Source organism: Aestuariibaculum suncheonense (assembly GCF_014596935.1).
GTDB classification, from domain to species: Bacteria; Bacteroidota; Bacteroidia; order Flavobacteriales; family Flavobacteriaceae; genus Aestuariibaculum; species Aestuariibaculum suncheonense.
The window spans coordinates 1-115,343 of record NZ_JACVXC010000006.1 but is presented as its reverse complement, the minus strand read 5'-3'; the positions used below and the strand labels follow the sequence as shown (position 1 = coordinate 115,343).

General features: G+C 36.1%; 92 protein-coding genes, 1 tRNA gene and 2 pseudogenes (1 of these 95 running past the window's edge). 38 read left to right on the top strand and 57 right to left on the bottom strand.

Going from position 1 to position 115,343, the window contains the following annotated elements; genetic code table 11:
- The 7 genes from ICJ84_RS14295 to ICJ84_RS14265 all read left to right on the top strand — a co-directional run.
- Positions 1–233: the final stretch of a TolC family protein gene (locus ICJ84_RS14295; RefSeq protein ID WP_188217094.1), read on the top strand. The gene continues 1,114 nt to the left of window position 1, outside the view; only the last 233 of its 1,347 coding nucleotides appear in the window; its start codon lies off the left edge, out of view; it ends in the stop codon at positions 231–233.
- A 24-nt stretch (positions 234–257) separates the two neighbouring features.
- Complete coding sequence (locus tag ICJ84_RS14290; RefSeq protein WP_188217093.1) at positions 258–1,430, top strand: efflux RND transporter periplasmic adaptor subunit; 1,173 nt, start codon at positions 258–260, stop codon at positions 1,428–1,430.
- A 13-nt stretch (positions 1,431–1,443) separates the two neighbouring features.
- Entirely contained in the window at positions 1,444–4,962 is a 3,519-nt protein-coding gene (locus ICJ84_RS14285; RefSeq protein WP_188217092.1) for an efflux RND transporter permease subunit, read from the top strand.
- Between the two features lie 114 nt (positions 4,963–5,076).
- Positions 5,077–6,831 carry an aspartate--tRNA ligase gene (aspS, locus tag ICJ84_RS14280; protein WP_188217091.1) on the top strand — a complete coding sequence of 585 codons (1,755 nt, stop codon included), beginning with the start codon at positions 5,077–5,079 and terminating at the stop codon, positions 6,829–6,831.
- A 47-nt stretch (positions 6,832–6,878) separates the two neighbouring features.
- A complete protein-coding gene (locus ICJ84_RS14275) occupies positions 6,879–8,672 on the top strand; it encodes a chloride channel protein (protein ID WP_188217090.1) in 1,794 nt (597 codons plus the stop codon).
- A gap of 43 nt (positions 8,673–8,715) precedes the next feature.
- A complete protein-coding gene (locus ICJ84_RS14270; protein ID WP_188217089.1) occupies positions 8,716–10,506 on the top strand; it encodes a chloride channel protein in 1,791 nt (596 codons plus the stop codon).
- Positions 10,507–10,509: 3 nt separating this feature from the next.
- Positions 10,510–10,746, top strand: a complete 237-nt coding sequence (locus ICJ84_RS14265) for a hypothetical protein (protein ID WP_188217088.1) — start codon at positions 10,510–10,512, stop codon at positions 10,744–10,746.
- 18 nt (positions 10,747–10,764) lie between these two features.
- Here the strand turns inward: ICJ84_RS14265 and ICJ84_RS14260 are convergent, their stop codons facing one another.
- Positions 10,765–11,214, bottom strand: a complete 450-nt coding sequence (locus ICJ84_RS14260) for a nucleoside deaminase (RefSeq protein WP_188217087.1) — start codon at positions 11,212–11,214, stop codon at positions 10,765–10,767.
- Positions 11,215–11,291: 77 nt separating this feature from the next.
- On the opposite strand from ICJ84_RS14260, the gene ICJ84_RS14255 reads away from it, so the two are divergent.
- Positions 11,292–12,257: an energy transducer TonB gene (locus ICJ84_RS14255; protein WP_241748769.1), complete on the top strand. Its 966-nt coding sequence runs from the start codon at positions 11,292–11,294 to the stop codon at positions 12,255–12,257.
- A gap of 18 nt (positions 12,258–12,275) precedes the next feature.
- Positions 12,276–14,042 (top strand): 1-deoxy-D-xylulose-5-phosphate synthase, encoded by a 1,767-nt coding sequence (gene dxs / locus ICJ84_RS14250; protein ID WP_188217086.1) that lies wholly within the window; start codon positions 12,276–12,278, stop codon positions 14,040–14,042.
- 121 nt (positions 14,043–14,163) lie between these two features.
- On the opposite strand, the gene ICJ84_RS14245 is transcribed toward dxs, so the two are convergent.
- Both ICJ84_RS14245 and dgt read right to left on the bottom strand, forming a co-directional pair.
- A complete protein-coding gene (locus tag ICJ84_RS14245) occupies positions 14,164–14,697 on the bottom strand; it encodes an MCP four helix bundle domain-containing protein (RefSeq protein ID WP_241748768.1) in 534 nt (177 codons plus the stop codon).
- A gap of 646 nt (positions 14,698–15,343) precedes the next feature.
- On the bottom strand, positions 15,344–16,684 hold the full coding sequence (dgt, locus tag ICJ84_RS14240) for a dGTP triphosphohydrolase (RefSeq protein ID WP_188217085.1): 1,341 nt from the start codon (positions 16,682–16,684) through the stop codon (positions 15,344–15,346).
- A gap of 191 nt (positions 16,685–16,875) precedes the next feature.
- Here dgt and ICJ84_RS14235 point away from each other — a divergent pair, with 191 nt between their 5' ends.
- The 3 genes from ICJ84_RS14235 (at position 16,876) to ICJ84_RS14225 (ending at position 21,707) form a co-directional block, all read left to right on the top strand.
- Complete coding sequence (locus ICJ84_RS14235) at positions 16,876–17,259, top strand: carboxypeptidase-like regulatory domain-containing protein (RefSeq protein WP_188217084.1); 384 nt, start codon at positions 16,876–16,878, stop codon at positions 17,257–17,259.
- 264 nt (positions 17,260–17,523) lie between these two features.
- A complete protein-coding gene (locus ICJ84_RS14230) occupies positions 17,524–20,295 on the top strand; it encodes a TonB-dependent receptor (RefSeq protein ID WP_188217083.1) in 2,772 nt (923 codons plus the stop codon).
- 215 nt (positions 20,296–20,510) lie between these two features.
- Positions 20,511–21,707 carry a hypothetical protein gene (locus ICJ84_RS14225; RefSeq protein WP_188217082.1) on the top strand — a complete coding sequence of 399 codons (1,197 nt, stop codon included), beginning with the start codon at positions 20,511–20,513 and terminating at the stop codon, positions 21,705–21,707.
- 73 nt (positions 21,708–21,780) lie between these two features.
- Here the strand turns inward: ICJ84_RS14225 and ICJ84_RS14220 are convergent, their stop codons facing one another.
- Complete coding sequence (locus ICJ84_RS14220) at positions 21,781–22,131, bottom strand: toxin-antitoxin system YwqK family antitoxin (protein WP_188217081.1); 351 nt, start codon at positions 22,129–22,131, stop codon at positions 21,781–21,783.
- 389 nt (positions 22,132–22,520) lie between these two features.
- Between ICJ84_RS14220 and ICJ84_RS14215 the strand changes: the two genes are divergently transcribed.
- The 3 genes from ICJ84_RS14215 (at position 22,521) to ppnP (ending at position 26,492) form a co-directional block, all read left to right on the top strand.
- Complete coding sequence (locus ICJ84_RS14215; protein WP_188217080.1) at positions 22,521–23,711, top strand: porin; 1,191 nt, start codon at positions 22,521–22,523, stop codon at positions 23,709–23,711.
- A gap of 69 nt (positions 23,712–23,780) precedes the next feature.
- Positions 23,781–26,087, top strand: coding sequence for an inorganic phosphate transporter (locus ICJ84_RS14210; RefSeq protein ID WP_188217079.1), 2,307 nt, complete (start codon positions 23,781–23,783; stop codon positions 26,085–26,087).
- A gap of 123 nt (positions 26,088–26,210) precedes the next feature.
- Positions 26,211–26,492: a pyrimidine/purine nucleoside phosphorylase gene (ppnP, locus tag ICJ84_RS14205; RefSeq protein ID WP_188217078.1), complete on the top strand. Its 282-nt coding sequence runs from the start codon at positions 26,211–26,213 to the stop codon at positions 26,490–26,492.
- Positions 26,493–26,607: 115 nt separating this feature from the next.
- Here the strand turns inward: ppnP and ICJ84_RS14200 are convergent, their stop codons facing one another.
- The 3 genes from ICJ84_RS14200 to ICJ84_RS14190 all read right to left on the bottom strand — a co-directional run bounded on the left by ICJ84_RS14200 (position 26,608) and on the right by ICJ84_RS14190 (position 31,124).
- Complete coding sequence (locus ICJ84_RS14200) at positions 26,608–29,094, bottom strand: ribonucleoside-diphosphate reductase subunit alpha (protein WP_188217077.1); 2,487 nt, start codon at positions 29,092–29,094, stop codon at positions 26,608–26,610.
- Between the two features lie 202 nt (positions 29,095–29,296).
- The gene (locus tag ICJ84_RS14195; RefSeq protein WP_188217076.1) at positions 29,297–30,277 is read right to left on the bottom strand and encodes a ribonucleotide-diphosphate reductase subunit beta; all 981 of its coding nucleotides are present in this window, start codon (positions 30,275–30,277) and stop codon (positions 29,297–29,299) included.
- A gap of 280 nt (positions 30,278–30,557) precedes the next feature.
- A complete protein-coding gene (locus tag ICJ84_RS14190) occupies positions 30,558–31,124 on the bottom strand; it encodes a DUF3109 family protein (protein WP_188217075.1) in 567 nt (188 codons plus the stop codon).
- A 111-nt stretch (positions 31,125–31,235) separates the two neighbouring features.
- Between ICJ84_RS14190 and ICJ84_RS14185 the strand changes: the two genes are divergently transcribed.
- From ICJ84_RS14185 to ICJ84_RS14175, 3 genes are read left to right on the top strand one after another with little or no spacing between them, the layout of a single operon-like run.
- On the top strand, positions 31,236–31,823 hold the full coding sequence (locus ICJ84_RS14185) for a MarC family protein (protein ID WP_188217074.1): 588 nt from the start codon (positions 31,236–31,238) through the stop codon (positions 31,821–31,823).
- 11 nt (positions 31,824–31,834) lie between these two features.
- Positions 31,835–32,038 (top strand): hypothetical protein, encoded by a 204-nt coding sequence (locus ICJ84_RS14180; RefSeq protein ID WP_188217073.1) that lies wholly within the window; start codon positions 31,835–31,837, stop codon positions 32,036–32,038.
- Between the two features lies 1 nt (position 32,039).
- The gene (locus ICJ84_RS14175; protein WP_188217072.1) at positions 32,040–32,651 is read left to right on the top strand and encodes an FAD-dependent oxidoreductase; all 612 of its coding nucleotides are present in this window, start codon (positions 32,040–32,042) and stop codon (positions 32,649–32,651) included.
- On the opposite strand, the gene ICJ84_RS14170 is transcribed toward ICJ84_RS14175, so the two are convergent.
- From ICJ84_RS14170 to ICJ84_RS14155, 4 genes are all read right to left on the bottom strand, one after another.
- A complete protein-coding gene (locus ICJ84_RS14170) occupies positions 32,652–34,244 on the bottom strand; it encodes a S41 family peptidase (protein ID WP_188217071.1) in 1,593 nt (530 codons plus the stop codon).
- On the bottom strand, positions 34,244–34,675 hold the full coding sequence (locus ICJ84_RS14165; protein WP_188217070.1) for a deoxycytidylate deaminase: 432 nt from the start codon (positions 34,673–34,675) through the stop codon (positions 34,244–34,246). The genes ICJ84_RS14170 and ICJ84_RS14165 overlap by 1 nt, the downstream gene beginning before the upstream one ends.
- A gap of 262 nt (positions 34,676–34,937) precedes the next feature.
- Positions 34,938–35,528: a HupE/UreJ family protein gene (locus ICJ84_RS14160; protein WP_188217069.1), complete on the bottom strand. Its 591-nt coding sequence runs from the start codon at positions 35,526–35,528 to the stop codon at positions 34,938–34,940.
- A 38-nt stretch (positions 35,529–35,566) separates the two neighbouring features.
- Positions 35,567–36,538, bottom strand: coding sequence for an NAD-dependent epimerase/dehydratase family protein (locus ICJ84_RS14155; RefSeq protein WP_188217068.1), 972 nt, complete (start codon positions 36,536–36,538; stop codon positions 35,567–35,569).
- Between the two features lie 155 nt (positions 36,539–36,693).
- Here ICJ84_RS14155 and ICJ84_RS14150 point away from each other — a divergent pair, with 155 nt between their 5' ends.
- Together ICJ84_RS14150 and ICJ84_RS14145 are read left to right on the top strand one after the other, a co-directional pair.
- Entirely contained in the window at positions 36,694–37,209 is a 516-nt protein-coding gene (locus tag ICJ84_RS14150; RefSeq protein ID WP_188217067.1) for a hypothetical protein, read from the top strand.
- 117 nt (positions 37,210–37,326) lie between these two features.
- Entirely contained in the window at positions 37,327–39,420 is a 2,094-nt protein-coding gene (locus ICJ84_RS14145; protein ID WP_188217066.1) for a M13 family metallopeptidase, read from the top strand.
- A 57-nt stretch (positions 39,421–39,477) separates the two neighbouring features.
- Here the strand turns inward: ICJ84_RS14145 and ICJ84_RS14140 are convergent, their stop codons facing one another.
- Positions 39,478–40,191 carry a tetratricopeptide repeat protein gene (locus tag ICJ84_RS14140; protein WP_188217065.1) on the bottom strand — a complete coding sequence of 238 codons (714 nt, stop codon included), beginning with the start codon at positions 40,189–40,191 and terminating at the stop codon, positions 39,478–39,480.
- Positions 40,192–40,380: 189 nt separating this feature from the next.
- On the opposite strand from ICJ84_RS14140, the gene ICJ84_RS14135 reads away from it, so the two are divergent.
- Positions 40,381–40,848 carry a CBS domain-containing protein gene (locus ICJ84_RS14135; RefSeq protein ID WP_188217064.1) on the top strand — a complete coding sequence of 156 codons (468 nt, stop codon included), beginning with the start codon at positions 40,381–40,383 and terminating at the stop codon, positions 40,846–40,848.
- Between the two features lie 69 nt (positions 40,849–40,917).
- Here the strand turns inward: ICJ84_RS14135 and ICJ84_RS14130 are convergent, their stop codons facing one another.
- A complete protein-coding gene (locus ICJ84_RS14130; protein WP_188217063.1) occupies positions 40,918–41,265 on the bottom strand; it encodes a hypothetical protein in 348 nt (115 codons plus the stop codon).
- A 279-nt stretch (positions 41,266–41,544) separates the two neighbouring features.
- Between ICJ84_RS14130 and ICJ84_RS14125 the strand changes: the two genes are divergently transcribed.
- Positions 41,545–41,877 (top strand): single-stranded DNA-binding protein, encoded by a 333-nt coding sequence (locus ICJ84_RS14125; RefSeq protein ID WP_188217062.1) that lies wholly within the window; start codon positions 41,545–41,547, stop codon positions 41,875–41,877.
- Positions 41,878–42,024: 147 nt separating this feature from the next.
- On the top strand, positions 42,025–44,391 hold the full coding sequence (locus tag ICJ84_RS14120; RefSeq protein WP_188217061.1) for a 7TM diverse intracellular signaling domain-containing protein: 2,367 nt from the start codon (positions 42,025–42,027) through the stop codon (positions 44,389–44,391).
- Between the two features lie 8 nt (positions 44,392–44,399).
- Here the strand turns inward: ICJ84_RS14120 and nadB are convergent, their stop codons facing one another.
- From nadB to ICJ84_RS14105, 3 genes are all read right to left on the bottom strand, one after another.
- The gene (gene nadB / locus ICJ84_RS14115) at positions 44,400–45,971 is read right to left on the bottom strand and encodes an L-aspartate oxidase (protein WP_188217060.1); all 1,572 of its coding nucleotides are present in this window, start codon (positions 45,969–45,971) and stop codon (positions 44,400–44,402) included.
- A 70-nt stretch (positions 45,972–46,041) separates the two neighbouring features.
- Entirely contained in the window at positions 46,042–46,980 is a 939-nt protein-coding gene (gene nadA / locus ICJ84_RS14110; protein ID WP_188217059.1) for a quinolinate synthase NadA, read from the bottom strand.
- Between the two features lie 224 nt (positions 46,981–47,204).
- Complete coding sequence (locus ICJ84_RS14105; RefSeq protein ID WP_241748766.1) at positions 47,205–49,016, bottom strand: hypothetical protein; 1,812 nt, start codon at positions 49,014–49,016, stop codon at positions 47,205–47,207.
- A 269-nt stretch (positions 49,017–49,285) separates the two neighbouring features.
- Between ICJ84_RS14105 and ICJ84_RS14100 the strand changes: the two genes are divergently transcribed.
- The gene (locus tag ICJ84_RS14100) at positions 49,286–51,874 is read left to right on the top strand and encodes a phosphoenolpyruvate carboxylase (protein ID WP_188217058.1); all 2,589 of its coding nucleotides are present in this window, start codon (positions 49,286–49,288) and stop codon (positions 51,872–51,874) included.
- Between the two features lie 276 nt (positions 51,875–52,150).
- On the opposite strand, the gene ICJ84_RS14095 is transcribed toward ICJ84_RS14100, so the two are convergent.
- The 4 genes from ICJ84_RS14095 to ICJ84_RS14080 all read right to left on the bottom strand — a co-directional run bounded on the left by ICJ84_RS14095 (position 52,151) and on the right by ICJ84_RS14080 (position 56,386).
- Positions 52,151–53,377 carry an ammonium transporter gene (locus ICJ84_RS14095; protein WP_188217057.1) on the bottom strand — a complete coding sequence of 409 codons (1,227 nt, stop codon included), beginning with the start codon at positions 53,375–53,377 and terminating at the stop codon, positions 52,151–52,153.
- A gap of 35 nt (positions 53,378–53,412) precedes the next feature.
- The gene (locus ICJ84_RS14090) at positions 53,413–53,751 is read right to left on the bottom strand and encodes a P-II family nitrogen regulator (protein WP_188217056.1); all 339 of its coding nucleotides are present in this window, start codon (positions 53,749–53,751) and stop codon (positions 53,413–53,415) included.
- A 175-nt stretch (positions 53,752–53,926) separates the two neighbouring features.
- The gene (locus ICJ84_RS14085) at positions 53,927–55,216 is read right to left on the bottom strand and encodes an ammonium transporter (protein ID WP_188217055.1); all 1,290 of its coding nucleotides are present in this window, start codon (positions 55,214–55,216) and stop codon (positions 53,927–53,929) included.
- A gap of 117 nt (positions 55,217–55,333) precedes the next feature.
- On the bottom strand, positions 55,334–56,386 hold the full coding sequence (locus ICJ84_RS14080) for a porin (protein WP_188217054.1): 1,053 nt from the start codon (positions 56,384–56,386) through the stop codon (positions 55,334–55,336).
- A gap of 462 nt (positions 56,387–56,848) precedes the next feature.
- Between ICJ84_RS14080 and gltB the strand changes: the two genes are divergently transcribed.
- The 5 genes from gltB (at position 56,849) to ICJ84_RS14055 (ending at position 65,773) form a co-directional block, all read left to right on the top strand.
- The gene (gene gltB / locus ICJ84_RS14075; protein WP_241748765.1) at positions 56,849–61,363 is read left to right on the top strand and encodes a glutamate synthase large subunit; all 4,515 of its coding nucleotides are present in this window, start codon (positions 56,849–56,851) and stop codon (positions 61,361–61,363) included.
- A gap of 5 nt (positions 61,364–61,368) precedes the next feature.
- Positions 61,369–62,832: a glutamate synthase subunit beta gene (locus ICJ84_RS14070; protein ID WP_188217053.1), complete on the top strand. Its 1,464-nt coding sequence runs from the start codon at positions 61,369–61,371 to the stop codon at positions 62,830–62,832.
- Positions 62,833–63,025: 193 nt separating this feature from the next.
- On the top strand, positions 63,026–63,322 hold the full coding sequence (locus ICJ84_RS14065; protein ID WP_188217052.1) for a hypothetical protein: 297 nt from the start codon (positions 63,026–63,028) through the stop codon (positions 63,320–63,322).
- 94 nt (positions 63,323–63,416) lie between these two features.
- Entirely contained in the window at positions 63,417–65,009 is a 1,593-nt protein-coding gene (locus tag ICJ84_RS14060; RefSeq protein ID WP_188217051.1) for a SulP family inorganic anion transporter, read from the top strand.
- Positions 65,010–65,143: 134 nt separating this feature from the next.
- Positions 65,144–65,773, top strand: coding sequence for a carbonic anhydrase family protein (locus tag ICJ84_RS14055; RefSeq protein WP_188217050.1), 630 nt, complete (start codon positions 65,144–65,146; stop codon positions 65,771–65,773).
- 69 nt (positions 65,774–65,842) lie between these two features.
- On the opposite strand, the gene ICJ84_RS14050 is transcribed toward ICJ84_RS14055, so the two are convergent.
- Together ICJ84_RS14050 and fbp are read right to left on the bottom strand one after the other, a co-directional pair.
- On the bottom strand, positions 65,843–67,021 hold the full coding sequence (locus ICJ84_RS14050) for a porin family protein (RefSeq protein ID WP_188217049.1): 1,179 nt from the start codon (positions 67,019–67,021) through the stop codon (positions 65,843–65,845).
- A gap of 156 nt (positions 67,022–67,177) precedes the next feature.
- A complete protein-coding gene (fbp, locus tag ICJ84_RS14045) occupies positions 67,178–68,182 on the bottom strand; it encodes a class 1 fructose-bisphosphatase (protein WP_188217048.1) in 1,005 nt (334 codons plus the stop codon).
- Positions 68,183–68,301: 119 nt separating this feature from the next.
- Between fbp and ICJ84_RS14040 the strand changes: the two genes are divergently transcribed.
- The 3 genes from ICJ84_RS14040 to ICJ84_RS14030 all read left to right on the top strand — a co-directional run bounded on the left by ICJ84_RS14040 (position 68,302) and on the right by ICJ84_RS14030 (position 71,988).
- Entirely contained in the window at positions 68,302–68,781 is a 480-nt protein-coding gene (locus ICJ84_RS14040) for a GNAT family N-acetyltransferase (RefSeq protein WP_188217047.1), read from the top strand.
- Between the two features lies 1 nt (position 68,782).
- Positions 68,783–70,033 (top strand): aspartate kinase, encoded by a 1,251-nt coding sequence (locus ICJ84_RS14035; protein WP_188217046.1) that lies wholly within the window; start codon positions 68,783–68,785, stop codon positions 70,031–70,033.
- 110 nt (positions 70,034–70,143) lie between these two features.
- Positions 70,144–71,988 (top strand): GNAT family N-acyltransferase, encoded by a 1,845-nt coding sequence (locus tag ICJ84_RS14030; RefSeq protein ID WP_188217045.1) that lies wholly within the window; start codon positions 70,144–70,146, stop codon positions 71,986–71,988.
- Positions 71,989–72,091: 103 nt separating this feature from the next.
- On the opposite strand, the gene ICJ84_RS14025 is transcribed toward ICJ84_RS14030, so the two are convergent.
- The 17 genes and pseudogenes from ICJ84_RS14025 to ICJ84_RS13945 form a co-directional block, all read right to left on the bottom strand.
- The gene (locus tag ICJ84_RS14025) at positions 72,092–72,451 is read right to left on the bottom strand and encodes an NINE protein (RefSeq protein WP_188217044.1); all 360 of its coding nucleotides are present in this window, start codon (positions 72,449–72,451) and stop codon (positions 72,092–72,094) included.
- Between the two features lie 69 nt (positions 72,452–72,520).
- Positions 72,521–73,285: a sulfite exporter TauE/SafE family protein gene (locus tag ICJ84_RS14020; RefSeq protein ID WP_188217043.1), complete on the bottom strand. Its 765-nt coding sequence runs from the start codon at positions 73,283–73,285 to the stop codon at positions 72,521–72,523.
- Between the two features lie 29 nt (positions 73,286–73,314).
- A pseudogene (locus ICJ84_RS14015) lies at positions 73,315–73,701 on the bottom strand (VOC family protein).
- A gap of 88 nt (positions 73,702–73,789) precedes the next feature.
- Positions 73,790–74,255, bottom strand: a pseudogene (locus tag ICJ84_RS14010) (DUF1801 domain-containing protein).
- 23 nt (positions 74,256–74,278) lie between these two features.
- Positions 74,279–75,214, bottom strand: coding sequence for a 2-hydroxyacid dehydrogenase (locus ICJ84_RS14005; protein ID WP_188217042.1), 936 nt, complete (start codon positions 75,212–75,214; stop codon positions 74,279–74,281).
- Between the two features lie 108 nt (positions 75,215–75,322).
- Complete coding sequence (mgtE, locus tag ICJ84_RS14000; protein ID WP_188217041.1) at positions 75,323–76,696, bottom strand: magnesium transporter; 1,374 nt, start codon at positions 76,694–76,696, stop codon at positions 75,323–75,325.
- A gap of 3 nt (positions 76,697–76,699) precedes the next feature.
- Positions 76,700–77,500, bottom strand: a complete 801-nt coding sequence (gene rsmA / locus ICJ84_RS13995; protein WP_188217040.1) for a 16S rRNA (adenine(1518)-N(6)/adenine(1519)-N(6))-dimethyltransferase RsmA — start codon at positions 77,498–77,500, stop codon at positions 76,700–76,702.
- A 100-nt stretch (positions 77,501–77,600) separates the two neighbouring features.
- Entirely contained in the window at positions 77,601–78,191 is a 591-nt protein-coding gene (locus tag ICJ84_RS13990; protein ID WP_206688706.1) for a hypothetical protein, read from the bottom strand.
- Between the two features lie 107 nt (positions 78,192–78,298).
- Positions 78,299–78,625, bottom strand: coding sequence for a DUF4286 family protein (locus ICJ84_RS13985; RefSeq protein ID WP_188217038.1), 327 nt, complete (start codon positions 78,623–78,625; stop codon positions 78,299–78,301).
- 56 nt (positions 78,626–78,681) lie between these two features.
- Positions 78,682–79,275: a helix-turn-helix domain-containing protein gene (locus tag ICJ84_RS13980; RefSeq protein ID WP_188217037.1), complete on the bottom strand. Its 594-nt coding sequence runs from the start codon at positions 79,273–79,275 to the stop codon at positions 78,682–78,684.
- A 120-nt stretch (positions 79,276–79,395) separates the two neighbouring features.
- A complete protein-coding gene (locus ICJ84_RS13975) occupies positions 79,396–81,252 on the bottom strand; it encodes a tetratricopeptide repeat protein (RefSeq protein ID WP_317173668.1) in 1,857 nt (618 codons plus the stop codon).
- A gap of 453 nt (positions 81,253–81,705) precedes the next feature.
- Positions 81,706–82,977, bottom strand: coding sequence for a serine--tRNA ligase (serS, locus tag ICJ84_RS13970; protein WP_188217036.1), 1,272 nt, complete (start codon positions 82,975–82,977; stop codon positions 81,706–81,708).
- A 73-nt stretch (positions 82,978–83,050) separates the two neighbouring features.
- Complete coding sequence (locus ICJ84_RS13965; protein ID WP_188217174.1) at positions 83,051–83,989, bottom strand: bifunctional riboflavin kinase/FAD synthetase; 939 nt, start codon at positions 83,987–83,989, stop codon at positions 83,051–83,053.
- Between the two features lie 67 nt (positions 83,990–84,056).
- Positions 84,057–86,021 carry a M43 family zinc metalloprotease gene (locus ICJ84_RS13960; RefSeq protein WP_188217035.1) on the bottom strand — a complete coding sequence of 655 codons (1,965 nt, stop codon included), beginning with the start codon at positions 86,019–86,021 and terminating at the stop codon, positions 84,057–84,059.
- Positions 86,022–86,084: 63 nt separating this feature from the next.
- Positions 86,085–86,651 (bottom strand): aminoacyl-tRNA hydrolase, encoded by a 567-nt coding sequence (pth, locus tag ICJ84_RS13955; protein ID WP_188217034.1) that lies wholly within the window; start codon positions 86,649–86,651, stop codon positions 86,085–86,087.
- Positions 86,652–86,740: 89 nt separating this feature from the next.
- Positions 86,741–87,346 carry a 50S ribosomal protein L25/general stress protein Ctc gene (locus tag ICJ84_RS13950; RefSeq protein ID WP_188217033.1) on the bottom strand — a complete coding sequence of 202 codons (606 nt, stop codon included), beginning with the start codon at positions 87,344–87,346 and terminating at the stop codon, positions 86,741–86,743.
- Positions 87,347–87,419: 73 nt separating this feature from the next.
- Positions 87,420–88,361 carry a ribose-phosphate pyrophosphokinase gene (locus ICJ84_RS13945; RefSeq protein ID WP_188217032.1) on the bottom strand — a complete coding sequence of 314 codons (942 nt, stop codon included), beginning with the start codon at positions 88,359–88,361 and terminating at the stop codon, positions 87,420–87,422.
- A 146-nt stretch (positions 88,362–88,507) separates the two neighbouring features.
- On the opposite strand from ICJ84_RS13945, the gene ICJ84_RS13940 reads away from it, so the two are divergent.
- A tRNA-Leu gene (locus tag ICJ84_RS13940) sits at positions 88,508–88,587 on the top strand.
- Positions 88,588–88,787: 200 nt separating this feature from the next.
- Here ICJ84_RS13940 and ICJ84_RS13935 read toward each other — a convergent pair.
- The 11 genes from ICJ84_RS13935 to ICJ84_RS13885 form a co-directional block, all read right to left on the bottom strand.
- Positions 88,788–90,446, bottom strand: coding sequence for a type I restriction-modification system subunit M (locus tag ICJ84_RS13935; protein WP_188217031.1), 1,659 nt, complete (start codon positions 90,444–90,446; stop codon positions 88,788–88,790).
- On the bottom strand, positions 90,443–91,453 hold the full coding sequence (locus tag ICJ84_RS13930; RefSeq protein ID WP_188217030.1) for a virulence RhuM family protein: 1,011 nt from the start codon (positions 91,451–91,453) through the stop codon (positions 90,443–90,445). Before ICJ84_RS13930 ends, ICJ84_RS13935 begins: the two co-directional genes overlap by 4 nt.
- A gap of 12 nt (positions 91,454–91,465) precedes the next feature.
- Positions 91,466–92,617: an AAA family ATPase gene (locus ICJ84_RS13925; RefSeq protein ID WP_188217029.1), complete on the bottom strand. Its 1,152-nt coding sequence runs from the start codon at positions 92,615–92,617 to the stop codon at positions 91,466–91,468.
- 2 nt (positions 92,618–92,619) lie between these two features.
- Positions 92,620–93,894, bottom strand: coding sequence for a restriction endonuclease subunit S (locus tag ICJ84_RS13920; protein ID WP_188217028.1), 1,275 nt, complete (start codon positions 93,892–93,894; stop codon positions 92,620–92,622).
- On the bottom strand, positions 93,887–96,874 hold the full coding sequence (locus ICJ84_RS13915; RefSeq protein WP_188217027.1) for a type I restriction endonuclease subunit R: 2,988 nt from the start codon (positions 96,872–96,874) through the stop codon (positions 93,887–93,889). The genes ICJ84_RS13920 and ICJ84_RS13915 overlap by 8 nt, the downstream gene beginning before the upstream one ends.
- 199 nt (positions 96,875–97,073) lie before the next feature.
- On the bottom strand, positions 97,074–98,045 hold the full coding sequence (locus ICJ84_RS13910; RefSeq protein WP_188217026.1) for a DUF6371 domain-containing protein: 972 nt from the start codon (positions 98,043–98,045) through the stop codon (positions 97,074–97,076).
- A gap of 119 nt (positions 98,046–98,164) precedes the next feature.
- Positions 98,165–99,439: a DUF3987 domain-containing protein gene (locus tag ICJ84_RS13905; RefSeq protein ID WP_188217025.1), complete on the bottom strand. Its 1,275-nt coding sequence runs from the start codon at positions 99,437–99,439 to the stop codon at positions 98,165–98,167.
- A 9-nt stretch (positions 99,440–99,448) separates the two neighbouring features.
- Positions 99,449–99,946, bottom strand: coding sequence for a hypothetical protein (locus ICJ84_RS13900; RefSeq protein ID WP_188217024.1), 498 nt, complete (start codon positions 99,944–99,946; stop codon positions 99,449–99,451).
- A complete protein-coding gene (locus tag ICJ84_RS13895; protein WP_188217023.1) occupies positions 99,943–100,266 on the bottom strand; it encodes a helix-turn-helix domain-containing protein in 324 nt (107 codons plus the stop codon). Before ICJ84_RS13895 ends, ICJ84_RS13900 begins: the two co-directional genes overlap by 4 nt.
- Before the next feature lie 160 nt (positions 100,267–100,426).
- Positions 100,427–101,413, bottom strand: coding sequence for a hypothetical protein (locus ICJ84_RS13890; RefSeq protein WP_188217022.1), 987 nt, complete (start codon positions 101,411–101,413; stop codon positions 100,427–100,429).
- A gap of 5 nt (positions 101,414–101,418) precedes the next feature.
- Positions 101,419–102,498, bottom strand: a complete 1,080-nt coding sequence (locus ICJ84_RS13885; protein ID WP_188217021.1) for a site-specific integrase — start codon at positions 102,496–102,498, stop codon at positions 101,419–101,421.
- A 299-nt stretch (positions 102,499–102,797) separates the two neighbouring features.
- Between ICJ84_RS13885 and ICJ84_RS13880 the strand changes: the two genes are divergently transcribed.
- The 4 genes from ICJ84_RS13880 (at position 102,798) to ICJ84_RS13865 (ending at position 105,667) form a co-directional block, all read left to right on the top strand.
- Positions 102,798–103,655, top strand: coding sequence for a YicC/YloC family endoribonuclease (locus ICJ84_RS13880; protein ID WP_188217020.1), 858 nt, complete (start codon positions 102,798–102,800; stop codon positions 103,653–103,655).
- A gap of 21 nt (positions 103,656–103,676) precedes the next feature.
- Positions 103,677–104,249 (top strand): guanylate kinase, encoded by a 573-nt coding sequence (gene gmk / locus ICJ84_RS13875; protein WP_188217019.1) that lies wholly within the window; start codon positions 103,677–103,679, stop codon positions 104,247–104,249.
- Between the two features lie 70 nt (positions 104,250–104,319).
- The gene (gene nadD / locus ICJ84_RS13870; RefSeq protein WP_188217173.1) at positions 104,320–104,898 is read left to right on the top strand and encodes a nicotinate (nicotinamide) nucleotide adenylyltransferase; all 579 of its coding nucleotides are present in this window, start codon (positions 104,320–104,322) and stop codon (positions 104,896–104,898) included.
- A 7-nt stretch (positions 104,899–104,905) separates the two neighbouring features.
- Positions 104,906–105,667, top strand: a complete 762-nt coding sequence (locus ICJ84_RS13865; protein ID WP_188217018.1) for a hypothetical protein — start codon at positions 104,906–104,908, stop codon at positions 105,665–105,667.
- Between the two features lie 52 nt (positions 105,668–105,719).
- On the opposite strand, the gene ICJ84_RS13860 is transcribed toward ICJ84_RS13865, so the two are convergent.
- Complete coding sequence (locus ICJ84_RS13860) at positions 105,720–106,661, bottom strand: nicotinic acid mononucleotide adenyltransferase (RefSeq protein WP_188217017.1); 942 nt, start codon at positions 106,659–106,661, stop codon at positions 105,720–105,722.
- Between the two features lie 133 nt (positions 106,662–106,794).
- Here ICJ84_RS13860 and ICJ84_RS13855 point away from each other — a divergent pair, with 133 nt between their 5' ends.
- Positions 106,795–107,796, top strand: a complete 1,002-nt coding sequence (locus ICJ84_RS13855; protein WP_188217016.1) for an NAD(P)H-dependent glycerol-3-phosphate dehydrogenase — start codon at positions 106,795–106,797, stop codon at positions 107,794–107,796.
- Positions 107,797–107,867: 71 nt separating this feature from the next.
- Here the strand turns inward: ICJ84_RS13855 and ICJ84_RS13850 are convergent, their stop codons facing one another.
- From ICJ84_RS13850 to ICJ84_RS13825, 6 genes are all read right to left on the bottom strand, one after another.
- Positions 107,868–108,263 carry a hypothetical protein gene (locus ICJ84_RS13850; protein WP_188217015.1) on the bottom strand — a complete coding sequence of 132 codons (396 nt, stop codon included), beginning with the start codon at positions 108,261–108,263 and terminating at the stop codon, positions 107,868–107,870.
- Positions 108,264–108,305: 42 nt separating this feature from the next.
- The gene (locus ICJ84_RS13845; RefSeq protein WP_188217014.1) at positions 108,306–108,896 is read right to left on the bottom strand and encodes a TetR/AcrR family transcriptional regulator; all 591 of its coding nucleotides are present in this window, start codon (positions 108,894–108,896) and stop codon (positions 108,306–108,308) included.
- 83 nt (positions 108,897–108,979) lie between these two features.
- Positions 108,980–110,395, bottom strand: coding sequence for an efflux transporter outer membrane subunit (locus ICJ84_RS13840; RefSeq protein ID WP_188217013.1), 1,416 nt, complete (start codon positions 110,393–110,395; stop codon positions 108,980–108,982).
- Between the two features lies 1 nt (position 110,396).
- On the bottom strand, positions 110,397–113,531 hold the full coding sequence (locus ICJ84_RS13835; protein WP_188217012.1) for an efflux RND transporter permease subunit: 3,135 nt from the start codon (positions 113,529–113,531) through the stop codon (positions 110,397–110,399).
- Between the two features lie 21 nt (positions 113,532–113,552).
- Positions 113,553–114,680, bottom strand: coding sequence for an efflux RND transporter periplasmic adaptor subunit (locus tag ICJ84_RS13830; RefSeq protein ID WP_188217011.1), 1,128 nt, complete (start codon positions 114,678–114,680; stop codon positions 113,553–113,555).
- A 15-nt stretch (positions 114,681–114,695) separates the two neighbouring features.
- Positions 114,696–115,190, bottom strand: a complete 495-nt coding sequence (locus ICJ84_RS13825) for a GbsR/MarR family transcriptional regulator (protein WP_394367628.1) — start codon at positions 115,188–115,190, stop codon at positions 114,696–114,698.
- Positions 115,191–115,343 lie beyond the last annotated feature (153 nt).

Here is a 115,343-nt window from a genome sequence, read left to right as displayed (position 1 = left end):
ACCAATTCGCCATAGAAGACTACGAAAACAAAAAACTCAACTTAAATCTGGCAGAGCGTATTGAACGAAAAAACCAAACTAAATTTTTCGAAGGTATTGGTTCCAGTTTCGATTTACGACAGGCACAAACACAATTATACAATGCGCAACAAGAGTTTTTACAAGCTATGCTAGATGTTATAAACACCAAAGCTGAGTTAGAAACTATTTTAAATACGGTTCAAATCAATTAATCAATCAAAAAAATTCCATACAAAATGAAACATATATATTCGTTATTTATCATAAGTATACTGCTTATCTCTTGTGGGGGCGAAAAGAAAAAGAACTCTGTTGAAAAAGTTCTAGAAAGCAACAATTTAGAAACAATTCGACTAAAACGTGGTGAATTAGTTAATGAACAGGAAGCTATAAATGCTAAAATTAAACTTCTTGATGAAGCCATTTCAAAATTGGATACGGTTAAACATATTCCGTTAATTACCACGTTCCTGGCCAAAGAAGAAGTGTTTAACCATACGTTAGAAATTCAAGGTAATGTAACAACTAAAAATCTTTTGGTTATTACTCCCGAATACAATGGCATTTTAACCAATGTTTATGTTAAAGAAGGCCAAAAGGTAAGTAAAGGTCAGCTATTGGCTAAAATTGATGACGGTGGTCTTAGTCAGCAATTAGCACAGCTAAAAATTCAGGCCGATTTAGCAAAAACCACTTTCGAGCGTCAAAAACGTTTATGGGAACAAAATATTGGTAGTGAAATTCAATACTTACAGGCAAAATCAAATTACGAATCTCAGGAAGAAGCTGTAAGTCAGTTAAAACAACAAATTGCAAAAACCAATGTTACGGCACCTTTCTCTGGTACTATTGACGATGTGATTACCGAACAAGGTAGTGTGGTTGCTGCAGGTCAATCCCCCCTTATGCGTATTGTGAATTTGAATAATATGTACATAGAAACCGATATCCCAGAAAAATACATTTCGGATGTTACTAAAGACAAAAATGTGATAGTAGAATTTCCTGTACTTGGAACTACCGTAGAAACCAAAGTACGTCAGGCCGGTGATTTCATCAATCCAGACAACAGAACATTTAAGGTAGAAGTTGGTATTCCTAATCAAGATAATACGATAAAACCGAACTTAACAGCAAGACTGAAAATTAACGATTACACCAACGAAAAAGCACTCTTAGTGCCACAAAGCATTATTTCTGAAAATGCAAACGGTGAACAATATGTTTACGTTATTAAAGATAAAAACGATGAAAATATTGGAGTTGCTAACCGAGTAATTATTAAAACCGGTAAAACCCAAGGCGACGTAATTGAAGTTTTAGAAGGTATTAAAAACGGTACCGAGATTGTTCAGGAAGGAGCGCGAAGCGTAAAAGACGGGCAAACTGTTGAAGTAATTAACTATTAAACCAAAATAAGTAATGACTAAAAATAAAAAGAAAGTCGACAAAGAATTTGGTTTATCTTCATGGGCGATAGATAATAAAACCACCATGTATGTGCTTATTGTGGTTATATTTTACCTGGGAGTTTCAGCCTTTTTCGACATGCCTCGAGAAAATTTTCCCGAAGTAAACGAAACTAAAATTTACGTAAGCTCTGTGTTTCCCGGAAATACAGCAGAAGACATCGAAAAACTCATAACCAATCCGCTTGAAGACCGCTTAAAAACGGTTAGTAATGTTGTTGAAATCACCTCTACATCGCAGGAAGATTACGGCATGTTAATGGTCGAGTTTGATGAGAATATTACTGTTGAACAGGCTAAACAAAAGGTTAAAGATGAGATCGATCAGGAAACCTCAAGTGAAGACTGGCCAACCTTTAACGGAGCTAAAGTAGAACCGGATGTTTTTGAGTTAAGCCTTTCTGAAGAAATGCCAATTTTAAATATCAATATTTCTGGAGATTATCCTATTGAAAAGTTAAAAGAGTATGGCGAATACCTTCAAGATGAAATTGAAGACTTGCTCGAAATTAAAAAAGTAGATATCCGTGGTGCTCAGGAAAAAGAAGTTGAAGTTGCCGTAGACATCTATAAAATGATGGCTGCCAAAGTAACCTTCAACGATGTTATTGGCACCATAAACAATGGTAACATAACCATGTCTGCGGGAAATTTAAAAGCCAGCGGCCAACGCAGAACCATTCGAATTATTGGTGAAATTGAAAAACCTGCAGAGCTTGAAAACTTTGTGGTTAAATCTGAAAACGGAAAAGCAACCTACTTAAAAGACATCGCTAAAGTATCGTTTCAGGAAGAAGACAAAACTACATTTGCACGAGAATATGGTGAACCGGTTGTAATGCTGGACGTTAAAAAACGTGCAGGTAAGAACATGGTAGCAGCTTCTGAACAAATTCAAGTTATTGTTAAAGATGCCATTGACAATGTATTTCCAGCCGATTTGAAAGTAACTATTACCAACGACCAGTCTGAGAAAACCATTGGCCAGGTGGATGATCTGGTAAACAACATCATTTTTGGGGTACTTTTGGTGGTTACCGTATTAATGTTCTTCTTAGGTTTTAAGAATGCTATTTTCGTTGGATTTGCCATTCCTATGTCCATGTTCATGTCACTCATGATTCTTAACGGATTAGGTTACAGTTTAAACACCATGGTACTGTTTGGTTTAATCATGGGGCTTGGTATGTTAGTAGACAACGGTATTGTAGTTGTGGAAAATGTGTACCGCTTGATGGACGAAGAAGGCATGAGTCGTATGCAGGCAGCCAAAGAAGGTATTGGTGAGATTGCCTTCCCTATTATCATCTCGACCGCCACAACCGTAGCCGCCTTTATTCCATTAGGATTATGGCCTGGTATTATGGGTGAGTTTATGATGATTTTACCTATTACCCTATCGGTTGTCTTAGGATCATCTCTATTTGTCGCGATCTTTTTCAACTCGGTTTTAGTATCTCAATTCATGAATACTGAAGACAAGGATATGCCGTTAAAACGCATTATTAGAATGACAGCTATTATGGTTGTTTGCGGGATTATTGTGTTTATTGTAGGCGGTCCATACCGTGCTTTAGGGACTCTTATGGTGGTTACAGCCATATTACTATGGGTTTACCGATTATTTTTACGCAAGTGGGCCAATAGCTTCCAAACCAAAACACTGGTAAAGCTTGAGCGCTGGTACGAGGGGCAACTACGTTGGGCACTTTCAGGCAAAAAGCCTTACATCATCAGTATTGGTACATTCGCTTTGTTAATTCTTTCGTTTATTGCTTTTGGTATTTCATTAGGTACTCAACGTACTAAAGTAGAATTCTTTCCCGACAATAAACCCAACCAAATTATTGTCTACATTGAATATCCACAGGGTACAGCCATTGAAAAAACAAACGCCATAACAAAAGAAATTGAAAAGCGTGTTTATAAAGTTCTGGACAACAATCAGTACAAAGACGGTAATTATAATTTCCTTGTAGAAAGTGCCGTTTCTCAGGTTGGTGAAGGTGCAGGAAATCCTCAAACTGATGGTGGCTCGGCTGCCGAAATGCCGCATAAGGCTAAAATTACCGCATCGATGCGTGAATATAAATACCGTCGAGGTGCCGATAGTGAACTCTTACGCCAAAAAGTTCAGGAAGATTTAGTTGGTATTTTTCCAGGCGTTCTAATTTCTGTTGAAAAAGATGCTAATGGACCACCGGCCGGTGCGCCAATTAATATTGAAATTGAGGGAGACGATTATAACGAACTTATCGCTACCGCTGAAAATATGCGTGAATTCATCAATAATAGAAATATTCCGGGTATTGACGAGCTTAAAATTGATGTGAATAAGGACAAACCATCCATGAAAGTGGTTATAGACAGAAAAAAGGCTGGAGAACTAGGTATTAGTGCTGCCCAAATCGGTCAACAGCTGCGTAACTCTATCTTTGGGTCTAAAGCCGGAATTTATAAAGAAGATGGCGATGACTATGATATTTATGTACGTTTCAATGAAGACAACCGATATAATACCAGTGCCTTATTCAATCAGAATATCACTTTTAGAACCAATACAGGACAATTAAAAGAAATTCCTGTATCGGCAGTAGCAACACATGAAAACACTTCTGGTTTTAGCGCCATAAAACACAAAGATACCAAACGTGTAGTTACCGTATACTCAGCATTATCGCCAGGATATACCGATGCCGGAGCTATTGTAACGCAAATTCAAAATGAAATGAAGAGTTATGATGGCTTACCTAAAGGCATTAAAATTGATTATACCGGACAAATAGAAGAACAAAACAAGCAAATGGCATTCTTAATGGGAGCCTTCTTTACAGGGCTTGGATTAATTTTCTTCATCTTAATTTTCCAGTTTAACTCAGTATCAAAACCAGCCATTATTATGCTGGCTATTTTCCTAAGTTTCATTGGAGTATTTGGCGGACTCGTAATCACAGGTAGCGCTTTCGTTATCATGATGACTATGGTGGGAATCATCTCCCTCGCCGGAATTGTGGTAAATAACGGGGTAGTCTTACTCGATTACGCACAGTTATTAATCGATAGAAAAAAACATGTTTTAGATCTGGATTCCGATGAATATTTACAAGTCGATGATTTATTCGAAAGTATCGTAAAAGCCGGTAAGGCTCGTTTACGTCCGGTATTATTAACAGCGATTACAACCATTCTCGGTTTAGTACCGCTGGCTATTGGATTAAACATTAACTTCTTTACCTTATTCAGCGAATTTAACCCACATATTTACATGGGAGGTGATAACGTAGTCTTTTGGGGCCCCCTAGCTTGGACAGTTATTTATGGTCTGTTTGTAGCAACCTTCTTAACCCTGATTGTAGTGCCAGTTTTATTCTTCTTAAGCATGAAGTTTAAAATGTGGCTAAGTGAAAAACTGCGTTCAGACGACACTAAAGAACAATTTGCAGTGGTGACTAACACGCCTATTGAAGATTAGTTAAAGCTTTATACCTAAGCCTTAATTAATAGCAGAAAAGCCCTGACAAATGTCGGGGCTTTTTTTATTGTTAATCAGTAAACTTCATTAAATTTGCAACTCTAAAATTTCATTATGTACAGAAGTCATAATTGTGGTGAGTTAAATGCATCACATATTAATAAAGAAGTAACCCTTGCAGGTTGGGTTCAAAAATCTAGAGATAAAGGATTTATAGTTTGGGTAGATTTAAGAGACCGCTATGGTATTACCCAATTGGTTTTCGACGAGGAACGCACATCCAAAGACATGATGGAGCAGGCACAAAACCTTGGTCGCGAATTTGTTATTCAGGTAAAAGGAACCGTTATTGAACGTACTTCTAAAAACCCGAATATCCCAACCGGAGATATTGAAATATTAGTTTCAGAACTAAACATTTTAAACGAAGCTAAATTACCGCCATTCACTATTGAGGACAAAACCGATGGTGGTGAAGATTTACGAATGAAATACCGATACTTGGATATTCGTCGTAATCCGGTAAAAAACAATCTTATTTTCAGACATAAGGTAACTCAGGAGGTTCGCAACTATTTATCGAAAGAAGGATTTATAGAGGTTGAAACCCCTTACTTAATAAAATCGACACCAGAAGGCGCACGTGATTTCGTAGTTCCATCACGCATGAACGAAGGGCAGTTTTATGCGCTTCCACAGTCACCGCAAACCTTTAAGCAGCTGCTTATGGTAGGTGGTATGGATAAATATTTCCAGATTGTAAAGTGTTTTAGAGATGAAGATTTACGCGCCGACAGACAGCCTGAGTTTACTCAGATAGATTGCGAAATGGCATTTATCGAGCAAGAAGATATTTTAAATGCTTTTGAAGGCTTAACACGCCACTTACTAAAAGAAGTAAAAGGTATCGAGATTGAAAAATTCCCAAGAATGCAATACGACGATGCCATGCGTTTATACGGAAACGATAAACCGGATATTCGCTTTGGAATGCAGTTTGGTGAGTTAAACGCCGTTGCTCAACATAAAGATTTCGGAGTTTTCAACAGTGCAGAATTAGTTGTTGGTATTGCTGTTCCTGGTGGAAATGCATACACAAGAAAAGAAATCGATCAGTTAATCGACTGGGTAAAACGTCCGCAAGTTGGTGCCTTAGGTATGGTGTACTGTCGTTGCAACGACGATGGGACGTTTAAATCATCTGTAGATAAATTCTACGACAACGACGATTTGGCAAAATGGGCTGAAGTTACCGGAGCTAAAGCTGGCGATTTAATTTGTGTGCTTTCTGGCGATAAAAATAAAGTACGTGCACAATTAAGTGCGTTACGTATGGAATTGGCAGAACGTTTAGGCTTACGTAACCCTGAGGAGTTCGCGCCGCTATGGGTGATGGACTTCCCGCTATTAGAATGGGATGAAGACACCGAACGTTATCACGCCATGCACCACCCGTTCACCTCTCCTAAACCAGGGCAGTTAGAATTACTAAAAACCGATCCAGGTGCTGTAAAAGCTAATGCTTACGATTTAGTTTTAAACGGAAACGAAATTGGTGGTGGTTCTATTCGTATTCACGATAAAGAAACACAAGCATTAATGTTCGATTATTTAGGATTCACTCCTGAAGAAGCTAAAGCCCAATTTGGTTTCTTAATGGATGCCTTCCAATATGGCGCACCACCACATGGTGGTTTGGCCTTTGGCTTGGATAGATTAGTATCTATTTTAGGCGGACAAGAAACCATTCGTGATTTTATCGCATTCCCTAAAAACAATTCTGGTCGCGATGTAATGATTGATGCACCTGCTCCTATTGACGATGCACAATTAACAGAGCTAAGTTTAAAACTTAATATAAAACAATAATCTAAATCCTGCTTTTTGCAGGATTTTTTGATAGCTTTATAAATACTATGCCCAAACAAACCATTTTAAAGCAGATTTTAATCTGGAGAGCCAAGCACATCTCTCACAGACAATTTATTTATATTTTAAGTATAGTTGTTGGCTTCACTTCAGGTGTTGGTGCCGTTGTATTAAAAAACTTAACACACTTTATTCAGCATTTATTAGAAGGTAAACTTATTGCAGATTATCATCATGCTTTTTATTTTTTGTTTCCTATTCTTGGTTTATCCCTAGTTTACTTAATTATTAAATATGTTATAAGAAATAAAGTAAGTCATGGTATACCTTCTACACTTTACGCTATGGCTAAACGTAAAGGTATCATGAAACGCTACCAAATGTTCGGGTCTATTTTAACAGCTCCCCTTACCGTAGGCTTTGGTGGATCGGTAGGATTGGAAGGCCCAACTGTTGCAACCGGAGCAGCTCTAGGTTCAAACATCTCAAGAATGTTTCATATGAATCAAACCTCAAGAAACCTTCTTATTGGTTGTGCTGCAGCCGGAGCGATGAGTTCTATATTTAAAGCTCCTATTGCAGCTATTATTTTTGCCATAGAGGTCTTCAGTTTAGATTTAACCATAGCCTCAATGCTACCCTTATTATTGGCTTCGCTTTCGGCTGTTTTAACCTCTTATTTTTTCTTTGGTGATGATATTTTATTGCCATTTAGAATTGAAGATAAATTCTATATAAACGACGCTCCTTTTTATATGTTATTAGGCGTTGTTGCTGCTTTTATTTCTATTTATTTCACCGAAGTATACGATAGAATCCATACGTTTTTCGACAAAATTGATTCACCTATAAAACGTTTACTTATTGGAGGGTTGGGACTTGGACTTTTAATCTTTTTAATTCCACCTTTATACGGTGAAGGTTTCGATGTTATCAACAATCTAATTATTGGTAATCCAGAAAAAGCACTTCAAAGCAATCTGTTTCATATGGATACCGATAATATCTGGATTGTTGTTATGCTTCTTGGCGGATTAATTTTCTTCAAGATTATTGCCAGCTGTTTAACTTTTGGTGCTGGCGGTGTCGGTGGCATTTTTGCACCTACGCTGTTTATGGGGAGCATTATGGGGAATTGCATTGCTAAAATTATTAATCACTGCGGTTTATTTAGCGATCCTGTTTCTGAAAGCAATTTTACACTGGTGGGTATGGCTGGCTTATTAGCTGGTGTTCTACATGCGCCACTTACCGCCATCTTTTTGATTGCTGAACTAACAGGCGGTTATGAACTTTTTATTCCTCTAATGTTAACTGCTACTATTTCATTTGGGATTACGAAGTACTACAAGCATCATTCCGTTTATAACATGGAATTAGGTAGAAAAGGCGAACTTATTACACACGATAAAGATCATGCCGTTTTAACGTTAATGGACATCGATAAAGTAATTGAAACCAACTTTATATCAATTACTCCAGAAATGAATCTTGAGCAAATGATTCATGAAGCCGTTATAAAATCGAATCGAAACATTTTCCCTGTAGTAAAAGAAGACACGCAAAAACTTCAAGGCATTATATTACTGGATGATTTACGCCCAATTATGTTCGACCAGTCACTCTACAAAGATGTTGTTGCTACCGATGTCATGCAAAAACCACCAGCCGTTATCAACCTAGATAAAGATAAAATGACAGATATAATGCGAAAATTCCAAGACAGTAGCGCATGGAATTTACCTGTAACTAAAAACGGCATCTATTTTGGTTTTATCTCTAAATCTAAGTTATTAACAGCTTACCGCAGACAATTAATTACCTTACAAGTAAATTCTTAATATAAGCTATATTCTGAAGCATTTATTTATTAACTTTATAAGCATGTCTTTTGATGCTAAAGATCTATTACGAAAGTTTTTAATTTGGAAATACAAACATATTTCCGAGAGGCAATTTATCTATATTTTAAGCGTTTTGGTTGGCATTCTTGCTGGGGTAGGGACAGTGGTTTTAAAAAATCTTACACATTTTATAAGATCACTTCTTGAGCTAAACTTATTTAAAAACTACCAAAACACCTTATATTTCATCTTTCCAATCATTGGCTTGGCCCTGGTTTATATCATTAAGCAAACCTGGCTTAAAAAACATATTGGACATGGTATTTCAACAACCTTATACGGCTTGTCGAAACTAAATGGTATTCTTCCAAGATATAATATTTACGCCGCTTTAATCACGGCTCCACTAACAGCAGGATTTGGTGGATCGGTTGGATTACAAGGTCCCGCCGTAAGTGTTGGTTCGGCTTTAGGATCGAACACAGCACAATTGTTTCATATGAACACTAAAACCCGATTGCTACTTATTGGTTGTACTTCGGCCGGGGCAATGGCTTCGATGTTTAAAGCCCCCATCGCCGCAATTGTATTTGCTGTAGAAATTTTTAGTCTTGATATTGCCTTCACCTCTTTAGTCCCTTTATTATTAGCTTCGGTTTCTGCAGTAATTACATCCTACATGTTTTTAGGAACCGATGTTTTGTTACATGTTATTATAAAAGATACTTTCAGTTTTAAAGATATTCCCATCTATATCCTATTAGGCATTGTAACAGCGTTTTCATCGGTATATTTTTCAAAAGTATTTTTTGCCATCACTAATTTTTTTAAACAATTTGAAAGTCGTGCCAAGCGCCTATTAATTGGCGGATTAGCAATTGGAACCATGCTCTACTTTATACCGCCGCTTTACGGGGAAGGTTACGGCATTATGAATAACCTTTTAAAAGGCGACCATCTATCAGCAATTAGCACCACCCCCTTTAAAAATTTAGATTTAAACAATATCTGGGTTGTTATTGCCATGCTACTTGGTATTGCTATTTTTAAAGCTGTTGCGATGACCACCACATTTGGTGCCGGTGGCGTAGGAGGGATTTTTATTCCAACGCTTATTATGGGAAGTGCTTTAGGAAATGCCTTTGCCAAAATAATTAATAATATAGGACTAGGGTTTTCTGTTAACGAAGCTAATTTTACCCTTTTAGGTATGACAGGTTTAATGGCAGGGGTGCTTCATGCACCCTTAACGGCTATATTCCTTATTGCAGAAATCACGAGTGGACACGAACTTTTTGTTCCCTTAATGATTGTTGCTGCCATATCCTTTGCCATTACGAAATACTACGTCTCACATTCAATTTACACCATGAAGCTTGCCGAGCGCGGCGAGCTTATGACCCATGATAAGGATCAAAACACCTTAATGGCTTTAGATATCGATAAAGTAATAGAGACCAATTTCGTTAAACTAAAACCCGAAATGTCTCTGGGATACATTTTAAATGAAGCCGTAGCAAAATCATCAAGAAATCATTTTCCCGTGGTTAACGACGACAACGAATTTTTAGGCGTAATTAGACTCGATGATATACGACACATGATGTTTAATGCCGATCTTTACGATAAAGTTAGTGTTACAGATATTATGCATGCCGATGCCGGTATTATAAACTACAATGAAGACACCATGAACGATATTATGGAAAAATTCAAGTCTACCGGTGCATGGAACTTACCTGTGGTTAAATCTGGAAAATACTTTGGCTACATTTCTAAATCAAAACTATTAACAGCCTACAGAAGACAACTATTAAAATTCACAAAATAAACCATGAGATATATTATCATTACCATATTCCTTTTAGTATTTGCAAGCATCATTACCGGTTTTGTAATAGATACGCCATATTCTCAAAAACTTATTGGTTTTGGGGTAATGGGGCTCTTTTTTATAGCCTTCCCTCTGTTCGCATATTACCGCTGGAAAGATAAAGACATTAAAGACTATATGCTCACTAAAGAAAATTTAGATGAGATGCGCAAGTCACAAAAGGATAATAAACTTTAGAAGTGATCACTAGCGTGTTTAATTCAAATTCCGTTTTTCAATAAAAAAGCGTTTCATTAATTCAGAGGCTTCCGCTTCTAAAACACCACCTTTCATAATAGTTTTAGGGTGTAATCTGGTATTTAAATTAATACAACCGCGTTGCTCATCTCTAGCGCCATATACAATATTTGAAATCTGACTCCAGTATAACGCCCCGGCACACATCTGGCAGGGTTCAAGCGTTACATACAAGGTACAATTCTGAAGATACTTACCGCCTAAAAAATTAGCTGCTGCAGTAATGGCCTGCATTTCGGCATGTGCCGTCACATCATTTAAGGTTTCCGTTAAATTATGTCCGCGGGCTATGATGCGATTGTCAATAACCACTACAGCTCCCACAGGAATCTCACCTTTTTCAAAAGCCTGTTCTGCTTCCTGTAGAGCACGCTTCATAAAATATGTATCGTCAAACGGGTTTTCCATACTTCAAATATACGATTTCAAAACATTCAAAAAATAATCGGCAAAACTTTTGATGCTTATTAGCAAAAGCTTCCATCATGAAAAAACATTTTACCATCGCTATTCCCAAACCATGCCACGAAGACTGGAATAGCATGACGCCTAACGAGCGCGGCCGATTTTGTAGTTCCTGTGTTAAAACGGTTGTAGACTTCTCCAAAATGAATTCTGAAGACATTCAAACGTATATCGAAACCAATAAACACCAACGCATTTGCGGTCATTTTAAACAAAGTCAGTTAGACAGTATCAATCTGCGCATTCCTTCCCAACTTATAATTAAACCAAAAACATTTCATAAAGCTTTTTTACTCACTTTACTGCTTGTTATGGGAACCACATTAATGAATTGCACTAACAACAAAGGCAACAAACAAAAAATTGATAGTATAGAAGTTATAGATACCCTCCAAAATAAAATTGTAGATTCTACAAAATTTATAAATGAATTAATTCAAAAAAGCTCAACAACAAATCATACTTATACAAAAACCATACAAACACCATCACCATCTCCAACCGATATCGTTGCTATTGAAACCCTAGGAGAGATTATAAGTGGTACTATTCCTGAAATTATGGTTGACGGTGAATTGGAAATCATGGGTGACTTGGAACCCGTGGAAAAAACAACTGAAGAAGACCCTATAGTTTTTGGCATGATATCAGAAACACCACCACAATTTAAAGAAACTCCCAAAAACCTGAAGGATTATGATAAAAAAGCATACTTTTCAGAACATTTTTCTCAAATTATAACCGAAAATTTTAATACAGATGTACACCAAAACCTAAAGGGTATTCAACGTATATATACGCGGTTTAAAATAAATAAAGAAGGTAAGGTTGTCGATATACAAGTTAGAGCACCTCACCCTGCATTAGAAAAAGAAGCCATACGAGTTCTTAAACTGTTACCTGATTTTATTCCAGCTACACAAAGAAATAAACCCGTCGAGATCACACAGAATCTCCCTATATTTTTCAAAGCCGGAGAAGAATAAAATCTGTACTTTTGCCTCGTGCAAAACACCTTATTACATAGCATTACTTCGCCTGAAGACTTACGTCTTTTAAAACCTGAGCAATTACCACAACTTGCTCAGGAACTACGTGAATTTATAATAAACATTGTAGCTACTAAAGAAGGGCATTTAGGCGCCAGTTTAGGTGTAGTAGAATTAACCATCGCACTACATTATGTGTTTAACACCCCAGAAGATCAGTTGATTTGGGATGTTGGCCATCAAGCTTACGGTCATAAAATATTAACTGGACGGAGAAACGTTTTTCATACCAACCGCCAGCTAGATGGTATTTGCGGATTTCCTAAACGCGACGAAAGTGCTTATGATGCCTTTGGTGTCGGGCATTCCTCAACCTCCATTTCAGCAGCTTTAGGTATGGCCATCGCCTCAAAATTAAAAGGGGAAACCGAAAAGCAACATATTGCTGTTATAGGAGACGCTTCCATCGCCAGCGGTATGGCGTTTGAAGGCTTAAACCATGCAGGAGTAACCGATGCCAACCTGTTAGTTATTTTAAACGATAACGCCATTGGTATAGACCCAAGTGTTGGTGCTTTAAAGCTATATTTAACCAACGTTAAAAAAGGCACTCAAAAACAGGATAATATTTTTGAAGCTTTAAATTTCGATTACTCTGGACCGATTGATGGCCATGATTTAGATGCTATAATTTCAGAATTGGAACGTTTAAAAACCGTTAAAGGCCCAAAGTTTTTACACGTGATTTCCACTAAGGGTAAAGGTTTACGTCAGGCAGAAGAAGATCAAGTGAAATACCATGCTCCAGGAAAGTTCAATTCGGAGACCGGAGAACTTATTCCTAAATCGGTATCTAACATTCCAAAATATCAGGATGTTTTTGGGCACACCATTGTAGAGTTAGCCCAAAAAAACAAAGCCATTGTAGGTATTACACCAGCTATGCCTACGGGAAGTTCCTTAAAATACATGATGGATGAACTTCCGGATCGCGCCTTTGATGTAGGTATTGCCGAACAACACGCCGTAACCCTTGCAGCCGGTATGGCCACTCAGGGGTTGATTCCGTTTTGTAATATCTATTCCACATTTTTACAGCGCGCTTACGACCAGATTATTCATGATGTGGCCATACAAAACCTACCGGTGATTTTTTGTTTAGACCGTGCCGGATTGGTTGGTGAAGATGGCGCAACACATCACGGAGTTTACGACCTTTCATACTTACGTTGCATACCCAACCTGATTATTTTTGCACCGCGTAATGAAATAGAACTCCGCAACATCATGTACACCACCCAGTTAGGCTTACCTCACCCTATCGCCATTCGTTATCCGCGCGGACGCGGTATAACAACCGACTGGAAACAACCTTTTGAAGCCATTGAAATTGGAACCGGTACTATTCTGAAAGGTGGCGACAACATAGCCGTTTTAAGTATTGGTACGATAGCTAAAAACGTTTCCGAAGCCATACAGAATTGTAACAAACCTGAAGCTATCGCACATTACGACTTACGCTTTGTGAAACCTTTAGATGAGCACCTGCTTCATAGCATCTTCAAAACATATGATGCTCTAATTACCATTGAAGACAACTCTGTAAAAGGTGGTTTCGGCTCTGCTGTTTTAGAATTTGCAGCCGTACATCATTACAAAAATAATATTACAATTTTAGGCATACCAGATCTGGTTATTGACCATGGCAGCGTTGCTGAACTACAACAGCAAATCGGTTTAGATGCTGACAGCTTAACCACTTACCTCAATACACAGCTATAAACTTTACAGTTTATATACAAGCCTTACTTACCTCTTTCTAAAAACATACAAAATACTATGATTCTTCCTTGGGATTATATATTATGATTATTTGGGCAACAATTGCCAGGAAAACCAGTATCTAAATTTCAATTCGGGTAAATAATTCTACAGTATCAAGAGCTCGCTTACTGATTGACATTTGACGACTTCCTTCTTTTAGCTGAATTTCAGATAAATCGTTAAGATTAGCTTTTAATCCATCAATATGCTTTAAAACCTGAGTATTATCTATATAATCAGAATTTGAAAACTGACGTTCGGCATCCAGTAACTCCTGCAGATTTTCTTTTAAATCCTTGAATACGTTTGATTCTTCTGATGTTAATTTTGTTTGTTCGAATCTGGAAACTAATATTTTTAAACCACCGTTTACCTCAGCATTTTGATTTTCAAAAAAAGTAGTATCAGACAATGATACTGCTATCTCCTTTTGCTGAACGGACTTTAACATTTCAAAAATTAAATCCTTTGCTATTAATCTGTCTTCGTAGATGGCAACGACTGAATCACGAACCTGAATAAAATTGTTTTTGTCTATTAAATTTGTAGCTATGATTAAGACAAAAATCATTAGAATTCCAAGTATCCACTTTAATTTGTTGTAGAATGACATATTTAGCAGGTTTTAGAAATTTAAAATCGGATAGTAAATATACAAAAAACGCTACAAAAATGAATCTATGTCAAAAGTTGCATTTTATAACTGTAATTCCTTTTTTATCTCTTTACACTGCAACCGTATTACAGAGGTATTTATAAATCTTTTATAAGTAACTCACTATTTTAGCTATTTTAAAATTAATGTATTTTGTAACTCAAAATCATTATACCTATACCTCATCCATACTATATCCATACTTTATCTATACCTTATATATGGGTGAACCCTATTTATGACTCGTCACAAAATAGCTATACAGGCAATGTACTTTTTGCCTGATAAGTAAGTTCTTTTTTTGGTCAATGCTTAATGTATGAATACGCATTTAACCAAGTCCTTTGACAACAAATACTTTTACAAACCTCTCTGAATAAATGTCGGAACCATATAAAACCCCTGGGGGAAATCTGCCTTTACCTTTTAATGCTATTGAAGTCGATGACCTGGCTTTTCATAAGCCTTAATTCTTTCAAGATACAGACTCTAATCGTTCTGAAAACACTATAAGTATTCTATCGTCTAAATCTACTAACGAATCTCGTCTTAGCCCATAAGACAGTTGATATCATATATTAAGTAACATACGAAGCCGCATACTTTAAAAACTAATCCCTTTTATCTTTTTATAGTCTAAAATCGCTTTACTGTCGGATAAGAGCGACACGTAGTAACACACACTCGACAGACGCGCATACAAACTCGGGCTATCGGTTTTAATATTTTTTGGCAAGCCTTTTAAAATGAGTTTATCGTAGTTGGAAGCCGTACCATTAAAACTGTTATTTACCGCTGCTGTGTAGGTTTCCAACAAGGTATTGATGACTCCGTAACCCGCAATTTCCTTATCGATAACTTCGATTGACTGGTAGATTTTTTCGATACTGATTTTAATGATGTCGTTAATTTGTGCTTCATACTTACTCTTGTCCAACAACGCGCAATCGAAATCGCCATTTAAAATAGCGTCCTCGTGTTCCATAAAAATATCGACGGCTTCATTAATTAGCGACCCAATGGCGAGAGCCCTTAAATACCCGATACGATCTTCTTTAGTGGACAAGGCATAATAATTTTCAGGTCGGATGGTATGACGAATAATTTTTGACAAATACTCTAAAGCATACTCTTCCTGAATAAGGCCAAGGTTAATACCGTCTTCAAAATCGATAATGGTATAACAGATATCATCGGCTGCTTCAACCAAGAATGTTAAGGGGTGACGCGCATAACTCACGCTATCTTCACTACGTTTAATTAATCCGAGTTCTTCCGCAATATCAATGTATGCTTCCTTTTCACTTTGGAAAAATCCGTATTTCTTATCAGCAATATGTGCCGTTGGCTTTTTAGGTAAGGACTCTTTAGGGTATTTGGTAAACGCCCCAAGCGTGGCGTAACTTAATCGGAGTCCGCCCACACGACCGGCACGATCTTCCGTTAAGATTTTAAACCCGTTCGCATTCCCTTCAAAATCACATAAATCCTGATATTCTTTAGCAGTTAACCCGTCTTTGTATTGTAAGCCCTCCCCTGTTTTAAAGAATTCACCAATAGCTTTCTCTCCGGAATGTCCGAAAGGCGGATTTCCGATATCGTGTGCCAAGGCCGCTGCGGCCACGATAGCTCCGAAATCATTCGCCTGATACCCATGAACATTTTGCAAATGCGGATGTTTTTCCAATAACTTTTTCCCTACGAGTCTTCCCAAAGAACGCCCAACTACACTTACCTCTAAACTGTGCGTTAAACGGGTATGTACAAAATCGGTTTCCGATAAGGGAATCACCTGTGTTTTATCTTGTAAGCTTCTGAATTCCGAAGAAAATATAATACGATCGTAATCGACTTCGAAGCCTAAACGCGTTTCATCCTGTTCCTTTCTTAATCGTTTGTTCGTATCACCAAAACGCTTTAAAGATAATAGTTGTTCCCAGTTCATAGTAAATCGTTAATGCATGGCAAGATAATTAAATTCACCAATATGTATAAAGCTTTATTGAAAGTTACAACACCTGCCCCCTTACCTTTATTAACGTTAAGATAACATTACGTAAAAATTGTTTAATATTTACATAACACACTGATGGTTTTTAAACTTTTAATTTGCAGTCTATTAAAAATCATACATCAATGAAACGTTTATTTTTTGTAGCCGCAATGTTAATTTCAGCAATGTCTTTTAGTCAGAACACTGGCCTTGTTGTTGGAAAAATTATGGATGCTGAAGTCAATAATGCGCCTTTGGTTTTAGCTAACGTAGCTATAAAAGGTACTGAAACAAAAGTAGACACCGACCAAACCGGTTTATTCGTTATTGAAAACTTAGAAGCCGGAGATTATACTTTGGTTTGCAGTTTTATTGGTTATGAAACCAAAGAGATTAACGTTCATGTCGATGCTTTTGAACCTACTGAATTAAAATTAACTTTAGCCGCAAGCACAATCTCTCTAGACGACTTAGCGTTGTTAACCGCTACTGCCGATAAAGGAGACAAAGCCCTTCCTAAAGGATAATTCACACCATATAAATATATTAGGGATTAATATATTTCGAGTAGTCTGCAAAGCCAATAACCGTTGTTATTGGCTTTGTGCTTTTCTAATGGATTACTGAATAAAACTCACAATTATAAGCAAGTTTTCAATGTTAAATTAATGTTTAGAAACCTCTAATCTCATAACATTAACATAACGCTTTTATCACTATTGTTTAACCTCCAGATAACGCTGCGTTCATATAACGTCACGTTATTTGCACCTAGATAAAAACTAATATTCATGAAAAAAATGACTGTGTTGCTCATGCTTTTAGTAGGAGCAATTTCATACGCCCAAACCACAGGGTCTGTGGTTGGTAAACTTACTGACAAAGAATATAATAACGAACCATTAGCTTTTGCTAACGTATTAATTAAAGGGACCACAACGGGTACAACTTCAGATTTTGACGGACTATATAGTCTTGAAGGATTACAGGCGGGTAACTACACTTTAATATTTAGTTTCGTGGGTTACGAAACTCAAGAAATTGCTGTAACTGTTACAGCTGGTAAAGTCACCGAAGTAAACGTACCTATGGGTGCCAGTGCGGCCTCTTTAGACGAAGTGGTTATTACCACAACAACCAAACGTGAAAGTGAAACGGCTTTATTATTGGAGCAAAAGAAAGCTGTAGAAATTAAAACAGCTATTGGTGCTCAGGAGTTAAGTAAAAAAGCTGTTTCTGATGCTGCCGATGCCACTTTAAAAGTTACTGGTGTTAACAAACAAGAAGGTTCAAGTAAAATCTATGTGAGAGGTTTAGGAGACAGATACAATTCTACAACACTTAATGGCTTATCATTACCTTCGAATGATCCTAGAAATAAAAATATTGATTTATCTTTATTTAGTTCAGATATTATTGAAAGTGTTGGTATTGGTAAAGCATTTTCTTCATATATGTCTTCAGATGTTGCCGGAGCAAGTGTTGATATTGTTAGTAAAGTAACAAACGAAAAGTCTTTATTTAAGGTGAGTCTTTCTTCCGGAGCTAATACACAAACTACATTTAAAGATTTTAAAACTATCGATGGTGCAAACTGGTTTGGTGTAAACTCAAATACTCACCATAAAGTAAGAAACCTTAATACCTACAGCTTCGATAACAGCTTTACTCCAAATACAGGAACGGCTAATCCTAATATGGGATTATCAATCAACTATGGTAGAAAAATCACCTTATCAGACCAAAGTAACCTTAGCTTCTTTTTAGTAGGATCTTTTGACAACAAATATGCTTACCAAGATGGTACTTCTGATGCAATTGTTGATATTTATGATGATGGCACTCTTAACGTAGGTTCTATTTTTGATACAAAAACGTACAGCTACAGTGCGTCAAAAATGTTAATGGGTAATGTATCTTATAAGATTAACAATAACCACAATTTAAGCTACAACCACTTATTCGTACACTCAAATTCTCAAAAGATTGAAGATTACTTAGGTACAACACCTGATATAGGAAGACCTGATGATGATAATAGATTGGTTAATCTTGTATTACAAACTGAAGTACAAAACAAACTATTTGTTAACCAATTAATGTCTGAACATAAATTTGGAGAATCATTTGATGTTAATGCAGCTGTAAGTTACAATGCTATTTATAATGATGAACCAGACAGAAGAAAGAATACTTTCATTATTGATAATGATGCCAATACTACTAGAATTTCACAAAATGCAGTAAGAGATAATAGTAGATTTTACGGAAACCTTTTTGAAAACAGTATCGCAGGCAACTTAAATGCTGTTAAATATTTAGGTGAACGTTACGAAAATAAAGGAAAAGTTACTTTAGGATACAACGGAAGTATTACTGACAGAAAATTTGATGGTATTTATTTTGACCATAACTTCACCAATCCAAGAACAACATTTGTTGATGTAAATAACTTAGATGCTACTTTCAACCAAACCAATTTAGCTAATGGTGTGTTTGGCGTAGAAACCTCTCGTGGTAGAAACAGTGACGATGCTGAAACATATTTACCGCAGTTATACGATGCTAAGAAAACTATTCATGCTGCTTTTATCGATGCTGTTTACAACTTTAGTGACAAATTCACTGCTAATGTTGGTTTACGTGCTGAAGATATTAAAATGGATGTAGAATGGGATACAAACATTAGTTTCCCAGGATTCTCTAGCAACAGTCAAATTGCGTTAGATAAACAGTATGTTTTACCTACGCTTAACTTAAAATATCAATTAAACGATAAGATTAATTTAAGAGCTTCAGGAAGTATGACTTATACCTACCCACAGTTTAAAGAAATTGCACCGTTTACTTACGAAGGAATTAACTATCAAGAAAGTGGTAACCCATTATTAAATCCATCAGACAACTACAATGGAGAACTTAAATTTGAAATGTTCCCAAACAAAAGTGAGTTAATCTCTATTGGTATATTTGGTAAGTTAATCCAGAATTCAATTAACCGATTAGAAAGAAACTCTGCTATTGAAAGATCTTTCACATTCGATAACTCTGGAGACGCTACTGTATTTGGTTTAGAATTAGAAGGTAAAGTAGATTTATTTACCGTTGAATCTGATGATGACAAGTCTCAGAATCTTACATTAGGCGGTAATGCTACTTTAATGAAAACTAAACTTGAATTCAATACTAACAATACATTATTTAACTATACCGGAGGTAGCTCAGAATTAGAAGGTGCTGCGCCATTAACAGTTAATGCTGATATTTCGTACAGATTTAATGTTAATGAAAAAGAAACAATATCTACTTTAGTTTTCAACTACCAAAGTGATAAAGTTTATAGTATCGGAACAAACTTTAAAGAAAACATCGTTGAAAAAGGCGTGCCATTATTAGACTTCGTTTTCAGTCACAAATTCAACAAAAACTTAGGAATGAAATTCAATGTTAAAAACATTTTAAACCCAAGTTTTGATAGATACAGAGATATCCCGGAAAAGCTAACCATGAATTCATACAAAAGAGGAACTTCTTTCTCTGTAGGAATCGCTTACGAATTATAATCTTGAAAGAAAATTCAATTATTAACCCCTCTAATATCACAAAATAATAGAGGGATTTTTATTAAGACAAAAAGACTTAAAACAATAGTAAACATTAACTTAACATTAGTCTAATTTCTTAACCTAATACTAATGTTAGCTTCAAACTATATTTAAACCTGGGTCTTTTATTTGCAGAACAATAAAACTAGGAAACTAATAAAATAGAAAACAAAATGAAAAACTTAAAAAACTTATTAATCGTTGCAGTAGCTGCCTCAATTTTCTCTTGTTCAAGTGATGACGATAACAGAACTATCGATCCAGGTAACGGAGGTGGTGCTATCACAGACAATGAATTAAAAGGTGAAATTTCTGAAGATGCTACTTTATTAGCATCTGTTGATTATACTCTAACAAGTTCTTTAACTGTAAAGTCTGGAGCTACTTTAACTATTGAGCCAGGAACGGTAATTAAAGCGAAAAGCGGAAGAACTGATGTATTCTTAGCTGTTGAAAGAGGTGCTAAACTTATCGCAAAAGGAACTGCTTCACTACCTATAAAATTTACTTCTGATGCTGCTTCTCCTAAAGCAGGAGATTGGGGTGGTCTTGTATTAGCTGGTAAAGCCAAAACTAACAAGGGTACTGATGTAGAATCTGAAGTTGCTGGATTATTATACGGAGGGACTGAAGATACTGATAACTCTGGTGAATTAAGTTATGTAATTGCTGAGTATACCGGTGCTAAAATTAATGGTGAGCAAGAATTTAACGGCATTTCTTTCTTTGGTGTTGGTAGTGGAACAGTAGTTAACAATATTATCGTAAACAATGGTAACGATGATGGTATTGAGTTCTTCGGAGGTACTGTAAATGTAACTAATGTTTACTGCGCTAACATTGCTGATGATATGTTCGACTGGACTGACGGATACACTGGAACAATAAACAATGCTTTTGGTGTTCGTAACGATGGGTTCGATGCTGCTAGTGAAGATCCAAGAGGCATTGAAGGTGACAGTAATAGTTCAGACCCTACTGCTGCTCCAATTTCTACACCTACTTTAAAAAATGTTACCATTCTTAACCTTAATCCAGACGTTCAATTAAAAGGGGGTGCTGAAATTAGACGTGGTACAGTTGCAACTATAGACAACATCTTATTTGCTGCTTATGGTACAGCTTCTTTTGGAAACAGAATAGATACTAACGATGACAAAGGTAATGGTACTGTAACAATCACAAATGCTGTTTCACAAGGAAACGTAGGTACGGATAAAGTTGGTGGTGACATCGATGGTACAGTCACTGAAATTACTGATGGAATTACGGTTACTGCTGATAACACAATCTCTACTAAAACTGGTATTGGAGCAGACTTATCAGTTTTCTCTTGGGCTAACCAAAGCTTTGTAGTTGTCAAATTATAAGCAAAACAAATCCTTAAAACATAAAAAAAGCATCTCGATCGAGATGCTTTTTTTATGTTTTAGTATTTACGTTTTAAAGACCCTTATCGTTTTTAACATTGGTTTCTTTTAAACTTGCTATTTGATTAGCCTTGTAATCTACTTCTTTTACAGTTTCACCAGTATAGTAAAACCATTTGCCGACTTTTTTCCCATTATCATAATTACCAGAAACCGTTTTCTTGCCTTCTTCATTAAAGCTTAACCACTCACCTTGTAATTTACCATCTGCAGTGTAAAAGCCTGTCTGGCTTACCACTCCATTGTCATGATAGTAAGTTACCTCAATTAAGTTAGTGTCTTTATTAAACTTTAGGTCTCTTTTTTGTTGACCAAAAGAAACCACAGTTACTAAAAAGGCTAGAGATAAAATAAACTTCTTCATAATCATGGGGTATTTAACATTTATACAGTAAATATACACATTTCGTAACATTTAATCAATGTTGGGATAACATTAATTTAACACTAGCCACCACAACTACTCATTTACAACAGTTTACATGTTAAAATTTAACATTAACGAATTAATAATTACTTAATATTAGGGTTACATTTAAATGATTTAAATCGCTGATATTTGGCTAAGTCTTAAGACAACATTTAGTATTTCATATAATCTATTAGTTTTTGTCGACTACATTATTATGATTTCTATTGAGACTACCTTTGGCCGAGGTAGTCTCTTTTATTTTACGTACATTTAACATTAAGGAAACATACAACTCATTTTAATATAAGTTCTTTGCGGCGACAAAAACTAAGAATAAAATTATGAAATTTAGATGGAGCCTCGTAGCCGTATTTGTATTGGCTACAAGTATGATTTATGCACAGGAAGCAAATGCCCCAAAGTTTGGAAAAGGACTTTTTAATCTAGTTGGAAAAGACAGTTCTTGGACCATGAAAGTTGGATTCAGAATGCAGCTTTTAGGTACTTCTACATGGCAAGATGGTGAATCTTCAGAAAGCAATATGTTAGTTAGACGTTCACGTCTAAAATTTGATGGTTTTGCCTTTTCTCCAAAACTTCAGTATAAAGTTGAGTTGGGATTATCTAACCGCGATATGTCTGGTGTATCAGCATATACCAGTAATTCTCCAAGATACATTATGGATGCTGTTTTAAAATGGAACTTTGCAGGAAACTTTGTATTATGGGCCGGACAAACCAAACTACCGGGTAACCGCGAACGTGTTATTTCTTCAGGAGATTTACAATTGGTAGACCGTTCGTTATTAAACAGTCGTTTTAACATCGACCGCGATATGGGACTTCAGTTAAGACACCACTTCAACCTTTCAGAAAAATTTATTGTAAAAGAAGTACTATCGATTTCTCAAGGTGAGGGTAGAAATGTAACTACTGGTAACCAAGGCGGACATCAATATACTGGTCGTGTGGAATTATACCCTTTCGGAAGTTTTGAGAGCAAAGGAGACTATACCGGATCTGATTTGAAACGCGAAAAAACGCCTAAATTGGCCATAGGTACCACCTACAATTTCAACAATAATGCGGTTAGAGAGCGTGGAAACCTAGGATCTTATATGGAAACTGCTGAAGGCCTTTATGAAACAAATATTTCCACTATCTTTATAGACGCCATGTTTAAATACAAAGGCATCTCATTTATGGGTGAATATTCAGATAGAACAGCAGACGATCCGATTGCTAAAAATGCTGACGGGACCTTGACAGGTCAGGAGGTACAGGTAGGTAAAGGTATCAATCTTATGGCAGGGTATTTATTTAAAAATAACTGGGAAGTTACTGGTAGATATACCCATATTGAATTAGACAAAAATGTTACCGGTAAAGATCCCGAAACACAGTATACATTAGGTTTATCAAAATTTATATCTGGTCACAAATTAAAGGTTCAAACTGATATTAGTTATTTAGATGTTCCGACCAACAATGGTCAAATTATGTACAGGCTTCAGTGCGATATCCATTTTTAAACTTAACATTATATTAACATAATATTTAGAAACACTAAAGATATTTGCAAACTATTTCGAATTTAAAAAATGGAAAATATTTATTTATTTATGATTATTGCCCTGGGCATCTTGGCAATTGCCGATTTGGTTGTTGGGGTAAGTAACGACGCGGTAAACTTCTTAAATTCCGCTATTGGATCGAAAGCCATTTCGTTTAAAACGATAATGATTGTCGCCAGTATTGGTATTGCTGTTGGGGCCATTTTCTCAAGTGGTATGATGGAGGTCGCCCGTAAAGGAATTTTCAATCCGCACGAGTTCATGTTCAATGAAATTATGATCATTTTCATGGCCGTAATGATTACGGATATTCTCCTTTTAGACTTTTTTAATACCGTTGGTATGCCTACATCTACGACGGTTTCCATTGTATTCGAATTACTTGGAGCTTCTGTAGCTATGGCACTTATTAAAATTGCTCACCAAAACGGAAACTTTGCCGATGTTGTAAATTACATCAATACCTCTAAAGCCACGTCCATTATTTTTGGTATTCTGCTCTCGGTAGTGGTTGCCTTCTCGGTGGGTGCTATTGTGCAATGGGTAACACGTTTGTTATTATCCTACAACTTTTTAAATAAAGCAAAATGGGTTGGTGCTGTTTTTGGTGGTTTAGCTTTAGCTTCAATCACGTACTTTATTTTCTTAAAGGGAATTAAAGGAACGGCTTTTGCCAGTCAGGAGTTAGACATGCTTGGCGGCATGAAACTCAGCAAATTCTTAGAAGAAAAAGTATTACTAATTGTGTCTTTAAGTTTTGTGTTATGGAGTTTAATTTCATTCGCCTTAATGACATTTTTAAAGGCTAACATATACAAAGTTATTATTGCTGTAGGAACCTTTGCTTTAGCATTAGCCTTTGCCGGTAACGACTTAGTTAACTTTATTGGTGTGCCTATTGCTGGTTATCAATCTTATAACGCCTGGGTAAATTCTGGTGTTGCTGCCGATGCCTTTAGTATGGGTGTATTAGCAGAAAAAGTACCTACGCCAACCATTATGTTGGTCATTTCAGGATTAGTTATGGTGGCTACTTTGTGGCTCTCATCGAAAGCTAAAAAAGTGACTGAAACAGAGATTAACCTATCCAGAGAAGGTGAAGGTAAAGAGCGTTTCCAACCCAACTTCTTGTCTCGTGGTTTTGTAAGATCGGCTATTGCTATGTCGCAAATGACCTCTTTTATTTTACCTGGATCTTGGCAGGAGAAAATCGAAAAGCAATTTGAAAAACCAGTAATTTCAGTATCTAAAAAGAAAGCGCACGAATTACCTGCTTTCGATATGGTTAGAGCGGCTATTAACTTAACTGTTGCTGCGGCGTTAATCTCCTTAGCGACTTCTATGAAATTACCGCTTTCTACAACTTACGTAACCTTTATGGTGGCTATGGGTTCGTCTTTAGCCGACAGAGCCTGGGGTAGCGAAAGTGCTGTATACCGTGTTGCCGGGGTTTTAAACGTTATTGGTGGTTGGTTCTTTACTGCATTTATTGCCTTTATCGCTGCTGGTTTAATCGCCTACTTAATCAACTGGAATGTATCTGTAATGGTACCGGTTTTATTATTACTTGCTATTGTTTTATTAGCGAGAAACTATATTGCACACAGAAAAACGGCTTCTGAAATTAAAGCTGAAGATAGTTTAACGCATTCCGAGAATAGTTCTATTCAGGGTGTTATTCACGAAAGTTCTAAAAACATCGCAAATGTTGTAAAACGTGGAAACAAAATTTATACCAACGCGATTAACGGTTTAGCAAAACAAGATTTAACGCTATTAAAGAAAAACAAAACTCAGATTATAAAACTATCAAATGAAGTTGATGAATTGCGAGATAACATCTTCTATTTCATTAAAAATTTAGATGAATCCAGTGTTGGTGCAAGTAACTTCTACATTCACGTTTTAGGGTATTTACAAGATATGGTTCAGTCTTTAGAATACATCTCTAAAGTGAGTCATAAGCACATTAACAACAACCATAAAAAACTAAAATTCAATCAGATAAAAGAGCTTAAGGAAGTTGATGAGCGTTTCGAAAGGTTATTTACAAACGTACAGAATGCATTCAACACGCAATCTTTCGAGCAAATCTCTGTGATTTTAGGAAGAAAAGCTGAAATCACTTCTTTAGTGACTAACAAAATTCAAAAACAGGTTGAACGTACGCGCACTGAAGAGTCGAGTCCGAAAAACACAACCTTATACTTCAGTTTATTATTAGAAACAAAAGATTTATTAAATGCTACAATGAATCTTCTTGAAGAATACGATCAGGCACACGACGGATCTGTTCGACCTGCGACTCTTAAAGCTGAAGAAACAAAAGCTTAAATAAACCTTACTTTATAAAAAAAAGCCTGTGAGAATATCGCAGGCTTTTTTTTATGACTGCCTACGCAAGAATACATCGTAATTCCTATCATTTTTATATACATTTGTAAAAAACAACCAATTATGATTTCAGAAAACAGTTATTTTGACGACAATGTCAAATCTTTAGGCTACACTTCGGCGACCGGAAAATCGACTTTAGGCGTTATGGAACCAGGCGAATACGAATTCTCAACCTCGTTACACGAAACCATGACCGTGATAGAAGGGCAAATGACCGTAAAATTACCAGACGCACCAGAATGGGTTACTTATAAAGCCGGTGAAGCTTACCAAATAGAAGCCCATAAGAGCTTTTTAGTGAAGGTAAGTACGCAAACCGCATACTTATGCCAATACAAATAGTTTTGGCTTTAAATAAACTAAAAAAGCACCTCTTTCGAGGTGCTTTTTCATAATATAACACTTAATTAAAAAATCATTCTCAGCCCATTATAAAGCGTCAATAGAATGCTTATCATTATGAGCCACACATCACACAATCGTCGTCGCCTTGTCCGGCTTTAGCTTGTGCAATCAGGGCTTTCATTTCTTCAGGGGTTAAAGGCTGCACATCAACTTCAGCCTGAGTTTGCTTCGAAAATTTAGCAGCGTTTTTTGCGGCAATGTTTTGCTTTTCCTGCTGCGCTTGAATATTCACCTCACTAAGCTCTACAGCCTGAGCAACCGGCTCTTCTTTTTTACTCGTTTGTAAGGTAAATTTAATTGCATCAACCGCACTCTTGGTACGCAAGTAATACATTCCTGTTTTTAAGCCGCTTTTCCAGGCGTAAAAGTGCATAGACGTTAATTTCGCCATGGTTGCACCTTCCATAAATAAGTTAAGGGATTGTGACTGATCGATAAAGTAACCTCTCTGACGAGACATATCAATGATATCCTTCATGCTTAACTCCCAAACCGTCTTGTAAAGCTCTTTAATATGCTGCGGCACATCTACATTTTGTACAGAACCATTAGCACGCATAATCTCTTGCTTTAAACCTTCATTCCAAAGTCCTAATTCAACTAAGTCTTCTAATAAATGCTTGTTTACTACAATAAATTCACCTGATAACACACGACGTGTATAAATATTAGAGGTATATGGCTCAAAACATTCGTTATTTCCTAAAATCTGAGATGTAGAAGCCGTTGGCATTGGCGCTACTAAAAGTGAGTTACGCACACCATGTTTTAACACCTGTTCACGTAATTTTTCCCAATCCCAGTTACCGCTTAACTCCTCATCTTTAATATTCCAAAGGTTATGCTGAAACTGTCCTTTGCTAATAGGAGAGCCTTCATAAGTTTGATACGGCCCATCTACTTTAGCTTCTTCCATACTTGCTGTTACAGCTGCATAGTAAAGCGTTTCAAATATATCCTGGTTAAGCTGTTTTGCTTCATCGCTGGTGAATGGCATACGTAATTTAATAAACGTATCAGCCAATCCCTGCACACCTAATCCAATAGGACGGTGACGCATATTCGAGTTTTCAGCTTCAATTACAGGGTAGTAGTTTCTGTCGATTACTCGGTTTAAGTTCTTCGTTACACGTTTTGTAATACGGTATAATTCTTTATGATCGAACTCGCCATTTTTCACAAACATTGGTAACGCAATTGACGCTAAGTTACATACCGCAACTTCATCGGGAGAGGTATATTCTAAAATTTCAGTACATAAGTTAGATGAACGAATCGTTCCTAAATTCTGCTGATTCGATTTACGGTTTGCAGCATCTTTGTACAACATGTAAGGCGTACCGGTTTCGATTTGAGATTCTAAAATTTTCTCCCAAAGTTCACGGGCTTTAATGGTTTTACGCCCTTTGCCTTCGCTTTCGTATTTTAAATATAATTCCTCGAATGCTTCACTGTGAACTTCGTCTAACCCAGGACATTCGTTTGGACACATTAAAGTCCAAGGACCGTCTTCCTGCACACGCTTCATGAACAAGTCTGAAATCCACATCGCGTAAAATAAATCGCGTGCACGCATTTCTTCTTTACCGTGGTTTTTCTTAAGATCTAAGAAATCCATAATATCGGCATGCCAGGTCTCGATGTACATCGCAAAACTTCCTTTACGTTTTCCACCTCCCTGATCTACATAACGCGCTGTGTCGTTAAATACTTTTAACATCGGTACAATTCCGTTCGATGTTCCGTTGGTTCCGGCAATATAGCTTCCTGTTGCACGGATATTGTGAATAGCCAAACCAATACCTCCTGCAGATTGTGATATTTTTGCGGTTTGCTTTAGTGTATCGTAAATACCATCAATACTGTCATCTTTCATCGTTAAAAGGAAACAAGACGACATTTGTGGTTTTGGCGTTCCTGAATTGAATAAGGTCGGCGTTGCGTGAGTAAAATACTTCTTAGACATTAACTCATACGTTTCCACTACAGAGTCGATATCGTCTAAATGAATACCAACAGCCACACGCATTAACATATGTTGCGGACGCTCGGCAATCTTTCCATTCAACTTTAATAAATAAGAGCGCTCTAATGTTTTAAACCCGAAGTAATCATACCCAAAATCACGGTTATAAATTATGGTAGAGTCTAATACGTCTTTATTATCCATAATCACCTTATACACATCGTCAGCTAAAAGCGGTGCTTCCTGCCCCGTACGCGGGTTAATATACGTGTAAAGATCGTGCATGACCTCACTGAATGTCTTTTTGGTATTTTTATGTAAGTTAGACACAGAGATACGTGCTGCTAAACGCGCATAATCTGGATGTGCCGTAGTCATGGTTGCAGCAATCTCAGCAGCTAAATTATCAAGTTCGCTCGTGGTTACACCATCATAAAGTCCTTCAATTACTCGCATTGTTACTTTTAATGGATCTACTAACTCGTTCAATCCGTAACATAATTTTCGCACCCTAGCGGTGATTTTGTCGAACATAACCTGTTCTTTTCTGCCGTCTCTTTTGATTACATACATAGTATTACACGTGTTTTGGTTTTCCTGATTACAGCTTCAGAAAAAGGGTTAATTAGATATTTCCAAATATTAATCACAATAATCTGACTAACACTTAGATGACTTAGTTGGATAAATAAAATTTTGTTTGAATCTCATGCCCTGTAAGGCATGAGATGATACTTTTATAGCATAATAAGTGGTTCTTCGAAAAGACTTTTAATTAAAAATCTTCGTCGAAAGAGAACTTATCTTTATCTTCTTCTTTGTTAAGAACTCCGGCTTTTTGATATTCAGACACACGTTTTTCAAAGAAATTGGTTTTTCCCTGTAACGAAATCATATCCATAAAGTCAAACGGATTGCCTACGTTATACACTTTCTCACAGTTTAACTCGACTAACAATCTATCGGTCACAAATTCCAAGTACTGTGTCATTAATTTCGAGTTCATACCAATTAAACTAACCGGTAACGACTCGGTGATAAACTCGCGCTCGATATCTAAAGCATTAACAATAATATCTTTAATACGCTCTTTAGGCACCTGATTTACCAAGTGATTGTTATGTAAGTGTACCGCAAAATCGCAGTGCACCCCTTCATCTCTTGAGATTAACTCGTTAGAGAAGGTTAAACCAGGCATTAAACCACGTTTTTTTAACCAGAAAATAGAACAGAATGCTCCCGAGAAGAAAATCCCTTCTACTGCTGCGAACGCAATTAAACGCTCGGCAAAACTTGGAGACTCAATCCATTTTAAAGCCCAGTCTGCTTTTTTCTTAATCGCCGGGAAATTTTCAATAGCGTTGAATAGAATATCTTTTTCTTTCTCGTCTTTTACGTAAGTATCAATTAACAGAGAATAGGTTTCACTATGAATATTTTCCATCATGATTTGAAATCCGTAGAAGAATTTCGCCTCACTATACTGCACTTCATTTACGAAGTTTTCAGCTAAATTTTCGTTTACAATACCATCACTAGCGGCGAAGAATGCTAAGATGTGTTTTATAAAATAACGCTCATCATCGGTCAACTTATCTTTCCAATCTGTTAAATCCTGATGTAAATCGATTTCCTCAGCGGTCCAGAAACTTGCTTCTGATTTTTTATACCACTCCCAGATATCATGATGCTGAATTGGGAATATTACAAAACGATCTTTATTTTCTTGGAGGATGGGTTCGATAGCCTGAGACATTGTTTTTGAGTATTTTAAATTTTAAAGTTTAACGAAAATTTTTAATCGATTTGGGAGTAACAAATATTGGAAAATGATGTTAAAAATGAAAGCTTTAGTTATAAACATTGTTTAAAAGTTTTTAACAATTATGAAAATTACTGACAATAAGAAGTTTACAAATAAAAAATGTTTAATTACTGAAAATCAATAATTTACATTTTTTGTTTTTCCAAAAAGTTTACAGAAATTAAAAGTTTTACGAGCGTAAAACCCTTTGTTTTAAAGGTGTTTTAGAGGATTATTTAGCTTCAGCTATTTTCTCCAATTCCATATACCAGTCCTCTCCAAATTTTCTTATCAAAGCGTTCTTAACAAATTTGTAAACCGGCACCTGTAATTCCTTTCCTAACGAACAAGCGTCGTCGCAAATTTGCCATTTATGATAATTCACAGCCGAGAATTCGCTGTAATCCTGAACACGAATTGGGTACAATTCGCAGGATACGGGTTTTTTCCAGTTTACATCACCATTTCGGTAAGCAGCTTCAATACCGCAAAGCGCTACGTCTTTGTCGTCGTAAATTACATAAGCGCAATCGGCACCATTAATCAGAGGCGTTTCTAATTCACCATCGTCTTCAGAAGTAATAAAGGTACCCTGTGCTTCAATAGCATCGATACCTTCCTGACGCAAATACGGTTTCACCTTAGGATAAATCTCTTTTAAAATTTGCGCTTCTTCCTTATCCAATGGCGCTCCAGCATCACCATCAACGCAGCACGCCCCTTTACATGCTGAAAGATTACACACAAATTCCTTTTCTATAATGTCTTCAGAGACAATGGTTTTTCCTAATTGAAACATACTTTTCTAATCCGCTTTTCGGCTGCAAAAATAACGAAACTTTATCTTTAAAACACTATTGTTATTTATCATATTGCTATACATTTGTTACTAAATTAAAAATGCGACGTTATGCAGTTTAACTTTAAAGAAATTTTTACAGCCTTTATGGTTCTTTTTGCAGTTATCGATATTATTGGTAACATTCCTATTATTATCGATTTACGAAAAAAGATGGGACACATTCAAAGTGGTAAAGCCTCAATTATCGCCGGCGTTATTTTAATTATGTTCCTATTTTTAGGAAAAAGTATTTTAAACCTGGTAGGTATTGATGTCAATTCTTTTGCGGTTGCGGGTTCTTTTATCTTATTCTTTATTGCTTTAGAAATGATTTTAGGCATCACACTTTATAAAGAAGAAGAACATAGTGCCATGTCAGCAACGGTATTCCCACTGGCCTTCCCCTTAATTGCCGGACCAGGAAGTTTAACCACATTACTATCACTACGTGCCGAGTTTAGCACTGAAAATATAATTGTTGCCGTACTCTTAAATGTTATTATTATTTTTGTAGTGCTCAAAACTTCTAAAAAGATTGAGCGCCTTATAGGTCAGAATGGTATTAACATCATCCGTAAAGTATTCGGAGTTATTTTATTAGCGATAGCTGTAAAACTGTTTGCTCATAACATTAAGGCTTTATTTGATTTAACTTAAAACTTCTTAAAATGAAAATAGCAACCATTATCATTAGTGTTTTAGCCTTAGCTCTTGTGGCGTTTAATGTCACAAAAATCGACTTCAGCGCACCATTACAAGGCGAAAGTACCATTGCTTTAATTACCATTTTAGCATCGCTTTGCGCCATTTTAATCATGCTTATTTTATACACATCTAAACGTATTGAACAAAAAGTAAAAGAACGTCGTTAATATGAAGTTTGATGCTTTAATTATTGGAGGTGGTGCAGCCGGCTTGTCTTGCGCATTAGTTTTAGGATCTGCTAAAGACAAAGCTTACGCTAAAGACAAACAGATTGGTATTATTGCACACCAGAAAACATCGCATCTGCAAACAGCCTTATTCAATAATGTACTGGGGCTAAACCCAGGAACTACAGGCAAATCTATTTTAGAAAGCGGCAAACAGCAACTCGCTGAATTATATCCTCACGTCAACCAAATTCAAGGTGAAAAAGTTCTGGAACTGACAAAAACTGAAAACGGATTTATAGTTAACACCAACAAAAACAGTTACGACGCCAAACTTGTCGTCGTTGCCGTAGGCTACACTAATTTAATGCACATTAAAGGTTTAGAAGTCTTCGTTGAACCACATCCCAGATCACCCATTGAAAAAGAGCGTATCTGGCTGAAAAATACCAATCATTTCATTGAAGAGCACCTATATGTTGCCGGATCGTTAGCCGGATGGCGCAGTCAGTTTGCTATTTGTTCGGGCAGCGGTGCACATGTGGCTACCGACATTTTAACGCTTTGGAATGACGGGAAAGACGCGAAAGTTCACGATAAAATAGATAACTAATTACTCGTTGGTTTCACTTAATTTAATCACCTCATCAATCATAATATCACTCTGATTGATAATCTGTTCGAAAGCACCATCACCATATAACTGATCGGCTAGCGCTGCTTTAATATATTGCTTTACCTCATCGTGGTATGCTACAAAAGTGATTTTAGTATTAGTACGCACATTTACGTAATCCTGAAAATCAAAGACCATTTCATCACTTACCATAAAACTATTGATAAAGTCATCACGAGAAATATGACTGTAAGCATTTCGATCTTTATCCAACTCCACAAACACAAAGTTGCTTATAAAGCCACTGCGTTGTAAAAAGGTTAAAGTTTCATTTTGTAAACTCGTATCTATAGGCACAAATACATCGGGAATAATGCCGCCACCCCCATAAACCACTTTGCCTTTAGGCGTTGTGAACCGAAGTGAGTCTGCCACTTTAATTTTATCAGAATCAAACAACTCTCCACTTTCTATGCGCTCAAAATAATCGTGGTAATAATCGTCGTTTCCTTTATCGTATGAACGCTGAATAGAACGTCCGGTTGGGGTGTAATAACGTGACACGGTTAAACGCACCGCACTGCCATCGCCTAAATCCATTTCGCGTTGCACTAAACCTTTACCGTAACTACGACGACCAACAATAGTTCCTTTATCGTTATCCTGAAGTGCGCCGGCCACAATTTCACTTGCTGATGCCGAATTTTCGTTAATTAAAACAAAGAGCTTCCCTTTTTCAAAATCGCCTTTACTGGTGGCGAAGTTTTTTTCGATATGGCCACGTTTGTTTTTCGTAAACAGAATTAGTTTTTCATCCTCTAAAAACTCATCTACAATCTGCTCGGCTACCCCAAGGAAACCACCCGGATTATCGCGTAAATCTAATACCATTTCGGTAGCGCCCTGAGCTAACAATTTATCTAAGCCCTTTTTGAACTCTTTATAGGTTGATTCTGCAAACCGGTTAATTTTTATGTACCCCAGTTTGTCTGTGAGCATATAAGCCGCATCCACACTTTTAATAGGAATACTCGAGCGTTTCACCGTAAAGTCCAAAAGTTTAGACTCACTTCTTCTGTAGACTTTTAATCGCACTTTGGTATTTTCCGGCCCTTTGAGTTTATCGACCAAGTCATCACTCTTCAGATTAGCTCCGTAAAGCGTATCGCCATCTGCCATTAAAATACGATCACCTCCTTTTATGCCTGCCTTTTCACTTGGCCCGCCTTCGATGGTTCGAATTACTGCAATACTATCTCTAACCGGAAAAAAACTAACGCCAATACCAATAAAATCACCTTTCATATTTTCGGCAACGCGCTGCATATCTTCTTTTGGAATGTAAACGGAATGCGGATCGAGATTCTCCAGAATACCGTTTACCGTTACATCAACAATACTATCTGTATTAATGTCATCAACATAATCGTAATCGATATAATCAATAAGTCGGTTTAACTTATCCTTTTTGCTATTGGTAGAAAACAAACGGTCGGGCGAATCGCTAAAATTTAACTTTCCACCAATAAAAATCCCTGCCGCTATTGCGACACCTAAAATTAAGGGCAAGTATTTTTTATTACTGGACATTAAGCGTCTATATCTTCAATTTGTTTGAGTTCTATACCTGCTTTCTCTAAGAATTTAAGTCCGGAGTCGTCTTTATAAGCATCCTGATACACCACCTTTACAATACCAGCCTGATGTATTAATTTACTACATTCTTTACACGGTGACATAGTAATATACAAGGTTGCTCCTTTACAAGATTGTGTCGATGCAGCTACTTTTAAAATCGCATTAGCTTCGGCATGCAACACATACCATTTGGTGTAGCCTTCATCATCTTCACAAAAATTTTCAAAACCCGATGGCGTACCATTATACCCATCGGAAATTATCATTCTATCCTTTACAATAAGCGCGCCTACCTGACGGCGTTTACAGTAAGACAATTTCCCCCATTCTTTAGCAATTCTTAAATACGCCTTATCGTACTTAAGCTGTTTAATCTTCGGCATGAATCTATTTTGTTTTTGGCGTGTTGCCTCTTGGCAATCAGGTTTTACTCGTATTTAAAACTTTTAAATTAATGAACTCGTGAATACAAGTATTTCGGTAGTCGCTTTTATTTCATAAAATAAAGAGCTCCAACAGCTACCTCGATCCTTCACGCGAAATAATATAACGAATATACTTGGTTCGTATTTTAATTACAACCTTAGTTCGTTAAACTTTTACGAAAGTTTCTATAATTTGGGATGAAAGTGCTTGATTTCTAAGTTATGACAGAAAATCACTATTTAAAATCATTGGAATCACCAAGCCCACCACAATAGCCGAGATGACCATAATCCAGTCGCGTTTAGAAAAACGAAAAATGGTTTGTACCAAATACCCTAAAAACAACACGATAAACACAATAATAATTTGTGCAATTTCAATACCTAAAGCGAATTCCAATAACAATACCAGTTTACTATCAGATTCACCAAGAAGCATTTTAAATTCCCTGGCGAAGCCTAAGCCGTGAATCAACCCGAAAAATAAAGTCGACAAAAACAAAACGCCTACTTTTTCTTTTTGAGCGCCTTTCCCCGAGGTAAACACGTTAAACAAGGCAACAATTAAAATGGTTATAGGAATTAAAAACTCGACAATAGCAGCATTTACACTTACCATACCATAGGTCGCTAAAACTAAAGACAAAGTGTGCCCTAACGTAAACATAGACACCAGTAAAAACACACGTTTCCAGTCTTTAAATAAATACGGAACTGTTAATACGATAAGAAATAAAACATGATCGTAGGCTTTAATATCAAGTACGTGGTTTATACCATACTCTATGTTAAACCAAATATTCTCTAACATAATACTGAATTAAGATATGGGAAAAGTCAAAGATACAATTAATTCGATTTTTTCAGAGGACTATGATACTTTTTATCCAATTGAAATAACATCTCCCTGGTAATATCCTGAAGTTCAAATTCATGATGCCAGCCCCAGTCGGCTCTGGCTTTCGTATCATCTATACTTCTGGGCCAGCTATCGGCAATAGCCTGCCTGAAATCCGGACTGTAGGACATTTTAAAATCGGGGTAAATCTCCTGAATAGTCTGTGCAACTTCTTTAGGTGTAAAGCTCATAGCGGCCAGGTTATAAGACGATCTTACTTTTATCGCTTCAGCCGGTGCTTCCATAATATCAACCGTAGCTTTAATGGCATCGTTCATATACATCATGGGCAATTTGGTGTTTTCAGACAAAAAGCATTCATAAGCCCCGTCGGTTACAGCCTTATGATAAATTTCAACGGCATAATCGGTAGTACCACCACCGGGCATCGTTTTCCAGCTTATGATTCCCGGATACCGTAAACTTCTTACATCTACGCCATATTTATTAAAATAATACTCACACCAGCGCTCTCCGACCTGCTTGGTAATACCATAAACGGTAGATGGCTCCATAATGGTATACTGCGGCGTGCTTTCAACAGGCGTTGTGGGTCCGAAAACCGCAATACTCGACGGCCAAAATACTTTTTTAATCACATTGGATTTCGCCAGATTCAACACATGAAACAGCGATTCCATATTTAAATCCCAGGCCTTCATGGGGTATTTTTCTCCAGTAGCGCTTAACATCGCCGCCATCAAATAAATGGTATCAATCTGATATTTATCGACACAAATTTTAATACTGGAATAGCTACGCGCATCAACCACTTCGAAAATCCCGGTATTAACCACCCCTAAATTACTATAGCTAATATCGCTTGCAATCACATTCGAGCTGCCGTACATTTCACGCAGCTTAAATGTTAATTCTGAACCAATTTGTCCGCAAGCACCAATTATTAATATTTTAGGTTTCATTTCGACAGGGTTTTATATACATTATTTAAATTTACTAAGATTTTATTGAAAACTTTTCATTTTCGACCGAAAACATTTTCGATTTCATCAGCATGTATTTTTAATATTACTAAACTATTCCTATATCTTTGTCGTTGTATTTATATTTAAAACCTATGCATTTTAAATTTTTAAGTCTTTTAAGCGTTTTCATTTTTATCATTGCCTGTAAGCAATCGCAAAATCAGGAAGCAACTACTGATCCTTCTGTAAATACATCTGAAATTACCGAAAGTGACATTTCCAAACTTAAATACACCGAATTTCTACTGGACCGTCAAACCGAAGAAGCCATACTTAGCTGGAACGAATACACCCAAATAAACGATGTGGTTAACAACGTTAAAAAAGGCGATTTGAGTTTTTTTAATGATAACGACGAGGCCATAACGGCGCTCCTAAAAGATTTCAATAAAAACATTCCTGAAAAAGTAAATACCGATGCCGTTAAAGCACGCATTAATGCTTTTGAAACCAAACTCTACAAACTGCAAAGTTTTTCAGGTTTATCAACTACACATCGCGATGAACTTCTGGCAACCCTTAAAGAATTTCTTGTGGCTTTTTCTAATTTAAACCTTCAAATGAATAAAAAAATGGAAGCCGATAAGAACGTATTTGAACGTCCGTAATCCAATTTTTATTTTAACACGTTTGTTCGCTCATTTTCTGTTAAGATTTTCATAATCAAAACCCTGTTAACGACTAACAATAGTAACTTGGGCCGTATTATTTAACCAAATCAGTATATGAAAACAAACTTAAATCTAAGACCATTCTTAGGCTTATCGTTGGTTTTAGCAATTTCATCATGTAAAAATGAAGCTAAAAACGACACCACTCAAGTCGCCCAAACACCGGGTATTAACCTAGAGTTTATGGATCCTTCTGTAAAACCACAGAACGATTTCTTCAAATTCGTTAATGGTAAATGGTTAGAAACCACTCAAATTCCAGACGATCAAACCCGATGGGGTAGCTTTAATGAGCTAAGAAAAAAAACCGATGAAGACGCACTTGCCATTCTAAAGCATGCTATGTCTGACAATAAAGACATTAAAAAAAGTGAAGTCCTTCCGGGATCAGATCAGCAAAAAGCCATAGACCTTTACAAAAGCATCATCGATACCATTAGCAGAAATAAACTTGGTATTAATCCGATTAAAGCCGATTTAAAAAAGATTGAGGCTATCCAAAATATTGATGACCTTGAAGCCTTTTTAATCGAGAAAGAACCTACTGGCGGCATTGGTTTCTTTGGTTTTTTCGTAGGAACAAACCCCAAAAACAGCAACATCAACTCAGCTTATTTAGGTTCAGGTAGCTTAGGACTTCCTGATCGCGACTACTATGTAAAAGATGATACTGATTCTAAAGACAAAAGAGCACAATACGTGGCACATATTACCAAAATGCTTCAATATTTAGGCGATACAGAAGCGGAAGCTAGCGCTCAAGCGAAACGTATTTTAGCTTTCGAAACACGTCTTGCTGAACCTAAAATGGATAAAGTTGAACGCCGCGATGCCCGTAAACGCTACAATCCAAAATCTATCGCCGAATTACAAAATATGGTTCCTGCCATTAACTGGAACACCTATTTTAAAGGTATTGGCGTAAAAAGCATTGATACCATTATTGTAAGCGAGCTAAAATACACCGAAGCACTACAAAACATTCTTGCAGAGAATAATGTGGACGACTGGAAAGCCTATTTACGCTGGTCCTTATTTAACCGATCTGCAGGAACTTTAAGTACCGAAATAGAAAACGCCAACTTTGAGTTTTACGGCAAAACATTACGTGGTGCAAAACAACAGCGTCCGTTAGAAGAAAGAGCCTTATTAACGGTTAACAGTACTGTTGGTGAAGCGTTAGGCAAACTTTACGTAGACGAAGTTTTCCCAGCCGAAGCGAAAGCTCGTGCCGAGAAAATGATTGCTAATGTGATTAAAGCATTTGAAAATCGTATTAGAAATGCGTCTTGGATGACTGAAGAAACTAAAGAAAAAGCCGTAGAAAAACTATTGGCTTTAAACGTCAAAATTGCTTACCCAGACAAATGGAAAGACTACTCTGATCTAGAAATCCATTCCACGGATGAAAACGGATCGTTTTCTCAAAACATGCAAAATGTAAGCGCCTGGAGTCACAAAAAGAATTTAGAAGATTTAGGACAGCCGGTAGATAAAAGCCGTTGGGGTATGTCGCCACAAACGGTGAATGCCTATTTCAATCCGTCGTTTAACGAAATTGTATTCCCTGCCGCTATTTTACAACCGCCATTCTTTAATTTTCATGCAGATGATGCTGTCAACTATGGAGGCATTGGTGCTGTTATCGGTCATGAAATTTCACACTGTTTTGACGATTCCGGGGCACGTTACGACAAAAACGGAAACCTGAACAACTGGTGGACTGATGAAGATTTAAAACAATTTGAAGCCTTAGGAAAAGATTTAGCCGACCAGTACAGCGCTATTCAGGTGTTACCTGAAACCAATATTAACGGGCCGTTTACCCTTGGTGAAAACATTGGGGACTTAGGTGGTGTAAATGCTGCTTATGATGCCTTACAATTAAGCTTTAAGGATAATGGAAGACCGGAAGACATTGATGGCTTTACTGCCGAGCAACGTTTCTTCATGTCCTGGGCAACAGTTTGGAGAACTAAAATGCGAGACGACGCTTTAAAGAATCAAATTAAAACCGATCCGCACTCTCCTGGCATGACCAGAGCCGTACAACCACTATTAAATATTGACGCTTTTTATGAAGCATTCAACATTAAAGACACTGACAGTTTATATTTAGAACCTAGTAAACGTGTAAAAATCTGGTAATAAAAAAAGGGTGTTTTCTAAAATAAGAAAACACCCTTTTTTACTTTAACACTAAAATTATTTTTTCTCTTCCGCGGCTTGTGCCTGAAGCATTTGCTTTTGTCTTAACAACTCGTTTTTGGTAATTTGAATCAAGTTAAAATTAGGCGATTCTTTAAACGCTGCATCTAAAATATCTACGGCACCATCAATATTGGCTTTTCTGTCTTTATTGTACAAGGACAAGGCTTGTAAATACATAAACGCCGATTTCAGCGAAACCTCATAAGGCTGTTGTGTTTCATAAAACGCCTTTTTCATATCGTCTTTCGCATTAGCCAAGCCATAGGTAATATTTTTATCGGCTTCTTCGATTTGCTGTGTTTGCAGGTTTAATTCTGCCAACTCGTAAGCCAAATGTGGATTGGGATCTCTTTTAAAGATTTCCTGAAAAAACCCAAGAGCTAACTCCGGACGTTTTACCGCTTTAAGTGAAATGGCTTTAACTTCAAGAGCCATATCAGAATCATCCATTTTTTTATCAATTCCAATCGTATTAAGCGCCTGCACGTACTGACCTTCTCGCATGTAAATATAAGCCAGCGTATCCACGCGGTCAGCTAATGGCGACAATACGTTTAAATGCGTTAATCCGTTAATAATTCCCTGAACATCGCCTTGCTTTTGCATTTGTTTGTAGTAGGCTTCAAAATGTTTTATTAAGTCAGAATTACTTTGGGCACCCATCGTCATTCCACAAGTCAATAAAACCATAACTAATACTCTCTTCATGTGTTTCTATTTTTTTAGGATGCTAAAACTATAAAAAATTAACAGTTAACCAAGTAAAAAACCATCAATAATTGCTTTTACAAATTGAACTCCCCATAAATACTTATAAAAATTGTTAAAAACGAAAAAACGCATTCTTAGGATTACTTGAAAAAAAGAACTATATTTAGAACTACTAAATTAAATATTATGGGAATAAAAAGTTTTCAAGGTGCAAGAAAGCAACAGGCTCACGCTGTTGATGAAACCCTTTTAAAAGTGAGCGATTATATGTCTACAGATTTGATTACGTTTACTCCCGACCAAACCATAGAAAGTGTTATGCAATCTTTAATACATAACAAGATTTCTGGCGGACCAGTAGTTAACGAACATAATGAATTAGTAGGGATTATATCTGAAGGAGACTGCATCAAGCAAATTAGTGAAAGTCGTTATTACAATATGCCAATGCAAGACAATACCATCGAAAACCACATGGTTAAAAATGTGGAAACCATAGATGGAAACATGAATATTTTTGATGCTGCCAATAAATTTTTACAAGCCAAACGACGCCGTTTTCCAATTGTTGAAAATGGTAAACTGGTAGGACAAATTAGTCAGAAAGATATTTTAAAGGCTGCCATGCAGTTAAAAGGACAAAATTGGAAGTAGAGAGATAAGCAAAATTACTTCCAACATTAAAGCTTTTGGTTTATTTTTCCAGAAGCTTTTTTGTTTACACTAACTTTCACGCTTAACCAAGGCATAATAATCCCCTTCCAATGGCAGATAGCCCTGATCGTAAACAAAGTAATATATCGTGCCGGTTTTGGTGGTATAAATACTGGTAAAATAATTAAAATCGAATCCTGCTTCTATTAACTTAGCTCGGGACGTTTTTGTCTTCTGCTCCGGATTGAACGTTTCTAAAATCCTGTAGTTCTTACGAAGTCTGTTATTCGTATTTCGAATTAAATTTTTACTATCCTTATTCACCCGATTGTTATACGCATTCCGGCAACCATCGCTGCAGAATTTCTTATCGATGCGACCAACGATTTTTTCTCCACATTCTAAACATTGCTTCATATTAATATTTACGGTTTAGTTTCTTTGTTCTTTGTTCTTTGTTCTTGGTTCTTGGTTCTTGGTTCTTGGTTCTTGGTTCTTGGTTCTTGGTTCTTGGTTCTTGGTTCTTGGTTCTTGGTTCTTAAATATACAAATTATTCGTTTACAAACGACTACAAACATTTACAAACGAATTTAAACAAGTAAAAACCGAATCACCTTTGAAAGGCGTCGCATCTTTGCCTTGTCGAAACATAAGAACTCGATAGTATTAACTGTTTAACCTTAAAATTAAAAATTATGAATACGATTAGAAACCGAGTACAGTTGATTGGTAACTTAGGAAATGATCCTGAAATTTTGAATTTAGAATCCGGTAAAACCCTGGCTAAATTTACCATTGCTACAAATGAGAGCTACACGAATAACAAAGGCGAAAAAATCACCGATACGCAATGGCACAATTTAGTCGCCTGGGGACAAACTGCTAAGATCATTGAAAAATACGTGAGCAAAGGCAAAGAAATAGCGATTGAAGGCAAACTTACCTCGAGAAGCTACGACGATAAAGACGGAAACAAGCGCTACATTACAGAAGTGGTTTGCAACGAACTATTAATGTTAGGAAAATAAATACAGCTAAAAGGTGGTATTTACCACCTTTTTAATTTTAGCAGCGACAGCCCCTTCTTTTAATCGATGTTATTACACGTTTATCAAAAAAAAGATATTGTCAATAAAATAAATTATAGGTTAGTGGCAGTTTATAATGCCCTAAACGTGAAACACCTACTAATACTTACCTATTTAATAAGCTTTAGCCTTATTGGTCAAAATAAGGTTTTTGACACAGAAAAAAGTAACAACGACTTATATGCATATGCAGAATATGTGAACGTCTACGATTCAGATTTAGTCCTTCAAGATCTTATTAAAAATGATTCTTTAACGTACCAGCAACTCAAAACAGGAAACCATAGTGTCGGTTTTACTGTTAACAACTATTGGCTAAGGTTTAAAATTGTTAATAATAGTAAATCTTCCAAGTCATATTATTTAGAAACAGCAAGACCGATAACTGACATTGCAAACCTTTATCAGATTAGTGACGATACTATTTCTAAATTTAAAAGCGGCGACAAAATACCTTTTAAAGACAAACAGGTTAAACATCAAGCCACCATATTTAAATTAATTTTACCTCCAAATGAAATTCAACAGATATATATCCATTTAAAAAGTGATGGTGAAACCATTAATTTGCCATTAAATCTTTATTCTGAAACAGAGTTCTGGATGGTGAATAATAAAATACAACTATTCTACGGCCTGTTTTATGGTCTCTTATTTTTAGCAGGTATTATTTACTTATTTTTTTACACCAGCTTAAGAGAAATTTCGTTTTGGTATTACGGTATTTATGTTTTTTCCATAGCCCTTATGCAAGCTGCTTTGGATGGGTTTCTACACGAATATCTATTTCCTTCCGGCGGTTATATAAACGACAGGGCGGTATTAATTGCTGCGCAGTCTTCTAATTTATTTTTACTCAAATACTGTGAACATTTTCTAAAAGTAAAGGACTATTTAAAGTCTTATTTAAAAGGATTTCACTTAGCATATGGCATTATAGCCATATCCTTTTTAATGCTATTTATTACACCAAGCACTTTAAAATTATCCTATCCCCTTAGTAATTTAAATGGTTTGTTTAGCTTACTACTTATACTTACAACCATCTTTACCATGCGTTATAAACGCATAAAAATAGACCCTTATTTTTCTTTTGGAATTCTATTTTTAGTCATTGGATTATTAGGATTTGTGATGAATAATCTCAGTTTACTACCTAATAATTTCATCACACTTAACAGCGCAAAATTCGGATCTGGCTTTGAGGTTATTTTCCTGTCACTTTCGATGACTAATCTGATAAAACAACTTCGCCTTGAGAAAGAACAATCACAAGCCGAAGCTCTGAAAAAATCTGAAGAAATTAGTCAACTTAAAACCTATTTCATGTCGAACATGAGTCACGAACTCAGAACCCCAATTAACGCCATCATGGGTATTGCTGAAAATGAACTTGAATCCATAGAGCACAACCAAAGCAGGAAGCCTTACAAAACCATTATCAATGCTTCATTAAGTTTATTAAGCAACGTTAATGACATTATTGATTTTGAAAAAATTGAAAACAAACAGCTTGAACTAAATCCAGAAACGTTTAACCCGTCAACAAGACTAAAGCAAATTCTCGAAAACTGGAAAGCTCAAGCTCTTGAAAAAGGACTGCAATTCACTTATGAAATAGACAAACATATTCCATCAAAAATTTATGCAGACCAAGTCAGGTTTATTCAAATCATCAATAATGTACTGAGTAACGCGGTTAAGTTTACAGAAGAAGGCTCAGTATATTTCAAGCTAAACTGCTCGAGACCATTTGAACATATATGTCGTTTTTCGTTTCAAATTTCAGATACAGGCATCGGTATAGATCCTAAAGCCAAAGACGATGTCTTTGATAGTTTTAGCCAAATGAAACTGAATCATAAAAGACAGTATGGAGGTATTGGTTTAGGCTTAACTATCGTAAAGCATATTGTTGAATTATTTGGAGGATCGTTACATATAAAAAGTAAACCTGATGAAGGTACAGACGTATTTATTGATTTAGATTTGAAAAGCCTTCCTTCCAATGCGTCTGAAATTGTACAAAACAACAACTCCAATCTTTCTCTGCATGCACTTATTGTAGAAGACAATAAAATGAATCAAATGGTCATGCGTAAAATTTTAAGCAGTTCAAAAACCATCGATTTTGCAATAGCAAATAACGGACAAGAGGCCCTTGATATGTTGCAAGCCGCTGACTTTGACCTTATTTTAATGGATTTACAAATGCCCATTATGGATGGTTACGAAGCTACCCATATTATCAGAAACGGCACTCTGAACATCAACAAGAACATCCCTATCATAGCCGTAACAGCCGATGCATTGCAAGAAACTAAACATCGTGTTTTAAAACTAGGCATGAACGATTATATGACCAAGCCCGTTAGCAAAGATTTATTATTGGAAAAAATCTATGCCCTTGATTTTTCCGAAAAACATGAACCTATAAAACACGAACCAAGATAGGTCAATATTTAATTTGCCTTTGAGGTGTTTTCATTATCAATATTAAAATACCCCCCTTTATTTTCCTTTCGTTCTAAAGACTGACTCACGATAAGGTGAGCCACATTAATCATATTTCTTAATTCGCAAAGTGAGGTGGTAATTTTCGATTCTTTATAAAAGGCCTCTACTTCATCGTGAATCAACTCCAGACGTCTTTTAGCACGATGTAACCGCTCATTGCTTCTTACAATCCCAACATAATCACGCATCAAGGCCTGAAGCTCTTTAAGGTTATGCTGAATTAGCACATGCTCTTTAGTAATAGTCGTTCCTTCATCATTCCAGTCCGGAATAATGACGTCAGATTCTTTATATTCATGTTTTGTATGATATTTGAAAATGTTATGCGCATAAACTAAGGCTTCCAACAATGAGTTAGATGCTAAACGGTTAGCCCCATGCAACCCGGTTCTGGAACACTCTCCACAGGCAAATAAATTTTCAATGGTTGTTTTTCCTTTTTTAGACACCTTAATCCCTCCACATAAATAGTGCGATGCCGGAACCACAGGAATCCAGTCGGTTTTAATATCGATATGGTTATCTAAACACTTCTTATAAATATTAGGAAAATGTTTGGTAAAAGCTTCCACATCTAAATGCGTACAATCCAGAAACACATGAGATGCACCGGACTTTTTCAATTCACTATCGATACTTTGCGATACAATATCTCTGGATGCCAATTCGGCACGTTCATCGTAATTCAGCATGAAACGTTCACCTGCTGCATTTCTTAAATAGGCGCCAAATCCGCGAACAGCTTCCGAAATTAAAAACGAAGACTCTCCTTTGGCGTCATATAAAGCCGTTGGATGAAATTGCACAAATTCCATGTCCTTAATTCTGGCCTTAGCACGATACGCCATGGCAATACCGTCACCTGTAGCGATAATGGGGTTTGTAGTATGACCGTAAACACAACCAATACCTCCAGAAGCTAACAGCGTACTATTGGCTTTTATCGTCGAAATCTCTCCCGTTTTCTGATTGAATACATAGGCCCCATAACAGGTCAGCTCATCAGGATTAGCACCTTCGATATGATGATTTGTAATTAAATCTAAGGCAAAATGATGTGGTAGAATAGAAATATTAGTCAGTTGATGCGCACGCTTTAATAACGCACGTTCAATTTCATAACCGGTAATGTCTTTATGATGCACCACACGGTATTCAGAATGCCCGCCTTCCTTACCTAAATCGAATTCTCCTTCGGCATCCAAATCAAAATTAGCGCCCCAAAGCAACAGTTCTTCCAGACGCTGAGGTCCTTCTTTAATCACCATTTTCACGACATCTTCCTTACAAAGTCCGTCGCCGGCGATTAACGTGTCTTTTATGTGCTTTTTAAACGAATCGTTTTCCTTATCCAGAACAATGGCCACCCCGCCCTGAGCATATTTAGTATTGGACTCGTCCTCGTTTGCTTTGGTGACGATCATTACTTTTCTGTCAGGAAATTTTTCTGCAATCTTAACCGAAAAGGTTAATCCGGCAATTCCCGAACCAATAACTAAATAATTTGTAGTAACCATGGTTTTACTCAATCATCGAGATTTAAATACGTCGGGATTGCCCCGAAATCAATCTAATTTTAACGTCTTATTATTTAGACAATTCTAACATGCGCTCAATAGGTAACAAGGCACGTTCTATAATGTTTTCCGGCACGTGAATTTGCGGCGATTCGTTAAGCAAACAATCGTATAATTTTTGCATGGTATTCATTTTCATGAAATGGCATTCGCTACACGCACAGGTATTATCTTCAACAGCAGGTGCCGGAATTAAATCGGCCGTCGGAATTTCTTCCTGCATTTTATGTAAAATACCGGCTTCGGTAGCTACAATAAACTTCTCATTTGGATGTTGCTTCACGAAATTAATCATCCCTGAAGTCGAACCAATATAGGCTGCCGTATCTAAAATATGTGTTTCCGATTCCGGATGTGCTATAATTTTATAATCGGGGTGTTTTTTATGAAGTTCTATTAACTTATCGATAGAGAAAGCCTCATGAACCACACAACTACCATCCCACAATAACATATCTCTTCCCGTTTCCCTCATAATGTAACGCCCAAGATTTTTATCCGGCGCAAAAATGATAGGTGTCTCTTCCGGAATAGACTGAACAATTTTTAAGGCGTTTGAAGAGGTACAAACAATATCACTTAAGGCCTTAATTTCGGCAGAACAGTTTACATATGTAATCACCACATGATCTGGATGCGCTTTAGTAAACGCCTCGAAACTGTCTGGCGGACAAGAATCGGCTAACGAACAACCCGCTTTTAAGTCTGGCAAAACAACGGTTTTACTCGGATTCAATATTTTAGCTGTTTCTGCCATAAAATGTACACCGGCAAATACAATCATATCAGCATCGGTTTCGGCTGCCTTTTGAGACAAGCCCAAACTATCTCCTACATAATCTGCAATATCCTGAATTTCCGGCACTTGATAATAGTGCGCCAGAATTACAGCATTCTTTTCCTTTTTAAGACGATTTATTTCTTTTACTAAATCTATTGTTTCACTCATAATCTTCTCAATTTCATCTACAATCGAACACCCTGTAAACGCTTATTTTTTTGCAAATATCATAATTAAAATTATAATGTATTGTGTTTGCCTTAAAAAATAAAACGAAATTGAATACAAATTATATATCCTCTAAATCTTTTAATTCTCATTAAAGAAAAAGGCGTTTCATTGTTAAAACAGAAACGCCTTTTAAGCTACGATTAACCATTAATAGCTTGAATTTAAATGACTAACTCTTCTTTTTGAAGCTGAACTTCCATGATTTTTAAAGCCTGCTCCCCTTGCTCTAACTGATATAAAATATCAGTTTTTAATTCCTGAAAGTTATTTTGAAGCTGTAAAAACAACAATTTATAATATGCTATCCCCTTGTTCATATTCGAAATAAACGTCGACAGGTACTTCTCCTCTTTTTTCGTCATATCCACCATAGCGGCCTCCATTTTTTGTTTTAAATAGTCCATATAAATGAAAAGCTCTTTTACAAACATATGAGGTCTGTCGGTTCTTGAAATCATGTTATCGCGCCCGTAAATATGATCAGTTATATTTTTCAGACTCATAATTCGGGAGTAATACGCCATGTTTGGTCCCGGGCAAATGGAAACCCCTTTACCTTCAGTCTTGGTATCTAAATTGTATTTTAGCAACGCTGAAGTCCCTAACCCAACACAGGTACACGACTTTTCAATAATTTTATTATACTGATCGTTATACGCCTTATCAGACAAATTCAATTCATCTAAGGCTTTAATTTTTAAATGCTGGTATTCTCGGGATGCTGTACAAATGCCGGTTTCTTTAAACTCTTTATTTAGAGCTACAAACTTTTTAGGGCACGCACTACCCGGCCTGCCTTTATTAATTAAGTTTTCCTTTTCTAAATCTTTAGTGTTGTTCCTTAAATTATTAAACGGAATCCCCAACGGCGAAATATCGCTTAAATACAAATCTTCTTCCTTAGCAAGCAACAATTTATCCATTGTTTTTTCATCTACCGTTGTTGCCTCGGGAACCAACAGGAAAGGAGTTCCCCAGCCAATAGCATCTAAGTCATATTCTTCTATTAAAAACTCGTGTTCTTCATGAGTTCCAACACCGCCTTGTGCTGAAATTTTCATCTCTAAGGGCAACTCTGGAAGGACTCTATTTTGGTTTTCGAGTTCTTGTTTTAAGATAGCCTCTATGGAATGCCTTAAGTTTTCCCGATTGTCTTTGAATTCTGCCAATACCGGTCCTAACAAATACCCATCGGTTGCAAAGGCATGTCCGCCGCAGTTTAATCCAGATTCTATTCGGTACTCAGACACCCAAAGTCCCTTTTTCGCTAAAAATTTGCCTTGAATTAACGCGGAACGATAATCGCTTACTTTTAGTATAATTTTCTTTTTGAACTTGCCTTTTTCATTTGGAAAAAAATCTTCAAACGAACTCATATAAGCATATAGTCTCGGATTCATTCCTGCTGATAAAACGACTGAAGATTCCAGTTTACTGTTTGCAAAGCCTCTGAATGCCGCATGTGCATCGTTATACTCAACAGGCAATTGCTGCTCTTGGTTAAAATTATCCTTATCAACCTTGGTCATGATGTTCACATCAATGCTACCTTTAACCAAACGCTGATCTAGCCATGATTTTATGTCTGATAGTGCTGCGCCGTTTTCGGTTAACAGATTAAATTCTTTTTTTAGTGGATTATGCGTTGGTAACAACTCTAAATAGGTTTTAAAATCATCTCCCATTTCCAAAGCCGATTTTTTGATGGCTTCAAATTTTCTGTCAACAACATCACTTATTAAATTTAAATACGAAGTAATGCGCTTTGCTCTAAAATCGTCAACTTTATTGGTAATTTCCTGATAAGGTATTTCAAACTTCTCGCTGTACATTTTTCGTAATTTCTCTATAAGTATATCGTCTACCAGAGAAATCACAGAATCGATTCCATATTGCGCCACTTTTAAAGGGGAATCTATGGTAAAACCTATTCCCATGACCGGAATATGAAACGAATGTGCTTTAGTATTCATAGTTGAAATTTTGGTTACTTTCTTAAAAGGTCAAAAGTAAAAGGTTCATCTGTCATGAATTATGACATTTATCATAAAACAGATAATTAAGCATGCTTTGTAACACCGGGAGATTAGCAATTATAAAGATTTGGAAGAAAGACTTCTTTTATTTAATTATTCACAACAAGAAATCGATAATTAGCAAATTTTAATAAAACTTTAAGACGATTGCGCTTGTTTCTTAGAGCTTCATTATTTTTATGCTTAATTTTCAATTAGAACGATATATGTCTGTAGAACCAAAATTAACACGATTCAAGCAAAACGTATTGTCAAAATATCAAATATACAACAGTATATTTATGACTTTGCCTTTTGATTCAATCACAAAAACAGGAGTCTTACTCCCATTATTTCATGAAACTTGTAGAAAAGGATTTGCTAATGGTGATGATCCAACGACCATTGTAGACACCTTCTTCAAAAAATATCAGGCAAGGCGTAATAAAGAAAGTCAAATTAATCTGTTATTCAGATTTATACAATACATAGAGCGTCAGGTTGTATTATTTGATGCTATTGAAGATGCCGCCTTCCCGATTGTAAATAACATGGAAGGCATTGGTACTTTAAGAAACCTGAAGGAAACATCGAATTCTGAAAACAAACTGGAAGAATTACGTGCCTATTTAGAAGAATTTAAAGTGCGTATTGTATTAACCGCACACCCAACACAATTCTATCCGGGTTCTGTTTTAGGAATTATTACCGATTTAACCGAGGCGATTAAAAGCAACGACCTGTCTCAAATTAATAACTTATTCGGGCAGTTAGGTAAAACTCCTTTCTTTAAGCACACCAAACCTACACCATACGACGAAGCTATTAGCTTAATATGGTATTTAGAGAATGTATTCTACCATTCATTCGGACAGATTTACAACTACATTCAAACCAACATTTACGACGATAGCAAAAAACACAACGAGATTATTAACATCGGATTCTGGCCAGGTGGTGACCGCGATGGAAACCCGTTTGTAAAACCAGACACAACCCTTAAAGTAGCTCGCAGGTTAAAACAATCTATTTTAAAGAAATACTACGCCGATCTAAAGAATTTAAGAAGGAAATTAACCTTTAGAGGGGTTGAAGACCGTATTATTCGACTGGAAACCATCATCTACAATTACAGTATCAATTTAGATACACCAGATAAAATTTCGGCTAAGGAATTACTTACCGAATTATTAAGTATTAGAAAAGTAGTTGTAGAACAGCACCAGTCGTTATACGAAAACGAAATCAACCAACTTATCAATAGAATTCACATGTTCAGATATCACTTCGCTACATTAGATATCAGACAGGACAGTAGAATTCACCACTCGGTATTTACCAGTGTGGTCGATCATTTAATTGCTAAAGGAAGCAAATCGATTCCTGCCAATTACCACGATTTATCGGAAGCCGAACAAATTGATATTTTGTCGAAAGTTTCCAATGAGGACATCGACTTCAATGCTTTTGAAGATGAGATGGTTTACAACACCTTGAAAACCATTGAAGCTATAAAAGAAATTCAGGCAACTAACGGAGAAAAGGGTGCTAACCGTTACATCATTAGTAACAATCAAACCGCATTAAACGTGATGCAGTTATTCGCGATGCTTAAAATGGTAGCTTTTAGCGATAATCTAACTGTAGACGTAGTTCCTTTATTTGAAACCATTACCGATTTAGAAAATGCTCCTGCCGTTATGGAACAGCTTTACAGCAATCCACAATACATGGCGCACTTAAAAGAAAGAGGCATGAAACAAACCATTATGCTTGGGTTCTCCGACGGCACTAAAGATGGTGGATATTTAATGGCCAACTGGGGTATTTACAAAGCCAAGGAGCTGTTAACCGAAATGTCCAGAAAATACGATATCACAGCCATATTCTTCGACGGACGTGGCGGACCACCTGCAAGAGGTGGAGGTAAAACGCATCAATTCTACTCTTCATTAGGACCAACTATTGAAGACAAGGAAGTGCAGTTAACCATTCAAGGTCAAACGATTAGTTCTAATTTCGGAACTTTAGATTCTTCGCAATACAACTTAGAGCAGTTAATTAGTTCTGGTATTAAAAACAGGCTAACCGACAAGAATAAGCTTTCGGATGACGACCGTATTGTTATGAACGACTTAGCCGAAACCAGCTACCAGGTTTATAAAGATTTCAAGAGCCACCCGATGTTCATTCCTTATTTAGAGCGCATGAGTACATTAAAGTACTATGCAAAAACAAATATTGGTAGTCGACCATCGAAACGTTCAAAATCTGATAAACTAATTTTCTCTGACTTAAGAGCGATTCCGTTCGTGGGGTCCTGGAGTCAGTTAAAACAAAACGTACCTGGATTCTTTGGCGTAGGTACGGCTTTAAAGAAATATGAAGAGCGCGGCGAATTTCATAAAGTAGAGCAACTTTACCACAACTCGAAGTTCTTCAAAACACTGCTAGAAAACAGCATGATGTCGTTAACTAAATCGTTCTTCGATTTAACCAAATACATGTCGAAAGACGAAGAGTTTGGGGCATTCTGGAACATTATTTACACCGAGTATTTAACCACCAAAGAACTGCTTCTAAAGCTTACAGGCTATACTGAATTAATGGAAAACGAACCTTCAGGAAAAGCTTCTATTGAGGTTAGAGAATCTATCGTGTTGCCATTATTAACCATACAACAGTATGCGCTTAAGAAAATTCAGGAGCTAGAAAGACAAGGCGTTCCTGTTGATGATGAAGAAAAGAAAATTTTCGAGAAAATCGTAACACGTTCGCTATTCGGAAACATTAACGCCAGCAGAAACTCGGCATAACCGCAAATCAGCGATTTATTTTAAATAGAAAAAGCCTTCGATTACGAAGGCTTTTTCATTTCCTGATATTCATCACACCTATGCTTGATTGATTATTATATAGTTATTTGGTTAAATTTGCTTGAGAGTAGCAATAATCTTATAGGCATACCAGATAACGCTCTTCTTTACTTACAACGAAATTCCGGCGGACAATATATCAGATATCAAACATAAAAAGGATAGTCTATCTCGATAAAGATAGACTATCCTTTTAACACTAACTAAAACTATATATTAGTTGTCATTTAACCTGAAATCCGGATACGCATCCATACCATGTTCATGACCATCTAAACCTTCTATTTCTTCTTTTTCTGACACTCTGATACCTACTGTTTTCTTAAGTGTATAGATTATCGCGAAAGACGATACCACACAAATCGCAGCATAACAAAGGACACCGATTAATTGTGTTAAGAAACTGTGCTCTGGATTGGTAGAAAAAATTCCAACAGCTAAAGTTCCCCAGATACCGCACACCAGGTGAACAGCAATAGCCCCTACAGGATCGTCTAATTTTAATTTGTTATCTACAAAGCTAACAGCCAGCACAATTAAAACACCAGCAACCAAACCTATAATAATGGCACTTGTTGGAGACACCACATCGGCTCCTGCTGTAATCCCCACTAAGCCACCTAAAATTCCGTTTAAAAACATCGTTAAATCCATGTTTTTATACATTACTGTAGATAAAATCATTGCTGCAATACCACCAGCCGCAGCTGCCAAACACGTTGTTACCAATACTAAAGATGTTAATCCCGGATCTGCTGAAAGCACTGAACCACCATTAAATCCGAACCAACCTAACCAAAGAATTAAAACACCCGCTGTTGCTAATGGAATGCTATGGCCAGGAATTGCCTGAGCTTTACCATCTTTAAACTTCCCGATTCTAGGACCTAATAAACAAACCGCTACAACAGCAGCCCATCCACCAACAGAGTGCACTAATGTAGACCCCGCAAAATCATAGAATCCCATCTCTTGCAAAAATCCGCCACCCCATTTCCAAGATCCTGCAATTGGATATACCAGACCTACATATATTAAGGTAAAGATCATGAATGGTACAATTTTAATACGCTCGGCAACAGCTCCAGAAACTATAGTTGCAGCCGTTGCTGCGAACATCCCCTGAAACAAGAAATCCGTCCAGTAAGTATACCCTTCATTATAGGTTAAGTCTAAAGCGCCTTCGGCAGTTAACGGCGAATCTAATCCGAATCCAGCAAAGCCTATAATCCCGTTAAATTCTCCGGGATACATTAAATTAAATCCTACCAAGCAGTATAACAATAACCCGATAGTGATAATGAATATATTTTTAAATAATATGTTTATTGTGTTCTTTTGTCTAGTTAAACCAATCTCTAAACATGCAAATCCTAAGTGCATGAAGAAAACCAGTGCTGTACAGATCATCATCCATACATTATTTGTAGTAAGTAATTCCATTATATTAGTTATTTTTTCTTTTTAAGATGCTATTATTATTTTAATGTTTCTCCTCCTTTTTCTCCTGTTCGTATTCTGTAACATTCAGTAATGTCTGAAACAAAAATTTTACCATCGCCTACTTCACCTGTTCCTGCGGAACTTAAAATAGCCTGAATGGTAGCCTCTTCAAAATCATCATTAACTACAATTGATAAATACCTACGCTGAATATCGGATGTACTGTAACTTATACCTCTGTAAACATGTCCCTCCTTCTCATTACCAATACCGGTAACATCCCAGTATGAAAAGAAGTTAACACCCACATCGTGCAAAGCTTCCTTTACTACACGATACTTAGATTTTCTAATAATTGCTTCAATTTTTTTCATTATATTCTCTTATTTGTTTAGTTAGTTAAATTTAGAAAAATATATTTTCTCATAATTCTCATCATCTCCATTAACAGTTAAAAAGATGCCTTGCATAAACAAGACATCTTTAAAACAAAACTCTAATTTCTATTAAGAAATCGTTCTTATATAAATTATTTTTTAACGCCTCAATTTATGAAGCTTGATCTAAATCTCTTTGTCTCTTACCTGCGTAAGCAATTGTTCCGTGCTCTGAAATATCAAGACCAGCAATCTCTTCAGCCTCCGTAACACGTAATCCACAGATTTTCTTTAAAGCAAATAACGACACAAACGATAAAGCAATAGCCCAAACAGCGTAAGCTGCAACGCCAATAGCCTGGGCAGCTAATTGAGCAACACCTCCACCATTGAAAATTCCAATACCCGCATCGCCATCAATTCCCCAAAGACCAATTACTAAAGTTCCCCAGGCACCGGCAACACCGTGTACAGAAATAGCACCTACAGCATCATCAATTTTTAATTTACTTTCGATAAATCCGATAGATAATACCACTAAAACACCACCGATTAAACCAGCCAACACAGCTCCGCCTTCGCTCATGTTACCACAACCTGCAGTAATACTAACAAGACCAGCAAGAGCACCATTTAAAGTCATACTTAAATTTGGTTTTCCATTTTTAATCCAAGTAAACAATAAAGCACTTAAGGCACCTGCAGCAGCAGCTAAGTTTGTTACTAATACCACTTGAGCAGCAGCAGTAGCATCATCACCACCCCAGGCTAATTGTGAACCACCATTAAAACCGAACCATCCTAACCAAAGGATAAACACCCCTAGTGTAGCATACATCTGGTTGTGACCGTGCATTTCGATTGGTTTACCATTTAAGTATTTCCCAATTCTAGGTCCTACCATCCAAGCAGCAACAAGTGCAGCCCATCCACCCACAGAGTGAACGATAGAAGATCCTGCGAAATCGATAAATTCAGCTGGCATCCATTCAGCATTTAACCATCCGCCATTCCATTCCCAACCTCCAGCGATTGGATAAATAAAAGCAGTGATTATGATACTAAAAATAGCATACGTAGTATACTTTGTTCTTCCTGCGATTGCTCCAGATACAATAGTTGCAGCTGTAGCGGCGAATACGGTTTGGAAGAATAAATCGGCAGCTCCTTGTGAGAACGTAAAACCACCCCAGTGGAAAAATCCACCACCAGAAACATCAGCTCCGTACATTAACGAATACCCGATAAACCAGAATGCCAAAGACCCAACAGCAATGTCAAGGAAATTCTTCATGGCAATGTTTACAGCATTCTTAGAATCAGTCATACCAGACTCTACTAAGAAAAATCCAGCTTGCATAAAAAACACTAAGATACCCGAGATAAGCATCCATAGCATCCCCATATCGCCTTCGATAGCGGCGGTATCCTGAATTAAAAGAGGCATGTTTAATAAAGACATATTATATAATTTTTAAGGGTTAGATTGTTTAGGAAGGTGAAGTAAGTTGGTTAGTTAGTTAGTGTGCACTCCACCCTCCTTATATAGTTTATTTAAAATTTATTGCATGCTTTTAAATTAGAATGAATAGATGGCTGCTAAAACAAAAGAACCTAAGCTTTTTGATGTGTTAAAATCTTTATCCTTGAAAAAAGCATCCTCAGATGTAGAATCTAATCTTAATTCAGGCTTAATTGTTAAATTATCAATAGCGAAACTACCTGTTAAGGTTGCAGCAAATACAGAGCCATCACCATCTGCATCATAACCACCAATAGCACCAGCTCCAAAATCGGTTTCAGCAAAATACTCTCCTCTAAATCCTAAAGTGAATGTATCTGTCACTGAATATTGAGGATAAATAGCTACACCATAAAAAGAAGGATCTTCTGGTGCATCATATTGTAAATACGCAGCATTTAAACCTAAATAAAAAGCATCAGATAAATCGAAACCTCCTGTAAAGTCAACTTCTAAAAACGAAGGATCAACTAACACATTTAAGAATTGGCCTTTGTACCCTAACTGAGCTCCAAAAGCATAATCCCCTGTTACGTTAAATTCTGTAACATCAGTATCATTCATTACACCAACCATCAAACTTAAATCATCAGTTAAAGCGATATCAGCTTTTAAACCTGTATGACTAAATGGTCCGTAAGAGAATAAATAAGACGTACTGTAGTTGAAGTTAGCCGTTGGAGAGATTACCTCATAACCTAAAAAGGTATTAAAATTACCCATTGTTAAGGTTACTTTATCACTAACATTCCAGTAAGCATATAACTGATTGACGATGTTTCCTGTTGCTGAATACATAGGTGAATTAAAAATTGCATCCGTTCCTCTTGGTCCAAATACTAAATCGGCAACAAACCCTGCCTTTTCTCCTTCGTAAGACGCTATTAAGTTTGCCATACCCAAAGCAAAACCAGGTAAATTAGCAAAAGAAGACCCCGGCGCAACGTAGTAATCATCAACACCATCAGAAAACACATCATTTGGTGCATTAAAATTTGCTCTGTAATAAGCATCAATACTACCGCTTAAAGTTACTTTTGGAGAAGAGTCCTCCTGAGCAAATAACACCGAAGCCGCAAAAAGCATTGAAAGAGTAAGTAATTTTTTCATAATGTTTAATTTAAGTTATTAATTTTTTGGTTAATTTTTCCTTAAGAACGTCGTAAACTTATATTAAAAAATTTTAACCCCCATAAAAAAAGGGGGTCTAACTTAAACTTTTGTAGATATTATAATTTTACCCTGTTTTTTTTAAGGGTACTGTTTTATTTTTTTGGTTTTTTTGAATTTTAACAACTCGCAATATTGAATTATCGTCAATATTTAATGTTTTTTAATGCGTTAAATTCTATTTATCGAAATATTCATTAAAATAATTTCAGTTATCTCAATCAAACACTGATAATAACACTTTGAATATTTATTAAAAATCTTCATATTTATTAACATATAATTATTTTTATCTTCACTTATCTCCTAATATCGAAATAATGAAATGGCCATTATTTTAATTTAAAATCTATACATATATTCGCTTATTAAGTCACTTTTCAAAACCAAAATTTGTTGATTATGCTGAAGAAACAAGGAATGTATTTACCTGAGTTTGAACATGAAAATTGTGGGGCTGGTTTTATTTGTAATCTTAAAGGAGAGAAGACAAATCAAATCATTCACGATGCATTAGAAATTCTTGTAAAACTAGAACACAGGGGAGGCGTTAGTGCCGATGGAAAAACTGGTGATGGCGCCGGTTTATTGATTGATATTCCTCATGATTATTTTAAGCGTGTATGCAGCTTTAGTTTACCAGAACAAAGAGCGTATGCCGTAGGTATGGTTTTTTTACCAAAAAATACCAACCAATATAAATTCTGTAAAGATATTTTTGAGAAAGAAATAAAAGCTCAAGGCCTTTCTATTTTAGGATGGCGTAAAGTACCGGTAGACTCTTCTCACTTAGGTGAAATCGCTTTAGCGTCAGAGCCAACTATCGAGCAATTATTTGTGGGTAAAACCGAAGAGATTTCAGAGGACACCTTTAAAGCAAAATTATACGCCGCTCGTAAAATTACAGAGCACACCATTAGAACATCTAAAATTTCTGAAAGCGGTTATTTTTACGTACCTAGTTTATCGACTACAACGTTAATATACAAAGGTATTATTATGCCTGAAGATATCGGGCCATACTACACCGATTTACAGCAAATCGATTTAGTAACCCGCTTAGCTTTGGTACACCAACGTTTCTCAACCAACACTATGCCGACATGGGAACTAGCACAGCCTTTCCGTTTTATGTGTCAGAATGGTGAAATCAACACGCTTCGTGGTAACGTAAGCAGAATGCGTGTTCGTGAGGAAATCATGAAAAGTGAAGTATTCGGTCCGCAAATCGACAAACTATTCCCAATCATCTTACCAGGAAAATCAGATTCTGCATCTATGGATATGGTGGTGGAATTGTTAACACATACCGGAAGATCGCTACCAGAAATCATGATGATGATGATTCCTGAAGCCTGGGAAAAACACAAAACCATGTCACCAGAGCGTAAAGCCTTTTACGAATACAACGCGTGTATTATGGAGCCATGGGACGGACCTGCATCGGTACCCTTTACCGATGGAGATTATATTGGAGCCCTTCTTGACCGTAACGGATTAAGACCATCTCGCTATACCGTAACCAAAAGTGGTAAGTTAATCATGTCATCTGAAGTTGGTGTTGTAGACATCGATCCGGAAGACATCAAAGAACACGGTCGTTTGGAACCAGGAAAAATGTTCTTGGTAGACATGAACGAAGGCCGCATTGTAAGTGACGAAGAAATTAAAAATACAATTGTTTCAGAGCGTCCTTACCAGGAATGGTTAAACAAAACCAGACTGCATTTAAGAGATGTACCCTACACCAACGAAACCTGTCCGATTGAGACCATAGACATTAAAACCAGACAACGTTTATTTAACTATACGTTCGAAGACATACAAGAGGTGATTACCCCAATGGCTATTGACGGTAAAGAAGCCTTAGGTTCTATGGGTATCGATACCCCGTTAGCGGTGTTATCAGACCGACCTCAACTTATTTCAAATTACTTTAAACAATTATTCGCACAGGTAACCAATCCGCCATTGGATGGAATCCGCGAAGAAATTGTAACCGATATCGCCTTAAATTTAGGTAAAGACCGTAATATTTTCAGCATTACCGAAAGACAGTGTAGAAAATTACGCATTCAAAATCCGGTAATTTCCAATGCCGATTTAGAAAAAATAAGAACCATTTCCATTGAAGGCTTTAAAGCAGAAACGATCCATATACTTTATCCAAAAAGCCAAGGCCTTAATGGTTTAGAAAATGCTTTAGAAGATATTATCATCCAAGTAACAAAAGCTTTAGATCGCGGAACAAACATCATCATCTTATCCGATCGTGGTGTTAATAAAGACTTCGCTCCTATTCCTGCTTTACTAGCTTGTTCTTACGTGAATCACCAAATGAACCGTTTACGTAAGCGTTCGTACTTCGATATTATTATCGAATCTGCCGAACCTCGTGAACCGCACCACTTCGCAACCTTATTCGGTTACGGTGCCAGTGCGATTAACCCGTACATGGTGAACGAAATCATTAGAATGCAGGTGAAAGAAGGCTTTATTCAGGGCATGGACGAAGACAAAGCCGTGAATAACTTCAACAAAGCGATTGGTAAAGGGCTTCTAAAAATCATGAACAAAATCGGAATCTCAACCTTACACTCGTACAGAGGTTCTCAAATATTCGAAATTGTTGGTTTCAATTCACAATTCGTTGAAAAATACTTCCCTTACACCGCTTCAAGAATTGAGGGTATCGGATTATACGAAGTTGAAAAAGAAATTAACGAGCGTTATAAACAAGCGTATCCAGATAACTTAATTGATAAAAAATTAGGTTTAAACATTGGTGGCGATTACCGTTGGAGACGTAATGGCGAGCGCCACATGTTCAACCCAACAACAGTAGCTAAATTGCAGCAGGCGGTACGTTTAAGCGACCAAAACAGCTACGATGTATATGCTAAAGCTGTAAATGAACAAGCTGAAAACCTGATGACCATTCGTGGTTTGTTCGAGTTTGACAATTTAGACCCTATTCCTTTGGAAGAGGTAGAACCATGGACAGAAATCGTAAAGCGTTTCAAAACCGGAGCGATGTCTTACGGATCGATTTCTCGTGAAGCACACGAAAACCTAGCCATTGCGATGAACCGTATTGGCGGTAAATCGAATTCTGGTGAAGGAGGAGAAGACAGACGTCGTTTCCATCCGGACGTCAATGGGGACAGCCGTAACTCGGCAATCAAACAGGTAGCCTCAGGACGTTTTGGGGTAACCTCGCACTACCTAACCAATGCCAGAGAGATTCAAATTAAAATGGCTCAAGGTGCTAAGCCTGGTGAAGGTGGACAGCTTCCTGGCGAAAAAGTATTACCATGGATCGCTGCTGCTCGTAACTCAACGCCTTTTGTGGGATTAATTTCACCGCCGCCGCATCACGATATTTACTCTATCGAAGATTTAGCACAGCTTATTTTCGACTTGAAAAATGCGAACCGTGAAGCGCGTATTAACGTGAAGTTAGTATCAGAAGTTGGTGTGGGTACTATTGCTGCGGGTGTAGCAAAAGCCAAAGCCGATGTGGTATTAATCTCTGGGTATGATGGTGGTACCGGAGCATCACCGTTAACCTCTTTAAAACACGCAGGTTTACCTTGGGAACTTGGTTTAGCTGAAGCACAACAAACCTTAGTCCTTAACAACTTACGCAGCCGTATTGTTGTAGAGTGCGACGGACAGTTAAAAACAGGACGTGATGTGGCTATCGCTGCTTTATTAGGTGCTGAAGAATTTGGTTTCGCAACCGCGCCTTTAGTAGCTTCAGGATGTATCATGATGCGCAAATGTCACTTAAACACCTGTCCTGTAGGTATCGCAACTCAAGATAAAGAATTACGTAAAAACTTTAAAGGCACACCAGAACACGTAATTAACTTCTTCTACTATGTTGCGGAAGAGTTAAGAGGTATTATGGCTCAGTTAGGATTTAGAACGCTAGCCGAAATGGTTGGTCAGACACATAAAATCAACGCCAATAAAGCAATTACACACTATAAAGCTAAAGGTTTAGATCTATCAGCTATTCTTCACAGGCCAGAAGCCTACAACAAAATGACTGTGAGAAATACTGAGAAACAAGACCACAATTTAGACGAGGTTTTAGATTTCACCATCTTAAAAGATTCACACCGCGCTTTATACCGAAAAGAGAAAATGGATTTAGCTTACCCAATCCATAATACCGATCGTACGGTAGGAGCTATTGTAAGTAATGAAATCTCTAAAATATACGGACACTTAGGCTTACCTGAAGACACATTAAACATCAGTTTTACCGGATCGGCAGGACAAAGTTTCGGAGGATTCGGAGCTCACGGTTTAACCTTCAAGTTAGAAGGAAATACTAACGATTATTTAGGTAAAGGATTATCCGGAGCTAAATTAATCGTGAAAAAACCTGCTAAGGCGGACTTTATTGCAGAAAACAACATCATTGTTGGAAATGTTTGTTTATTCGGAGCGATTGAAGGAGAAGCTTACATTAACGGTATTGCCGGAGAACGTTTCGCCGTAAGAAACTCTGGAGCTAAAGCCGTTGTAGAAGGTGTAGGAGACCACTGTTGTGAGTACATGACCGGTGGAAAAGTCGTGGTTCTTGGTAAAACAGGACGAAACTTCGCTGCTGGTATGAGTGGAGGTATCGCTTATGTTTACGATCCGGAAAATAAATTCACAAACGGATTATGTAACACAGAAACTATCGAATTCGAAACGCTTTCTGCCGATGATAGTGCCGATTTAAAAGGTATGATTCAAAAGCACGTTGCCTATACCGATAGTAACTTAGGTAAAACCTTATTAGCCGATTGGGAGAACAGCTTAGCAAACTTTGTTAAAGTGATGCCAACCGAATACAAACGTGCCCTTAAGCGTTTAGAGACTGAAGAACAAATGGTAGAAGAATTAGAAATAGCATAATTGTCATGGGAAAAGTAACAGGATTTAAAGAATTTGAAAGACAAGACGAAGGATACACGCCTGTAAAAGACCGTGTACAGCATTATAAAGAATTTACAGTGCCTTTAAGCGACACTGAAATTACAAAACAAGGCTCTCGCTGTATGGATTGCGGTATTCCGTTTTGCCACAGTGGCTGTCCGCTTGGTAACTTAATTCCGGATTTTAATCACATGGTACATCAAGGTGAGTGGCAAAAAGCCTCTTGGTTATTACACTCCACCAACAACTTCCCTGAATTTACAGGAAGATTATGCCCTGCTCCATGTGAAAAAGCTTGTGTATTAGGTATTATTGAAGATCCGATTTCAATTGAAAATATCGAAAAAAATATTGTAGAACGTGCGTTTCAGGAAGGGTGGATTAAACCTCAGCCTCCTAAAACCAGAACCGGTAAAACAGTTGCTGTTGTTGGGTCTGGACCTGCTGGTTTAGCAACTGCTCAGCAGTTAAACAGAGCAGGTCATACCGTAACGGTTTTTGAACGTGATGATGAAATCGGAGGCTTATTACGCTACGGCATTCCTAATTTTAAACTAGAAAAGGAAATCATCGACAGACGTATTGCCATTTTAGAAGCCGAAGGCATCAGTTTTAAAACCAATGTTAATGTTGGTTTAAACTATGACGTTGAAAAACTTCACGAATTTGATGCTGTGGTACTTTGTGGTGGTGCTACCGAAAGACGAAGCTTACCAACTCCGGGGATTGATGCCGATGGCGTTGTGCAGGCTATGGATTTCTTAACGCAACAAACCAAAGTATTATTTGGCAAAGAAGTGAAAGATCAGGTCATGGCGACCGGTAAAGACGTTATCGTAATTGGTGGTGGAGATACAGGATCAGATTGTATTGGTACTTCTAACCGTCATGGTGCTAAATCGGTTACAAACTTCGAAATTATGCCGAAACCACCAGGACACCGTTCACCAACAACCCCTTGGCCATTCTGGCCATTACAGTTAAAAACCTCGTCTTCTCATGAAGAAGGTGTTGAAAGAAACTGGCTGATAAACACTAAGGAATTCGTTAAAGACGAAAACGGCAAATTAATCGCTTTAAAAACGGTTAATGTAGAGTGGAAAATGGTTCCGGGAGAACGTCCGCAACTTATAGAGGTTGCTGGAACAGAAAAAACCTGGCCCTGTGATTTAGCCTTATTAGCGTTAGGATTTACAGGTCCTGAGGCGACTCTGGCTGATAAGTTAGGTGTTGAAAAAGATGCACGTTCTAACTACAAAGCGGAATATGGTAAATACCAGACAAACATTCCAAACATTTTTACAGCAGGCGATATGCGTCGCGGGCAATCGTTAATTGTTTGGGCTATTTCTGAAGGTAGAGAAGCTGCAAGACAGGTAGATTTATATTTAATGGGTAAATCCGATTTACCTTCCAAAGATGTTACTGGCGATTTAGTCGCTTTATAAGATAAAAATCACTTCATATTTTAAAACCCTTTATAGATACTATAAAGGGTTTCTTTATTAATAATCCTTAAAATTTAAACACTAATTTTTAAAAATTATATAACAATATACAAGTCTATTATGTCAATTTTAAAAATTTTTAATACATTAAGCATGCTTTAATGTTATATTTGAATAGATAAAAATCCTGTAAATGTTTAAAAGAGCAATAGCCATATGTTTCACAACCCTATTCATGGCACTTATTACAGCGCCAGCCGTAGTTGTTGTCTTAGATGATACTATTGACACTTCTATCTTTTATTCGTTGAGCGAAGAAGAAGAACACGGAAAATGTAAAAGTCTCGTATCGCCTTTTTCATTGCAAACCCACGATGGCATTATGAATTTTACCATCGGAAACACACCATCTTACACTTATCGTTTTAAAACCTATCCGATACCACATTTAAATCTGGTCTCGCCACCTCCGGAACAAAGCATATTGTAATTAATTCATTATTTTGGACTTAATGGTCCTTATCCCTATCCTAAATATTAACTCATCCTAATTTAACCGTTAGGACATCAAAATTATTAATGATATGTTTAAAACTTTAAGAAGCGACTTGCCTGCAAGTATCGTTGTATTCTTTGTAGCATTACCTCTTTGTTTGGGTATTGCTCTAGCCAGTGGAGCACCCCTCTTTTCCGGGTTAATTGCTGGAATTGTAGGAGGAATTGTTGTTGGAAGCCTTAGTGGCTCTAAAATCGGTGTCAGCGGTCCAGCTGCCGGCCTGGCTGCGATTGTACTAACGGCTATCGGAACACTTGGTGGTTACGAGAACTTTTTGGTTGCTGTGGTTATCGCAGGCATTATTCAAATTGTTTTCGGAATTTTGAAAGCCGGTGTTATTGGGTATTATTTCCCTTCTTCAGTAATTAAAGGGATGCTTACCGGTATTGGTATTATCATCATTTTAAAACAAATTCCACATTTTTTTGGTTACGACTCAGAACCAGAAGGCGCTGACAGTTTCATGGAAGCTTCAGGTGAAAATACATTTTCAGCGATTCTGCACATTATAGACAACATCACAATTGGATCCATGATTATCGGATTTATTGGCTTAGGCATTATTTTGCTTTGGGACAAAGTTCTATCGAAAAAAGCTAAATTTTTCCAGGTGATTCAAGGGCCCCTTGTAGCTGTTGTAGTAGGTATTATTTATGTCATTATTACCTCAGATTCCGGCAGTTTATCCATATTAAATAAACACCTTGTTAGTGTTCCAATCCCGGAAGACACTACTTCTTTTTTTAATCAGTTTAGTTTTCCTAATTTTTCAGCCATTACCAATACTGAGGTTTGGGTTGTTGCCTTTACTATGGCTTTAGTAGCAAGTTTAGAAACTCTATTATGCGTTGAAGCAACAGACAAGATAGACCCAAACAAAAACGTAACACCTACTAACAGAGAATTATTAGCCCAAGGTACAGGAAATATTATTTCAGGCTTAATTGGTGGTTTACCTATCACTCAGGTAATCGTAAGAAGTTCTGCGAATATTCAATCGGGAGGTAGAACCAAATTATCTACTATAATTCATGGCTTTTTATTACTAATCTCAGTGATATTAATTCCACGACTATTAAACCTAATCCCTTTATCAGTTTTAGCAGCTATTCTATTAGTTGTTGGTTATAAATTAGCCAAACCAGGACTATTCAAAACCATGTATGCCTTAGGCTGGAAACAATGGTTGCCATTTATAACCACTGTTGTAGGTATTGTATTCACAGATTTATTGATAGGTATTAGTTTAGGACTTTTAGTTGGAATTGTTGTGGTCCTTTTAAAAAGCTACCAAAATTCACATTTCCTTCATATAGAAGATAAAAGCAATGGTAAACACAAAATTAAAATGACGCTTGCTGAAGAAGTAACCTTTTTCAACAAAGGTGCTATTTTAAAAGAACTGGACAGTTTACCAAGAGACACCTATCTGGAAATAAACTTAATAAAAACCAGATATCTCGATAACGATGTTATTGAAATTTTAGAAGACTTTTTATATAAGGCTAAAGAACGCAACATAGACATCAAACTAGTTTCTAAAAGGGGGATTGTAGAAAATCCTGCAAGCTTTATTCATTTCTTTAATGAAAGGCCAAAATCTGATTTAAGCTTAAGTTAGACCAAAATTGTCAAAAAAGATATAAAGCTTTAAATTTGGCAAGCTTTAATATCTTTTCAAAATACAGAAATCAATTTTATAGCTCAACATGGTTCAGCTTGAAATCAACATATTACTAAACGTTTAAAAATATTATGAAAGCACATACAAGAGAAACCCAAGCTACAATGACTCCAGAAAAGTCATTACAATTCTTAAAGGAAGGAAACCTTAGATTCCAACAAAATCTTAAAGCAAATCGTAATTTACTAGAACAGGTAAACGATACCAGCGACGGACAATTCCCTTTCGCCACTATTTTAAGCTGCATCGACTCAAGGGTATCTGCCGAATTGGTTTTCGACCAGGGTTTAGGCGACATTTTTAGTGTGCGTATTGCAGGAAACTTTGTGAACGAGGACATCTTAGGAAGTATGGAATTTGCCTGTAAACTTGCCGGAACAAAACTTATTGTGGTTTTAGGCCATACCAGCTGTGGCGCTATAAAAGGTGCCTGCGACGATGCCAAATTAGGCAATCTAACCTCTATGTTAGCCAAAATAAAACCCGCTGTTCAAGGAGTAACTGAACCCGCAGATGCAAGCCTAAGAAATTCTAAAAATTCAGAGTTTGTAGATAATGTAGCCGCCAAAAATGTACTTTTAACCATCGAAAGAATTCGAAAAGAAAGCGAGGTTCTTAATGAAATGGAACAACATGGAGAAATTATGATTGTTGGTGCGATGTACGACATCAATACCGGCGAGGTGACTTTTAACTCATAATTATTAACCCATTGTAGAATACAAAAAAAAGCGAACCAAATGGTTCGTTTTTTTTCATTTTAATTGTCTTTAAAAAAGAGTATAGCCAAAAATTAAAGACATTGTTCCTAAACTAGACTCAAAATGTGGCACAACCGTTCTTTTTAATCCATTTCTAAATTCCAAAGCATATCTTTTATGTCTATATCCAAGACCAAATGCCAAACTGTTAGACTGTTGAATTGTTAAACTATCTGCATTTTCATATAAAATCTCTGAACTCGAAAGATTAAAAATTATAGATGCGTTTAAAAACAAGCTAGAATTATTACTCAAATAAAAATAATGACGTACCCCTATTGGAATTTCAATTGAATTGAAATCAATTTTAGCCCCTCTTGCTGCGGTGTCCAATTCCTCATCACCGCTATATTTAAAATAAGCTATTTCACTAATCACTGCCCACTTATTCGCGTTAAATGGTAATAAAAACTCTACCTCTGCCCCTAACCTTAAACTTAATTTAGTTCCAAAATCTACATTTTTAAAACTTTGTGCCGCTCTGTAAATTTCTAATGCAGTACTATTTATCCCTGATCTAATATTAAGACTTGTAGTTACTTTATTACGCTTTTTATAAAATTCAATGTATCCGGAATTGACACAAGCATTATACTTTTTAAACAAATCAACTAACTCTTTTCTATTATAAGATACATCCTGAACCCCATCTAAAGGCTTACCATCACATCTTAAAGCATCCCATAACTGCTTTTTATAAGAACTATTGGTTGTAACTTTATTGGAACTGAGTTTATATCTTTTATAAACTAATGGCTGTATCTCCTTATTCTCAGAACCATAAAAAAAACGCTGCGAGTTACCATTTGTATATTCGTATAATGAAATTTTCCCTTCTACTAAAACCCTCAAAAACACCTCATTTATCTCAAATTCAGGCTCTTTATTATCAGTTAATTTATTGGTGTCATCTGTAGACTTATCAATATTGACTTCAGATTTAATATATTTAGATGTATTATAAACTCCAAATTCTTTAAGCTCCCTTATAGAAATACTGTTGGTTTTATCGGAATCCACTAACCTATATTGAAACTCTCTAGGGTTACTTTTCCAATCGTTATTCTTAATTAGACATTCTGTTTTTTGCCCAGAATCCTTGATAAAATAGCCCTCCTCAAAGGAAATTTGTGCCATACAATAAAAGCTCAAAAAGATAGCTAAAAACGTAAGCTGTAGTTTTCTCATAAATTTATTTTAAAATAATTTAAAACAATATATAAAAAACACCTTACAAAATAACAATCTAACTTCATTTTAAAAATCATACCTAATGCTGCGATTAGTCATAAAAAAAGCGAACCAAATGGTTCGCTTTTTTTTATTATGTATAACTATTTAATTTTATGCGTTTCTCATAAACTCTTCACACTTATCGACCATATTTTTACTGCCACAAATGAACGGCACACGCTCGTGTAATTCGGCTGGTTGTATATCCAAAATACGTGTAAATCCATCACTGGCTTTTCCATTAGCCTGTTCTGCTAAAAAGGCCATAGGATTGCATTCGTAAAGTAAACGTAATTTACCTTTCGGATTTTTTGAACTTTGCGGATACATATAAACCCCTCCTTTAATCATATTTCTATGAAAGTCGGAAACTAAAGATCCTATATATCGAGATGTATAGGGTCTATCTCCTTCATCTTTCTGGCAGTATTTGATGTAATCTTTAATCCCTTGCGGAAACTGAATATAATTTCCTTCATTAACCGAATAGATATTCCCATCCTCTGGAAACTCCATTTTCGGGTGCGATAAATAAAAGGATCCAATCGCAGGATTTAAGGTAAATCCGTTAACACCATCACCGGTAGTATAAACTAACATGGTCGATGTTCCGTAAACAATATAACCTGCCGCCACCTGCTTATTTCCTTTCTGTAAGAAGTCTTCTAAAGTAACCGGTGTACCTACCGGAGTTACACGACGATAAATAGAAAATATGGTTCCTACCGACACATTTACATCAATATTTGACGATCCATCTAACGGGTCTATCAATACGACGTATTTATTACCATGGTTTTCATCAATACTGTTAATCGAGATGAAATCGTCTTCCTCTTCACTGGCAATACCGCAAACAATATTTCGTTTGGTAAGGGTTTGAATAAATTTTTCGTTAGCATAAACATCTAACTTTTGCTGATCCTCGCCCTGGATATTGGTATCGCCTGCTGCACCTATTATATCAACCAATCCAGCTTTATTTACTTCATGGTTTACTATTTTTGCAGCTAAACGAATGGAATTAAGAAGACTGGAAAGTTCACCAGAAGAATATTTAAATGAGGCTTGATTTTCAATTATAAATTCTCCTAATGTTTGTTTTTTATGCGACATAAATGAAGGTTTATTTTGCACAAATATCCGTTAATTTTTAATGAACTACAACGTTTTCGTTATTTAAAACAATTTAAATTTTCAGGATTAAACTATCTTTGAAATAATTATTAAATATTATGAATTTCACAATTAGAAAAGCTGTTAAATCAGATATGCCAAGCGTTTTGGCGCTAATAAAGCAGTTAGCTGTATTCGAAAAAGAACCTGATGCTGTTGAAGTCACCCTTGAAGATCTTCAAAATGATGGCTTTGGAAATACACCAGCCTTTGAATGTCTCGTAGCCGAAGTGGACGGAAAAGTAGAAGGGACAGCCATTATGTTTCACCGTTATTCTACCTGGAAAGGGCGCATTTTACACCTGGAAGATTTGGTGATTAGTGAAGCTATGCGCGGTGCAGGTATTGGCACAGCTTTACTGGACGAAGTGGTTAAATTCGGGCACAGTTTAGGGGTGCGACGTATTAACTGGGAAGTTATAAACTGGAACACACCAGCCATAAATCTATACGAGAAAAAAGGTGCCCATGTGTTAAGAGACTGGAATGTTGTACATTTAAGCGAGCAAGGCATAAAAGATTATATAGCAAACTTATAACATGCAGGTATTTAAATTTGGTGGTGCATCGGTAAAAGATGCCGAAGGTGTAAAAAACCTGGAAGCAGTACTACAAAAAACAGGCTATAAAAACACCTTGGTTGTGGTTTCTGCTATGGGAAAAACAACCAATGCCTTAGAGCTTGTTATTAAAAACTATTTTGATAACAAAGCCGAGTTACAAAGCTCACTTCAGGATGTTGTTAAATATCATAACGAAATATTACTCACCCTCTTTGAAGACGATAACCACCAGGTTTACACTAAAGTTAAAGCGTTTTTCGACGAACTTAACAGCATACTAAAAAGTAATAAATCGCCTGATTATAATTTTGTTTACGATCAGATTATTGGTTTTGGCGAACTCATTTCAACTACCATTGTAAGCGAATATCTAAACCGTATTGGCATCACCAACAATTGGATGGATGCGCGTAATCACATAAAAACCGATAATTATTACCGCCGTGCCAACGTTAATTGGGAAACCACACAGGAACTCATCACAAAACAATTTAACACTCAAGCTTTAAATATCACGCAAGGCTTTTTAGGCAGTGACGATAATAACTTCACGACTACTTTAGGACGCGAAGGCAGTGATTACACCGCGGCTATTTACGCCTATTGCCTGAATGCTAACAGTGTGACCATCTGGAAAGATGTTCCCGGTGTATTAAATGCAGACCCACGATATTTTGAAAACGCCCAATTGTTAAATAAAATCAGCTATCGCGAAGCCATCGAGTTGGCTTTTTACGGCGCTTCCGTAATTCACCCGAAAACACTACAACCCTTACAAGCCAAGGAAATTCCGTTATACGTAAAATCCTTTTTAAACCCTGAAGCTTCAGGAACCCGAATCGGTAAAAATATTACCCTAGACCCGATGATTCCCTGCTTTATTGTGAAAAAAAATCAGGTATTGATATCGCTGTCATCTCTGGATTTCTCGTATATCGTTGAAGACAATATTAGTGAGATTTTTAATTTATTGCATCTGTACAAAATGAAAGTAGATGTCATTCAAAATTCAGCCATTAGTTTTTCGGTTTGTGTTGACGACAATTACAATAATCTGGAAAGGTTATTACATCATTTAAAAGCAAAATTTAAAGTAACTTGTCACGACAAGGTTTCACTATACACGATTCGTCATTATAATCAGGCGGCAATAGACGATATTGAAACCGATAAAACGATATTATTAAAACAATTAACTCAAGAAACTGTACAGATTGTTAGCAAATAAATGTCATAGCTAAGCAAAGAAAGAAGAAAACCTTCCGTTTAAAAATAAGCTCAAGACAGATTTTAAATCTCGATTATCGAGTAAATAAACAATTTAGTACATTTACACCCATGACTAAACAACAAAATACGGGGCTGGTAACTGCCAAAGAAGTCGCTAAAGTAATACACGTAGCGAAGTATGGTTTTATAGGAACTTTTCTAGGATGGATACTTATGAAAGTGCTTAAAATTTCAACCCTTAACAAAGTATATAACAGAAATAAACATCTCGATGAATTACCGTTTTTAGATGCTATTTTAGATGATTTTAAAATTAAATTTGAAATCCCTGAAGAAGATTTAAAACGTTTACCAAAAGACGGCGCATATATTACCGTTTCTAATCATCCGCTTGGAGGCATTGATGGCATTTTACTTTTAAAATTGATGCTGGAACAACGCAAGGATTTTAAAATTATAGCCAACTTTTTACTGCATAGAATTGAACCTTTAGTGCCATTCATTATGCCGGTAAATCCGTTTGAAACCCGTAAAGATGCAAAGTCCAGTGTTGCCGGATTTAAAAATGCTATTCTCCATTTAAGAGAAGGACATCCGCTGGGTATTTTCCCTGCCGGAGAGGTGTCTACCTATCGCGATGGTAAATTGGTAGTCGATCGCCCCTGGGAAGAAGCCGCTATGAAACTGGTTAAGAAAGCCGAGGTTCCTGTTGTACCGATTTACTTCCATGCGAAAAACAGCAAGTTGTTTTATAAACTGTCTAAAATTAGTGATACCCTAAGAACAGCCAAATTACCATCGGAATTATTAACCCAGAAACGTCGTACCATAAAAGTGCGTATTGGGAGACCTATTTCGGTTGCCGATCAAAAAGAATATGCATCGCTTGACGATTTTTCAGATTTTCTGAGACGCAAAACCTATATGTTATCTAATGCTTTTGAAGATAAACCTAAGATTTTAGATAATATTTCGTCGACCTTAAAAACACCAAAACCTCCTAAAAATATTGTAACGCCGGTTGATGGCGACTTAATGATTAAAGAGGTTGATGCCCTTCGCGAAGAAGATGCCCGACTTTTACAAAGTAAGAATTACGAAGTCTTTTTAGCGGAGCCAGGTAAAATACCAAACATTTTAAGAGAGATTGGTCGATTACGTGAAATTACGTTTAGAGAAGTTGGTGAAGGAACTAATGAATCTATCGACTTAGATAATTTCGACACCTATTATCACCATATGTTTTTGTGGGATAATGATACGAAAGTTATAGTCGGCGCCTACCGTATGGGCTTAGGCTCTCAAATTTTCGAAAAGTACGGCATCAATGGCTTCTATTTACAGGATTTATTCCGATTCGAGCCGGAATTATACAAAATGATGAGCCAGTCTATTGAAATGGGGCGTGCGTTCATCATTAAAGAATACCAGCAAAAACCGATGCCTTTATTCCTGTTATGGAAGGGCATTGTACACATCACCTTACGCTACCCGGAACACAAATACCTTATAGGCGGGGTAAGTATTAGTAATCAGTTTTCAAACTTCTCAAAATCGTTAATGATTGAGTTTATGAAATCGCACTATTACGATCCGTATATTGCACAATACGTACGTCCGAAAAAGGAATTTAAAGTCAAGCTGAAAGATGCTGATAAAGATTTCGTTTTCGATGAAACCGAAGCCGATTTAAATAAATTCGATAAAATTATTGACGAAGTCGAACCAGGAGCTTTACGTTTACCTGTACTCCTTAAAAAATACATCAAACAAAATGCGCGTTTGGTGGCCTTTAATGTCGATCCGCTATTCAACAATTCGGTGGACGGCCTGATGTATATTAAAATAGCCGACTTACCGGAAAGCACCGTTAAACCTGTTATGGAAGAATTTCAGGCAGAACTGGAGCGTAAGTTTATGAATGGTAATAACGAAGAAGAGAGCAACGATTAGTTGCTCTCTTCTCTTTATAAGAATACTATATTTAAATCCCCGTTGTTACGGAAATGACAATTTCAATAAAGCCACAACAAACGCATCGGTGAATTGTATTTTATTAAAACCAAGGCTTCTTCCCTACCTGATACGTATTATAGAAATCGGCATCCGATTTTGTCAGGTAAATAATGCCTTCAATAATTGGAACAATACCTGCAATACCACAGGTAACCACACTTGCGATTAACTGAATAATGCCTTCTTTAGTGTAACCTAAAACAAACTTATGAATCCCCAAATACCCAAATAAAATCGCTAAAATTCCTGCCAAGATTTTTTTATTTTCCGCAGGGTTTTCTAAACTATTAAAAGCTTCTTTAGCCCCTTCTGAAAATTCTTTAGCCGTTTCTTTAGCTTCTTCTGCAAACTCCTTTGCTTTGTCTTTTAAATCGTCATTTAAATTTTTATCTTCTGACATAGGTAAACGTTATTAATTGATTAGTCCATCTAAAATTAGTGAAAAAATCGTTTAACTTTAAACAAAATACTACCTAAACAACATAATAATACCCCCAACAGCAGTTACAATTAAAATAAACCGCCTGTAATTCACATTCGAAATCAATTTCACTACATAAGCTCCCAGAAAAAACCCGATAATAACAAAGGGTACCAAAACCGAATTCAGCACCAACGTTTCCATACTAACCGTATGCCAGACGAAAAAGTGAAAGGGTAATTTAAAAACGTTAATAATAAAGAACAGCCATGCCACTGTGCCAATAAATTCATTCTTTGGTAATCGCGTGGCAAGGAAATAAATATTAGCAATCGGGCCTGCGAGATTCCCTACCATAGTAGAAAATCCTGCTAAAAACCCCATAGATGATGCAAACCAGACATTATTGGGCACATCGTTAAATGGTTTTTTTTCCGTATAAAACATGATTAATACCGAACCGATAATGATAATCGCCATGAGGCGTTTAAATAGTTCTTCAGAAATATCGTTACCTACCCAGACGCCTACCAGCACACCTATAACCATTGCCGGCATGAGTTTCCATATATAATGCCATTTAGCATGTTTATTATAGTACACGACTGCAAAGACATCAGCCACAACTAACATAGGAAGTAAAATTCCAGTGGATGCTTTCTCTCCGAAAACAAAGGCCAGAACCAGGATTATGACGATCCCTATTCCTTTTATTCCCGATTTCGAGAGTCCCAGAACAAAGGCAGCAAAACCAATAGCCAGCCATTGGAATTCACTTAAATCATACGACTGAAGAATGTCTATATATTCCAAAAAATATGTTTAAAAGGTTAACCCCGAAGTTACAAAAATGATTTATCGACAGGTTCCCAAAGTTCAATTTTATTCCCTTCGTTATCTAAAATCCAGCCAAATTTACCGTACTCTTATACTTCCATCTCACCTACAACAGTAACCCCTTCAGCTTTTAAGGTTTCTAACAATTCAGCTAAATGCTCCACCCGATAATTAAACATAAACTCCTTTTTGGAAGGCTCATAATATTTGGTATCCTCAGGAAACGGACTCCATTGTGTGGAGCAATCATTGCCTTCAGCATCTTTCCACCAAAAGGTACAACCATAATCATCGGTATTAAAACCTAAATGCTTTTTATACCAGTCTTTTGAAGCTTCAGGGTCTTTCGATTTAAAAAACAATCCGCCAATACCTGTAACGCGTTTTTTCATCTGTTAAAATTTTATTGTTCTTATAATTGTCAGATAGAATGCCCAAATTATCATTTTAGTTGGGCTGCAACATATTGCTGATAGCATTTTATGATGACTTCATTTTAATGTTGGTTTCATAAATAGCTATCCATTGCTGCGGGGTAAGCTTAGTACAGAGTTCCCCTATCAAATCAAAAGGAATATCTTCAACCTTTTTAAAACGCATACAACTCTTTTCCCATATCCAATTTGCGCTTACTGTATTTAGGGTATTCGGTAACAAACCAATTGTAAATCTCGGGAACTGCATAAATACCCATATGGTAAAGGTTGACCGAATTTTTCTGGGAAGCAAAACTCATAAACGGCAAAGGCTCACTTGGGTTACAATGATATCCGTCGGGATATAAACTATGAGGCACAAAATAGCCAATCATCCCATATTGAATACCTTCCTGAAACCCTTCCGGAAGATTTTCTTTAATAACTTCACGAAGTTTAGTCAACGCCTCCTGACGTTCTTCAGGAACTTGTTTAATATATGCTTCCGGAGTTTCTGCCTGATAGTGCATGTGCCAACTTTAGTTTCCTAAAGTTAACAAAATTTAGCTTTAATTTTATCGACAATGGTTTGCGCTAACTTTTCCTTGCTCTCTACCGTCCAGCCCGCAACATGAGGCGTTAACAGAACATGTTCTGAATCGATTAAATATTGAAAGGCTTCCGGTAATTCCGAAGAAAATAGGGTTTCAAAAGACGCTTTTTCGTATTCTAATACATCAAGACCTGCACCAAGTATTTTACCAGACTTTAGGGCATCGACTAAATCCTGAGTCACCACACTTTTACCACGTGCGGTATTAATAAACCAAAACGGTTTTCTAAATCCGTTGATAAAATCGGCATTAATCATTCCCAGAGTTAACGGGGTTTGTGGTGTATGCAAACTCACCACCTCAACCTTCTCCTGAAACGCTTCTAAACTCACCTGTCTGGCATTGGCATCACCTACATTGGCTTGAATATCGTAACACAACACCTCAACATCGAAGCCTCGAAGTTTTTTTGCAAAAGCTTTGCCCATGTTTCCGTAGCCTATAATTCCAACGGTTCTGCCATCCAATTCGATACCACGATTAGCCTCACGTAACCACTGACCCTGACGAACTTCTCGATCGGCTTTATTCAATTTATTAAACAACGATAATAACATACCCAAGGCATGTTCGCCCACGGCATTTCGGTTCCCTTCCGGTGCAGCAATAAGAGCGATGCCTTTCTGCTCGGCATATTCGCAATCGATATTCTCCAGACCCGCACCAACACGACCAATAAATTTAAGATTCGTTGCGGCATCTAGAAAGGGTTTATCAATAGTAAAACGGCTTCGCAGAATGATGCCATCATACTCTGAAATTTTAGCTTCTACAGCTGCTTTTGACGAATTGTAATCTTCGTGGTTGATGAATCCTAAATCGTTTAACTGATTTAGCATGAGTTCGTGATTGGTGTCTAAATGAAGAATTTTCATGTTGAAAAATTAGACCACAAAAATAAAGATAATTGAGCTAGGTAAACAAGTTCAGCAAGACAAAAGATATTGCGGAAATCCCGTTCCTATGAAACCACACCCTAAAACTTAAAATCCTAAAATGAGTTTGGCTATTAAAAAGTAGATTAAAATACCAAAGATATCGTTACTGGTGGTAATGAACGGCCCGGTGGCTACGGCTGGGTCGATGCCTCTTTTATCGAGGAAAATAGGAATGAATGTACCTATTAAGGCTGCGATAACGATTACGGTAATTAATGCAACACAGATGGTTAAAGACACTAAATATTCTGTTCCAAATAAGAAATGGCTAATTGGCAATACAATAAGAGCAATACCAATACCATTAACCAACCCCAATAAAAACTCTTTGAATAAACGCTTAAAAATTTCGCCTTTTATGGTATCGTTTGCCAGACCCTGCACCACAATGGCCGAAGATTGTACCCCTACATTTCCAGCGGTTGCCTGAATTAAAGGCACGAAAGATAAGAGTATTGTAAAATCTTTCATAGCGGTTTGAAACCCGGTAATAATCGTCGCAGCACCCAATCCACCAAACATACCTATAAGCAACCAGGGTAAACGGGCTTTGGTGAGTTCAAAAATACTATCATCAGCCTCTACGTCTTGCGAGATACCTGCCGCTAACTGGTAGTCACGCTCGGCTTCTTCTTTCATCACGTCGACAATATCATCAATAGTAATTCTACCTAAGAGTTTCATGTTGTCGTCTACTACCGGAATGGCCTCCAAATCATATTTCTGCATGACTCTCGCCACATCTTCGGCATCGTCATTAACATTTACATAGTCTACACTGGAAATGTATATATCGGCAATTTTCTGCTCGTTCTTGGCAACTATTAAATCTTTTAAGGATAAACGGCCAACCAGTTTTTCCTGCTTATCGACTACGTATACCGAATGTACTCTGGTAACTTCTTTGGCCTGACCTCGCAAACGGCGCAAGCAACCGGCAACGGTCCAGGTGTCGTAGACCTTAACCAACTCTTTTGCCATAAGTCCACCGGCAGAATCTTCATCGTATTTAAGAAGCTCTGTAATTTCGGCTTTGTGCTCTTCATCCTCAATTTGAGAGATAACTTCCTGACGACGTTCTTCGGGAAGCTCGGCAATAATATCGGCCGCATCATCGGTATCCAGCTCGGCAATTTCTTCGGCAATTTCCTTAGTCGATAAATTTCTCAGGACCTTCTCTCGATTGTCTTCATCGAGCTCCATTAAAATATCGGCCGTGGTTTCAGAATCCAGAAGTTTAATTACATACATGGCCTCTTCAAGATCCAGTTCGTCAAGAATCTCGGCTATATCGGCATAATGGAAATCGTCTAAAAGGTTTTTAAGGTCTTTATCGCGGTTTAAGCGGATAAGACTTTCTACCTGATTGACTAAATCGTCCGTTAATTCGAATTGTATGTTTTCTGATTCTTCTGCCAAATGTTATGCTTTAATATCGTTTTCTACTAATTGTGTAAGTTCTATAAACTGCTGAACACTTAATTGTTCCGGGCGCTTATCAAATATACTATTTGCTTTTAAATTATCGCTTAAATTGAAAGTTTTTAAGCTGTTACGAATGGTTTTTCGTCGTTGCTGAAAGGCAGCTTTTACCACTTTAAAAAACAAAGCATCATCACACGGGAGACTATAGTCGGCTTTACGGATTAATCGCATCACTCCGGAATCGACTTTTGGTGGCGGATTAAACACATTAGGTGGCACCGTAAATAAATATTCGGCATCGTAATAGGCCTGGGCCAGAACGGATAAAATTCCGTAGACTTTACTGCCTTCTTTTGAACAGATGCGCTCAGCGACCTCCTTTTGAAACATGCCTGAAAATTCTGGAATCTGGTCGCGCATATCCAGCATTTTAAATACAATCTGCGTCGATATATTATACGGGTAATTCCCGATAATAGCGAAAGGTTCGCCTTTAAAAATTTCGTTTAAATCGTACTTTAAAAAGTCTTTTTCAATAATTCTGGGGGCCAGGTTCAGATAATTAGACTGCAAATACTCTACCGATTCGGTATCAATTTCGATCACGTAGGTTGTGATGTCTTTTTTAAGCAAATACTTGGTAAGCACCCCCATACCCGGACCAATCTCTAAAACAGATTTGTAACCGTTTAAAGTAAGAGTATTGGCAATGTCTTGTGCTACGCTTTCATCATTTAAGAAATGCTGTCCTAAATGTTTTTTTGCTTTTACCTGATGTTGATTGGAGTTATTTGCCACAGAATATCGAATATTTTAATGCAAAAGTAAGTTTTATAATTTGGAATACCTGAAACTCCTTTATTTTGTAGCCACGAATTCCCGAATGAATTTTTATTTTTTAATGATTGCTTGTTTTCAAGGCTCTTTTTAAATCTTGAATTTCATCATAATCATTGATACCCATTACCTCAATTAAATGTAGAAAATGAATTTTATCTTGCAAATGATACTTCTTCAAAACATTAAAAACTTTAGAAATTTCATTTTTTTTAGTTTGAAGAAACCTTTTAACAATAATATTTCCGTTTAATAGTTCAATTTTAATCTCGTTTTCAACGCCTTGTAATAGTTTAGGTTTAAAGGTTTTTCTATAAGCATATTTCCCCTTATAATCTCTATTATAGATTCTTACATCTTTGATACTAGAAAGTAATATGGTCTCTTTTCCTAGAATTATTTTATCATTTGAAAAGATTAATTCTCCATCAAATTTTCCATTTAAGTTTTGATATCTAAAATTATTTATCAATTTAATTATAAACATTGAAATAACCGTCGATACGAATAAGCCCAATGGTATAATCGCAAATTGACTTTCATTATCAATTAAAATTATCAAGATTATGGAACTAACAAATGCTATTGATATGAAAAAATCGATGTTAAAAATGTGTCTTTTTTCTGGTATGAAAATTTTAAATTTATTCATTTTAAACAACTGACAATCTGAAATATTTACAGCCAAAACATACAAATTATGTGTTTTGTTTTAACTGAAAATTAAAATGTTTTAAGGGTGTTTTTTAACCGTAAAAGTTACTCCTTAAAGTTAACCGTGTACTCGTCTACAATTTGTAACTCGGTTCTAAAGGATAGCACTTTGTCTCCAAAACGCTTAACGGCATCACTTCTTAAAACCTCAGCATGGTCTCTGAAATATTCGTCAAGTGCTTCGCGAGAGGCTGCTCTGTACTGCACCGAGTAAGTGACTCCGCCCATTTCTTCTTCAACCAAAACACGCGTTAAAGTAGCTGTTGTAAATTTTCCGGTAGATAACACCTGGGGAATATGCGCTTTAATCCACACTAACCATTGCTCATGAATAGTGTCGTCTATATTTGAAGTTACGTTGTATATGTACATAATGAAACTATTTTTTTTTGCAAAGTACCGTAGTTCTGCAACAGCATCAAAGTAATTTACCTTAAAATTGGAATGGCTGGAATATATTTATACGATTTATTTTGATACACTCTGATTGTATTAATTACAGTAACCAAAATATTAAATCCGTAAATACCAAAAACAAACATAATCATTTTAAATGGTCCAACAGATATACCAATACTTCCGGATGTTCTTAAAAATCCTAAAAAACTTGATACAACTATAAGGTAAATTGAAAACAAAATTAATACCCAGGTTATTTGAAAATTCATAATCGCCTTACCTAACTTATCTACTCCTTTTAGTTTATCCTTTTTTAATATCCATAAAATAAGCGGGATAATTATTCCCAATATGGGAAAAAACAAAAAGCTTAAAGACGATATACTCATAAATGTTAGATAGCCTTTATCTTCCTGAATTTTCCAATCAATGATATCTTCTGGGGTACAATCTAATGCTTCGGATAATTTTCTTAAGGTATCTCCTCTTGGTTCAGTTTCGTTATTTTCAATTCTTTGAATCGTTCTTAAGCTTAATCCTGAGGCTTCTGCTAAATCCTCTTGAGATAATCCTTTTCTGTTTCTTAATGCTTTGACGCGTTGTGCTAAATTCAATTCACTCATTTTTTACAGGTTTTAATTTTTGAGTAAAACTAAGTCCCGGGACCTCTATTTGATAGCGTCTTTTGAACGACATGTTTACGTCATAAGTGTCAAAACCTAATGTTTTCGATATGTTTAAAGCTAATTAATAAAATCGCCTCGTAATGCGCGGTAGCGTTTTCTGGCATCTACAAAGTAAATGCTGTCGGCATGATTAAATATTATTTGTTCATAATAGCTCTTTGCTTTTTCGGGCTGATTAAGCTCATGCTCATAAATATCAGCCAGACTAAACAAGGCATCATCAACCAAAATACCATCACTGTAATTTGCTATAATAGCCTCATAATTGGTTTTAGCCTGCTCAAACTGTTCATTTGACTCAAATAATTGTGCTTGTTTAAACAACGCCTGGGGAATAATACCCTCGGTTTTATGATTGTTTAAAATGTTATTCAGCAAGTCTATGGCTTCGGATTTTTTATTCTGAAACGCCAACAAATCAGCTTTAGCATAGAGTTTTAATGCTGTTTGTAATGAATCGCCGTCGTACTTATTATCGGTAATGAGTAATTTCAAATCTAAGGCGTCGTTGGCAATTAATTGCGATGTTGAAGCCTTTAAAATATTCAATTGCGATTCTGCCCATTTAAAATCTCCTTTATAATAGCTCGTTTTTGCGACTTTAAAACGGGCTTCCTGAGAAATGGTACTGTTCTTTAAGTTACGTTGTATTTGGGTGTAATAAATTAAGGCATTGTTGAACTTCTCCTGTAACACCAGAATATCGCCCAGCTCCAGTTTTACCTCTGCCTTTTGCATCTCATTTAAAGGCAATTTTAAGGTGTCTTCCAAAAACTTAGTCGCCTTGTCGGGCTGATGATTTAAAAACGCCAGAAAATGAGCATAACCCAACTGCAACTTAAATGTTAATGCAGATAAACCAAAGGTATTAAACAACTCCTGATATGCTTTATCAATTACAGCGTACTCTGATTTTGGAGTTTGTTCCGTTTCAATTTGAATTAAATTATAATGCGCATGAAGCAATACTTCGGTATCCTGAGCATTTTCGGTTATAAAGGTTAAAATAGCTTTGGCAATGTCTGAAGCATTGTCGTTCATCGCTATTTCAGCTAAGTCTTCAATACTATCCAGGCTTTCAGGCTGACGCATAAAAATGGCCTTCTCCTGTACAAAGGCTTTACTGTAATCTTTCTGCTGAATAAACAACCAACTCAATAAACTGTTCCAAAGTAAATTGGGCTCCTGCTGCATCTTTTTAAGCAGAATTTTTCTAAACAACACGTTGTTTTCATTATCACCATTCTCACTAATAAAATCGCTTATAAAGCGTTTGATATTCCCTAACGCGATAGGATTAGCTTCAGCAAAATCGACATAGCCAATAAACATCTCCTCTATATTACCCAGCTCGCCATGTAATTGCGCCAATTGTAAATTAAAATTATAATCAGGATTCAAAGTCATAGCCTTTTGGTATGCCTGAATGGTTTCGTTTAATAAGGTATAATTTTGAAAGCTTTTTGAAACCGCAAACACATTACTAGGTCGTTCGTCTATGCTTTTAAGGGCTTCATCATAATAAAACCGGGCATGTTGCAAATCATTTTTAAGCTGATAATTATACCCGAGATCTACCTTAAATGCCGGATAGTTTACCCGTTCTATTAATTTCAGAAGAAAACCTTCAGCCGCATCATATTGCTCCAGTTCCTGATACGCTGCCACAATCTGGTTGATATAATTCACATTTGAAGGCGAGGCGGCATACAGTTTTTTATACTCAAACAAGGCCTTCTCGAAATCGCCTGTATTAAAATACTCGCGTGCCAGCATATCGCTTTGTGAAAATGCGGCCGAACTGATGAATAGAAATATGATTAACAGGCGTCTCATTTCGTAAATATAATAAATGCCCTGTGTAGATGCGGCATATTCTTTCAATAAAAAAATGCCCGAATAACATCCGGGCATAACCAACCAAAATTAATGTTCTATTAACTACCGTCTAAAACGAAAGTAACATTCGATTGGGGACAGTCTTTAACCTGTCGCCTATACTATAACCGACAGCATAAAGTGAACACTTAATTATAAAAAATTAGAATATTAAAATCTAACCGCTAATTACTATTTTATACTAGCAACATTTTCGGTTTTATGTTCAGAATGAAAAATATCGAAATCTGAAAATAAAACTTGAGCTGCAAAGAAAATTAGCGTGATTAAAATAAGAAGGCGCTTAACATTTTTCATGGTTAGGTTAAGTTTTTTGTTTTTGGAACTCCTAACTTCGAAAATTTATTTAAAAACACCAAGGAATAAGGAAACAAATCGACTAAAAACGTTGTTAATTAACACTTTATCGATTTAAAAGTATAAAAATCGAGTAATTTGTAAGTTTTTTACTCGATTTTTATTATGCTGCTAATCAATGATTTTAAATCCTGTATAAGACTGTAAAACTTCAGGAATCGCTATACCGGCTTCGGTTTGGTAATTCTCTAAAATGCCCGCCAAAACGCGAGGCAAGGCTAATGAACTTCCGTTTAACGTATGTGCTAATTCGTTTTTACCTTCACTATTTTTAAAACGTAGTTTTAATCGGTTCGCCTGGAAGGTTTCAAAGTTAGACACCGATGAAATTTCCAACCAGCGATCCTGTGCCGTAGAAAATACTTCAAAATCGTAAGTTAAGGCCGAAGTGAACCCTAAATCGCCACCACATAATCTAAGAATTCTGTAAGGCAATTTAAGCTCCTGTAAAATAGTTTTTACATGGGCTACCATACCGTCTAAAGCCTCATAAGATTTACTTGGATGCTCCACACGTAAAATTTCAACTTTATCGAACTGGTGCAAACGGTTTAAACCACGAACGTGTGCCCCGTAACTTCCAGCTTCACGACGGAAACACGGCGTATAACCGGTGATGCCGATTGGCAATTCGCTTTCGTTAAGCACCACATCTCTGAAAATGTTGGTTCCCGGAACCTCAGCTGTTGGGATTAAATATAAGTTATCAGCCGTAACGTGGTACATTTGCCCTTCTTTATCCGGCAATTGCCCCGTTCCAAATCCTGAAGCCTCATTGACTAAATGCGGCAACTGAAATTCGGTGTACCCAGCTTCAGTATTTTTATCTAAAAAGTAAGCGATTAAGGCACGTTGTAAACGAGCTCCCTTTCCTTTATAAACCGGGAATCCGGCTCCTGTGATTTTATTCCCCAATTCGAAATCGATGATGTCGTATTTCTTAGCCAGTTCCCAGTGCGGTAACGCCCCTTCATGCAACTTTGGGATATCACCTTCTCTGTAAACCTCTAAATTATCCTCATCGGTAGAACCTGCCGGAACGATATCGTTAGGTACATTAGGAATTTTGTAAAGCAACTCGTTTAACTCGGTTGACTTGGTATTTAAAGCCTCGGTAAGTTCTTTTGAAAGCTCCTTTAATTCACTGGTTTTCTCTTTTAAAGCATTTGCTTCCTGAGCGTTTCCCGATTTGTACAAGTTCCCGATTTCTTTGGATAAGGCATTCGATTCAGCTAAGGTGTTATCTAATTCGGTTTGAATACGACGTCTGTCTTCATCAAATGCAATAACATTATTAATCATCTCGGCAGCATCGATATTACGTTTTGCTAAGCGAGTAATAACTAAATCTTTGTTTTCTCTAATAAAAGGGACTTGTAACATGAATATAAAATTTAAGCGACAAATTTAATGATTTGCACGATATTTAGGCTGCTTTTTAAATCTAAAATCGAATTTAAAAATGTTCAGCAAGGTAACTTAAAGAGGTTTCTTTATCTTTTAACAATTGCTCTTTTAAGGCTTCAACCGATTCGAATTTTTTCTCGTCGCGAATGCGGTGCAGCAATGCGATTTGAAGGCCCTTTCCGTAGATGTCTTTACTGAAGTTGAAAAAATGCACCTCTATGCTTTCTTGTTTCCCTTCAACCGTTGGATTGGTACCTATATTCATCATACCAAAAACAGGCTTGCCATCAATCATCGATTGTACCACATAAGCCCCTTGTTTCGGGATGAGTTTATAATCTTCGGCTATTTTAATATTAGCGGTAGGATAGTCTATCTGCCGCCCTAAGGCTTTGCCTTCTACCACGGTTCCGGTAAGCATAAAATTGTAACCCAAATAACTGTTGGCTTTATCGATATCGCCTTCTTCAAGAGCTACTCGAATTTTCGTAGAACTTACAGATACGTCGTCGATATCCTGAGCAGATATTTCTTCAACATCAAACCCGTATAACGCTCCAAATTTTATGAGATCGTTTATATCGGCATTGCGGTTTCTTCCAAAACGGTGATCGTAACCAATAATGACTTTTTTAGCGTGAAGCGTATCGACCAGAATTTCCTTTACAAAGTCTTCGGCGGTTAAACGGGAAAAATCTTTAGTAAACTTTTTAATAAGTAAATAATCTAACCCTAAACCTTCTAAAATAGTACGGCGCTCATCAATAGTATTAATCAATTTAATACTGGAGTCTTTTTGCAAAACCATTCGCGGATGCGGAAAAAACGTTAAGATAACAGATTTTAAATGTGCCTGCTTTCCTGTATTGATTAAGCGGTTAATGATTTTTTGATGCCCTATATGCACCCCATCAAAAGTGCCGATAGTCACTACGGTATCTTGCTTGGGTAACTTATCTAAAGTACTTATAACTTTCAAACTAAAAATTTTAAACAAAATTAGAGATAATAGCCCTATAAAAAAAGAAGTTTAAACGTTTCGCTTTTGATTCGTTTTATTTTTTCACAAAAGGATAAGATACGAAATGACCTTCCTTTTCAATTCGAATAAAATATAATCCGGATTTGAATTGCGACGTGTTAATTGCTAAATCTGAAATACTATTTACAACAGAGTTGCTGATTAACTGCCCTAAAGTATTGTATATTTTATATCCATCTGGTAAATCATTACTAATAGCCAACGAAATATTTAACATATCAGATGCTGGATTGGGGTAAATTTTAATATTATTCTTTGCAAAATACTCATCAATACCAAGCGTTAGCGTAGAGATATTTGTTGTTTGGGAACTGCCGTATTGCGCGCCTGATGCTATTATATTATCGCTATCATCTTTCAATTCATATGATCCATCACCAAATTCTCCACAACAAATACCATCCCCTGCTGCATCTATAATTTTAAAATAATAACAGGAATTATCTGAAATATCAAAAGTTGCTGTTATAGTTGTAGTATCGCCATCTGTATAAGGTCCTCCAGAAGCCACCATATTAGTGCCGTCACCAAATTCCCAGGTAATTTCACTACCATAATTATCAGGCGTTATCGTTAAATAAAGTTTTGAAGTTCCGGAAACATTAATTGCTGTATCAAAGTTTATAGATGCTAAATCATTACAATCACGAGAATCAACATTCCCGTTAGGATTTGTAACCGACACATTAAAATCATGATTCCCCAGAGCTACATTTTGCGAAGGCAGAGTTACAATAACATATTCGCCATATTGCAAAGCACCACTCCATGGCTGACTTTGGGAGGTTCCACCATCAATATTGTAATTGATTGTTGCTGATGTTAATGTTGATGTTCCGTAATTGGTTAATCGAACTTTAGGCGCTATAACACTACAATTACTTAAATTAACACCTTCTAATTGAATACTGCCGTCGTAATTTACCGCGACAGGAGCTGAACAAGCATTTGACGACAATAAACTAAGTCTACTGGAACTCATAGTCGCCTGCATTCTGCTTTTTTGGTCTATAGTAAAAATATTCATACAGGAATCTTGAGTGTAATCCATATAATTTTCAACCATATCAGCACCGCCTGTTGGGCATGAATCAACATTTTCAGGACATAATTCATTGGCTTCCGCTACGGCAGGTGTGTCGGCACAAAAATCACCCGAAGTCGAATTTTCTCCTGCACAGCCCCCTTCAAAAGTATGATAAAGCCCTAAATAATGACCTACCTCATGTGTTGTTGTTCTTCCTTTATTATAAGGCGCATTCAAAAGAAATGAGCCATCATTATAATCTATGCTCCCAAAATATTTATAATCAATTACCACACCGTCTGTAGCTGAACTACCTCCAGGAAATTGAGCATAACCCAGTAATCCTGAACCACCCTTAAGCTTGATAGTCCAAATATTCAGATAATTAGAACTGTCCCAAATAGTAGATGGTTTTAAAGCATTAACTTTGGTAAAAGCATCACTTTCACTCGTCTCTATAATCCCGTCTTGACCTAAATCAATTCTGTCTATACCGTTAGTTGGGCAACCATCAGGAGTTTGCTGCGCCAAACAAAATTCAATTTCTACATCTGCTCCAACAGCACTAGTATTAAACCCGGGCGTTCCTGCTGCTCTGCGAAAATCCTGATTTAATACGGCTATTTGAGACGCTATCTGAGCATCCGTAATATTTGGAGCAACACCAACATCTTCTCCATTGTGAAATACATGAACCACCACGGGAATGGTAATAACAGCATTTGTTGCTTTAGTTTCTGATAATCGTTGTGCTTTTTTAAATGCTATAATTTTTTGCAGGCTTTGCTCAAAGCGATCCCCTCCCATCATTTCAGGATGTGATCTAATCAACTGATGGTTGTATTGATCTGAACCACATCGAATAACGGGCTTCTCATCTTTTTTAGACTGAGCCTGAAGTAATAAAATGGATTGGGAGAATAATAAAAGAAGTAAGGTAATTTTTTTCATAGCAACACAACAAACAGTCTAATTTACAGTTTTTAATGATAAAAAAAAACTTATTTTTTATCATTACTTCCCGTTAAAACCATTCATGGTATTCGACAAACCGGCCAGACCAAAGGATTTAATCAATTCCACAGACTTATCTAAACGCTCTTTCAGTTTTGCGTTTTCTTCATCGGTCCACTCCCCTAATACGTAATCCACCTGTTGTCCTTTACTAAAGGCATCACTAATACCAAATCTGTAACGATTATACTGTGTGGTACCTAGTTTATCCTGAATGTCCTTTAATCCGTTATGGCCACCATCGCTACCCTTGGCTTTTACGCGAATACTTCCAAAGGGCAAGTTTAAATCATCTGTAATAACCAACAGATTTTCTAAAGGAATCTTTTCTTTAGCTAACCAATACTGAACGGCTTTTCCGCTTAAATTCATATAAGTATTAGGCTTTAAAAAAATAAAGGTTCTTCCTTTTAACTTATATTCAGCAATATCGCCAAGTTTCTGAGTTTCGAAGGTTATCGCTTCCTGCTTGGCAAAATAGTCTAAGATTTTAAACCCGATATTATGACGGGTGTTCGCGTATTTATCTCCTATGTTCCCTAAACCTACGATTAAGTACTTCTTCATAAAAATCTGTGTCGTGTTTTTAATCTTTTGTAAAAATAAAAAAGCATCCTGAATTCAGGATGCTTTAATATGTAATTTAGAATAAAGTCTTATTCTGCTGCTGCAGCTTCTACTTCTTCTTCTTCATCCTCATCGATATCAGCTACCGAGTTTCTAGAACGTCTTACCTGACATACTACTGTATTGTCTGGGTGCATAAATTTGTATGCATCATTTTCTAAAGTAGTGATGTATAATTTACCACCAATTCTTAATGGCGTAATGTCTGCTTCAATAAAATCTGGTAAGTTAGCTGGTAAAGCTTTAACTCTTAAGCTACGCTTGTTTTTACGTAACACACCACCATTCTTAACACCACGAGAGTTACCTACTAATACTACAGGAATTTCCATAGTAATTTCTTTGTCTTCGAATAATTGGTAAAAGTCTACGTGCATGATAGCATCTGTTACCGGGTGAAATTGGATATCTTGTAATACCGCATTGTAAGTTTCACCATTTTCTAAAGCAATCACAACTGTATGCGCATTAGGCGTGTATACCAGTTTAGAGAAAGCTAATTCTTCTGCAGAGAAATGAACTGGCTTATCTCCTCCGTATAATACGCAAGGAACCTGACCAGCATTACGTAAGGCTTTTGTTGCTTTTTTGCCCACGCTTTCTCTTTGAGATCCGTTGATTGTAATTGATTTCATAATTATGTATTTATTATTACTTGTTTATATATGGAAACACTATGGTAAACCATGTGTTTTCATTGCTTGTTTGTTACATTACAAATTTAGAAGCGATAGACTGGTTATTGTGTACCTTCTCCATTACCTCGGCAAATAAATCGGCACAACTTAACACTCTAATTTTGTCGCTTAAAGGCTTCACAGGAATAGAGTCTGTTACAATAAGCTCTTCTAATTTTGAATTATTTAAATTTTCGTAAGCTTTACCAGATAAAATTGGGTGTGTACAAATCGCTCGTACGCTTAATGCACCACGCTCTATCATTAAATCGGCTGCTTTCGTTAAGGTTCCAGCAGTATCTACCATATCGTCAACTAATACCACATTTTTACCGGTTACATCACCAATTAATTCCATATGAGAAATCACATTGGCTTTAGCACGTTGCTTGTAACAGATTACGACATCGCTTTCTAAGGCTTTAGAATAAGCATAAGCTCTTTTAGACCCCCCCATATCAGGCGACGCAATGGTTAAGTTATCCAAATTTAAACTTTGTAAATACGGTAAGAAAATCGTTGAAGCAAATAAATGATCAACCGGCTTTTCGAAGAACCCCTGAATTTGATCAGCATGTAAATCCATGGTGATAATTCTTGTGGCTCCGGCAGCCTCTAAAGTCTTAGCTACAAGTTTAGCCGCGATTGGTACTCTGGGCTTATCCTTTCTGTCTTGTCTTGCCCATCCAAAGTATGGTAAAACAGCAGTAATGTGTCTTGCTGATGCACGTTTTGCAGCATCAATCATTAACAACATTTCCATTAAATTCTCAGGTCCAGGATTTGTTGACCCGATGATAAAAATACGAGTACCTCTAATCGACTCTTCATACGATGGTTGAAACTCTCCATCGCTGTAAGTCGACATGATTACTTTTCCTAATTCAGTTCCAAAAGCCTTGGCAATTTTCTCCCCAAGTTCCTGACTTTGGGTACATGCAAAAATTTTAGCTTCGGTTACAATTGTCGGCATAGCTAACTTGTTGTTTTTTAGCGCAAAAGCGCGGCTTGTTTTTAACGAGGTGCAAATTTAGACATTTATTTTTACCTAAAAAGGATAATACACAGTATTTTTATTAGAATTATAAAAAATTTATATATTTTTGCTGTCGCTAAAGCGCTCAAGTGGCGGAATTGGTAGACGCGTCGGATTCAAAATCCGATTCTTCGGAGTGTGGGTTCGATTCCCACCTTGAGTACAAAAAACCCTTGTTAATCGATTGATTTTCAAGGGTCTTTAATTTTATCAGTAACAATATAGTAACAAAAATTGGATTATTTTCAACCCAAAAAGGGCATTTTTCGAAACTTAAATTAATAAAGAGGTAAAAAAAAGGGTAAAGAAAAAGGTAAAAGAAAATCTAGCGCACTTTACAATACTCACCCTTTTTTAAAAAATTTATATCGCATCCAACCCTAATTCTTTCAAAAAACAGTTATGGGTTTCTCTACTTTCTTTTATTCTCTTTTCAACATCGTTAAGTTTGGTGTTTACTTCTTTTAAATCGATTATAGGTTCGGCTTCTGCTGTGCTTACGTATCTTGAAATATTTAGATTAAAATCATTCTTTTCAATTTCTTCAAATGACACACGACGGGCATATCGCTCAATATAATCTGGACGCTCTTTATAAGTATCTACAATTTTCTTAATATCGTTCGGCTCTTTATCACTTGGCTTTCCATTTTTAGTACCATCACGTAAAATATTTTGACGCTTCTCCTTTTTATAATGCTCACTTGCATTTATAAATAACACGTCATCATCCTTTTTACATTTTTTCAACACCAAAATACATACAGGAATACCCGTAGAAAAGAATAAATTTGAAGGCAAGCCTATTACTGTATCAATATTACCATCTTTTAATAATTTGGTTCTAATCCGTTGCTCTGAACCACCTCTAAACAAAACACCATGAGGCAATATAATAGCCATAGTACCTTCTTCACTTAGAAAATGAAAACCGTGTAATAAAAAGGCAAAATCGGCTGCCGATTTTGGTGCTAAGCCATAATTTTTAAAACGGAAATCTTCGGCTGTAGTATCGGTAGGTTCCCAACGCAAACTAAACGGCGGATTGGCAACAATGGCATCGAACTCGATTTTTTTCGCAGGGTTCATTTCATTTAAAATATCCCAATCATTTTTTAAGGTATCGCCATGAAATATATCGAACTCCGAATCTTTTACACCATGCAACAACATATTCATACGTGCTAAGTTATAGGTGGTTATATTCTTTTCTTGACCGTATATTCTACTGATAGTTCCACCACCTTCTTGCTTTTCTATTTTATTCTTAACGTTTAATAGTAATGATCCCGAACCACAAGCAAAATCCAATACCTTATTTATTTTTTTCTTTTTACCTGCTTTTGGATTATGACTGTCTAAGCTTACTATTTCAGAAAGTACTGTAGATAACGCTTGAGGTGTATAAAACTCCCCAGCCTTTTTTCCCGAACCTGCTGCAAACTGCCCAATTAAATACTCGTAAGCATTACCTAAACTATCAACATCAGTATCAAACCCTTCTATACCTTTTGCTATTTCATTAATAATTTTACAAAGCTTTTTATTACGTGCCTCATAGTTTTTGCCTAGCTTTTCTGAATCTAAGTTAATTTCGGAGAATAAGCCTTTAAACGAATTTTCGAACGATTCGTTTTCTATGTATTTAAAGCCACTTTGAAGTGACCTTAATAAACTATCACTATGTATACGTGCTAATTCTGCAATACTTTGCCACAAATATTCAGGCTCGATAACATAATGCACTTTGCGACGCATTTGTTTTTCGAAATCTTGTATAAATTCTGGATTGTCTTGATACCAAACCGAAAGCGGCGTCCGAGTATCTTCTTCATCTAACTTCGGGTAATCTGAACCTAATTCCTTTTTAACCGAATTTTCGTAATTATCGGACAAGTAACGTAAAAACAGAAACGACAACATATAATCACGGAAGTCGTCGGCATTCATCGCTCCTCTTAATTCATCGGCTATTTTCCATAGGGCTCTGCCCAGTTCGTCTTGTTTTTGTTTTGCTGTCATTTTAATTTTTTAATGGCATTATCAATATCGCCTAACTGTTGTTGTTCTTGTTGAAGCCTTTTGCTACGGAAGGTTTCGTATTTATCTTCTGCTAATTTATCGGCTACCTTTTTAGTAATGCTTCCAGCATTTTTCAAAATGTCTTGACCATTGAATTGTAAAAAAGCATCTAGCTTTTGTCGCCAATCTTTCATAAACATTTGGCGGTGGTTTTTAGCTTGTAATTCAGCAAAATCGAGATACATAGTTACAATACGGTTTAACGTATCTAATTCGTCTTTATTCAAATAGTTTTTAGAAACCGTAACATCCTGTTTTCTAACCTTAGAACCTTTAAAAGTCGTCAAACCCATGTTATCTTTAGTAACGTCACTTCGCTTTGCTATTATTTCGGCTGCTGTGTTTCCCGTTGCTGCAAAAATAAGTTTGTTTTGCACCACTTTAAAAAACGCTTGTGTTTCTTCAGCTTTTGGGCTATAATCTACAGCTAGAGCATAAATGTCTGTTATTTTACGATAAAAACGCTTTTCACTAGAACGAATATCACGTATTTGTTCTAGTAACTCATCGAAGTAATCTTTACCAAATGGATTATCTGGGTTTTTTAGTTTTTCGTTATCCAGAACAAAGCCTTTTCTAATTAATTCGGTAAGTTGTTTTGTTGCCCACATTCTAAAATGCGTACCTCGTAAAGAGTTTACCCTGTAGCCAACTGAAATAATCATATCTAGATTAAAATACATAACTGGCTTGGTTTGTGTTTTGTTGGGCATAGCTCCATGTTGAGTGGTTGTTGCAATTTTTGCAACAACCAGTTCTTCACGTAATTCGCCAGTTTCAAAAACATTCTTAATATGTCTTGAAATACCGCTTTTATCAATACCAAAAAGCTCAGCCATTTGGTTTATTGTTAACCATATGGTTTCGTCCTTTAACAGTACATCTACTTTAACCTCACCATTTTCATTGGTGTAAAGCAAAAAGTTATTGGTTTTTAGGTTGCTCATGTTTACAAATTATTATACGGCTTCTTGCTGTTTATTAAAAATTTCAGGTAAATAAAATTCATATTTAGCTAGAAATCCGTCGAATATTTTTTTAAATAAATCTTTGTTATCTGCTCCCATTTCCTTTGGGTCGTAAATAGAATACTTACCATGACTAAACAAATTTAAAGCTCTTTCAAAAAGCACTTCGTCGTCTAAGCCTTGAATACATTTGTCAATCTTATCGTAACCAAAAAAACTAGCCGTTTTTTCTAATATACTTCTTAGTGTATTAAAATGATGGGTGTAAATATCACCAGAATCGACTACTTGTTTTAATTGACTAATAATGGCGATATGATGAAAGAACGGTACATCACCAGTATCTTGCAAGGTATATGTTTCATTATTTTTAGAGTGTAAATAATAGGCTTTATGTTTTGCTTTATTCTTTAACTCATTAAACATAACATTAAAAAATAAACTGTGATGCGAAGATACCACTGTCTTAATTTTACTTCCTTCGTTTTTAATTTCCTGTATCAAGTTAGCTAAATCGCAAGCTACGGCAATCGCTTTATTTTCGTCTAAGGAAGAGATTGGGTCGTCTATATAAATGTATTTAACCCAGTTGTAAGCACCAGTATCATCATCACTATTCACTTGGTCTATGGCGATTTCGCAAATAGCGATAAAAAAACACCAAATAAAAAGATTTTCTTCACCTCTTGATATTTTTATATTTTCAACGGTTTCGGTATTACCATCAATAACAACATTTCTAGAAAAGGTAACAGTGTAGTTTTCGTAATCGATAAAAAAATTAATATCTACATAGTTTTGAAATAATTTTCCAATACGAGTTTCCATTTCTAAATCTTGAAGACCTATAAATAGTTTAGAATCTTTATTTAATTGCAGCATTCTTGTAACCCCATTTTCTAAATCGTTATTCCAAACGAAAAGGTCTTCTGTAAAAGCATTAAAATATAACGTATCAAAATCTCCCTCAGGTTTATTAAAATCTTTAAATTCCATAGACAGTCTTGTTTTACCTGTGCCGTTATGGGCAAAAAACAAGATAAATTCTTTTTCTGGGGTATGGTCGCCTGTAAGTACTTTACGGAAATGACTTGCTACTTCTTTTAAAGCATTAAATTGTATAGTTTCTATATTTCTACCCATACTTAAACATCACTTATATTAGGAAACAACTGCTGTAATAAACCTTTTTTATGGTTTTGCAGGCTTTCTATTTTTTGGGTTTGGGCTTCAATTGTTTCGTCTATAGAAGATAAACAATTGGCTATTTTTTGCTGTTCCAAAATATCTGGAATATTAATATTGAAACTGGTAAGAACTTCCTTGGTTATTGTTTTAATAATACCCCCTGGTGCTTTTTCTTTTTCTATTTCAAACAACAACTGGATTACATAAGCAAAGAATAACTTGTCTATAGGTTTGTAAAACTCTTCGAAGAGCAATAAAGTTCTATCAATATATGCATCATATTGAGTTATAGCTACACGACCAATTGAACCTTGAATAGTGATAATTACAGTACCTTTTTCTATAAAAACACTTTGTTCGGCAGCTAATTGACTAATTTTCCTTTTAGTGGTTGGCTTTATTTTAAGATTAGTGTCAACATCATAAACCTGTATAAATGGCATTCCGTTTATATCGTCATACCATTCTGGAAGACCATATGGTTGCGGAAAACTCCCTCTTCTAAATTTAGATAACTCACCCAAAGTAGTTCCCTCCCAATCCCCATCATTTTTAAATTCTGGAAAACGGTATTTAGGCTGCGTTTCGCCTTCTTGTGGAAACAACTGTTGTAATAAGCCTTTTTTATGCGCTTGTAATAACTCTAGTTTTTCTGTTTCGGCAGTAATAACATCATCTAACGATGATAAACAATTGGCAATTTTTTGTTGTTCTTTTAGTGAGGGTTTAAAAAAAGGAAAATCCTTAATTTGTTTTTGAGAAAGCATAGGTACAGCGGCAGAAGTACTAATTCTTTTTACTTCATTTTGAATGTAGTTCCCAGTTAAAACATAATAAAGGAATTTAGTATCACTAGTTATATCTTTTATTAAAACCATACTAGGGTTGATAGTAGCTTCACCAATTTCTTTATCAATTAACGCACAATCGCCTAAACTTCCTCTTTGAGAAAAAATAACATGACCTTCCTTGACCATAATTTCAGGTGATTCATAATATTTTTCCCAACTCAAAAAAGTAGGGTCTGACAAATCTAATCTATGATTTTGAATGTGCTTACCACCTAAAACAAGAACTCCTTCTCCTTTAGCTACCAAGTCACTTTTGGTATAACCTCTATAACCAATACGTCCCTTCAAATTACAGTTTTCTTCAATTGTTGAAGGCTTCCATTCATCTTTAAATTCAGGAAAACGCAATTGCGGCACTATATTTTCTTCTTTATTATTCATAAGCATTTAATCCTGCTATCTCACGCTCTTGGGCTAGTTTGTTTAATAATGGCACTAAGTCTTCCATGAGTTCTAATTCTTTAACTCGGCGGTCTTTCCAACCTAACTCTAGCGGTGCTAATAGGTCGGTTAATTTTTCACCATCGAACAACATGCGGTTCATAATTTCGGCGATAAAGCTTTTAAGACTTTCTGTAGTAATTCCGTGCTTTTCAGAAATAGTACGCACTTCTTTTTCTGCCTTGTCGTCTTTATATTTTTGGTAACCTAAACGTATTTGTTTTTCGGTTAAACCATTACCTACTTCAAGGGTGTTAATGTATTCAATGATATCGTCACGCTCATCAATTAAATTCGCACTAGAACTTAACAGGTTAATAAGCTGCTGGCGTGTCATTTTTTGTTTAGACGGTTTGTCTTGGGTGTATTTGGCTATTAAGCCAATAATATAATCGTAGTCTATAATGGCAGACGAGAACAGTACAAACTCGAAATCTAGTTGTTCTACTTCTGGAGGTACATTATCGCCTTTATCTTGCTCGGCTTTTAAACGCTTAGCCGTATCTAAATACACCGATTTAAAGGAACGTAAATCGTCTATAGGCAACAATGCTTCAATCGTTTCAGTTTGCTGCTCTTCAAGGTCGGTATATTGGTCTAATTGTGTTTTTAAGCGTTGTACTTCTTTAAAGGTATTAATAAACTCGGCACGCGCTTCGTCGCCTTTTAAATTGGTAACATCGGAAGGCGTACACTCCAACCCTTTCGACTCCATAAAAGCTTTTAAGTTGCTTACCGCCTTTTCGTATTTATCGATAACCTTAGGCGCTGCATCGACCAACCAAATTTCTTTAGGGTTATCTACTTTTTCGCCAGAGAATAACACCATGGCTTTATCGACACTTTCCTCTTGGTGACGGAAGTCTAAAATATTACCATAAGGCTTGGTATCGTTAATAACACGATTGGTACGTGAAAAGGCTTGTATTAAACCGTGATACTTTAGGTTTTTATCGACGTAAAGCGTGTTTAAATATTTAGAGTCGAAACCCGTTAACAGCATATCGACCACTATCATCACATCAATTTTATTCTTGTGCGCATAGTCTTTATTGCTATACTTTTGGTCTTTGATGCGTTGTTGTACGTCTTGATAATATAAATCAAACTCCGAAATCGTGTGATTTGTACCGTATTGCCCGTTATAATCTGAAATAATAGCCGTTAAGGCTTCTTTCTTTTTATTGGGTTCGACTTCGTTATCGGCACGTTCTTGTGGTAAATCTTCCTGAATTTGTTTAATATCTTTATTACCCTCGGCAGGCGGCGAGAACACACAAGCGATATTTAGCAGTTTGTAATCTTCGTTTTCTTCTATCTTTTCGGCTTGTAACTCTTTAAAGATATTGTAATACTGAATAGCATCATTTATAGAAGCCGTTGCCAGTACACTATTAAACTTTCTATCGTTAGTCGCTTTGTCATGCTTTTTAATAATGGCATTGGTAACCGCCAGTTTATGCAAATCGCCACCAACCGTAACATTGCCATCTGGTTTAAAATAATCGATATGAAAACGTAATACGTTTTTATCTTCTATGGCATGCGTAATGGTATAAGCGTGTAACTCCTGCTGAAACACATCGGTCGTGGTTCTGAACGATGCCTCAGTACCTTCGATGGTTTTATAAGTGGCGTTATCTTCAAAAATAGGTGTTCCCGTAAACCCAAATAGTTGCGCTTTTGGAAAAAACTCTTTAATAGCGTCGTGATTGTCGCCAAATTGCGAACGGTGGCATTCATCGAAAATAAACACCACCCTTTTGTCTTGTAAAGGTGCTAATCGGTCGTAATACGTAGGCTTATTGTCTTCCCGTTGTTTTACATTTCGTCTACTATTTTGATTAAGAGCCAAACCTAATTTTTGAATGGTAGTAACGATAACCTTATCGGCATAATCGGTAGAAAGCATGCGTTTTACTAAAGTTTCGGTATTAGTGTTTTCTTCAACACTACCTTCTTGAAACTTGTTAAACTCCTCTCGTGTTTGCCTATCTAAATCTTTTCTGTCGACTACAAATAGACATTTTTCAATATTTGAATTTTCTTTAAGAAGGGTAGAAGCTTTAAAGGATGTTAAGGTTTTTCCACTTCCCGTAGTATGCCAAATGTATCCGTTTCCTCGGTTTTGGTCGATGCAATCTACAATAGCTTTAACCGCATAAATTTGATACGGACGCATAACCAGTATTTTTTGCTCGCTAGCGACCAACACCATATAACGGCTTATCATTTGCCCTAAGGTACACTTGGTTAAAAACTTATCGGTAAAATCGTCGAGGTGGCTTATTTTTTTATTGTCTTCGCTGGCTAATTCGTAAACAGGTAAAAACTGCTCATCGGCATTAAAAGCGAAATGCTGGTTATTGTTATTTGCAAAATAGAACGTTCTTGTTTTATTACTAACAATGAACAATTGCATAAAACACATTAAAGAATTGGTATAGCCATTACCTAGATCGCTTTTATATTCTACGATTTGTTGCATGGCTCGATTTGGGCTAACATGCAACGACTTTAATTCTATTTGAACTACAGGAACGCCATTAATAAGTAAAATAACATCGTAACGGTGGTTACTATACTCTGTGTTAATTCTTAACTGGTTAATAACTTCAAATTCGTTTTTGCACCAATCTTTAATATTAACAAGCGTATAGTGTAAAGGCGTACCATCTTCTCTTGAAAATGTGTTCGTTTTTCTTAAATAATTAGAAGCTTTAAAAACATCGGGGTTTACAATTTCTTCCCGCAACCTTTCAAACTCCGAATCGGTTAAATTTACACGATTTAAGCTTTCAAATTTTTGCCTAAAGTTTTGCTCTAAGGCTTCTTTAGTTCTTATGTCTTTTCTATACGTGTATTTTAAATCGGTTAACCTACTTATTAACTCTTCTTCTATTTGTTGTTCTTTAGTCATCAACTCTAAACTACAGTTTTAAAACCTAAAAATAAGATTATTTATACATTTTAGTAAAACTTGTTTTTAAAGTTTTTAAATAAAATCGCTGATGGCAAAAACTAAAGTGTATTTGGGTGTAAAATAAAAAACCTGCTAGATTACATGACGGCAAAGTTTTTAGGCAATCCACCTTATCTAACAGGACGAGCAAATATAATTAATTTAATCCTTTATACCCTCTAAAAACATCCTCTAAATCGCAATTATACCAACCCTGCTCTTTAAGTTGTTCATCCGACATGCCTTGAGTCATATCCCAAATTTCAGCATCTATACCCAACTGCTTTAAATCATGTAGTTTTTTCTGCATTATTGCTACTGCCTTTTCACTCATATCTGGAACTATTACCACTTTTTCACCGATTAGAGGCTTTAACTTTGTATCGGTAAGCCCATTTATACCGCCGTACGCCAACCATCTATAATTAGGCAACTCCATAGCACATACTATAGCCGTTTTTTCACTTTCCACTAACACAATTGGCTTATGGTTATCAAACGCTAGTAAATGCTCCCCAAACAAGCAACTATAATACCCATTCTCATTTTTATATGGCACTTTAAAATAATTTGTCCTTTTACCATCTTTACCGTAGTAAACAACTTTAGCCTTTTGCACATTACCCTCAATATTAATTAACCAAAATACTACACCGCCGTCCTTACCAGTGCCAATGTGATACATTTCTTTAACACTATTCACTAAATCTTCAGGATATGTGTTACGCAAATAAAATAGTAAATTGTTTTCCTTGGGATTTTCAACAAATAACCTAACTACATCGTAATCAATATATTTTATATTTTTAGACGGAAATTCTTCACTTGTAACACAGCTCTGGATTAATGTGTTACTACTTTGTGTTACACTATCGTAAGACAATTGTGTTACATGTTTTTCAAAATTATTAGTCGTTTCATTCCAGATGTATTCGTTACCCTCATCGTCTTTATAAAGGGATGGTGGCACAGTTGAAACACCACACGAATGGCAATACCCAAAAGCCTCTGGAAAGCCCTTAAAATTAACAAATTTGCCATCCTTATTTAGTTTACCACAACAAGGTGTAATAAGTTTAATATTTCTTTTACGCTCAAACTCTAATTTATAATCAACTCTTTGTAACATATCTATAAACATTAGTAGAAACTGGCAACTCGAAACCACCTCAATACATCACTATAAATTATTCAAAAACAAATATTTACACAGAAACAAGTGATGAGTTGCGAGTTGCCAGCCCTTAACTAAACTTTCGCCCATTTTTTTGAAATTGTCCCTTTATGTAGCCCCGTAATTTCAGCTACTGCCTTTTGCGAGGCTTCATTTTTTTTCGCCAATTTAATAATTTGTTCAACAGAAGGCTCTGCTTCCCGAAAACCTTCCTTAACAATTAATTGAAAATTTAAAAAGTAAAACTCATTACATTCTATAGCCAATTCGACGACTTCATCGGTTAATACACTTGCAAACGTGGAACCAGAAGCATTAAGCATCATAAAAATAATAACACATAGCTTCTGCACCGAAATTTGCATCTTAGACATGTATTCTTTAATAACTGGTTCAGCCTCCCCTTGTCTATTTATTAAGTCTTGAGTGTATTCAAATAGCAATAGCTCTGCACTTTTCGACATTACAATTTCAAATTGCTTTTTTGTTTCTTCAGGGTTTTCGCTTTGACGTTTATAGGCTAAAATATTTTTAATTGAAGCACCATAAGAAACCAAGCTACTATTGGCAATACCTTCTACTACAAGTGTATTGTTGTGTGTTATTTTTGGCGTAAAAAACTGCCTATCGATAAACCCACTTTCTAAATTACCGTTAGCAAATAACTTAGGTAAAAATTGATACTGCAAGCCACCAATAAGAGTCACATAAGTTGACTTAATTCTAAAACTCTGAGTCGTTTTACGAGAAACATCTAAACAGCCGTTGGTATAGCCCTCTAGGAAAAAATTACGCCACGCAACACCGTCACGACTATTAGGGTTCGCCATCTTTTCAATTAACCCATAAATCTCGTCTATTGCAATACCGACAGCGTTTGGGTTATCTGCGTGTACCTTATGTGCCGCTTCAATCGATGCGTTTTGAATTAGATTTTGCTTTCTTATTACACTCTTCTCATCCCCCTCACTAACCCTTAATTCGTCTAGATAATCCTCATATTCCACATCGTCTATTTCCTTAATAGGATTGGTGGCTATTTTAATTGCTTCACTCTTAGCATCACCTCTACTTCCAACAATTGTAAAATAACAATTACCGTAGTTTTTATACCCTAAGCCTTTAAGATAAAAAGTTAAACCAACGGAAGTACTAACCGTAAAAAATATTGAACTCAACATGTACTCTTTTGGCACACGCTTACATAAAAAAGCTTCTTCAATTAAACCCTTAAATTCAGAAGGCAAAAGAGAAACTATAGTATTTAGTTTCTCTTTTGATTTTTCTAAATCTGTCTGGATTACGTTTTTTAAAGCTTCTTCGATTTGCTGCTTATTATTGTATTCCATGACTTTAGCCTATTTAATATGAATAACTTTTTGGTTCAACTCATCGTATCTAAGACCATGCATAAAATACGACAACTTTTCATAGCTAAAATCTAGCGGAAACGTGAAATTTTCGAAATACCCATCTTCGTACAATAGTTTTTTTAATTCCCTCGAAACCTTATCAAACTCAGCCAAAATTTCGACAGTAAACAAGGGGTTTTCATTAATTTCTCGGATTAAGTCAAGAAAAGCATAGTATAGCTCGTCAATTTCCTCAATCGCAGGATTACGCTTCTTGTCATACACCCAGAAAATCAATTCCGTGAAGCTCAGGCTTTGTAACACGTCCAAATACTTATTTTGTTTTTTGTCAACGGTATTGTATTCAGACACTTCGTCACTTAAATAAGCCTCAATAGCTTGTCTCACGTTTTCGGAAACAGTTTTACCGTTTAAATGGCTTAAAATTTCTAGTTCATCCTTGAGGCTACTATTAATTCTTGTGTTTACAACTGCTGTTCTCATTTTCTTCTTCTCCTTTCGTTAAACTTATTACCAGTGAAACAATGCAAGGTTGCCTCTCTTTCTAGTTCTTCGTTAGTAGATTGACGATTTCTTAGCATCCAATCATCTAATTCTGATTTTTTGAAAAAAATGTTTTTCCCCGTTGGCTTATAATAGGGGATTGTTCCAGCAGATGTATGCTTATACATCTTACTTTTTGAAATGCCTATATATTTACAGGCTTCCTCTAACGTCAATGCGTCTTTTTGTGAAAATTGGTTTTCTTTTAAGCTTTTTAATTCACTTAACACTTGTTTTAGAACATCTTGTATGTGCTCCATAATAATTTAATTTTTAATTAATAATTATGGACTGGCGCCAGTTCCTTGTTGTTAACACTGGCAAAGATGTATTACAAAACAGATTTGCTTATTCATATATTCATAATCAAGTATATTATGAATTCATAATGAATAAACTTTAACATTTTCACAAGACTTTTTAGGCACAAGAATTATCTTTTATATGGTTAATGACATCCCTTACCATGTTTTTTTCCGTGGGTGTAGCATTTCTTTTTGAATGCGCCAAATTAGATTGTGTTAGAAGACGGTTATTATTTGTTTTAAACTTTTTTGAGTCTTCAACGCTAGTCTGAGTTAACCCTTCAAATAATTCGTTATTAAGTTCACCCAAAAAGAATGAAATAGCCTTTGTAGTCGCAATAAAATTGACTTCAGAAGAGTGTGTTTCTGGACATTTCATAAAAACATTTACAAAATCTTCGTGTGTAGTTTGTTGGTCATCTATAAAGTCATCCGTTAAGTAAGCATAACAATCCTCACTTGTAAAGTAATCTATATACTTTTTTTCAAGTTTAAAATAATTCTCACTATCTTCTTTTTCAATTTTAATACAGGTCTCACTTTCCTCTTTTTCACCCCCGTTATCTTCCAAATCTTCTTCAGGTTTTAAAAGACTACACAGTTCTCTATATAAATCTATTTGGTCGTAATCCCGAACGTTATAATCGATAACATTAAACTCGGGCATATTTTCAAAGTCATCAAACCTATTTAATTCAAACATTTTCTCATATACACCAGCATATTCATTAAATGAAAACGAAACATAATTATAAGCCTCACTTTTTGCTAGGTCACTTACAAATTCCTCGAAACTAAAATCCTTATACCCCACATTAATAAACTTTTCGTTTATATCGTCAATTATATTTAATTCATAACCTGTTTGGTATACTTTATTCCTTTTTTGAAAAATCTCCTTTAATACGTAACAATCTTCTCGATTTACTAAACAATTCCCTTCAATTTTCCACAATTCAGCAGATGTTTTATTCTGTGCATTTCGAAAGGCTAACTTCTTATCATTATACGTTATAAGCCTATCTTTAATAATCTTGGTCGCTTCTTTTCTATGAATACTATAACTTTCGTTATAAAGATCTATATACTTATTTATTTTCATGTAATTTAAAAATTCAGTTCTGGTAAATTATCTACTGCACTATCTTTAAGCCCGTCAATATAATTAAGGTACTTTATGGTATTTCTTGTATTTGCGTGCCCTAATGCATCCGCCACGGTCTTTAAATTAGCACCATGCAACAAAAGCTGAGTAGCAAAAGTATGTCTTGCACAATAAAAGGTGATATGCTTATCAATTTCAGCCCTTTCTACCCAGTTTTTTAAACACTTGTTTATACCATTATCGGAAATTGGGTTACCGTCCTCATTTAAGAGATTAAAAACCGAATCATCATTTTTCCCATTTTTCCCTAACATAGACACAAGACTATCTTTTAGTTTAACATCAACTTTTTGATTTGTCTTGGCTCGACGTGTAATCAATCGACTATTCTTCAAATTCGTCCATTTTAAAGCCTTTATTTCAGCATACCCTAACCCCGTATAACAAGCGAATAAAAAAGCTTTTTTAAGCTCAGAATTACCACACTCTGTTTTAACTAACAACTGAAGTTCCTCACTTGTCAATACTTGTTTCCTAAGCTCATCAGGGCTGTTTTTTCGGCGAAATTTAAGATTTCTAGTAGGACTAACCCTTATCAATCCCTTTAATTCAGCATCCCTTAATATTTTTTTAAATCTTGTATAATAATTATGTGGTGATTCGCCAGTTAAACCCGACTTATCATTAAGATAATCAATAAACCCAGACATTATGGCTGGGCTAATATCTACCAACCTTAACTTAGAATTATTCACATAATCTTCAAATTTATTCAATGCTGAACTTATCATCCTAACATCTTTCTTTTCGTAATCTTTGATGTAGGCATTTGCAAAATCGAAAAAATTAATGTTTTGTAAATGTTTAGGTAAGTAATCCGTAGTCTGAGTAATTATTTCTAATTCTCGTTTGGCTTTAATTAAATTGGCAATTTTTTTCTTTTCTGCCTTTTGTTCTTTGGTATCTCCAGCCTCTACTTTTATGTCTAAGAACTCATAAAACCTATCCCCATTTTGGTATATATCTAAATAGTACTTAAATGCACCCTTGGCTAGTTTCCTTTCTCTTAATTTTACACTCATAATCAGTAACAATATAGTAACAAAAATATGTAAAAAAAGGACTAAACAAAAGAAATTACAATTTTTTAAATCTCTGAAAAGCCCCGTAAATACTGGCTTTTCTTTGGTTCATTTTTTCATCTAAAAATCAAAAATGTACCCACCTTGAGTACAGACAAAAAGCTTCACGGTCGTGAAGCTTTTTTTATTTAAATCTCCTCTATTCACTTCATTGTAAAGAATTATACACGTATTTATTCCCTGTTTTTCTATACTTTAGGTTTTAATATTACCTTTGTACCCTTTAAAACACTTTGTTTATGATATATTCAATGACAGGCTACGGTAAATCGGTTTTGCAATTGCCTACCAAAAAAGTGACGATCGAACTAAAGTCACTTAACAGCAAAAATTTAGATTTAAATGCCAGAATGCCATCTATATATAGAGAGAAAGAATTGGCTATTCGTAAACTTCTGGCTGATAAACTGGAGCGTGGTAAAGTAGATTTCTCTATTTATGTTGAAGCCACTGCCGAAGATACCTCAACGCAAATCAACACGCCTGTTGTTAAACAATATATGGCACAGCTACGACAAGTGGTTGATGGCAGCGACATTGAATTACTTAAAATGGCTGTACGTTTCCCCGATGCTTTAAACACCGTTCGTGAAGAAATTGACGAAAACGAATGGCAACTTATAGAAGCTGAAATTCACAAAGCGGTAGACGACCTAAACAATCACCGATTAGACGAAGGTAAAGTTTTAGAACAGGATTTTAACGCCAGAGTTTCAACTATCGATAACATTCTTGAGCAGGTCATTGCCATGGATCCCGAACGTATTCAAGGCGTTCGCGAGCGTTTACTTAAAGGCGTTGAAGAATTAAAAGAGAAATACGACGAAAACCGTTTCGAGCAGGAATTGGTGTATTACATTGAAAAATTCGACATCACCGAAGAAAAAGTACGTTTAAAAAATCACTTAAACTACTTTACCGAATCGATTAACTCGAAAGATTCTAACGGAAAAAAATTAGGATTCATTTCACAGGAAATGGGGCGCGAAATCAACACCATTGGTTCAAAAAGTAACTACGCACCAATGCAACAGTTAGTCGTACAAATGAAAGACGAACTGGAAAAAATTAAAGAACAATTATTAAACGTATTATAACAATACCAAAACCTAGTAACATTGAATCAAGGTAAACTTATTGTATTTTCGGCACCATCAGGCTCAGGAAAAACAACCATAGTAAGGCATTTATTAGGTATTGAAGATTTAAACTTAGAATTTTCAATATCGGCAACATCACGCGAAAAACGCGGTACCGAAGTACACGGCAAAGATTATTACTTTTTATCACTGGAAGATTTTAAAAAACACATTAAAAATGAAGATTTTTTAGAGTGGGAAGAAGTGTATCGCGATAATTTCTACGGCACTCTAAAAAGTGAAGTGGAGCGTATCTGGGCCATGGGTAAACACGTTATTTTCGATATCGATGTGTCTGGTGGATTACGCATTAAACGAAAATTCCCGGAACAAACACTGGCACTTTTTGTAAAACCACCAAGTATTGACGAATTAAAAATTCGTTTAAAAAACCGCAAAACCGAAAGCGAAGAAAAAATAAGCATGCGCGTGTCGAAAGCATCAGCCGAACTGGCCACCGCACCACTTTTCGATAAAATAGTAGTGAACGACACCTTAGAACACGCTCTGGAAGAAGCCGAAACACTGGTTAGAGACTTCATTAACTCATAAAATAACACCGCGCCATAATTACTCAGTAGTTATGGCGTTTTTTAAAACTCTAAAAAAACGCATTTATCCCATGAAAATCGGATTGTATTTTGGATCATTTAACCCTATACATGTCGGACATTTAATTATCGCCAACCACATTGCCGAACATAGCGATTTAGATGAAGTCTGGTTTGTGGTTACACCCCATAATCCGTTTAAAAAGAAAAGTACTTTACTCGATAACTTCGACAGATTAGAACTGGTACATCGCGCAACTAAAGACTTCCATAAACTTAAGCCTTGCGACATCGAGTTTAATTTACCGCAACCCAACTATACCATTAATACGTTAGCACATTTACAGGAAAAATACCCGAAGCATGAATTTGCTTTACTCATGGGCGAAGACAACTTGAAAAGCTTCCACAAGTGGAAAAACTACCAGGTGATTTTAGAAAACCACCATATTTATGTATATCCAAGAATTTCCGGTGACAAACAATCTACTATTTTCGACAACCATCCAAAAATTCATCATATCGACGCACCAATTATGCAATTGTCTTCAACATTTATCAGGGAATCAATTAAAGCCGGAAAAAATGTAAAACCCATGCTACCGGAGCACGTCTGGGAATACATTGATGAAATGTTGTTTTATAGGTAATTTTAATTTGCATTCAACCAAAAAAATATCGAAAGTTCTCTCTGAAACCCAACATTTCAGAAAGTCCTCAATAGGGCTTAAAGCCTTAAAAGAAATATTTAAAAGACAAACTTCCTTTTTTATATACAGAGAAAACTACCGCCTTTTAAAAAAGACTCTTAAAATCAATTATAAAGATCTTGAGACGATAACTAGTAATAATCAAAAAAGAGTTCACTTTCAGAAAAAAATAATAAAAGATATATACAATACAATAACAAGTGCCAGATCTTTTATTGAATACTTTGATGAGGATAAGTCGTTTTTAGAAAATGATTTTGATTGTTTTATGAAAGAATTAAGGAACTTCATAGTCCACCAAAACTACATTCCCTTAATTTCAAAATTAAAGCACACCCAATCTGAACAGAATAGATTTGAATCATTCAACACGATTCCTTTTAACGACTATTTAGATAATCAAATAAATAAATTTCCAAAAAGACATGGGTTAAAAAAAGCAAAGCTATTCATTAAGGAAATAGGAAATGAACCATCATTAAATAATATTCTTAGAAGCTATAACCAGAAACTTCATATCTATTATAAAAAAATAGTAATGGAAATAGTGCTAGATAATTATGATATACTAAAAAGTTTAATTCAAGAAGTTGAAGTCTTAAACATTAGGTTAAAAGATTGCAATTTAAACGTCGATACCCATTCTCCAATAACAGAAGCTCATTTAAGATATTTAAAATTATTGATTCAAAACAAAGAAACCGCTTAAAGAAGTCTCTTTAAAGCGGTCTCTTAACTACTAAATAACCAACCAAAAATTGTTATACCCTTGTACTTGTTCTCGGGTTTTCTACTTTATCTTTTCTAGGCTTACGCATTTTATCTGTCGTATCAGACGTTGCTGTTTTGCCTTTTGTATTATCTGTTTTTAAATATTGAATGTATCCTCGTCCTGTAAACTGGTAAACCGATTGTGATGACGGGTGATACAATTCTATCTTTCCGTCATTTATAACGCTCAATTCGAAATATTCATTGTCGAAATAATCATAATCTAATGTTAAAGTTTTCAAATACATATCACCGGCTACATCACCCACACCGTACACACCGGTATAATCCCAAATTAAATTACTCACAGGGGTACCAGAATTGTCTTGAGAACTTCTAAACTCAGAATCATTGCCGCCCGCTAAAAACTGTAAAAAGTTTTCGTTATCAAATTCATTTAATGCCCCATAAGCACTGGTATATGTTTTTTCCCAAGCATCGTATTCCTGTAAGAAATAATGAATGTTATCATAAAACACAAAGTCATAATCGAAATTGTTGCGTTGATACCCATCTAAAAAATAAGAGGTATCATTCTTTGGGTTATACAACTCTATGGTATTATTATCTATTTGGTAAACATCAAAAGTTGAAAATCCATCGATATCGTGATACACATCTAATATCATCTCGTAGGCGTCATATTCTCCGACATCAATTCCGTAACCATTACCAGTATCGCCTAAACCCACAATATTATTATTTGCATACACTACACCATTTCTAAACGACATGGTAAAGGCCTTTTGTAAAAACGGGGTTGTACCATAACCAACCGTACTATTAATATCTACGTACCACAATTCGTAAGAACCTAATAAGGCGTTTAAAGATATTCCTGGTTCGTCTTCAACAATTACGGTTTCCTGATAACATGATGTAAACAGGGTTGAAACTAGCGCAAAGCTTAAAAGTAATTTTACAGTCTTCATAGTCATTCGTTTTTTGAGTTACTGACTTTAGAGTTTCAAAACGCGTGCCAAAAAATTTGTTTAATAATTTCTTCACACCACAACAATGAATATTTTGTGTACTTTTGCTAAACATTAAACATTTAAACTTTTCATGGAAAAACCTTTAAAATACGCGGTGTTTGGCGCTGGAAGCTGGGCAACGGCTATTGTTAAAATGCTTTGCGAAAATTTAGATGAAATTGGTTGGTATATGCGCAGCGTGTACACCAAAGAACACTTACTAAAAGAGCAACATAACCCTAATTATTTAAGTTCGGTTGAGTTTCATTTAGAACAACTAAAACTTAGTAATGATATTAATGAAATTGCCGATTTTGCCGATGTGCTCATCTTTGCTATTCCGTCGGCATTTATGCACAGTGAACTCGAAAAATTAAACATCGATATTTCAAAGAAAATTATTGTTTCGGCCGTTAAAGGGATCATGCCTGAAAGCGGTTTACTGGTAGGTGAGCATTTTCATGATTTCTATAATATCCCTTTCGACAATATAGCGGTAATAGCTGGGCCTTGTCACGCTGAAGAAGTGGCTTTAGAACGTTTATCGTACTTAACCATTTCTTGCGCCCATACCAGTAAAGCCAAAACCATTGCCAAAAACTTATCAAGTGATTATATAAAAACCAAAGTTAACGATGATGTTGTTGGTGTAGAATATGCCGTCATGCTGAAGAATATTTACGCCATTGCCGCCGGTATTGCCCATGGTTTAGGTTACGGTGATAACTTTCAGTCGGTGTTGATGAGTAATTCCATTAGAGAAATGAAACGTTTCATTAAAAAGATGCATAAAATGAAACGAAATATAAATAATTCGGCTTACTTAGGCGATTTACTGGTAACCGGTTATTCTATTTTCTCTAGAAACCGCATGTTTGGTAATATGATTGGTAAAGGTTACACTGTAAAATCAGCTCAAATGGAAATGAGTATGGTGGCCGAAGGGTACTATGCCACAAAAAGTGCCCACTTACTTAACGAAACCAATAAAAGCAAAACCAAGTTGCCTATTATAAATGCCGTTTACGAAATTCTTTATGAAAATAAAGACCCTAAAAAGGTATTTAAAAAGCTTACGGAAAAATTAGACTAGATCTTTTCCTATGAAGTATAAAAAAAGGCATCGAATATTCGATGCCCTTTTTATTTTATACACAAAAGCTGTTACTTAACAACCACTCCTTTAACTTTCATTAACGGCACGGTTTGCAGTGCTTTTAAGTTAATCGTGTTTTTTCTGAATAAATAGGTTTTTTCAAACATTTGGTTTCCTTCAAAAAAAGTTACTCGAAACTGATTATTTAACGCAAATAATTCTTCTTGCATCAACTCAATTTTAGCATAACTTTTTGCCGGTAACTTATCTAATTTCTTTCTAAAAGTAGAGGTTATTTTTTGGTCGCTGTAACCATTTGTTACTATAAGCACCACGTCTAAATCAACGTCCTTATCATTTATAATGTAGGCGTTCCAGTCCTGAGTTTTATAAATATCGTTATACTCATTTACTACCGCTACATAAACCCCTTCAACTTTAGGAATTTCAATATCTTTTTTCATCTGTTTTATCTCCTGCTTAATTCGAGCTGCAAAAATAGTAAACTATTCAAAATCTAACTTATAATCCTCTGAAGTAATCCCTCGTAAATTATAAATGACGAAATGCTTTAAAAGTTCTTCGTTGGTGTACTTATCAAAAAAAGTATTGTTTTTTAAGGCTATTTCTTCAAATCTTACGAAATACAAATCGCAAAACAGTCTTAAATTTACTTCTGGTCTGATAATCCCTTCCGTTTGGGCTTTTTCTAGTAAGGGGAAAATAATATTGTCTAATATGTACGTTCTGAACTCGTCGAAAATTAAATTAGCTTTTGGATAATACTTTTTTAGCCCGAAAATGAAGGAAGGTTTAAAGTGAGCTATATGCTGAAAGGCCTTTTTATAAATGAAAATAATGGAAGTTATCGGGTCGGAATTATCGTTCCCCTGAAGGCTTTCGATTTCGTCTTTGTAATTTTTAATTAATAATTCGACGCACTGAATGACTAAATCTTCTTTGCTATCGAAGAATTTATAAATGGTTTTTTTAGAAATACCTAGCTCTGAAGCCAGCTCATCCATCGTAAAGCGTTTGCTCCCAAACTTGGTAAAGTTAGATACCGAACATTCTAAAACTTCTTGTTTTGTTGTCATTTCAAAAAAAGCTAAAGTTTGGCAGAAGTCACTTTTAACACTTCTGCCAACCCTAACCTACTATTAAGGATTCTTCTTCATATTTATTTCCAGCCACCACCTAAAGCTTCGTAAATAGTTACAACACTTAACAATTGTTGCAACTTATTATCAATCACATTTAGTTCGGCGTTTAAAGCACTTTGTCTAGCCGTTAACAAATCTAAATACGTGGCATAGCCATTTTGTAATAACTCTTCAGAATTCACTTCAGCATTACGTAAAGCCTCTACTTCCTTTTGTCTGTATTCAAACTTTTCGGTTTCAGCATTGTATTTATACAAGGCATTCGATACTTCGCTTCCAGCAGTTAACAAAGCTTTCTTGAAGTTTAACAAGGCTTGCTCCTGTTGTGCATCGGCCACTTCCTTTTGCGTTCTTATTTTACGCTGATTAAAGATTGGCTGTGTTAAACCTCCAACAATATTTGCAAACAGTGAGTTGGTATTAATCAATTGGTCTAACTGTAAACTTTGTAATCCTCCCGTAGCTGTAATCGTTAACGACGGATAAAAATTACTTCGCGCTACATTGGTCATTTCAAACGACTGAATTAAACCAAATTCTGCAGCCATCACGTCTGGTCTGTTACTTAGCAATAACGATGGTACGCCAAGCTTGATTTCAGAATCTAAATCCTGACTCTCTAATTCTCCACGCTCAACAACTACCGATGTACGTCCTAATAATAAATTCAAAGTATTTTCAGTAGTGAAAATCGCTGCTCTTAAATCGACTTCAAGTGCCTTTGCATTGTTATACTGTGCAATATTTTGATCTACCGCTACCTGTGTTACCTGACCCGCATCTTTTAAGGCTTTAATGGTTTCTACACTTTTCTCTCGGGTTTCGATGGTTTCTCTGGTCACATTCAACTGTGCATCTAAAGCCAGCAACTGATAATAAACTGATGCAATACTGGACACTAATTGAGTCTTTACCGCCTGATGTGCTGCGACGCTTTGCAAATAACTGGCTTCACTGGCTCTTTTAGTACTACGGATTTTTCCCCAGATATCAGCTTCCCAAGACAGATTACCTGAGATTTCAAACTGCTCTAAAGAACCATTAAAGAACGATCCAAACTGGCTGTTCTTTGCCAATTCCTGGTGTGTCATTGAAGCTTTCGCTCCTAACGTTGGAAAATAACCCGCTTTGCCTTGTTTGTAATACGCCTGAGCAGCAGCCATTTGCTGAATTGCTAAGCGAATATCAATATTGTTTTCCAAACCTTCCTGAATGTATTCATTCAAATAGGTATCGGTAAACATATCTTTCCACGATATGTCTGCCATCGATATACTATCGGTTGGCAGGGCATCGGTTCTATATAAATTCTCGGTTTCTTCAAACTCTGGTCTGTCGTAATTTTTAGCGACAAAACAACTTTGTAAAGTAAAAGTAACAGCTAAAAGCAATACCGATTTACTAATATTTTTATGTTTTATAATTGACGCCATCTTATTCTTCTTCAATAGTTATTACTTCTGGTTTACTTGATACTTTTTCCTGTAACCACTGGAATACAATAAACAACACCGGAATAATAAATACCCCTAAAATGGTTCCTATTAACATACCTCCGGCAGCACCTGTACCAATCGAATTATTTCCTTCGGCACCTACGCCTTTAGCTAACACTAACGGCATTAATCCTAAGATGAAGGCAAACGAAGTCATTAAAATTGGTCGTAAACGAGCCTTTGCACCATGAATTGCTGCATCAATCAAACTTTCTCCATTACGTCTACGCTGTAAAGCAAACTCTACAATTAAGATGGCATTCTTGGCTAATAACCCAACCAGCATGATTAATGCAATCTGGAAGTAAATATTATTCTCTAATCCCATCATTTTTGTTGAGAAGAACGCTCCGAATACTCCTAATGGCAATGAAAATATTACCGAAAGCGGCAATAAATAACTCTCATATTGCGCCGATAATAAGAAATACACGAAAATAATTACCAATAAGAAGATCATTACCGTTTGGTTTCCGGCACTTACCTCTTCACGCGATAACCCTGAATAAGCTACTTCGTAATTGCTTGGTAGATTTTTAATCTCGTCGTTTACAATAGCAATCGCATCTCCCGTACTAAATCCCGGGTTTGAAGCACCACTAATTTTTGCTGAATTATATAAGTTGAAACGCGTTACCGACTGTGGACCATACACGCGTTTTAAATTAACAAACTGTGTAATTGGCGTCATCTCGCCGCTACCTGTTTTTATATATAATTCGTTTAATGAGGTTTTATCTGATCTGTCTTCTGGTAAGGCCTGAACATAGACGCGATATTGCTTTCCGAATCTAGAAAAATCGGCGGCATAAACCCCTCCAATATACCCTTGCATGGTTGAGAAAATACTGCTTACCGAAACGCCATATTTTTTAGCTAAGGGGACATTAATTTCCATTTCATACTGAGGATATTTCGTATTGAAAGACGACTGTCCGTACTGAATTTCTGGATGTTTCATTAAGTTTCCAATAAACTCTTGCGTGGTTTTATCCAGCTCTTCAAAACTTCCTCCGGATTTATCTAATAAGTTTACCTCAAAACCTCCCGACAAACCGAAACCAGGAATACTTGGTGGTGAGAAGAAAATAATGTTTGCATCAGGAATGGTGGCGGCGATTCCGAATAATTGACCAATAATTGCATTAGCGGATTCTGTTTCTCCTTCTCGCTCTTCCCAATTTTCCAGTTTAACGAATCCTAAACCAAAGTTTGTTCCCGCTCCACTAATTAAACTTCTACCATTAATAACTGTTACCCCTCTAACTCCTGGAATTTGCTTCGCTTTATTATAAAGTTCCTGAGTAACAACATTCGTACGATCCATTGATGATCCTGCTGGTAACTCTACGTTCATGAAAATGATACCTCTATCTTCTGCTGGCACAAATCCTGTTGGGGTTGAGTTTGCTGCCCACCAAATACCTACACCTGATAAAACAAGAATAAATACCGTAACCCATTTGTTATGCGATAAGAATTTTAACGATCTTCCATAACGCTCGGTTGTTGCTTCAAAAGCCGCATTGAAGGCATCATAAAAACGCTGTAAAAAACTTTTACTTTTATGCTCATCATCATGAGATTTTAAGAACAGTGCACATAATGCCGGACTTAAGGTCATGGCATTAACAGCCGATATTAAAATCGCTACAATTAAGGTTACTCCAAACTGCTCATAAAAAACACCGGTTGGTCCTTGAATAAAGGTTACTGGAATAAATACCGCTGCCATTACTAAAGTAATTGAGATAATCGCACCCGATATTTCATGCATCGCCCCTAATGTTGCTTTTTTGGCATTCTTCTCGCCTTGATCAATTTTCGCGTGCACCGCTTCAACCACAACAATAGCATCATCTACCACAATCCCGATAGCTAATACTAAAGCGAATAAGGTTAATAAGTTAATCGAGTACCCAAAGAGATTCAGGAAAAAGAAAGTACCTACAATTGCAACGGGTACTGCTATCGCAGGAATTAACGTAGAACGGAAATCCTGAAGAAAAATAAACACCACTAAGAATACCAGTAAAAAGGCTTCAATTAAGGTATGTTTTACTTTCTCCATCGAAGCGGTCAAGAAATCGTTGGTGTCGTAGTTAATGACATACTTCACCCCATCAGGAAAATCGGCTGATAAACGTTCTAATTCCACTTTTATTTCAGTGATAATTTCCTGAGCATTCGATCCAGCAGTTTGGTAAATACCCATGTTCACACTAGGATACCCTTCTGTAAATCCGAAAGACTCATATCCTTGAGCATCCATTTGAACGGTTGCCACATCTTTTAAACGTAAATACTCACCATTATCTAATGCTTTAATGATGATATCTTCGTATTGCTCTTCAGTTTTAAAACGTCCGCTATATTTAATATTATAAGTAAACGCCTGTCCATCATTCTGACCTAAAGCACCTGCTGAAGCCTCTAAACTTTGCTCTTTTAAAGCAGCTGTAACCTCGGCTGGAATTAAATTATAAGCCGCTAATTTCTCAGGTTTTAACCAGATACGCATCGCATAATCCTGATTAGAAAAAACATTTACGTTACCTACTCCATTAACACGTTGAATAGCAGGAATAACGTTAATTTTTAAATAATTCTGAATATAGGTCGCATTGTAATCTTCATTTTCAGAATATACCGAGAAGAACATTAACGCTGATGTTTGTTGCTTTTGGGTTAATACCCCAGTTTGTTTTACCTCCTGTGGTAATAACGGATTGGCTCTAGCTACACGGTTTTGTACGTTTACCGCAGCAATATCCGGATCAGTATTCTGGTTAAAAAACACCGTGATATTTGCTGAACCATTGTTATCGGCAGAAGACGTCATATACGTCATCCCTTCAACCCCGTTAATCTGCTCTTCAATAGGAATGATAACACTCTCTAATATAGTTTCGGCACTCGCCCCAGGATAACTTGCCGTTACCTGAATGGTTGGCGGAGCAATATCTGGATACTGTTCAACCGGTAAGGCCGCATAGCCTAAAATTCCCAAAATAACTATGATAATGGAAATTACGGTCGATAAAACCGGTCTTTCTATAAATGTTTTTAACATAATAATTTTTCTTTCTAAGTATTATTGGAATAATGGCTTAATAGGCTTTACCACACTATCGAAAGCTACTTCTTGTGGCAGGATAGGCATTTGGTTTCTTAGCTTACCAATACCTTTTATTACAATTTTATCGCCTGCATCAACACCCGATGACACTATATAAAGTTCATTAGTTTTATCCTTAACCGTAATTAATGTAGCCGATACCGTATTGTCTTGATTTACCTTATATAAAAAAGTTTGGCCTTGCTGTTCGTAAGTCGCCGACTGTGGCACTACAACAGCATTTTGATAATTAGTAGGTATTTCTATCGTTCCACTATTTCCGTTAGCCAATAATAAATTTGGATTTTCAAACATTGCTCTAAAACTTACTGTTCCTGTGGTTGGATCAATCTGACCGGTAACGGTTTGAATCGTTCCTTCTTGTTCGTAAGCTTGTCCGTTTGCCAATAGTAAACTTACCTTAGGGAAGTTGTTTACTTTATCCTGAAGTGTTTTCCCTTCTGTTTTTTGAATAAAGTTTAAATATTCCGTTTCGTTCATTGAAAAGAAAGCGTAAACCTTGTCTATACTAGCCACAGTTGTTAACGGCTTAGTGCTTGTTGCACTTACCAAAGCACCCTCTCTATAAGGGATTGCACCCACATAACCATCAACCGGACTTGTTACGGTAGCATAAGCTATATTGGCAACAATACTGTTATAGTTGCTTTTGGCTTGTAATAATTTTGCTTTCGCTGTTTCTAATTGCACTAAACTAATGATACCCTTTTCAACTAACGGAACTAATTTATCAACCTCCACCTGAGCTGCGTTTACGTTCGCTTTAGCAGCTTCAGCATCCTGACTTAACGATTGTGTTTCTAACTTAAATAAAGTCTGCCCTTTTCTTACTTTCTGACCTTCGTCAATCAATACTTTTTGAATATATCCAGATACCTTAGCTCGAACTTCACTGCTTATGGTTCCTTCTATAGTGGTTGGATACTTTTTAAAAGACGTTACATCTTTCTGTGGTATAGCACTTACCGTAAAGGGTGACGCCTGAGGCGCTGCCTGAGCCGCCTGTTCTTTTCCTTTGCCGCAGGCTACTAAAAATATCGTCGACAACATCAACGACCATATGAAATAGTTTTTCTTTATCATTTTCAATGTATTGGTTTAATTACTGGTTCTCTCTATTATTCTTGATCTTAATCTTAAAATGGAATTGGTAGCTTCCTCTAAATACTGTAGATAATCCTCGTGAAATTCTAAGTCGAACTGTTCTTCTTCATCTAACATTCCCAACTTGTTTACTTTTTCTTTGTAGTCGCGAACTTCAATGTGTAATTCTCTTTCCAGATTCCAGGATTCAACCATCTTATCTATACTAATAAGGATGGTATCCTTCTTTATAATGAAGTACTTTTTTCTATCGCCCGGTTTTGTAAAATATTCTATTTTCTTTAAATGCTGCAAGTGATTTAAATGTGTAGAAATAGTACTTTTACTAGCGCATAGATCTACAACCAAATCTTCAAACGTAGTCCCTACTTTTCCCTTGAGAATCGCGTACGCCATAATACGCGCCGCAACTGGTGCTAACTGCTCTTTGTTTTCTAAAAACACGCCTAACTTTTCTATTAGTGCACTTCTTTCTTTACACGCCATCATTCCTTTAAAAATTTGTGCAAAGATACATTTAGTTCGTAAAAAACCGAACTAACCGAAGTTAAATTTTGTTAAATAAAAAACCGCTGATTTCTCAGCGGCTAAGTTGAATATATCTTTCGATTGTTTTTACAGCCTAGATATAAACTGCACTGA

Excerpts from the sequence above, each read along its gene's own strand:
- ICJ84_RS14290 (WP_188217093.1), top strand. The coding sequence starts at position 258 with ATGAAACATATATATTCGTTATTTATCATAAGTATACTGCTTATCTCT.
- ICJ84_RS14285 (WP_188217092.1), top strand. The coding sequence starts at position 1,444 with ATGACTAAAAATAAAAAGAAAGTCGACAAAGAATTTGGTTTATCTTCA.
- aspS (WP_188217091.1), top strand. The coding sequence starts at position 5,077 with ATGTACAGAAGTCATAATTGTGGTGAGTTAAATGCATCACATATTAAT.
- ICJ84_RS14275 (WP_188217090.1), top strand. The coding sequence starts at position 6,879 with ATGCCCAAACAAACCATTTTAAAGCAGATTTTAATCTGGAGAGCCAAG.
- ICJ84_RS14270 (WP_188217089.1), top strand. The coding sequence starts at position 8,716 with ATGTCTTTTGATGCTAAAGATCTATTACGAAAGTTTTTAATTTGGAAA.
- ICJ84_RS14265 (WP_188217088.1), top strand. The coding sequence starts at position 10,510 with ATGAGATATATTATCATTACCATATTCCTTTTAGTATTTGCAAGCATC.
- ICJ84_RS14260 (WP_188217087.1), bottom strand. The coding sequence starts at position 11,214 with ATGGAAAACCCGTTTGACGATACATATTTTATGAAGCGTGCTCTACAG.
- ICJ84_RS14255 (WP_241748769.1), top strand. The coding sequence starts at position 11,292 with ATGAAAAAACATTTTACCATCGCTATTCCCAAACCATGCCACGAAGAC.
- ICJ84_RS14245 (WP_241748768.1), bottom strand. The coding sequence starts at position 14,697 with ATGTCATTCTACAACAAATTAAAGTGGATACTTGGAATTCTAATGATT.
- dgt (WP_188217085.1), bottom strand. The coding sequence starts at position 16,684 with ATGAACTGGGAACAACTATTATCTTTAAAGCGTTTTGGTGATACGAAC.
- ICJ84_RS14235 (WP_188217084.1), top strand. The coding sequence starts at position 16,876 with ATGAAACGTTTATTTTTTGTAGCCGCAATGTTAATTTCAGCAATGTCT.
- ICJ84_RS14230 (WP_188217083.1), top strand. The coding sequence starts at position 17,524 with ATGAAAAAAATGACTGTGTTGCTCATGCTTTTAGTAGGAGCAATTTCA.
- ICJ84_RS14225 (WP_188217082.1), top strand. The coding sequence starts at position 20,511 with ATGAAAAACTTAAAAAACTTATTAATCGTTGCAGTAGCTGCCTCAATT.
- ICJ84_RS14220 (WP_188217081.1), bottom strand. The coding sequence starts at position 22,131 with ATGAAGAAGTTTATTTTATCTCTAGCCTTTTTAGTAACTGTGGTTTCT.
- ICJ84_RS14215 (WP_188217080.1), top strand. The coding sequence starts at position 22,521 with ATGAAATTTAGATGGAGCCTCGTAGCCGTATTTGTATTGGCTACAAGT.
- ICJ84_RS14210 (WP_188217079.1), top strand. The coding sequence starts at position 23,781 with ATGGAAAATATTTATTTATTTATGATTATTGCCCTGGGCATCTTGGCA.
- ppnP (WP_188217078.1), top strand. The coding sequence starts at position 26,211 with ATGATTTCAGAAAACAGTTATTTTGACGACAATGTCAAATCTTTAGGC.
- ICJ84_RS14200 (WP_188217077.1), bottom strand. The coding sequence starts at position 29,094 with ATGTATGTAATCAAAAGAGACGGCAGAAAAGAACAGGTTATGTTCGAC.
- ICJ84_RS14195 (WP_188217076.1), bottom strand. The coding sequence starts at position 30,277 with ATGTCTCAGGCTATCGAACCCATCCTCCAAGAAAATAAAGATCGTTTT.
- ICJ84_RS14190 (WP_188217075.1), bottom strand. The coding sequence starts at position 31,124 with ATGTTTCAATTAGGAAAAACCATTGTCTCTGAAGACATTATAGAAAAG.
- ICJ84_RS14185 (WP_188217074.1), top strand. The coding sequence starts at position 31,236 with ATGCAGTTTAACTTTAAAGAAATTTTTACAGCCTTTATGGTTCTTTTT.
- ICJ84_RS14180 (WP_188217073.1), top strand. The coding sequence starts at position 31,835 with ATGAAAATAGCAACCATTATCATTAGTGTTTTAGCCTTAGCTCTTGTG.
- ICJ84_RS14175 (WP_188217072.1), top strand. The coding sequence starts at position 32,040 with ATGAAGTTTGATGCTTTAATTATTGGAGGTGGTGCAGCCGGCTTGTCT.
- ICJ84_RS14170 (WP_188217071.1), bottom strand. The coding sequence starts at position 34,244 with ATGTCCAGTAATAAAAAATACTTGCCCTTAATTTTAGGTGTCGCAATA.
- ICJ84_RS14165 (WP_188217070.1), bottom strand. The coding sequence starts at position 34,675 with ATGCCGAAGATTAAACAGCTTAAGTACGATAAGGCGTATTTAAGAATT.
- ICJ84_RS14160 (WP_188217069.1), bottom strand. The coding sequence starts at position 35,528 with ATGTTAGAGAATATTTGGTTTAACATAGAGTATGGTATAAACCACGTA.
- ICJ84_RS14155 (WP_188217068.1), bottom strand. The coding sequence starts at position 36,538 with ATGAAACCTAAAATATTAATAATTGGTGCTTGCGGACAAATTGGTTCA.
- ICJ84_RS14150 (WP_188217067.1), top strand. The coding sequence starts at position 36,694 with ATGCATTTTAAATTTTTAAGTCTTTTAAGCGTTTTCATTTTTATCATT.
- ICJ84_RS14145 (WP_188217066.1), top strand. The coding sequence starts at position 37,327 with ATGAAAACAAACTTAAATCTAAGACCATTCTTAGGCTTATCGTTGGTT.
- ICJ84_RS14140 (WP_188217065.1), bottom strand. The coding sequence starts at position 40,191 with ATGAAGAGAGTATTAGTTATGGTTTTATTGACTTGTGGAATGACGATG.
- ICJ84_RS14135 (WP_188217064.1), top strand. The coding sequence starts at position 40,381 with ATGGGAATAAAAAGTTTTCAAGGTGCAAGAAAGCAACAGGCTCACGCT.
- ICJ84_RS14130 (WP_188217063.1), bottom strand. The coding sequence starts at position 41,265 with ATGAAGCAATGTTTAGAATGTGGAGAAAAAATCGTTGGTCGCATCGAT.
- ICJ84_RS14125 (WP_188217062.1), top strand. The coding sequence starts at position 41,545 with ATGAATACGATTAGAAACCGAGTACAGTTGATTGGTAACTTAGGAAAT.
- nadB (WP_188217060.1), bottom strand. The coding sequence starts at position 45,971 with ATGGTTACTACAAATTATTTAGTTATTGGTTCGGGAATTGCCGGATTA.
- nadA (WP_188217059.1), bottom strand. The coding sequence starts at position 46,980 with ATGAGTGAAACAATAGATTTAGTAAAAGAAATAAATCGTCTTAAAAAG.
- ICJ84_RS14105 (WP_241748766.1), bottom strand. The coding sequence starts at position 49,016 with ATGAATACTAAAGCACATTCGTTTCATATTCCGGTCATGGGAATAGGT.
- ICJ84_RS14100 (WP_188217058.1), top strand. The coding sequence starts at position 49,286 with ATGTCTGTAGAACCAAAATTAACACGATTCAAGCAAAACGTATTGTCA.
- ICJ84_RS14095 (WP_188217057.1), bottom strand. The coding sequence starts at position 53,377 with ATGGAATTACTTACTACAAATAATGTATGGATGATGATCTGTACAGCA.
- ICJ84_RS14090 (WP_188217056.1), bottom strand. The coding sequence starts at position 53,751 with ATGAAAAAAATTGAAGCAATTATTAGAAAATCTAAGTATCGTGTAGTA.
- ICJ84_RS14085 (WP_188217055.1), bottom strand. The coding sequence starts at position 55,216 with ATGTCTTTATTAAACATGCCTCTTTTAATTCAGGATACCGCCGCTATC.
- ICJ84_RS14080 (WP_188217054.1), bottom strand. The coding sequence starts at position 56,386 with ATGAAAAAATTACTTACTCTTTCAATGCTTTTTGCGGCTTCGGTGTTA.
- gltB (WP_241748765.1), top strand. The coding sequence starts at position 56,849 with ATGCTGAAGAAACAAGGAATGTATTTACCTGAGTTTGAACATGAAAAT.
- ICJ84_RS14070 (WP_188217053.1), top strand. The coding sequence starts at position 61,369 with ATGGGAAAAGTAACAGGATTTAAAGAATTTGAAAGACAAGACGAAGGA.
- ICJ84_RS14065 (WP_188217052.1), top strand. The coding sequence starts at position 63,026 with ATGTTTAAAAGAGCAATAGCCATATGTTTCACAACCCTATTCATGGCA.
- ICJ84_RS14060 (WP_188217051.1), top strand. The coding sequence starts at position 63,417 with ATGTTTAAAACTTTAAGAAGCGACTTGCCTGCAAGTATCGTTGTATTC.
- ICJ84_RS14055 (WP_188217050.1), top strand. The coding sequence starts at position 65,144 with ATGAAAGCACATACAAGAGAAACCCAAGCTACAATGACTCCAGAAAAG.
- ICJ84_RS14050 (WP_188217049.1), bottom strand. The coding sequence starts at position 67,021 with ATGAGAAAACTACAGCTTACGTTTTTAGCTATCTTTTTGAGCTTTTAT.
- fbp (WP_188217048.1), bottom strand. The coding sequence starts at position 68,182 with ATGTCGCATAAAAAACAAACATTAGGAGAATTTATAATTGAAAATCAA.
- ICJ84_RS14040 (WP_188217047.1), top strand. The coding sequence starts at position 68,302 with ATGAATTTCACAATTAGAAAAGCTGTTAAATCAGATATGCCAAGCGTT.
- ICJ84_RS14035 (WP_188217046.1), top strand. The coding sequence starts at position 68,783 with ATGCAGGTATTTAAATTTGGTGGTGCATCGGTAAAAGATGCCGAAGGT.
- ICJ84_RS14030 (WP_188217045.1), top strand. The coding sequence starts at position 70,144 with ATGACTAAACAACAAAATACGGGGCTGGTAACTGCCAAAGAAGTCGCT.
- ICJ84_RS14025 (WP_188217044.1), bottom strand. The coding sequence starts at position 72,451 with ATGTCAGAAGATAAAAATTTAAATGACGATTTAAAAGACAAAGCAAAG.
- ICJ84_RS14005 (WP_188217042.1), bottom strand. The coding sequence starts at position 75,214 with ATGAAAATTCTTCATTTAGACACCAATCACGAACTCATGCTAAATCAG.
- ICJ84_RS13990 (WP_206688706.1), bottom strand. The coding sequence starts at position 78,191 with ATGAATAAATTTAAAATTTTCATACCAGAAAAAAGACACATTTTTAAC.
- ICJ84_RS13985 (WP_188217038.1), bottom strand. The coding sequence starts at position 78,625 with ATGTACATATACAACGTAACTTCAAATATAGACGACACTATTCATGAG.
- ICJ84_RS13980 (WP_188217037.1), bottom strand. The coding sequence starts at position 79,275 with ATGAGTGAATTGAATTTAGCACAACGCGTCAAAGCATTAAGAAACAGA.
- ICJ84_RS13975 (WP_317173668.1), bottom strand. The coding sequence starts at position 81,252 with ATGCCCGGATGTTATTCGGGCATTTTTTTATTGAAAGAATATGCCGCA.
- serS (WP_188217036.1), bottom strand. The coding sequence starts at position 82,977 with ATGTTACAAGTCCCTTTTATTAGAGAAAACAAAGATTTAGTTATTACT.
- ICJ84_RS13960 (WP_188217035.1), bottom strand. The coding sequence starts at position 86,021 with ATGAAAAAAATTACCTTACTTCTTTTATTATTCTCCCAATCCATTTTA.
- pth (WP_188217034.1), bottom strand. The coding sequence starts at position 86,651 with ATGAAGAAGTACTTAATCGTAGGTTTAGGGAACATAGGAGATAAATAC.
- ICJ84_RS13950 (WP_188217033.1), bottom strand. The coding sequence starts at position 87,346 with ATGAAATCAATTACAATCAACGGATCTCAAAGAGAAAGCGTGGGCAAA.
- ICJ84_RS13945 (WP_188217032.1), bottom strand. The coding sequence starts at position 88,361 with ATGCCGACAATTGTAACCGAAGCTAAAATTTTTGCATGTACCCAAAGT.
- ICJ84_RS13935 (WP_188217031.1), bottom strand. The coding sequence starts at position 90,446 with ATGACAGCAAAACAAAAACAAGACGAACTGGGCAGAGCCCTATGGAAA.
- ICJ84_RS13930 (WP_188217030.1), bottom strand. The coding sequence starts at position 91,453 with ATGAGCAACCTAAAAACCAATAACTTTTTGCTTTACACCAATGAAAAT.
- ICJ84_RS13925 (WP_188217029.1), bottom strand. The coding sequence starts at position 92,617 with ATGGGTAGAAATATAGAAACTATACAATTTAATGCTTTAAAAGAAGTA.
- ICJ84_RS13920 (WP_188217028.1), bottom strand. The coding sequence starts at position 93,894 with ATGAATAATAAAGAAGAAAATATAGTGCCGCAATTGCGTTTTCCTGAA.
- ICJ84_RS13915 (WP_188217027.1), bottom strand. The coding sequence starts at position 96,874 with ATGACTAAAGAACAACAAATAGAAGAAGAGTTAATAAGTAGGTTAACC.
- ICJ84_RS13910 (WP_188217026.1), bottom strand. The coding sequence starts at position 98,045 with ATGTTACAAAGAGTTGATTATAAATTAGAGTTTGAGCGTAAAAGAAAT.
- ICJ84_RS13905 (WP_188217025.1), bottom strand. The coding sequence starts at position 99,439 with ATGGAATACAATAATAAGCAGCAAATCGAAGAAGCTTTAAAAAACGTA.
- ICJ84_RS13900 (WP_188217024.1), bottom strand. The coding sequence starts at position 99,946 with ATGAGAACAGCAGTTGTAAACACAAGAATTAATAGTAGCCTCAAGGAT.
- ICJ84_RS13895 (WP_188217023.1), bottom strand. The coding sequence starts at position 100,266 with ATGGAGCACATACAAGATGTTCTAAAACAAGTGTTAAGTGAATTAAAA.
- ICJ84_RS13890 (WP_188217022.1), bottom strand. The coding sequence starts at position 101,413 with ATGAAAATAAATAAGTATATAGATCTTTATAACGAAAGTTATAGTATT.
- ICJ84_RS13885 (WP_188217021.1), bottom strand. The coding sequence starts at position 102,498 with ATGAGTGTAAAATTAAGAGAAAGGAAACTAGCCAAGGGTGCATTTAAG.
- ICJ84_RS13880 (WP_188217020.1), top strand. The coding sequence starts at position 102,798 with ATGATATATTCAATGACAGGCTACGGTAAATCGGTTTTGCAATTGCCT.
- nadD (WP_188217173.1), top strand. The coding sequence starts at position 104,320 with ATGAAAATCGGATTGTATTTTGGATCATTTAACCCTATACATGTCGGA.
- ICJ84_RS13860 (WP_188217017.1), bottom strand. The coding sequence starts at position 106,661 with ATGAAGACTGTAAAATTACTTTTAAGCTTTGCGCTAGTTTCAACCCTG.
- ICJ84_RS13855 (WP_188217016.1), top strand. The coding sequence starts at position 106,795 with ATGGAAAAACCTTTAAAATACGCGGTGTTTGGCGCTGGAAGCTGGGCA.
- ICJ84_RS13850 (WP_188217015.1), bottom strand. The coding sequence starts at position 108,263 with ATGAAAAAAGATATTGAAATTCCTAAAGTTGAAGGGGTTTATGTAGCG.
- ICJ84_RS13845 (WP_188217014.1), bottom strand. The coding sequence starts at position 108,896 with ATGACAACAAAACAAGAAGTTTTAGAATGTTCGGTATCTAACTTTACC.
- ICJ84_RS13840 (WP_188217013.1), bottom strand. The coding sequence starts at position 110,395 with ATGGCGTCAATTATAAAACATAAAAATATTAGTAAATCGGTATTGCTT.
- ICJ84_RS13835 (WP_188217012.1), bottom strand. The coding sequence starts at position 113,531 with ATGTTAAAAACATTTATAGAAAGACCGGTTTTATCGACCGTAATTTCC.
- ICJ84_RS13830 (WP_188217011.1), bottom strand. The coding sequence starts at position 114,680 with ATGATAAAGAAAAACTATTTCATATGGTCGTTGATGTTGTCGACGATA.
- ICJ84_RS13825 (WP_394367628.1), bottom strand. The coding sequence starts at position 115,190 with ATGATGGCGTGTAAAGAAAGAAGTGCACTAATAGAAAAGTTAGGCGTG.